The sequence below is a fragment of the Faecalibacterium sp. Marseille-Q3530 genome (genome assembly GCF_017377625.1).
Lineage (GTDB): Bacteria > Bacillota > Clostridia > Oscillospirales > Ruminococcaceae > Faecalibacterium > Faecalibacterium prausnitzii_E.
Genome location: NZ_JAFREH010000001.1, coordinates 459,642 through 573,295 on the forward strand (window position 1 = coordinate 459,642; position 113,654 = coordinate 573,295).

General features: G+C 61.3%; 106 protein-coding genes, 3 tRNA genes, 1 other RNA gene and 2 riboswitches (2 of these 112 cut by a window edge). Of the genes, 32 read left to right on the forward strand and 78 right to left on the reverse strand.

Annotated features, from left to right (window positions below; genetic code table 11):
* The 3 genes from J3350_RS02045 to J3350_RS02055 form a co-directional block, all read right to left on the reverse strand.
* Nucleotides 1–315, reverse strand: the 5' portion of a protein-coding gene (locus J3350_RS02045; protein WP_097791711.1) for an RNA polymerase sigma factor. 216 nt of this gene lie to the left of the window's left edge; only the first 315 of its 531 coding nucleotides appear in the window; the start codon lies at nt 313–315; the stop codon falls past the left edge of the window.
* Nucleotides 316–379: 64 nt separating this feature from the next.
* Nucleotides 380–1,045, reverse strand: coding sequence for a sigma-70 family RNA polymerase sigma factor (locus J3350_RS02050; RefSeq protein WP_207685514.1), 666 nt, complete (start codon nt 1,043–1,045; stop codon nt 380–382).
* Nucleotides 1,029–1,859 (reverse strand): helix-turn-helix domain-containing protein, encoded by an 831-nt coding sequence (locus J3350_RS02055; RefSeq protein ID WP_207685515.1) that lies wholly within the window; start codon nt 1,857–1,859, stop codon nt 1,029–1,031. Before J3350_RS02055 ends, J3350_RS02050 begins: the two co-directional genes overlap by 17 nt.
* Before the next feature lie 248 nt (nt 1,860–2,107).
* On the opposite strand from J3350_RS02055, the gene J3350_RS02060 reads away from it, so the two are divergent.
* A complete protein-coding gene (locus tag J3350_RS02060) occupies nt 2,108–2,716 on the forward strand; it encodes a CHC2 zinc finger domain-containing protein (protein WP_207685516.1) in 609 nt (202 codons plus the stop codon).
* A 73-nt stretch (nt 2,717–2,789) separates the two neighbouring features.
* On the forward strand, nt 2,790–4,106 hold the full coding sequence (locus tag J3350_RS02065; RefSeq protein WP_207685517.1) for a phage/plasmid primase, P4 family: 1,317 nt from the start codon (nt 2,790–2,792) through the stop codon (nt 4,104–4,106).
* A gap of 489 nt (nt 4,107–4,595) precedes the next feature.
* Here the strand turns inward: J3350_RS02065 and J3350_RS02070 are convergent, their stop codons facing one another.
* The gene (locus J3350_RS02070; protein ID WP_112091734.1) at nt 4,596–4,802 is read right to left on the reverse strand and encodes a helix-turn-helix transcriptional regulator; all 207 of its coding nucleotides are present in this window, start codon (nt 4,800–4,802) and stop codon (nt 4,596–4,598) included.
* Between the two features lie 10 nt (nt 4,803–4,812).
* A complete protein-coding gene (locus J3350_RS02075) occupies nt 4,813–5,292 on the reverse strand; it encodes a DUF2975 domain-containing protein (protein WP_207685518.1) in 480 nt (159 codons plus the stop codon).
* A 139-nt stretch (nt 5,293–5,431) separates the two neighbouring features.
* Between J3350_RS02075 and J3350_RS02080 the strand changes: the two genes are divergently transcribed.
* Both J3350_RS02080 and J3350_RS02085 read left to right on the forward strand, forming a co-directional pair.
* Nucleotides 5,432–6,697, forward strand: a complete 1,266-nt coding sequence (locus J3350_RS02080; protein WP_207685519.1) for a plasmid recombination protein — start codon at nt 5,432–5,434, stop codon at nt 6,695–6,697.
* 17 nt (nt 6,698–6,714) lie between these two features.
* Entirely contained in the window at nt 6,715–6,891 is a 177-nt protein-coding gene (locus J3350_RS02085; RefSeq protein ID WP_223387700.1) for a hypothetical protein, read from the forward strand.
* Between the two features lie 98 nt (nt 6,892–6,989).
* Here the strand turns inward: J3350_RS02085 and J3350_RS02090 are convergent, their stop codons facing one another.
* From J3350_RS02090 to ybaK, 20 genes are all read right to left on the reverse strand, one after another.
* Nucleotides 6,990–7,241, reverse strand: coding sequence for a DUF6061 family protein (locus J3350_RS02090; protein ID WP_207685520.1), 252 nt, complete (start codon nt 7,239–7,241; stop codon nt 6,990–6,992).
* Nucleotides 7,242–7,393: 152 nt separating this feature from the next.
* A tRNA-Tyr gene (locus J3350_RS02095) sits at nt 7,394–7,479 on the reverse strand.
* A 309-nt stretch (nt 7,480–7,788) separates the two neighbouring features.
* A tRNA-Thr gene (locus J3350_RS02100) sits at nt 7,789–7,863 on the reverse strand.
* A gap of 109 nt (nt 7,864–7,972) precedes the next feature.
* Nucleotides 7,973–8,830 carry a 16S rRNA (adenine(1518)-N(6)/adenine(1519)-N(6))-dimethyltransferase RsmA gene (rsmA, locus tag J3350_RS02105; RefSeq protein WP_207685651.1) on the reverse strand — a complete coding sequence of 286 codons (858 nt, stop codon included), beginning with the start codon at nt 8,828–8,830 and terminating at the stop codon, nt 7,973–7,975.
* Between the two features lie 73 nt (nt 8,831–8,903).
* Complete coding sequence (locus J3350_RS02110) at nt 8,904–10,283, reverse strand: S41 family peptidase (RefSeq protein ID WP_207685521.1); 1,380 nt, start codon at nt 10,281–10,283, stop codon at nt 8,904–8,906.
* A gap of 161 nt (nt 10,284–10,444) precedes the next feature.
* Complete coding sequence (locus J3350_RS02115; RefSeq protein ID WP_242700087.1) at nt 10,445–11,785, reverse strand: murein hydrolase activator EnvC; 1,341 nt, start codon at nt 11,783–11,785, stop codon at nt 10,445–10,447.
* 18 nt (nt 11,786–11,803) lie between these two features.
* Nucleotides 11,804–12,709, reverse strand: coding sequence for an ABC transporter permease (locus J3350_RS02120; RefSeq protein WP_207685522.1), 906 nt, complete (start codon nt 12,707–12,709; stop codon nt 11,804–11,806).
* Nucleotides 12,706–13,467: a cell division ATP-binding protein FtsE gene (ftsE, locus tag J3350_RS02125; protein WP_207685523.1), complete on the reverse strand. Its 762-nt coding sequence runs from the start codon at nt 13,465–13,467 to the stop codon at nt 12,706–12,708. Before ftsE ends, J3350_RS02120 begins: the two co-directional genes overlap by 4 nt.
* A gap of 112 nt (nt 13,468–13,579) precedes the next feature.
* On the reverse strand, nt 13,580–14,665 hold the full coding sequence (locus tag J3350_RS02130; protein WP_055189472.1) for a CdaR family transcriptional regulator: 1,086 nt from the start codon (nt 14,663–14,665) through the stop codon (nt 13,580–13,582).
* Nucleotides 14,666–14,929: 264 nt separating this feature from the next.
* Nucleotides 14,930–15,631: a pseudouridine synthase gene (locus tag J3350_RS02135; RefSeq protein ID WP_207685524.1), complete on the reverse strand. Its 702-nt coding sequence runs from the start codon at nt 15,629–15,631 to the stop codon at nt 14,930–14,932.
* Nucleotides 15,632–15,755: 124 nt separating this feature from the next.
* Entirely contained in the window at nt 15,756–17,201 is a 1,446-nt protein-coding gene (gene purB / locus J3350_RS02140; RefSeq protein ID WP_207685525.1) for an adenylosuccinate lyase, read from the reverse strand.
* A 134-nt stretch (nt 17,202–17,335) separates the two neighbouring features.
* Complete coding sequence (locus J3350_RS02145) at nt 17,336–21,031, reverse strand: phosphoribosylformylglycinamidine synthase (protein WP_207685526.1); 3,696 nt, start codon at nt 21,029–21,031, stop codon at nt 17,336–17,338.
* A gap of 281 nt (nt 21,032–21,312) precedes the next feature.
* Complete coding sequence (purD, locus tag J3350_RS02150; protein ID WP_207685527.1) at nt 21,313–22,614, reverse strand: phosphoribosylamine--glycine ligase; 1,302 nt, start codon at nt 22,612–22,614, stop codon at nt 21,313–21,315.
* 295 nt (nt 22,615–22,909) lie between these two features.
* Nucleotides 22,910–24,091, reverse strand: a complete 1,182-nt coding sequence (locus J3350_RS02155) for a phosphoribosylaminoimidazolecarboxamide formyltransferase (RefSeq protein ID WP_097792667.1) — start codon at nt 24,089–24,091, stop codon at nt 22,910–22,912.
* Nucleotides 24,092–24,104: 13 nt separating this feature from the next.
* Nucleotides 24,105–24,899 carry an IMP cyclohydrolase gene (locus J3350_RS02160; RefSeq protein ID WP_097792668.1) on the reverse strand — a complete coding sequence of 265 codons (795 nt, stop codon included), beginning with the start codon at nt 24,897–24,899 and terminating at the stop codon, nt 24,105–24,107.
* Nucleotides 24,900–25,056: 157 nt separating this feature from the next.
* Complete coding sequence (purN, locus tag J3350_RS02165) at nt 25,057–25,653, reverse strand: phosphoribosylglycinamide formyltransferase (protein ID WP_097792669.1); 597 nt, start codon at nt 25,651–25,653, stop codon at nt 25,057–25,059.
* Nucleotides 25,647–26,693, reverse strand: coding sequence for a phosphoribosylformylglycinamidine cyclo-ligase (purM, locus tag J3350_RS02170; protein ID WP_097792670.1), 1,047 nt, complete (start codon nt 26,691–26,693; stop codon nt 25,647–25,649). Before purM ends, purN begins: the two co-directional genes overlap by 7 nt.
* A gap of 4 nt (nt 26,694–26,697) precedes the next feature.
* Nucleotides 26,698–28,176: an amidophosphoribosyltransferase gene (purF, locus tag J3350_RS02175; RefSeq protein WP_207685528.1), complete on the reverse strand. Its 1,479-nt coding sequence runs from the start codon at nt 28,174–28,176 to the stop codon at nt 26,698–26,700.
* Nucleotides 28,176–28,676, reverse strand: a complete 501-nt coding sequence (gene purE, locus J3350_RS02180; protein WP_097792672.1) for a 5-(carboxyamino)imidazole ribonucleotide mutase — start codon at nt 28,674–28,676, stop codon at nt 28,176–28,178. The genes purF and purE overlap by 1 nt, the downstream gene beginning before the upstream one ends.
* A gap of 681 nt (nt 28,677–29,357) precedes the next feature.
* On the reverse strand, nt 29,358–29,840 hold the full coding sequence (ybaK, locus tag J3350_RS02185; RefSeq protein WP_207685529.1) for a Cys-tRNA(Pro) deacylase: 483 nt from the start codon (nt 29,838–29,840) through the stop codon (nt 29,358–29,360).
* Nucleotides 29,841–30,301: 461 nt separating this feature from the next.
* On the opposite strand from ybaK, the gene aroF reads away from it, so the two are divergent.
* The 3 genes from aroF to J3350_RS02200 all read left to right on the forward strand — a co-directional run bounded on the left by aroF (nt 30,302) and on the right by J3350_RS02200 (nt 32,920).
* The gene (gene aroF / locus J3350_RS02190) at nt 30,302–31,315 is read left to right on the forward strand and encodes a 3-deoxy-7-phosphoheptulonate synthase (protein ID WP_097792675.1); all 1,014 of its coding nucleotides are present in this window, start codon (nt 30,302–30,304) and stop codon (nt 31,313–31,315) included.
* A gap of 91 nt (nt 31,316–31,406) precedes the next feature.
* Nucleotides 31,407–31,829 (forward strand): DUF3783 domain-containing protein, encoded by a 423-nt coding sequence (locus J3350_RS02195; RefSeq protein ID WP_097792676.1) that lies wholly within the window; start codon nt 31,407–31,409, stop codon nt 31,827–31,829.
* Nucleotides 31,826–32,920, forward strand: coding sequence for an FAD:protein FMN transferase (locus tag J3350_RS02200; protein WP_207685530.1), 1,095 nt, complete (start codon nt 31,826–31,828; stop codon nt 32,918–32,920). The genes J3350_RS02195 and J3350_RS02200 overlap by 4 nt, the downstream gene beginning before the upstream one ends.
* Before the next feature lie 104 nt (nt 32,921–33,024).
* Here J3350_RS02200 and J3350_RS02205 read toward each other — a convergent pair whose 3' ends face one another.
* Entirely contained in the window at nt 33,025–33,951 is a 927-nt protein-coding gene (locus J3350_RS02205) for an Ice-structuring protein (RefSeq protein ID WP_207685531.1), read from the reverse strand.
* A 111-nt stretch (nt 33,952–34,062) separates the two neighbouring features.
* Entirely contained in the window at nt 34,063–34,404 is a 342-nt protein-coding gene (locus J3350_RS02210) for an arsenate reductase family protein (RefSeq protein WP_207685532.1), read from the reverse strand.
* A gap of 121 nt (nt 34,405–34,525) precedes the next feature.
* Here J3350_RS02210 and J3350_RS02215 point away from each other — a divergent pair, with 121 nt between their 5' ends.
* The 3 genes from J3350_RS02215 (at nt 34,526) to tsaD (ending at nt 38,516) form a co-directional block, all read left to right on the forward strand.
* Nucleotides 34,526–34,714, forward strand: a complete 189-nt coding sequence (locus J3350_RS02215; RefSeq protein WP_097792680.1) for a ferredoxin — start codon at nt 34,526–34,528, stop codon at nt 34,712–34,714.
* Nucleotides 34,715–34,936: 222 nt separating this feature from the next.
* Complete coding sequence (gene polA, locus J3350_RS02220) at nt 34,937–37,504, forward strand: DNA polymerase I (RefSeq protein ID WP_207685533.1); 2,568 nt, start codon at nt 34,937–34,939, stop codon at nt 37,502–37,504.
* 4 nt (nt 37,505–37,508) lie between these two features.
* Nucleotides 37,509–38,516, forward strand: coding sequence for a tRNA (adenosine(37)-N6)-threonylcarbamoyltransferase complex transferase subunit TsaD (gene tsaD / locus J3350_RS02225; RefSeq protein ID WP_097792682.1), 1,008 nt, complete (start codon nt 37,509–37,511; stop codon nt 38,514–38,516).
* Between the two features lie 211 nt (nt 38,517–38,727).
* On the opposite strand, the gene J3350_RS02230 is transcribed toward tsaD, so the two are convergent.
* The 9 genes from J3350_RS02230 to J3350_RS02270 form a co-directional block, all read right to left on the reverse strand.
* Nucleotides 38,728–38,803 (reverse strand) — tRNA-Ala (locus tag J3350_RS02230).
* 81 nt (nt 38,804–38,884) lie between these two features.
* Nucleotides 38,885–39,544 (reverse strand): glycerol-3-phosphate 1-O-acyltransferase PlsY, encoded by a 660-nt coding sequence (gene plsY, locus J3350_RS02235; protein ID WP_207685534.1) that lies wholly within the window; start codon nt 39,542–39,544, stop codon nt 38,885–38,887.
* A 15-nt stretch (nt 39,545–39,559) separates the two neighbouring features.
* Nucleotides 39,560–40,903: a ribosome biogenesis GTPase Der gene (gene der / locus J3350_RS02240; RefSeq protein ID WP_097792690.1), complete on the reverse strand. Its 1,344-nt coding sequence runs from the start codon at nt 40,901–40,903 to the stop codon at nt 39,560–39,562.
* Nucleotides 40,904–40,942: 39 nt separating this feature from the next.
* Complete coding sequence (locus J3350_RS02245) at nt 40,943–42,271, reverse strand: DUF512 domain-containing protein (protein ID WP_207685535.1); 1,329 nt, start codon at nt 42,269–42,271, stop codon at nt 40,943–40,945.
* 224 nt (nt 42,272–42,495) lie between these two features.
* Nucleotides 42,496–42,675: a 50S ribosomal protein L32 gene (rpmF, locus tag J3350_RS02250; RefSeq protein ID WP_005920250.1), complete on the reverse strand. Its 180-nt coding sequence runs from the start codon at nt 42,673–42,675 to the stop codon at nt 42,496–42,498.
* 26 nt (nt 42,676–42,701) lie between these two features.
* Entirely contained in the window at nt 42,702–43,202 is a 501-nt protein-coding gene (locus tag J3350_RS02255; RefSeq protein ID WP_207685536.1) for a DUF177 domain-containing protein, read from the reverse strand.
* A 135-nt stretch (nt 43,203–43,337) separates the two neighbouring features.
* Entirely contained in the window at nt 43,338–43,742 is a 405-nt protein-coding gene (locus J3350_RS02260) for an ATP-binding protein (protein ID WP_097792693.1), read from the reverse strand.
* A 57-nt stretch (nt 43,743–43,799) separates the two neighbouring features.
* Nucleotides 43,800–45,131 carry a glucose-6-phosphate isomerase gene (locus J3350_RS02265; RefSeq protein WP_207685537.1) on the reverse strand — a complete coding sequence of 444 codons (1,332 nt, stop codon included), beginning with the start codon at nt 45,129–45,131 and terminating at the stop codon, nt 43,800–43,802.
* A 223-nt stretch (nt 45,132–45,354) separates the two neighbouring features.
* Entirely contained in the window at nt 45,355–46,593 is a 1,239-nt protein-coding gene (locus J3350_RS02270) for a D-alanyl-D-alanine carboxypeptidase family protein (RefSeq protein ID WP_207685538.1), read from the reverse strand.
* 420 nt (nt 46,594–47,013) lie between these two features.
* On the opposite strand from J3350_RS02270, the gene mtaB reads away from it, so the two are divergent.
* From mtaB to J3350_RS02285, 3 genes are all read left to right on the forward strand, one after another.
* Complete coding sequence (mtaB, locus tag J3350_RS02275; protein WP_207685539.1) at nt 47,014–48,309, forward strand: tRNA (N(6)-L-threonylcarbamoyladenosine(37)-C(2))-methylthiotransferase MtaB; 1,296 nt, start codon at nt 47,014–47,016, stop codon at nt 48,307–48,309.
* Nucleotides 48,310–48,541: 232 nt separating this feature from the next.
* A complete protein-coding gene (locus J3350_RS02280) occupies nt 48,542–50,095 on the forward strand; it encodes a 4Fe-4S dicluster domain-containing protein (RefSeq protein ID WP_097792697.1) in 1,554 nt (517 codons plus the stop codon).
* Between the two features lie 242 nt (nt 50,096–50,337).
* Nucleotides 50,338–50,814 (forward strand): pilin, encoded by a 477-nt coding sequence (locus J3350_RS02285; protein WP_207685540.1) that lies wholly within the window; start codon nt 50,338–50,340, stop codon nt 50,812–50,814.
* A gap of 63 nt (nt 50,815–50,877) precedes the next feature.
* Here the strand turns inward: J3350_RS02285 and J3350_RS02290 are convergent, their stop codons facing one another.
* Complete coding sequence (locus J3350_RS02290) at nt 50,878–51,090, reverse strand: hypothetical protein (protein ID WP_097792699.1); 213 nt, start codon at nt 51,088–51,090, stop codon at nt 50,878–50,880.
* A gap of 169 nt (nt 51,091–51,259) precedes the next feature.
* Here J3350_RS02290 and J3350_RS02295 point away from each other — a divergent pair, with 169 nt between their 5' ends.
* From J3350_RS02295 to J3350_RS02310, 4 genes are all read left to right on the forward strand, one after another.
* The gene (locus J3350_RS02295; RefSeq protein ID WP_242700088.1) at nt 51,260–52,093 is read left to right on the forward strand and encodes a bifunctional hydroxymethylpyrimidine kinase/phosphomethylpyrimidine kinase; all 834 of its coding nucleotides are present in this window, start codon (nt 51,260–51,262) and stop codon (nt 52,091–52,093) included.
* 12 nt (nt 52,094–52,105) lie between these two features.
* Nucleotides 52,106–52,612, forward strand: a complete 507-nt coding sequence (locus J3350_RS02300; RefSeq protein ID WP_097792700.1) for a tRNA (cytidine(34)-2'-O)-methyltransferase — start codon at nt 52,106–52,108, stop codon at nt 52,610–52,612.
* Nucleotides 52,603–53,493 carry a DegV family protein gene (locus J3350_RS02305; RefSeq protein WP_207685541.1) on the forward strand — a complete coding sequence of 297 codons (891 nt, stop codon included), beginning with the start codon at nt 52,603–52,605 and terminating at the stop codon, nt 53,491–53,493. The genes J3350_RS02300 and J3350_RS02305 overlap by 10 nt, the downstream gene beginning before the upstream one ends.
* Before the next feature lie 158 nt (nt 53,494–53,651).
* Nucleotides 53,652–53,755: riboswitch (PreQ1-III riboswitch) on the forward strand.
* A 9-nt stretch (nt 53,756–53,764) separates the two neighbouring features.
* Nucleotides 53,765–54,292, forward strand: a complete 528-nt coding sequence (locus J3350_RS02310; protein WP_097792702.1) for a QueT transporter family protein — start codon at nt 53,765–53,767, stop codon at nt 54,290–54,292.
* Nucleotides 54,293–54,465: 173 nt separating this feature from the next.
* Here J3350_RS02310 and J3350_RS02315 read toward each other — a convergent pair whose 3' ends face one another.
* Nucleotides 54,466–55,317: a hypothetical protein gene (locus tag J3350_RS02315; protein ID WP_207685542.1), complete on the reverse strand. Its 852-nt coding sequence runs from the start codon at nt 55,315–55,317 to the stop codon at nt 54,466–54,468.
* A gap of 121 nt (nt 55,318–55,438) precedes the next feature.
* Here J3350_RS02315 and J3350_RS02320 point away from each other — a divergent pair, with 121 nt between their 5' ends.
* Entirely contained in the window at nt 55,439–55,657 is a 219-nt protein-coding gene (locus J3350_RS02320) for a helix-turn-helix transcriptional regulator (RefSeq protein ID WP_097792705.1), read from the forward strand.
* 161 nt (nt 55,658–55,818) lie between these two features.
* Nucleotides 55,819–56,421, forward strand: a complete 603-nt coding sequence (locus J3350_RS02325) for a Type 1 glutamine amidotransferase-like domain-containing protein (RefSeq protein ID WP_015563755.1) — start codon at nt 55,819–55,821, stop codon at nt 56,419–56,421.
* Between the two features lie 129 nt (nt 56,422–56,550).
* Here J3350_RS02325 and J3350_RS02330 read toward each other — a convergent pair whose 3' ends face one another.
* The 8 genes from J3350_RS02330 to J3350_RS02365 form a co-directional block, all read right to left on the reverse strand.
* Nucleotides 56,551–57,765 carry a M20 family metallopeptidase gene (locus J3350_RS02330; protein WP_370569254.1) on the reverse strand — a complete coding sequence of 405 codons (1,215 nt, stop codon included), beginning with the start codon at nt 57,763–57,765 and terminating at the stop codon, nt 56,551–56,553.
* 22 nt (nt 57,766–57,787) lie between these two features.
* Nucleotides 57,788–58,126 (reverse strand): type II toxin-antitoxin system HicB family antitoxin, encoded by a 339-nt coding sequence (locus J3350_RS02335; protein ID WP_097792707.1) that lies wholly within the window; start codon nt 58,124–58,126, stop codon nt 57,788–57,790.
* A complete protein-coding gene (locus tag J3350_RS02340; protein WP_207685544.1) occupies nt 58,123–58,377 on the reverse strand; it encodes a type II toxin-antitoxin system HicA family toxin in 255 nt (84 codons plus the stop codon). Before J3350_RS02340 ends, J3350_RS02335 begins: the two co-directional genes overlap by 4 nt.
* Nucleotides 58,378–58,457: 80 nt before the next feature.
* A complete protein-coding gene (gene secA / locus J3350_RS02345) occupies nt 58,458–61,301 on the reverse strand; it encodes a preprotein translocase subunit SecA (RefSeq protein WP_207685545.1) in 2,844 nt (947 codons plus the stop codon).
* A 304-nt stretch (nt 61,302–61,605) separates the two neighbouring features.
* The gene (locus J3350_RS02350) at nt 61,606–62,511 is read right to left on the reverse strand and encodes a hypothetical protein (RefSeq protein ID WP_207685546.1); all 906 of its coding nucleotides are present in this window, start codon (nt 62,509–62,511) and stop codon (nt 61,606–61,608) included.
* 19 nt (nt 62,512–62,530) lie between these two features.
* On the reverse strand, nt 62,531–63,850 hold the full coding sequence (locus J3350_RS02355; RefSeq protein WP_207685547.1) for a competence/damage-inducible protein A: 1,320 nt from the start codon (nt 63,848–63,850) through the stop codon (nt 62,531–62,533).
* Between the two features lie 6 nt (nt 63,851–63,856).
* Nucleotides 63,857–65,056, reverse strand: coding sequence for a tRNA uracil 4-sulfurtransferase ThiI (gene thiI / locus J3350_RS02360; RefSeq protein WP_207685548.1), 1,200 nt, complete (start codon nt 65,054–65,056; stop codon nt 63,857–63,859).
* Nucleotides 65,057–65,059: 3 nt separating this feature from the next.
* Nucleotides 65,060–66,211 carry a cysteine desulfurase family protein gene (locus J3350_RS02365; protein WP_207685549.1) on the reverse strand — a complete coding sequence of 384 codons (1,152 nt, stop codon included), beginning with the start codon at nt 66,209–66,211 and terminating at the stop codon, nt 65,060–65,062.
* Nucleotides 66,212–66,402: 191 nt separating this feature from the next.
* Between J3350_RS02365 and J3350_RS02370 the strand changes: the two genes are divergently transcribed.
* Nucleotides 66,403–67,317 (forward strand): GDSL-type esterase/lipase family protein, encoded by a 915-nt coding sequence (locus J3350_RS02370; RefSeq protein ID WP_207685550.1) that lies wholly within the window; start codon nt 66,403–66,405, stop codon nt 67,315–67,317.
* Nucleotides 67,318–67,554: 237 nt separating this feature from the next.
* Here the strand turns inward: J3350_RS02370 and J3350_RS02375 are convergent, their stop codons facing one another.
* Nucleotides 67,555–67,944, reverse strand: a complete 390-nt coding sequence (locus tag J3350_RS02375; protein ID WP_207685551.1) for a PBECR2 nuclease fold domain-containing protein — start codon at nt 67,942–67,944, stop codon at nt 67,555–67,557.
* Between the two features lie 117 nt (nt 67,945–68,061).
* Nucleotides 68,062–69,723 (reverse strand): formate--tetrahydrofolate ligase, encoded by a 1,662-nt coding sequence (locus J3350_RS02380; protein ID WP_207685552.1) that lies wholly within the window; start codon nt 69,721–69,723, stop codon nt 68,062–68,064.
* A 49-nt stretch (nt 69,724–69,772) separates the two neighbouring features.
* Nucleotides 69,773–69,863, reverse strand: a riboswitch (ZMP/ZTP riboswitch).
* Nucleotides 69,864–70,013: 150 nt separating this feature from the next.
* On the opposite strand from J3350_RS02380, the gene J3350_RS02385 reads away from it, so the two are divergent.
* Complete coding sequence (locus J3350_RS02385) at nt 70,014–70,301, forward strand: hypothetical protein (protein WP_097792716.1); 288 nt, start codon at nt 70,014–70,016, stop codon at nt 70,299–70,301.
* A 64-nt stretch (nt 70,302–70,365) separates the two neighbouring features.
* On the opposite strand, the gene J3350_RS02390 is transcribed toward J3350_RS02385, so the two are convergent.
* From J3350_RS02390 to J3350_RS02510, 25 genes are all read right to left on the reverse strand, one after another.
* Nucleotides 70,366–70,944 carry a CD1247 N-terminal domain-containing protein gene (locus tag J3350_RS02390; RefSeq protein WP_207685553.1) on the reverse strand — a complete coding sequence of 193 codons (579 nt, stop codon included), beginning with the start codon at nt 70,942–70,944 and terminating at the stop codon, nt 70,366–70,368.
* A gap of 203 nt (nt 70,945–71,147) precedes the next feature.
* Complete coding sequence (gene efp / locus J3350_RS02395) at nt 71,148–71,705, reverse strand: elongation factor P (protein ID WP_022257704.1); 558 nt, start codon at nt 71,703–71,705, stop codon at nt 71,148–71,150.
* A 121-nt stretch (nt 71,706–71,826) separates the two neighbouring features.
* Nucleotides 71,827–72,696 carry a TIM barrel protein gene (locus J3350_RS02400; RefSeq protein ID WP_207685554.1) on the reverse strand — a complete coding sequence of 290 codons (870 nt, stop codon included), beginning with the start codon at nt 72,694–72,696 and terminating at the stop codon, nt 71,827–71,829.
* Nucleotides 72,693–73,196 carry a YqeG family HAD IIIA-type phosphatase gene (locus tag J3350_RS02405; protein WP_207685555.1) on the reverse strand — a complete coding sequence of 168 codons (504 nt, stop codon included), beginning with the start codon at nt 73,194–73,196 and terminating at the stop codon, nt 72,693–72,695. Before J3350_RS02405 ends, J3350_RS02400 begins: the two co-directional genes overlap by 4 nt.
* Nucleotides 73,197–73,443: 247 nt before the next feature.
* Entirely contained in the window at nt 73,444–73,620 is a 177-nt protein-coding gene (gene rpsU / locus J3350_RS02410; RefSeq protein WP_005928271.1) for a 30S ribosomal protein S21, read from the reverse strand.
* A gap of 251 nt (nt 73,621–73,871) precedes the next feature.
* Nucleotides 73,872–76,421: a leucine--tRNA ligase gene (leuS, locus tag J3350_RS02415; RefSeq protein WP_207685654.1), complete on the reverse strand. Its 2,550-nt coding sequence runs from the start codon at nt 76,419–76,421 to the stop codon at nt 73,872–73,874.
* A gap of 248 nt (nt 76,422–76,669) precedes the next feature.
* On the reverse strand, nt 76,670–77,050 hold the full coding sequence (rsfS, locus tag J3350_RS02420) for a ribosome silencing factor (protein ID WP_097792721.1): 381 nt from the start codon (nt 77,048–77,050) through the stop codon (nt 76,670–76,672).
* A gap of 26 nt (nt 77,051–77,076) precedes the next feature.
* A complete protein-coding gene (locus J3350_RS02425) occupies nt 77,077–78,552 on the reverse strand; it encodes an LCP family protein (RefSeq protein WP_207685556.1) in 1,476 nt (491 codons plus the stop codon).
* 103 nt (nt 78,553–78,655) lie between these two features.
* Nucleotides 78,656–79,255: a bis(5'-nucleosyl)-tetraphosphatase (symmetrical) YqeK gene (gene yqeK / locus J3350_RS02430; protein ID WP_207685557.1), complete on the reverse strand. Its 600-nt coding sequence runs from the start codon at nt 79,253–79,255 to the stop codon at nt 78,656–78,658.
* On the reverse strand, nt 79,197–79,895 hold the full coding sequence (nadD, locus tag J3350_RS02435) for a nicotinate (nicotinamide) nucleotide adenylyltransferase (RefSeq protein WP_207685558.1): 699 nt from the start codon (nt 79,893–79,895) through the stop codon (nt 79,197–79,199). The genes yqeK and nadD overlap by 59 nt, the downstream gene beginning before the upstream one ends.
* Nucleotides 79,892–80,188: a YhbY family RNA-binding protein gene (locus J3350_RS02440; protein ID WP_005932885.1), complete on the reverse strand. Its 297-nt coding sequence runs from the start codon at nt 80,186–80,188 to the stop codon at nt 79,892–79,894. Before J3350_RS02440 ends, nadD begins: the two co-directional genes overlap by 4 nt.
* A gap of 59 nt (nt 80,189–80,247) precedes the next feature.
* The gene (rdgB, locus tag J3350_RS02445; protein ID WP_207685559.1) at nt 80,248–80,886 is read right to left on the reverse strand and encodes an RdgB/HAM1 family non-canonical purine NTP pyrophosphatase; all 639 of its coding nucleotides are present in this window, start codon (nt 80,884–80,886) and stop codon (nt 80,248–80,250) included.
* A gap of 12 nt (nt 80,887–80,898) precedes the next feature.
* A complete protein-coding gene (ftsY, locus tag J3350_RS02450) occupies nt 80,899–81,840 on the reverse strand; it encodes a signal recognition particle-docking protein FtsY (RefSeq protein ID WP_097792726.1) in 942 nt (313 codons plus the stop codon).
* Nucleotides 81,841–81,944: 104 nt separating this feature from the next.
* Nucleotides 81,945–85,502: a chromosome segregation protein SMC gene (gene smc, locus J3350_RS02455; RefSeq protein WP_207685560.1), complete on the reverse strand. Its 3,558-nt coding sequence runs from the start codon at nt 85,500–85,502 to the stop codon at nt 81,945–81,947.
* Nucleotides 85,503–85,506: 4 nt separating this feature from the next.
* Nucleotides 85,507–86,181, reverse strand: coding sequence for a ribonuclease III (rnc, locus tag J3350_RS02460; protein ID WP_097792728.1), 675 nt, complete (start codon nt 86,179–86,181; stop codon nt 85,507–85,509).
* Between the two features lie 89 nt (nt 86,182–86,270).
* Nucleotides 86,271–87,281: a phosphate acyltransferase PlsX gene (gene plsX, locus J3350_RS02465; protein ID WP_097792729.1), complete on the reverse strand. Its 1,011-nt coding sequence runs from the start codon at nt 87,279–87,281 to the stop codon at nt 86,271–86,273.
* A gap of 165 nt (nt 87,282–87,446) precedes the next feature.
* On the reverse strand, nt 87,447–88,823 hold the full coding sequence (gene trmFO, locus J3350_RS02470) for a methylenetetrahydrofolate--tRNA-(uracil(54)-C(5))-methyltransferase (FADH(2)-oxidizing) TrmFO (protein WP_207685561.1): 1,377 nt from the start codon (nt 88,821–88,823) through the stop codon (nt 87,447–87,449).
* Between the two features lie 122 nt (nt 88,824–88,945).
* Nucleotides 88,946–91,030, reverse strand: coding sequence for a type I DNA topoisomerase (topA, locus tag J3350_RS02475; protein ID WP_118551589.1), 2,085 nt, complete (start codon nt 91,028–91,030; stop codon nt 88,946–88,948).
* Nucleotides 91,031–91,157: 127 nt separating this feature from the next.
* The gene (dprA, locus tag J3350_RS02480) at nt 91,158–92,312 is read right to left on the reverse strand and encodes a DNA-processing protein DprA (protein ID WP_207685562.1); all 1,155 of its coding nucleotides are present in this window, start codon (nt 92,310–92,312) and stop codon (nt 91,158–91,160) included.
* Entirely contained in the window at nt 92,309–93,091 is a 783-nt protein-coding gene (locus tag J3350_RS02485) for an RNA methyltransferase (RefSeq protein WP_207685563.1), read from the reverse strand. The genes dprA and J3350_RS02485 overlap by 4 nt, the downstream gene beginning before the upstream one ends.
* Nucleotides 93,092–93,169: 78 nt before the next feature.
* Complete coding sequence (gene rplT / locus J3350_RS02490; RefSeq protein ID WP_097792734.1) at nt 93,170–93,520, reverse strand: 50S ribosomal protein L20; 351 nt, start codon at nt 93,518–93,520, stop codon at nt 93,170–93,172.
* 57 nt (nt 93,521–93,577) lie between these two features.
* Nucleotides 93,578–93,781: a 50S ribosomal protein L35 gene (gene rpmI, locus J3350_RS02495; protein WP_005928215.1), complete on the reverse strand. Its 204-nt coding sequence runs from the start codon at nt 93,779–93,781 to the stop codon at nt 93,578–93,580.
* Nucleotides 93,782–93,799: 18 nt separating this feature from the next.
* A complete protein-coding gene (infC, locus tag J3350_RS02500; RefSeq protein ID WP_081027701.1) occupies nt 93,800–94,351 on the reverse strand; it encodes a translation initiation factor IF-3 in 552 nt (183 codons plus the stop codon).
* A 235-nt stretch (nt 94,352–94,586) separates the two neighbouring features.
* Nucleotides 94,587–98,333 carry a UvrD-helicase domain-containing protein gene (locus J3350_RS02505; RefSeq protein WP_207685564.1) on the reverse strand — a complete coding sequence of 1,249 codons (3,747 nt, stop codon included), beginning with the start codon at nt 98,331–98,333 and terminating at the stop codon, nt 94,587–94,589.
* On the reverse strand, nt 98,330–101,692 hold the full coding sequence (locus J3350_RS02510; RefSeq protein ID WP_207685565.1) for a PD-(D/E)XK nuclease family protein: 3,363 nt from the start codon (nt 101,690–101,692) through the stop codon (nt 98,330–98,332). Before J3350_RS02510 ends, J3350_RS02505 begins: the two co-directional genes overlap by 4 nt.
* A 142-nt stretch (nt 101,693–101,834) precedes the next feature.
* On the opposite strand from J3350_RS02510, the gene ruvX reads away from it, so the two are divergent.
* A complete protein-coding gene (gene ruvX, locus J3350_RS02515) occupies nt 101,835–102,266 on the forward strand; it encodes a Holliday junction resolvase RuvX (RefSeq protein ID WP_118552058.1) in 432 nt (143 codons plus the stop codon).
* Between the two features lie 52 nt (nt 102,267–102,318).
* Here ruvX and J3350_RS02520 read toward each other — a convergent pair whose 3' ends face one another.
* Nucleotides 102,319–103,053 carry a peptidylprolyl isomerase gene (locus J3350_RS02520; protein WP_097792739.1) on the reverse strand — a complete coding sequence of 245 codons (735 nt, stop codon included), beginning with the start codon at nt 103,051–103,053 and terminating at the stop codon, nt 102,319–102,321.
* Between the two features lie 268 nt (nt 103,054–103,321).
* Between J3350_RS02520 and J3350_RS02525 the strand changes: the two genes are divergently transcribed.
* From J3350_RS02525 to J3350_RS02535, 3 genes are all read left to right on the forward strand, one after another.
* Entirely contained in the window at nt 103,322–103,636 is a 315-nt protein-coding gene (locus J3350_RS02525; protein WP_055190606.1) for a DUF1292 domain-containing protein, read from the forward strand.
* A 26-nt stretch (nt 103,637–103,662) separates the two neighbouring features.
* A non-coding RNA gene (gene ssrS / locus J3350_RS02530) (6S RNA) lies at nt 103,663–103,867 on the forward strand.
* 257 nt (nt 103,868–104,124) lie between these two features.
* Nucleotides 104,125–104,760 carry a hypothetical protein gene (locus J3350_RS02535; protein WP_207685566.1) on the forward strand — a complete coding sequence of 212 codons (636 nt, stop codon included), beginning with the start codon at nt 104,125–104,127 and terminating at the stop codon, nt 104,758–104,760.
* A 47-nt stretch (nt 104,761–104,807) separates the two neighbouring features.
* Here the strand turns inward: J3350_RS02535 and J3350_RS02540 are convergent, their stop codons facing one another.
* From J3350_RS02540 to J3350_RS02555, 4 genes are all read right to left on the reverse strand, one after another.
* A complete protein-coding gene (locus J3350_RS02540; RefSeq protein WP_097792741.1) occupies nt 104,808–105,011 on the reverse strand; it encodes a DUF378 domain-containing protein in 204 nt (67 codons plus the stop codon).
* 64 nt (nt 105,012–105,075) lie between these two features.
* Entirely contained in the window at nt 105,076–105,966 is an 891-nt protein-coding gene (ispE, locus tag J3350_RS02545) for a 4-(cytidine 5'-diphospho)-2-C-methyl-D-erythritol kinase (protein ID WP_207685567.1), read from the reverse strand.
* 12 nt (nt 105,967–105,978) lie between these two features.
* Nucleotides 105,979–107,163 (reverse strand): pyridoxal phosphate-dependent aminotransferase, encoded by a 1,185-nt coding sequence (locus J3350_RS02550; RefSeq protein ID WP_207685568.1) that lies wholly within the window; start codon nt 107,161–107,163, stop codon nt 105,979–105,981.
* A complete protein-coding gene (locus tag J3350_RS02555) occupies nt 107,163–107,642 on the reverse strand; it encodes an Lrp/AsnC family transcriptional regulator (protein WP_207685569.1) in 480 nt (159 codons plus the stop codon). The genes J3350_RS02550 and J3350_RS02555 overlap by 1 nt, the downstream gene beginning before the upstream one ends.
* A 339-nt stretch (nt 107,643–107,981) precedes the next feature.
* Here J3350_RS02555 and J3350_RS02560 point away from each other — a divergent pair, with 339 nt between their 5' ends.
* The 7 genes from J3350_RS02560 to J3350_RS02590 form a co-directional block, all read left to right on the forward strand.
* A complete protein-coding gene (locus J3350_RS02560; protein WP_097792745.1) occupies nt 107,982–108,251 on the forward strand; it encodes an ACT domain-containing protein in 270 nt (89 codons plus the stop codon).
* 154 nt (nt 108,252–108,405) lie between these two features.
* A complete protein-coding gene (locus tag J3350_RS02565; RefSeq protein ID WP_097792746.1) occupies nt 108,406–109,773 on the forward strand; it encodes a PFL family protein in 1,368 nt (455 codons plus the stop codon).
* A 79-nt stretch (nt 109,774–109,852) separates the two neighbouring features.
* A complete protein-coding gene (locus J3350_RS02570) occupies nt 109,853–110,218 on the forward strand; it encodes an endonuclease domain-containing protein (protein WP_207685570.1) in 366 nt (121 codons plus the stop codon).
* A 135-nt stretch (nt 110,219–110,353) separates the two neighbouring features.
* Entirely contained in the window at nt 110,354–110,986 is a 633-nt protein-coding gene (locus J3350_RS02575) for a stage II sporulation protein R (RefSeq protein WP_207685571.1), read from the forward strand.
* A gap of 149 nt (nt 110,987–111,135) precedes the next feature.
* Nucleotides 111,136–111,606, forward strand: a complete 471-nt coding sequence (locus J3350_RS02580) for a peptidoglycan-binding protein (RefSeq protein ID WP_207685655.1) — start codon at nt 111,136–111,138, stop codon at nt 111,604–111,606.
* Nucleotides 111,607–111,964: 358 nt separating this feature from the next.
* Nucleotides 111,965–113,104: an exonuclease SbcCD subunit D gene (locus J3350_RS02585; protein WP_097792748.1), complete on the forward strand. Its 1,140-nt coding sequence runs from the start codon at nt 111,965–111,967 to the stop codon at nt 113,102–113,104.
* Nucleotides 113,101–113,654: the 5' portion of an AAA family ATPase gene (locus J3350_RS02590; protein WP_207685572.1), read on the forward strand. 2,239 nt of this gene lie beyond the right edge of the window; the window shows 554 of its 2,793 coding nt (coding positions 1–554); its start codon is at nt 113,101–113,103; its stop codon lies off the right edge, out of view. The genes J3350_RS02585 and J3350_RS02590 overlap by 4 nt, the downstream gene beginning before the upstream one ends.

The following is a 113,654-nucleotide window of genomic DNA, read 5'->3' on the forward strand; positions in this document are numbered from 1 at the left end:
CACCGGGGCATCGTCTGGTGCGTCCGGGACTTCTTCCAGCGGTTCTTCTCGCTGCTTGCGAAGCATATCGTATGCACGGCTTCTACTACAACTAACGAGATAAGCGGCGAGTTCGTGACAGTTTTCTCGATGAATTTTAGAAAAATTTTTGGCAACGTACAAAAACACTTCTTGCAGTACGTCTTCTGCCAGATACGAATCGCCCATAATTTTGTAAGCGGTATGGTAGACCAGCCGTTTGTAGGTATTATATACATCTATAAACTGTTCTTCGCTGCTCCGGTCATCCAGAACTGCCAGATACATTGCCAGCATTTTCGCTCACATCCCTCTTATCGGGAGGAATTATGTCAATTTGACACAATTCCTCTCTGCCCATTCATAAAAACCACCACGGCAGTTCCAGCCACAGGTTATCCATAGCCTGTTCCTCCGTCTTTTTGGCGCGGCCTTCCGTCAGGTGAAAGTATATCGCCGTGCCGATTATCGGATGTTCCTCGCCATCGGTGAAGCCATAGCGGTACAGCAGATAGGTCTGCTCCCGTTGGGTCAGCCGTTTCAGGCCATCGTACAGCTCCCGGCGCGATTCCTGCTCTTCCATAATGCTCTGCGGCTGCATGGCATAAGGGTCAGCTATGGCTTCGATGCGCCGCAGCTGTTCCTCTCCCGGCAGAACATCATCCATCGAAACACGCTGGTAACAGATGCCGTCCTTGTCCTCCGTCACCATCCGCTGCTCAAAAGCAGTAAAGGCATCCCGCACCATATCCATCATGGCGTTGCGGATGGCAGGAGCCGCGTAGGTCAGGAACTTCATGCCGCGCGCTGCATCGAACTTTGGCACGGCCTTCCACAAGCCCAGATTGCCCGCCTGTTTCAAATCGTCCGTGTCAAGGTTCAAGCCAGCCTGTGCCAGATTCATACTGCGGAAGAGATCATTTGCCGCCTTGCCGATAAAGGACTTGTTATTGTCGATCAGGCTGTCCAGCGCGGCAGCATCGCCTTTCTGTGCCAGCGCACAAAGCCGTTCATTCGTCTGCTTCATGGGCGTTTTCCTGCTCTGCGGCAGACTGCAAGATTCCCAGCAGACCGCTCCGCAGCTGTTCCAGTGCTTCCGGCGTGGCTCCTTCCATACCCGAAACGCTGTCCAACATTGCATCTGTCAACTGCTCTGCCGTAATCGTTGGGTGCTGCACATCCTGCCCTTTGGTCAATTCGGTGAACATCTTCTCCGCCACTTTCTTGCTCATGGCTTCCTGTTCGGCGTAATGGCTCCCGATGTCCTTTTTGATTTCCTTGACCGCTGCCATGAAGTACATTTCAATGTCATCAAGGTCGCCTTGGTACACTGGTTTTCTCCGAAGGCTGATGTCCTTTGCGGCTTTGGCTGCTTCCGGGGTCTTGACCTTTGTGCGCAGCAGGGTGCTCAATGTCGTGAGCATGGCGTTCTGTGCTGCAATGCCGGATGCAAACGTATCATCAAAATACTGCGCTATGCGGTAAGTAAGCTCTGCAAACCGGGCGTTTTCCAACAGCAGGTTGACCACCTCTGTATTGACACGCCCCGTGTAGAGGTTCTTTGCGGCTTCTACGGACAGGCCAAGTTCGGCAATGTCGTAGTTCTTGCGGTCGGGGATGTTGGTTTCTCCCAGCAGAAAATCCGTGGACACTTTGAACAGCCTTGCAATCCTCAGCACCTGCTCATGGGTCAGGGTTCCTTTCGCACCGCTGATGAAGCGGCTGATGGTGCTCTTGGAGCAGCCGATCTCCTTGGCAAGCTCTGGTTGGCTGATGTTGTGTTCTTTCATCAAGTCCGCAAGACGGATGTTGGATGGTGCGGGCAGATATTCCTGTGCCATGTGGTCGGCCCTCCTTTTTGATCTTTTTCCTCATTATAATACGCTCTGCCGTTTTGTTCAATATACGGTTTCCCCTCTGCCCTTGCTGTTGCAACTCTGCAACCAGTAAGGGCTTTTTTCTTTTTCCGTTGCAGTTTTGCCGCTTTTTTGCTCTTTCTGCAAAATTCCCCGTATATTCAGGCAGGAAACAAAAAACACCAGAGTTCCCACTTTGGGGTCTCTGGTGCAACGCACGAAACAAAGGAGGAATGCCCTTGAGCCTGTATCAAACTGTCAAGTCCGCCATCACCGTTCGGCAGGTGGGAGAGATGTACGGCATGGAGCCCGACCGCCATGGCATGGTGTGCTGTCCGTTCCATTCCGACAGCGACCCCAGCATGAAGCTGAACGACACCTATTATTATTGCTTTGGCTGTGGAGCCAACGGCGATGCCATCGACCTCACCGCCAAGCTGTTCGACCTAAACCCCCGGCAAGCCGCCGAGAAGCTGATACACGACTTCGGGCTTGACCCGGATAAGCCGCCCGCCAATGCCATCGCCCTGCCGCCGCCCAAGCGTGGCCTGACGGACGAGCAGTGGGCAAACATCGCCTACTGCCTGCGGGTGCTGACCGATTATCTCGACCTGCTGCACGACTGGCAGGAGCGCTACAAGCCCGCCACCCCGGAGGAACCGCATGACCCACGGTTTGAAGAAGCCCTCCACATGACCGAGACCATCGAACACCTGACGGACTGCGTTGCATTTGGGACGCCCCAGCAGAAAGCTGCTGCCGCCGCACAACTGCTGTCCGGGTCGTACCTGCTGATGCTGGAGGAGCGCACCGACCGCCTTGCTCTGGCAAAGTGCGCCTAATAATTTATTCACCCGAAGTGGTGGGTCTCACCGTGAGACCCACCACTTCACTTTTCTAAAGGAGAACTACCCTATGAAGAAAAACATTTCCCGCAACCCCTTATGGCCGGACTGGTACAACGGCAAGAAAATTGATGAAGTCCAGTTTGGCCGTGCCTTTCTGGAACAGTGGCCGCTGAAATGCGTCAACGGCACGCTATATACGCTGGACGGCCCGGTAGAGGATGAGAGCGAGATCAAGCAGCGCATCTTGGAGAATATCGAGGAATATGTCACCTCCGGCCTGTCCAAAAAAGTCACCAACATTCTGGAGACCATCAAGCTGCTGGCCTTTTCCGACCCCTTTCCCATCGAACAGGACTGCATCCACCTCCAGAACGGCGTGTACCATCTGCCGGACGGCTCTTTTCAGGAGAGCCGCCTGTTCTGCCAGAACCGCCTGCCTGTGAAGTACGACCCGAAAGCACCCAGCCCTGACCGCTGGCTGACCTTTCTGCACGAGCTGTTGGACGATGCCGACATTCCCACCTTACAGGAATATCTGGGCTACTGCCTGATTCCCAGCACCAAGGGGCAGAAGATGATGCTCATTGTCGGCAAGGGCGGCGAGGGCAAGTCCCGCATCGGGCTGGTGCTCAAGCGGCTCATGGGAGATGCCGCCAGCAACGGCAGCGTCCAGAAAGTGGAGAATAACCGTTTTGCCCGTGCCGATCTGGAACGCCGCCTGCTGATGATCGACGACGACATGGACATGAACGCCCTGCCCAAGACGAATTATATCAAGACCATCGTGACCGCCGAAGCCAAGCTGGACTTGGAACGCAAGGGTGTCCAGAGCTACCAGCGGGACATCTACGCCCGGTTCCTCTGCTTCGGCAACGGTGCGCTGACCTCGCTGTATGACCATTCGGATGGCTTCTTCCGCCGCCAGCTTATCCTGACCACCAAGGACAAGCCTGCTGACCGCACGGATGACCCCTTCCTTGTGGAGAAGATGTGCGCCGAGTTGGAGGGCATCCTGCTCTGGTGTCTGGAAGGGCTGCACCGGCTGGTGCAGAACGATTTCCGCTTCACGGTCAGCGAACGAGCCGCCGCCAACGTGGACACCATCAAACGCAGCAGCAACAATGTCATCGACTTCATGGAGTCCGAAGGCTACTTCCGCTTCAAGGCGGACTACTCCATCAGCTCCAAGGAGTTCTACGACATTTATAAGCAGTGGTGTGAGGACAACGCCTGTCACAGCGTATCGGCCATCCGTTTCAGCGCAGAACTGCGCCAGAATGACCGCCGCTACAACCTTGAAGCCACCAACAACATCTACCTGCCCGGTGGCCGCAGGGTGCGTGGTTTCGTGGGCATTGAGCCGCTTGTCCACCCATGCCCGTAAAAAGTGCATTTTTTCACGGAAGAAGTTCGTACAACCTGTACGGTCTGTACTTGTACGCGCCTGTACGGCAAATCGAGATAAATTAAAGCGTGTTATCGTTTATATTTCGGATTTCCGTACGCCGTACGAACCGTACAGGTTATTTGAAGTCCGTACGCGATTTTTTCAGATGCGTACGGAGCAATCAAGTTCGCATTGTGCGAACTTGCCGGGGCGAGGCCCCTCCATCTTGCTAGCGCAAGACCGTTCGGTCACTTAAAAGCCCCACTGGGGCTTTCATTGCTTCGCAAACGTGAACTCGATTAGCTCTCCCGCAGGAGACGTTCCCCCTCGGAGAGTCCTCGAAGAGCCCACTACACTTTGCAGCCCATAGGGATGAAAGTGTTATAGTGGGTTATTACACTTCCGCAGAAGTGCATCTCCCCACCGCAAACAAGCTGTTCGCCTAAAGAAAAGCCGCATAACGGAATGTACCTGTCCCGACTCCTTCTATGTTTCATCGTATTCTAAAATGTCTCCCGGCTGACAATGAAGCTCCCGGCAAATTGCATCCAGTGTAGAAAAACGAATTGCTCTAACCTTTCCGGTCTTTAGATTTGAGAGGTTCGCCATAGAGATTCCAACACGTTCAGAGAGTTCTGTCAAGGAAACCTTTCGGTCTGCCATAATGCGGTCTAATCGTAGTATGATTGCCATTCTTATCCCCTTAAAGAACTTCGTTCAATTCCTTCTGCATCGCAACAGCTTCTTTCAACAACTCAGCCATGATAATCAGAAGTACTCCAGGCAACAGCAATACTGTATCACAGAAGAAAAAGGTCGAACCAGACGCTTGATATCCCGGTAAAATCGGAAATATCACAGATGCAACCGCAATAAGATAGCCTTCAAGACGAGTGCATTGAACCAGCGTTTTAGAAAAAGTTTTATCACTAAGCATCATCTTCAAAACAGAGATTCCGGCAATCGTCATTACAAGGAAATACAGTTCCTGCGATGCAATGGAAGTGACATTAAGAACCACTCCATGCCTTGCACCCAAAAGCCATTGAATAGGAAGAATCACTGCACTGAACATTTGCGGAACAGTCAGTAAGAATGCCAGTCCGAGAAGTGTTTGTTTCTTTTTGAAAAACGTCTTTTTCTCGGAAGAAGTTGTATCAACCCGAAAATCATTCTTACCCATATTGCATCCCCCTTTGATTTCACATTTAGAATAGCACATGTTAAATTGAAAATCAATATATTTTTATCGTTTATCAGCAAAATCATCTGCAGCATGAGTAAGAGTGTTAAACAGTACCCCTTGAAAGGAGGGATGCCCTTTGGCAAGAAACGATGGTATTGACCGCACCAGTGTCCGAAATCTCGCCGTTTCGGACAAGGCCGTTGGCAACACCCAGCAGCACAATGAGCGTGAAAAGGACAGCTATCGGAACCCCGATATTATCCCCCAGCGCGCTGCATGGAACGTCCACTTCAAAAAGCCAACCGCCAGCTATACTGACCTGTTCGCCCAACTGGAAACCGCTGGTACGATTTCCACGCGCGGCCTGAAGCCGGATGCCACCCATTATTGCGAGCTTGTCTTTGATGTTAACTCGGCCTATTTTGACAATCACGGTGGCTACGAGTTCGCCAAGCAGTTCTATGAGGATGCCTACAAAGCAGCCGTTCAAATCGTGGGTGGTGAGCAATATATCCTCTCGTCAGTCATGCACGCCGATGAGATCAACCGTGCCATGACCGAAGCACTAGGCCGCGAAGTTTACCACTACCACCTCCATGTGGTCTATGTACCTGTGGTGGAAAAGCAGATCCTGTGGTCGAAACGCTGCAAGGACAAGGCACTGGTCGGCACAGTCAAGGAGACTGTCATGCAGGTCAGCCGGAGCAAGAAGTGGGCATCCAAGCCCCTGCTGGACGATGCTGGAGAGCCCGTCCTGCAAAAGAACGGCAAACCAGTCCTGAAGAAGTCGTACAGCATCCTGCAAGACGATTTCTTCAACTATATGCACAATGCCGGGTACACCGATGTAGAGCGCGGCGAGCGCGGCAGCACCGAAGAACACCTGACCGTCACCCAATTCAAAGTCCAGCGGGAGCAGGAACGTCTGGACAGCCTGACTTCTCAAATCGACCAGAAAGAACAGTCGCTTGCCCGAACTAGCACCGCTCTCTCCAAAAAGGTGAAAGAACTTGACGCTGTTCAGAAAAAGGCCACGCTCACAAAAGAAGCCCTCATTCATGTGCGCGATCTGGATTATATCGGCAAGCGCACCTTTCTCGGTAACTACTCGCTGACCGAAGAAGAATTTTCCAAGCTGAAAAAGCAAGCCGACCATGGCTATATGATGGACATGGAGAACCGCCGCTTGAACGAAGAACTTTCCACCGCCAAGAAGGAGGCCGTTCGTTGGAGCAACAAGTACCACGACCTGTGGTACGACGTGAAACCCTATCTGGATGCTCTCCACCGTGCGCCCGAACTGGTGCGCAGTTTTCTGGAAAAGATTCTTGCCCCCAAGCAGGAGCGCACCATGAATGTGCCGCAGCGAAACCGCAAGTGTGGTCAGGATATGGAACTTTGAGTTTCGGAGGATACTATTTGAACAAAAAGAAGAAGTCAAACAAATCCGGCTACCCGGATGAAGCAATCAAGACCCTTGCACGTTGCTTTTATCCCTCCATGGTTGAGTTTTTCAACAGCGAGGAAGGCCAGCGTGAATATGAGGAATGGCTGAAAGAGCAGGAAGCTCTACAAGCATTGCCTGTTGCCGCATAAAAACAGCAGGACGCTCCCGGTAAAGGGAACGCCCTGCCTTACATAGATGTATCTCGCCGAGGTGTGTCCAGTTGGGCGCACCTCTTATTTTTTTGCCCTCAATCTTCTAACCCATGGCTTCCAGCTACGTTTTTCAAATACTCCTCCGGGTCACCGTTCAGAATCAAATCCGCATAGCCCAGTGGGTCGTTGTAGATGAGGTAGTCCAGTTCAGTCTGCTGGGCCATGGTCACATCCAGCGCATCCTCGACCCCGGTGCAGTCGATGGAAATTTTTCTCCCATCCCGGAGCAGCAGTTCCACGCAGCCAGTGTCCATATTAAACTTGCAGGCTCTTTCATCGTACTTCATAATCATACCCTCCAAATCTTGTTATTGGCTTACGGTCTATGACAAGGCATCGGAGTTTTGCGCCGTCCACGGGAGCCTTCATTGTTGTACCCGAAGAAAACGAAAAATCCGAACCCTTCTCCAATCGGAAATAGGTTCGGATTTTTCTTGTTTGGTGGGCGCGGGTGGATTCGAACCACCGAAGCTGAAAAGCAGCAGATTTACAGTCTGTCCCCATTGGCCACTCGGGAACACGCCCAGATTCAATTTTTACAGCCACAGCTGACTGCCTGTATATCTTACCATCTCGCCTCGATTTTGTCAACCGATTTCTGAAAAAGATTTCTATAAAAGTACAACTTTTTCGCAAAACGCTGCGTTTGCGTGGTTTTTGTTCTCTTCTCGCAGCCCCATTCCTCTGATCGTATGCCGTTTTTCTCCATGTGTGCGCTTTATCATCATGACCTCTTCAAATCGGTCGCATTTTCCGGGCATTTCACAGCGCATATAAAAGCAAAAATCCCACGATACGCGCCGCAATTCTAACGGTATATCGCAGGATTTTTCTTGGAGCTAGTGACAGGAGTTGAACCTGCAACCCACTGATTACAAATCAGTTGCGCTGCCATTGCGCCACACTAGCGAACACTACCAGAATAGTATACCACCAGCGGGCGGGTTTGGCAAGGCTGATTTTTTGATTTCCGGGTTTGTTTGCGGGCCGATGTTCCCGCCGCAGGCAAACGGTCTGCTCACTGCGCCGCAAGGGCCTGCTGGATCTTGGCAAAGTCCTCCAGCGTCAGGGCTTCGGGGCGGATGCGGGCATCGAATCCGGCCGCTTCAATGGCGGCGATGACTGTCTCTTTGGAGCGGCCGAGGCCGCTGGCGATGGCGTTGGCGGCGGTCTTGCGGCGCTGCCCGAAGGCTGCGCGGATGAGGGCAAAGTAGCCGTCCTCATCTTCCACCTGCACTGCGGGGGTGGGGCGGATGTCCATCCGGACCACGGCGCTGGTCACCTTGGGGGCCGGGTAGAAGCTGCCCGGCGCGGCGGTAAACATCATCTTCGACTTTGCGTAGTAGCTCACCGCGCAGCTGATGGCGCTGGAAGCGCGGGTGCCGGGGGCCGCGGCCAGACGGTCGGCGGCCTCTTTCTGGACCATGACGGTCAGGCTCTCCACAGGCAGGCGGTCGCCCAGCAGCTTCATGACGATGGGGCTGGTGATGTAATAGGGCAGGTTGGCGCAGACGGCCACCGGCATTCCGGGGAACTCCTCCTCGATGAGGGCGCGGAGGTCCACCTTGAGCACATCGTTCATGACCAACTTGAAGTTGTCCACACCGGCCATCGTCTCCTCCAGCAGGGGCGGCAGGCGCTCGTCCACCTCAATGGAGACGACCTTTGCGGCGCGCCGGGCCAGCTCGCGGGTCAGCACACCGATGCCGGGGCCGATCTCGATGACGCCATAGCGCCGATCCACGCCGCTGGCATCCACGATCTTGAGGGGCAGACCGGGGTTGATGATGAAGTTCTGGCCAAAGCCCTTGGACAGGGCAAAATCATATTTCTCGCACAGGGCGCGGACGTAAGACAGGTCGGTCAGCTCCGGCATAAGTTCCATCCTTTCTTCGGGCAAAAAGGCCTCCGGCAGGAGCGCCGGGGGCCTTTGCGGTATCTGGTTTCGTTTATTCTGCGGTGGAAGAGGCCGTTTCCTCGCTGGAAGCGGCACTTTCGGCAGCGGTCTCACTGGACGCAGCGGTCTCCGAAGAAGCTGCCTCGGCCGCCGCGCTGTCGGCTGCAGTGCTGTCGGAAGCAGCTTCGCTGGAAGCTGCTTCGTTGACGCCGCTGACGGTGGTGGTGCCGCTCATCTGCTGCGCCGTGCTGACAGCACGCTGGATCTGCGGGTCGTTCTCAACGGTGTAATCGTAATACGCGGTCTGCTCATCCGCCGTCAGCGGGCGGTCCACATCCACGCTCAGGCCGGTGCCGTCGAAGCAGCTGCCGTCACCGCAGATAAGCTTTGCCACGGTGATGACCACGGCACTGCCATCGGAAAGGCGCTGAGGGCTGCTCTGGATAGTGCCCTTGCCCATCGTGGTGGTGCCCACCAGGCGGGCACCGTTCAGGGTGCGCAGACTGCTGGCGAACAGCTCGGCCGCGCTGGCGGTGTTGCCATTGACCAGGCAGACCATGGGCAGGCTGACATACGAGTCGCCGGTGCTGCTGCCCAGCACGGTGCGGGTACCGTTCTGATCCTCGGCATAGGCCAGCGTCCCTTCCGGGGCCACGAGGTCGATGCAGCTGAGGGCATCGTCCAGCAGGCCGCCGCCGTTGTCGCGGAGGTCGAAGACCAGGCTCAGGGCATTGTTGGCGCTCAGGCTGCGGATGGCGTAATCCAGCTCACTGGGGGTAGAGGCATCGAACTGACGGATCTTGATATAACCCACATTGCCCTGCAGCATCTGGAAATCCACCGTTGTGGTCGAGTAGCCGGAATGGGTCAGGTCTACGGTGTGCTCGGTCGCCTCGCTGTCCAGCCAGGTCACATTGACGCTCGTGCCGGACTCGCCGCGCAGGCGGGTCTGGATGGCATCCACACCGCTCAGGCTCTTGACATCGGTGCCGTCCACGGCGGTGATGTAGCAGCCCACCGTGATGCCGGCTTCCTTGGCCGGGGATTCGTCGTAGACCTTGGTCACCTTGGCGTAGCCGGACTGGTCCACGGCCAGCTCCACGCCGATGCCCAGCAGGGTGCCGTTCTGGGCGTTCATCAGGTCCGTGTATGCGGAGGCCGTATAATATCGGGCGTATTTGTCGCCGGTGCCCAGCAGATAGCCTGCGGTCAGGCGGTCGTACAGGGTGGTCTCGTCGATCTGGTAATAATCGTTGCTGCGGACGTAGCGGTCCACCTCGGCGATCTTATTGTACATGCTCTCCTTTTCCTTCACGCTGGAAACGGTGCTGTCGAACAGGCGCATCGCCACCAGCATCGTGATGGAAAAGGTCACCGTCATGGCAAGGATCACGATGCTGACCGCCATGCCAACAGAGATTTTGCGATTCATTGTGTGGTTTCCTCCTCGGTCAGACCAGCAGCATCACGACCACGCTGCCCAGCAGAGAGAGGGTGAACACCCCTGCCAGGATCAGGCAGCCCCAGCGCAGGATGCGCTTGCGTTTTTCTTCGTTCATAGGACCGAACGGCCTCCTTTGATACTATCGGGAATTATCTCATGGGAATATAACTTCTAGGATTCACGGCATTGGCCTTGGAACCGCCCTTCCAGACTTCGAGGTGGAGGTGGTTACCGGTGGAGTTGCCGGTGCTGCCCACATAGCCGATGATCTCGCCCTGCTTGACATATTTGCCCGCAGAGGTCGCCACCGAGCGCATGTGGCCGTACAGTGTGCTGTACTGGTTGCCATCCGACATCTTGCCGTGGTAGATGATGACATAGTTGCCGTAGCCGCCGCTGGACCAGCCCGCCACCTGCACATAGCCGCTGGCTGCGGCATAGATGGGCGTTCCGGCAGGGGCCGCAAAGTCGGTACCGGCGTGGAGCTTGTTCACGCCCGTCACCGGGTTCTTGCGCCAGCCGTACTCGCTGGAGATGCGAGTATAGCTCTTGAGCGGGCAGATAAAGCCGGTGAAGCTCAGCTGCGGCTTGGCCGCAGCCGCCTGGGCGATGAGCTTCTGGATCTCCTTCTTGACCGCCTCATAGTTCATCTCATCCGACTCGATGGCTGCCTGCGCATCCTTCTGGGCCTGCTGAGCCTCGGCTGCGCTCATCTTGGCGGCAGCGACGCTGGAGTTCAGCTCCTTCTGCTTTGCGCTCATCTGGTTGTTCTGTGCATCCAGATCTGCCTTTTTGCTCTGCAGGTCTGCCTTCTGCGTCTTCAGCTCAGCTCTCTGCTCTTCGAGCTGGAGCTTGTCGTTTTCCAGCGCTTCCTTTGCGTTGCGCATATTGGTCAGGATCTCGGTATCCTTGACCGAGATATCCTGCAATGCTTCGTTGAAGGTCAGCAGCTCATACAGGTTGGTGACCGAGGAGAGCATCGCCACGCTGCCGCCCTCCCGCAGCTCCTGCATGGCGGCCATGTGGCCCTTGAAGGCGCTCCACTGGGCGTCGATCTCGCCCTGCTTGGCGGCGATTTCCTCCTGCTTGGCGGCGATTTCCTCCTGCTTGGCGGCGATCTCCTGCTCCTTGAGGCCGATGCTGTTCTGCACCTGAGCGATCTGCGTTTTGAGCACACTGATCTGCCCCTGGACCACCGTGACCTTTTCCTTCAGTTCGGATTCCAGAGCCTTGGCGGCCTGTTCTTTCTTTTTGGCGTCGGACAGCTCTTTTTTGTGCTGCTCGATGGATTGGCTCAGCTTGTTCAGCTTGTTCTGCAGGCTGGACATGCTGGTCGCTGCCGCGGCCGGGTAGACCGAAACGGTCAGCAGCAGGCAGGCCATGGCCAGAAACAGGCTGGCCGCCCGCATCGCGCGGCCGGGGTAGCGGCTGGGTCTTGCGTGGGCGGGGCGGTGATACAGCCGGAACCCGGCCGAATGTTTTGCTTTCATCGCGGTCTCCCCCTTCGCTTACACATTCAGGTGCTTGCGGATGGAGAACATGCTGCCCAGACCGCCGATGAGCGCACCCGCCGCCAGACTGTAGAGCAAGATCGTCTGCCAGACGTTCTCCACCGGAACGAGGGCCGCACCCATGAGCATCTCCCACAGGCCGCCGAACGTGCCGGATACCTGCACGATGTAGTAGTAGCCGCCGATACTCGCCGCCGAGGTGATCGCGCCGGAGATAAGGCCCATGGTCAGGCCCTCGATGAAGAAGGGCAGCGTGACCATGGCGTTGGTCGCACCCACATACTTCATGATCTCGATTTCCCGCCGCCGGGCGAAGACGCTCAGGCGGATGGTGCTTCCCACCGTGATGATGCTGACCGCCATCAGGACGAATATGATGATCTGCCCGCCCTTGGTCACGGCCCGCTGGATCTCCACGAAGGTGTGAGTCATCTCCACCGGCGCCGAGACACTGTACACGCCGGGGATGGTCTGGAAGGTCTGGCTGATGGAAGCCATCTGGCTGAGGTCGCTCAGCGAGACCCGGTAGTTGGCTTTGAAGGGGTTGTCGTTTTCAAATTCGTCCAGCAGGGAGGCATAATCCGACAGGAAGCCTTTGTAGGCATTCAGGGTGTCCTGCTTGGACATGAACTGCACCCCGCTGACGCCGGGGGTGGAGGCGATGCGCTCGCCCACAGCGGCGGTGGCGGCATCGTCGGCCTCCGGGTCCACGAAAACGACCATCTCGTTCTGCTGGCCCAGATAGTTGACCATGCTGTCCACATTGACCTCGGCCAGGTTTGCAAAGGTGTTCAGCGTCATGCAGACGCTCAGAGAGGCGATGCAGGCAATGGTCATGGCCCAGTGCTTGCCCAGGTTGCGCACACCGCGCCTGGTCAGGAATGCAAAGGCGGAAGGTTTCATACCAGTGCCTCCTTTCCGGTCTCCAGTGTGATCTCGCCGGTCTTCTCCAGGCTGTCCAGCGGCAGCGCCAGATCTGGTTCTGCCTCCCGGTCGGCCGGGATGTCGGAGACGATGCGGCCATCCTTCAGGGTCACGACCCGCCGGTGGAAGCGGTGGACCAGCTCGTGTTCGTGGGTGACGACCAGCACAGTGATGCCCATGCCGCTCACCCGCTCCAGAAGTTCCATCATCTCAAGGCTCAGTTCGGGGTCGATGTTGCCGGTAGGCTCGTCCGCGATGACGAGCTTGGGCGCATGCGCCAGTGCGCGGGCCACGGCCACGCGCTGCTGCTCGCCGCCGGAGAGGAACTCCGGGTAGACGTTGGCCTTGTCTTCCAGATGGACCAGCTCCAGCATGTAGGGCACACGCTCCTTGATCTGTCTGCGGCCGATGTTGGTCACGTGCATGGCGAACGCGATGTTCTCATAGACCGTCATGGTGGGGATGAGGCGGAAGTCCTGGAAGATGATGCCCATCTGACGGCGCAGATAGGGGATCTTGTGGCGGCGGATCTTCGCAACATCCTTGCCGTTCACCAGGACACGGCCCTGGCTGGCCTTCTCTTCCCGGAGGATGAGCTTGAGCAGGGTGGATTTGCCTGCGCCGGAGTGGCCCAGCAGGAAGACGAACTCGCCGTCGTCCACATGGAAGTTGATGTCCTCCAGCGCGGGCTTCGTGCCCTTTTTATATTGCTTGGAAACATGTTCAAAATCGATCATCAGTTTAGTTGCTCCTGACGTAGTTATTTGGTCAGTACCCAAAAAGAACCGGCCAGCATCGGTTGCGAGCGGCCGGTTCCAGCGCCGGCGGCTTTGTGCCGCACAGCAAACATCAATATTTGGCCGGGTTGTTGGACAGGTACTTCTTGACCATCAATGCTACCTTGAAGACGATAGCGTCGTCGAACTCACGCAGGTCCAGGCCGGTCAGCTTTTTGATCTTTTCCAGACGATACACCAGCGTATTGCGGTGGACGAACAGGCCGCGGCTGGTCTCAGAGACGTTCAGGTTGTTCTCGAAGAAGCGCTGGATGGTGAACAGCGTCTCCTGATCTAGGCTCTCGATGCTGCCCTGCTTGAACACCTCGCGCAGGAACATCTCGCACACGGTGGTGGGCAGCTGGTAAATCAGGCGGGCGATGCCGAGGTTGTCGTAGCGGATGATCTGCTTCTCGGTATCGAAGACCTTGCTCACCTCCATGGCGATCTGGGCTTCCTTAAAGGAGGTGGCCAGATCCTTCACATTGGAGATGGGGGTGCCGATGCCCACGACCGCCTTGATGTAATGCTCGCCGGACAGGGTATCCACGATGCTGGCCGCCAGCTTTTCCATATCGGTGCGGTCGATGCCCTTGCGGATCTCCTTGACCAGAACCGTGTCGGTCTCGCTGATGTTGAAGACGAAGTCCTTCTGCTTATCGGGGAACAGGCTGCTGACGACATCGTAAGCGGAGATATCGCCGCCGCTGGTCACGCGCACGATGAACACGACGCGGGAAACGTCGGTAGCAAAGTGCAGCTCTCTGGCCTTGGCGTAGATATCACCGGGCAGGATGTTGTCCAGCACCACATTCTTGATGAAGTTGGACTTGTCGAACTTTTCATCGTGATACTGCTTGATGCTCTGCAGGCTGATGGACAGCACCGCCGCGAACTGACCGGCGGTCTCGTCCGCGCCCTCCACGAAGACAGCGTAGTCGTTGTGCTTGGCGCTGGAGAACTGCTGATAGGTGTAGCCATCCCGCACAAAACGGTCGCCCGCTGTCAGGCGCTCCGCCATAAAGCCTTCGCGCACTTCTCCGATCAGGTTCAGCTCCGAGCAGGAGATCACTGCACCGGTCTCATCCACCACGCCGACCACACGGTCGATTGCGTCTTTCATCTGGTAGATCACGCTCTGGAATACTCTATTGGCCATAAATGGATACCCCTTTTCCTCTTTTGTGCAAGCCGCAGGGGCGAGATTGTGATTTTTAACAATTTCGCCGCTTTACATTATCTATTTTACACAAAAGAATTTACTTTTGCAACATATTTCACCAAAAAATTTTTATTTTTCTTGTTGAAATTATCTTTCAGGGGTCTGACACGGCCTAAAAAGCGCCTTTTTGCGTGGTTCTTATCTGTATTTTCCCGGGAAATTGTGATGTTTTTTTGAAAAGGGGGTGAAAAGCCGCCCCCTTCAGCCGGTATTTTCTGCCACTTCAGCGTCCGAAAGCTCCCGCCACTGCCCCGGCGCAAGGGCCGCATCCAGCGCAAGGCCGCCGATGGCGTCCCGGTGCAGGGCGTTGACTCCCGCGCCGTAAACGCCGAACATCCGCTTGATCTGGTGGTAGACCCCCTGTTTGAGCAGCACCCGCACCGTCAGGCCGTCGGGCGTCAGGGCCTCCACCTCGGCGGGGGAAAGTGCCGTACCGTCCGCCAGGGTGACGCCCGCCGCAAAGCCCGCTTTCATTTCAGCGGTCAGCGGCGTGTCCAGCGTGACGGTGTAGGTCTTGGAGACATGGCGCTTCGGGGCCAGGATGTCGTGGGCAAAGCCGCCGTCATCCGTCAGCAGCACGAAGCCGGTGCTGGTCTTGTCCAGCCGCCCGGCCGGGAACAGTTCCCGCCGGGGGTAGGCGTCGCCCAGCAGGTCCACGACGGTGGTGTCCCGCTTGTCGGTGGAGGCGCTGACCACACCTTCGGGCTTGTTCAGCATGATGTAGACGAACTTCTGGTACGCCAGCGGTCTCCCTTCCACGGCCACCACATCCGTCTCCCGGAGCTGGGTGTCCCCTTTTTTGCAGAGCGTGCCGTTCACGGTCACCTTCCCCTTTTGCAGCAGCGTCTTCGCCTCGCTCCGGGTGCACTGGGCCGTCTCGGCCAGATATTTATCCAATCGCATGGGTTCTCCTTGTGATAGCAAAGCTGCGCCCTGCCAAAACAGCAAGGCGCAGCAAATCTTATTTCACGCTTCTTCGCGCAGTCTTCCATTTTTGCCGGAAGGCCGCCGAACAGCCCGCCTGCTTTTACACGCTCAACGAAGCATGCTGCTCGATCGCATCGGGGTTGGCGTCAAAGATGGGCTTGAGGATGTGGGCGATGAACTCCTCCACCTGCTGGGGAGCGCGGCCCACAAAGTTTTCGGGCACCAGACCGGCCACGATCTCCTCTTTGGTCAGGCCAAAGGCCGGGTCTGCGGCGATGCGGTCCACCATATCGTTGGGCAGGCCCTCTTCCTTGACCTGCTTGCCCGCAGCAATGGCATGCTGGCGCAGGCGCTCGTGCAGCTCCTGACGGTTGCCGCCCTTTTCCACGGCCTGCATCATGATGTTCTCGCTGGCCATAAAGGGCAGCTCCGCCATCAGACGGCTGCGGATGACCTTGGGGTAGACCACGATGCCGTCGGTGACGTTCAGCATGATGTTCAGGATGGCGTCTGCCGCCAGGAAGCCCTCAGCCATGGCAACGCGCTTGTTGGCGCTGTCGTCAAGGGTGCGCTCGAACCACTGGGTGCCGGTGGTGAAGCTGGGGTTCAGCACGTCCACCATCAGATAGCGGCTCAGTGCGCAGATGCGCTCGCAGCGCATGGGGTTGCGCTTGTACGGCATGGCGGAGGAACCGATCTGGTTCTTCTCGAACGGCTCTTCCATCTCCTTGAAGTTGGCCAGCAGGCGCAGGTCGGTGGCGAACTTCATGCAGCTCTGGGCAATGCCAGCCAGCGCGTTGAGGATGAAGGAATCCACCTTGCGGCTGTAGGTCTGGCCGGAGACCGGGATGACGGCTTCGGGGTCGAAGCCCATCTCCTCGGCAATGGAAGCATCCACGGCACGGATCTTATCCGCGTCACCCTTGAACAGCTCCATAAAGGAAGCCTGGGTGCCGGTGGTGCCCTTGACGCCGCGCAGCTGCAGCACAGCCAGACGATGGTCGATCTCCTGCAGGTCCATCACCAGCTCATTGGCCCACAGGGTCGCGCGCTTGCCCACGGTGGTGGGCTGAGCGGGCTGGCAGTGGGTGTAGGCCATGCAGGGCATGTCCTTGTACTCCTCGGCAAAACGGGCCAGCTTAGCCAGCACGCCGATGAGCTTTTTGCGGATGAGCTCCAGACCCTGACGCATCACGATGATGTCGGTGTTGTCGCCGACGTAGCAGCTGGTCGCACCCAGATGGATGATGCCTGCCGCCTTGGGGCACTGCTGGCCGTAGGCGTAGACATGGCTCATGACGTCGTGGCGGACCAGCTTCTCGCGGGCAATGGCGACATCGTAGTTGATATCGTCCACATGGGCTTCCAGCTCCTCCACCATTTCGGGGGTGATGTTGGTCAGGCCCTGCTTCATCTCTGCGCGGGCCAGCGCCACCCACAGGCGGCGCCAGGTGCGGAACTTGTTGTCATCCGAGAAGATGTACTGCATCTCATCGGAGGAGTAACGGGTGGAAAACGGGCTGATATAGCGGTCATGCTGAGACATTAAGGTTTCCTCCTGAAAACAACTCCCTCAGTCACGCTTCGCGTGCCAGCTCCCTCAACGAAGGAGCCTTTTGGCCCCCTCCCAGAGGGGGCTGTCGCCGCAGGCGGCTGGGGGAGTTTTCTTATATCATACCATCAAATCTTGAAATAGTCTACGCCGCCCTCAAAGATCGGCTGGTACTTGTCACCAGTGACGTTCTTGTACAGGTACTCGCCGCTGCGCTCGGAGTGGCCCATCTTGCCGAAGACACGGCCGTCCGGGCTGGTGATGCCCTCGATGGCGAGGAGCGAGCCGTTGGGGTTGTAGCGCTGATCCATGGTGGGCTGGCCGTCCAGATCCACATACTGCGTGGCGACCTGGCCGTTCCGGACCAGCTCGTCCAGCACGTTCTGCGGAGCAACGAAGCGGCCCTCGCCGTGGCTGATGGCCACGGTGTGCTCGTCGCCCACAGCACAGTTGCTCAGCCAGGGGCTGCCGGTGGAGGCGATGCGGGTGCGGACCAGCATACTCTGATGGCGGCCGATGGTGTTGAAGGTCAGGGTCGGGTCATAGCTGGTGATGGGGCGGATATCACCGTAGGGCACCAGACCCAGCTTGATGAGGGCCTGGAAGCCGTTGCAGATGCCAAGCATCAGGCCGTCGCGCTTCTGCAGCAGCTCACGCACTGCCTCGGTGACAGCGGGGTTGCGGAAGAAGGAGGCGATGAACTTGGCACTGCCGTCCGGCTCGTCGCCGCCGGAGAAGCCGCCCGGCAGCATGACGATCTGGCTCTCGCCAATGGCCTTGACCAGTGCTTCACAGCTGGCGGTGACGTCCGCCGGGGTCAGGTTGCGGATGACAAGGATCTCCGGGTCGGCACCGGCGCGCGCAAAGGCATGGGCGGTGTCGTACTCGCAGTTGGTGCCGGGGAAGACCGGGATGATGACCTTCGGCTTGGCCACGCCGATCTTGGGCGCAGCGGCGGGAGCTTCCAGCCGGCCGTTGATCTTGTCCACATTGGCACCGGCCTTGCGGTAGGGGTAGACCGGCTCCAGCTTGGACTCCCAGATCTCCTGCAGCTCGGCCATATCCAGCGTTTCGCCGCAGCACTCGAAGGTGTAGTCCTTGGTGGTCTCGCCCAGCAGCTCACCGGCAGGCGAATCGGACACCATTTCCAGCACGATGGAGCCGTACATGGGCGCAAACATCTCCGCCGTGGTCTTGTCGGCCATCATCTTGAAGCCGATGCGGTTGCCCAGACCCATCTTGAACAGAGCCTCAGCCAGACCGCCGTAGCCCACCGAGCAGGCAGCGGCGACCATACCCTCTTCGATGAGCTGCTCGACCATCTTGTAGTTGGCCTTCAGCGAGAAGAAGTTGGGGCAGCCGGTCTCCGGGTCCAGAATGGGTCGCACCAGCACGACGGTGCTTTCCGGCTTCTTGAACTCGGTCGAGATCACCCGGCCGGCCTTGCCGATGGCCGTCGCGAACGAGACGAGCGTGGGCGGCACATCCAGCTGCTCGAAGGAGCCGGACATGCTGTCCTTGCCGCCGATGGAGGCAATGCCAAGGCCCATCTGGGCATCCAGTGCGCCCAGCAGAGCGGCCAGCGGCTTGCCCCAGCGCTCCGGCTTGGAGCCCAGGCGCTCGAAGTATTCCTGGAAGGTCAGGTAGGCATCCTCATAGCGGAAGCCGGAGGCGACCAGCTTGGTCACGCTCTCGACCACCGCCATCCGGGCACCCACATACTGGTTGGCGCTCATCAGGTAGGGGTTGTAGCCCCATGCCATACCGGAGCAGGTGGTGGTCTCGCCGTCCACGGGCAGCTTTGCCACCATGGCGTTCTGCGGGGTCAGCTGGTGTGCGCCGCCGAAGGGCATCAGGACGGTGGCGGCACCGATGGTGGAGTCGAACCGCTCGGACAGGCCCTTCTTGCTGCACACGTTCAGGTCGCCCACCATGTTCTTCATCTTCTGGGCGAAGGTGATGCCGGACCACTGGGGCTGCCAGACGGTGCCCTGCTCCACATGGACGTTCTGGTGCTTCTCTGCACCGTTGGAGTTCAGGAACTCGCGGCTGATGTTGACGATGGACACCCCGTTCCACACCATGTTCAGGCGCTTTTCCTCGGTGACTTTGGCCACGGGAGTTGCTTCGAGGTTCTCCTCGGTGGCGATGGCGATAAACTTGTCCACATCCTCCGGGGCAAGGGCCACGGCCATGCGCTCCTGGCTCTCGCTGATGGCCAGCTCGGTACCGTCCAGACCGTCATACTTCTTGGTGACCTTGTTCAGGTCGATGTACAGGCCGTCGGCCAGCTCGCCGATGGCAACAGAAACGCCGCCCGCACCAAAGTCGTTGCAGCGCTTGATCATCTTGCAGGCGTCCTCGCGGCGGAACAGACGCTGGAGCTTGCGCTCGATGGGGGCATTGCCCTTCTGGACCTCGGCACCGCAGTGGTCGAGGCTGCCCAGATTGTGGGCCTTGGAGGAGCCGGTGGCACCGCCGATGCCGTCGCGGCCGGTGCGGCCGCCCAGCAGGACGATGACGTCGCCGGGAGCCGGGCACTCGCGGCGGACGTGGGAAGCGGGAGTCGCGCCCACGACGGCGCCGATCTCCATCCGCTTGGCCACATAGCCGGGGTGGTAGATCTCATCGACCTGGCCGGTGGCAAGGCCGATCTGGTTGCCGTAGGAAGAGTAACCGGCGGCAGCGGTCGTCACCAGCTTGCGCTGGGGCAGCTTGCCGGGCAGCGTCTCGCTGACGGGCTTGAGCGGGTCGCCCGCACCGGTCACGCGCATGGCCTGATAGACGTAGCTGCGGCCGGACAGCGGGTCGCGGATGGCACCGCCGATGCAGGTGGCTGCGCCGCCGAACGGCTCGATCTCGGTGGGGTGGTTGTGGGTCTCGTTCTTGAAGAGGAACAGCCAGTCCTCATCCTTGCCGTTGACGTCGCACTTGATCTTGACGGTGCAGGCATTGATTTCCTCGGACTCGTCGAGGTTCTTCAGGATGCCCTGCTTCTTCAGCTCCTTGGCACCGATGGTGGCCAGGTCCATCATGCAGCGGGGCTTCTTGGTGCGGCCCAGATCCTCGCGCATGGCCATGTAGCGGTCAAAGGCCTCCTGCACCACAGCATCGTCGATCTGCACATCGTCCAGGATGGTGCCGAAGGTGGTGTGGCGGCAGTGGTCAGACCAGTAGGTGTCGATCATCCGAATCTCGGTGATGGTGGGGTCCCGGTGTTCACCGCGGAAATAGTCCTGGCAGAACCGGATATCGCCCAGGTCCATGGCCAGACCCTTTTCCTCGATGAACTTCTTCAGGCCCTCTTCGTCCAGCTCGTTGAAGCCGTCCAGCACCGCCACGGAGCTGGGGATGGGGTACTCCATCTTCAGGGTATCCTTCTTTTCCAGGCTTGCCTCGCGGGCCTCCACCGGGTTGATGACATACTTCTTGATCTCCTCCACCTGCGCCTCGGTCAGGCTGCCCTGCAGCAGATAGACGCGGGCCGAGCGGACGAGCGGGCGCTCGCCCTGGCTGATGAGCTGGATGCACTCGGCAGCCGAGTCGGCGCGCTGGTCGAACTGGCCGGGCAGATACTCCACAGCAAAGGACACACCCTCAAACTGAGGCAGCGCGTCGTAGGTGTTATCCACCGGCGGCTCGCTGAACACGGTGGATGCACACTGCTGGAACAGTGCCTCGTCGATGCCCTCCACGTCGTAGCGGTTGAGCAGGCGCAGACCGGTCAGGTCAGACACGCCCAGCAGCGACACCAGTTCATTCTTCAGCCCCTCGGCTTCCACGTCGAAGCCGGGTTTCTTTTCCACATAGATACGATATACCATAGGAATTTATCCTCTCTTTCAGTGACTCACCCTCTCCGTCAGCGCTGGCGCGCTGCCACCTCTCCCAAAGGGCGAGGCATTGGCAGGACGGTCTTGAAACTGCTGGATGAATCACGCTTTATTTAACCCAAACGTTCGGGCTCCGCGACAGAGGTCAGCAACTGCTGCCAATCGGGACAGGGCCCCGCTGCATGAGAGCCACCGGCGACAACGCGCAAACCTGCCCGATATGCCAATGGCTCTCCCTCCGGGAGAGCTGGCGCGCAAGCGCCTGAGAGGGCTTACCCTTCTGCGATCGCCTTCAGTGCCCGCAGACCGATATCCGTCCGCTTGTGCAGCTTTTCGAAGGAGATCTTCTCGGCTGCCGCATAAGCCTGGGTGACGGCGGCGGTCAGCCGGGGTGCCGTAGCGGTGACGCCCAGCACACGGCCTCCGTTGGTGACGAGGGTGCCGTCCTCGGTGATGGCCGTGCCGGAGTGGTAGACGGTGATGTTCTCCTCCCCTGCCAGCTGGCCGTTGGTCAGGCCGGAGATGGGCTTGCCCTTTTCATACTGGACGGGATAGCCGCCGGAAGCCAGGATGACGCAGGCGGCGGCACCGTCGGAGAACCGGACCTCGGTGTCGGCCAGCGTACCATTGGTGCAGGCCGTCATGATCTGCAGCAGGTCGCTCTCCAGCAGCGGCAGCACGACCTGCGTTTCCGGGTCGCCGAAGCGGCAGTTGTACTCGATGACCTTCGGGCCGTCCGGGGTGAGCATGAGGCCGAAGTAGAGGCAGCCCTTGAAGGGACAGCCCTCGGCGTTCATGGCCCGGATGGTGGGCAGGAAGATCTTCTCCATGCACTCGGCAGCGATGGCCGGGGTGTAGTAGGGGTTCGGGGCCACAGTGCCCATGCCGCCGGTGTTCAGGCCGGTGTCGTGGTCGTTGGCCCGCTTGTGGTCCATGCTGGACACCATGGGCTTGACCACCTTGCCGTCGGTGAAGCTCAGCACACTGACCTCCGGGCCGGTGAGGAACTCTTCGACCACGACATGGTTGCCGGAAGCGCCGAACTTCTTGTCCAGCATGATCTCCTTCACGCCATCGGCGGCCTGCTGCTTGTTCTCACAGATGAGCACACCCTTGCCCAGAGCCAGACCGTCCGCCTTGATGACGACAGGGTACTTTCCCTCGGCCCGGACGTAGTCCATGACCTTGGCCGGGTCGTCAAACGTCTCATACCTGGCGGTGGGGATGCCGTATTTCTTCATCAGGTCTTTGGAGAAGACCTTGGAAGCCTCGATGCGGGCCGCTGCCTTGTCCGGACCAAAGGCCGGGATACCGACCGCCGCCAGCGCATCGACCATGCCCAAAGCCAGCGGGTCGTCCTGCGCGACGACGACGTAGTCGAACTGTTCCTCCGCTGCAAACGCGACCATGGTGTCCACATCGGTGGCCTTGATGTTCTTGCACTTGGCGTCATAGCTGATGCCGCCGTTGCCGGGTGCGCACCAGATCTCGCCGCAGTCCGGGCTCTTCTTCAATGCCTTGATGATGGCGTGCTCACGTCCGCCGCCGCCAACGACTAATATTTTTTTAGCCATATTCTATCTCCTAAACTCTCGTGTTCCATCCACATCCTCCCATCTCCGTCATCGCTCACGCGATGCCACCTCCCCCAAAGTGGGAGGCACTGGCGAGTCGGTTCTGGCCCTGCTGACTGCCTGGGTTCGACCCGCCATAAAGATGTGGGCCTTGCCGCTCAGGCAAGCTGCTGCTTTTCGAAGCAGCGGAGCCCAATCGCTTCCGGAACATCGGGCCTTATCTGTCCAGCATTCTCTCTATTGTCCTGCCAAAGGCTCCCATTTTGGGGGAGCTGGCGCGAAGCGCCTGAGAGGGTCAGTGATGGAACAGCCGGATGCCGCAGAAGGCCATCGCGATGTCGTACTTGTTGCAGGTGTCAATGACCTGCTGGTCGCGGATGGAGCCGCCGGGCTGGACGATGGCGGTCACGCCGGAACGGCGGGCGCGCTCGATGTTGTCACCGAAGGGGAAGAACGCATCCGAACCCAGCGAAACGCCGGTGACATGGCGCAGATACTCCTTCTTTTCCTCGGCGGTCAGCGGAGCAGGCTGCTCGGTAAAGGTCTCGGCCCAGACATCGTCGCCGATGACATCTTCGGGCGTATCGCCGATGTAGACATCAATGGCATTGTCGCGGTTGGGCTTGGAGACATCATCGCGGAAGGGCAGGTTCAGCACCTTGTCCATGTGGCGCAGCTGCCAGTTGTCGGCCTTCTGGCCCGCCAGACGGGTGCAGTGGATGCGGCTCTGCTGGCCGGCACCCACGCCGATGGTCTGGCCGTTGTAGGTATAGCAGACGCTGTTGGACTGGGTGTATTTCAGGGTGATGAGGGCGATGACAAGGTCGCGCTTCTGCTCCTCCGAGACGGTCTTGTTCTCGGTGACCCAGTTGGTCAACATGGTGTCGGCGTTGATGACAAGCTCGTTGCGGCCCTGCTCGAAGGTGATGCCGTACACCTGCTTGTGCTCCACCGGGGCGGGCTTATACTCCGGGTCGATGGCGACTACGTTGTAGTTGCCCTTCTTCTTGCCGGACAGGATGGCCAGAGCCTCCGGCTCGTAGCCCGGTGCGATGATGCCGTCGGACACTTCGTGCTGGATGAGCTTTGCGGTGGGCACGTCGCAGACATCCGACAGGGCGATCCAGTCACCGAAGGAGGACATCCGGTCCGCACCGCGGGCGCGGGCATAGGCGCAGGCCAGCGGAGACAGCTCAAGATCCGGGGCGATGTGGTACATCTTCCGCTCCACCTCGGTCAGGGGCAGGCCCAGGGCCGCACCAGCCGGGGAAACATGCTTGAAGGATGCCGCTGCGGGCTGGCCGCAGGCCGCTTTCAGCTCCTGGACAAGCTGGATGGAGTTGAGTGCATCCAGAAAATTGATGTAGCCGGGCTTGCCGTTCAGAACGGTCACGGGCAGGTCGGAGCCATCTTCCATATAAATGCGGCTGGGCTTCTGGTTGGGGTTGCAGCCGTACTTCAGTGCCAGTTCGTTCATCCGTACTTCCTCCTTATTCTGCGCTTTCTGCGGCCAGAGCTTCCAGCTCTTCGGGCAGCAGGGCGGGTTCTTCGGGGTCTTCCTCGTCGTCGTACACGGCGTCGTATTTGTTGAAGATCATGTCGCCGGTTTCGCCGGTATCCAGGTCGATGACGCGGGCAAACAGGCTGACCTTATTGTCAGGGTTCAGGTTCTGCCACAGGCCGTGGGCAAAATCGCCGATGGTGCGGGGGCAGGCAAAGCGGAGCGGCTCGCCCTCAAAACTGGGGATGGGGGCACCGTTGTGCTTGTAGGTGCTGATGAAGTGGCCCTCGCCTGCAACGGGCTGCGGATAATCGAAGAAGTAGCGCTGGACGCTCTCGCCGTTGCCGTCGGCAGACTTCAAAATGCTCATCTGATAGCTGCCATCCTCATACACCACAGCGGAGATGCGGGGGGTGTAGTTGGGGCCGTCCGGCTCAAAGGTGCGGGTGCGCAGGGCATCTGCAAAGCTCTTTCCCCGGCTCATGAGGTCGTAGATGGTATCGGTCTGGTCGCCGTTGGTCACGATCTGGGTCTTGCCCAGGGTCAGCACGGGGTTATAGATGATGAGGCTGGGGTCTTCCAGCTTATCGGGGTCTGCGGCCACGGTACAGATGCCGCCCCGCTCCGGGATGGGGTCGAACACGCGATTGCGGCTGTTCTCGCTGCGGCCCATGATAAAATAGCCGATGAACATCTGGCGGCCATCCGGAGCCATGGCCACTGCGATGCCGCGGCCGGGATACTCGTTGGAGGCCAGATATTCGTTCAGGTCGATCTTTTCCATAATGTTCTCCTATCATTGAAACCCTCTCCGTCTCGCTTCGCTCGCCAGCTCCCCCGATGGGGGAGCTTTTAGCAGTTCTTGCAAACTTCATCTTTCTGCCAAGACCTCGCCCTTCGGGAGAGGTGGCATTGCGCCAGCAAGGACGGAGAGGGTTCTTTTACTGAATCTCTCCGCTGCACACCATAGCCACAGCCCTGGGCAGCAGCTTCCACTCGGCCTGCTCCATCACCCGCTTCTGCAGCACTTCGGGGGTGTCGCCGGGCAGGATGTCCACGGCCTTCTGCAACAGGATGGGCCCGCCGTCGCACTCCTCATTGACGAAGTGGACGGTCGCACCGGTCACCTTGCAGCCGCGGGCCAGTGCCGCCTCGTGGGGGCGCAGGCCGTACATGCCGGGCCCGCAGAAGGACGGAATGAGGGCCGGGTGGACGTTCAGGATGCGGCGCGGGTAGGCCGCAATGACGCTGGGCCCCAGCACGGACAGGAATCCGGCCAGCACCACGAGGTCGATGTGGTGGCTTTTCAATGTATCCAGCAGAGCGGCGTCGAACTCTTCGCTGTTCGGGTAATCCTTGCGGCGGACGACGCAGCCCTCCACCCCGGCTTTCGCGGCCCGTTCCAGCGCATAGACGCCGGGCTTGGAGGCCACGACGAGGGTGATTTTGCCGTTGGGGTTCTCCCCACGGGCTTCGCTGTCCAGCAGGGCCTGCAGATTGGTGCCGCCGCCGGACACTAACACGGCGATGTTCAGCACAGTTCGACCCCCTCACCCTCTGCGATGACGCCCAGCCGATAAGCTTCCGGCTCACCGTTTGCGTGGAGGATGGCCAGCGCCTTGTCGGCCTGCTCTGCGGGGACGGTCAGCACCATGCCGACGCCCATGTTGAAGGTGTTGAACATATCGTGCTCAGAGATGCCGCCCACCTTCTCCATCAGGTGGAAGAGCGCCGGGGTGCGGACGTCCGCCTTGCGGATGCGGGCGCAGCAGCCCTTCTTCAGGCTGCGGGGGATATTCTCATAGAAGCCGCCGCCGGTGATGTGGGAGATGCCCTTGACATCCACCTCTTCCAGCACCTTGAGCACCGGCTTGACATAGATCTTGGTGGGGGCCAGCAGGGCCTCGCCCAGCGTCTTGCCGCCCAGCTCAGCGGGAGCCGTCTTCAGGACATCGGGGTCGTTGTCGATGTCAAAAATCTTGCGCACCAGCGAGAAACCGTTGGAGTGCACACCCGTGGAGGGCAGGGCCAGGATGACATCGCCGGGCTTCATGGTCTCGTTGCTCAGGATCTTCTCCTTGTCCACGACGCCCACGGTGAAACCGGCCAGATCGTACTCGTCCTCCGGCATCATGCCCGGATGCTCGGCCGTCTCGCCGCCCACCAGAGAGCAGTCGGCCTGGACGCAGCCCTCGGCCACGCCCTTGACGATCTCTGCGATCTTCTCCGGGATGTTGCGGCCGCAGGCGATGTAGTCCAGGAAGACCAGCGGCTTGGCACCGGCGCAGATGACGTCGTTGACGCACATGGCCACGCAGTCGATGCCGATGGTGTCATGCTTGTTCAGGAGCATGGCCAGCTTCAGCTTGGTGCCGACGCCGTCGGTGCCGGAGATGAGGACCGGGTGCTTGTAACCGGTGCAGTCCAGCTCAAACAGGCCACCGAAGCCGCCCAGCCCGCCGATGCAGTGCTCGTTCATGGTGCGGGCAACATACTGCTTCATCAGTTCAACGGAACGATAACCGGCGGTGATATCCACACCGGCTGCTGCGTAGCTTTCCGAATAGCTCTTTTCCATGGTCTTACTCTCCTAACTTTTTTGCGTCCTTGGGACGGTCGTTCAGGTGGCGTTCATGAATATCGGTCGAAAGCACCTCGTCGGGCTTGACGGCATATTCGCCGGTGAAGCAGGCGGTGCAGAAGCCGCATGAAGCGTTCTTTGCCAGCCGGACCACATGGTCTGTGGACAGGTAGCCCAGCGTATCCGCGCCGATGACCTCGTTGATCTGCTCCACGGTGCGGCCGGTGGCGACCAGCAGCTTCTGGTCCGGAATGTCGGTGCCGAAATAGCAGGGATATTTGAAGGGCGGGGCCGATACGCGGAAGTGGACCTCCGCTGCACCGGCGTCCCGCAGCAGCTTGATGATGCGGGCAGAGGTGGTGCCGCGCACGATGGAGTCATCCACCAGCACGACCCGCTTGCCCTTGACGGTGCTGGACACGACGTTCAGCTTGATGCGCACACTGTTCTCGCGCTGCTTCTGGCTGCCCTGGATGAAGGTGCGGCCAATGTATTTGTTCTTGATGAAGCCGATGCCGTAGGGGATGCCGCTCTCCTCGGAGTAGCCGAGGGCGGCGTCGAGGCCGGAGTCCGGCACACCGATGACCACATCGGCCTCCACGGGGTGCTCCTGCGCCAGGAAGCGGCCTGCCTGCTTGCGGGCCTCGTGGACCGAGCAGCCCTCGATAATGCTGTCCGGGCGGGAGAAGTAGATGTACTCGAAGACGCACATCTGGGTGTCCTTCCGGCCGCAGTGATCCTTGATGCTGCGCAGCTCGCCGGTGCGGGTGTCGGCCACGACGATCTCGCCGGGCTCCACATCCCGCAGAAGCGAAGCACCGGCCGCATCCAGCGCACAGCTCTCGCTGGCGAAGACGTAGCCGCCGCCGGGTAAAGTGCCGATGCACAGAGGCCGGTAGCCGCGCGGGTCACGCACTGCGATGAGCTTGGTGGCCGACATGATGACGAGGCTGTAGGCACCCTCCAGCACATCCATCGTCTTGCTGATGGCCGTCTCGATGCTGCCCATCCGCAGCCGGTTGCGGGTGACGAGGTAGCAGATGACCTCGGTATCGGAGGAGCCGTGGAAGATGGCACCCTCGTTTTCCAGCTGGCGGCGAAGCTCCAGCGCGTTGGTCAGGTTGCCGTTGTGGCACAGGGCCATCGTGCCCCGGCCATGCCGGACGATCATGGGCTGGGCGTTGGCCCGCACCCGGCTCCCGGCGGTGGCATAGCGGACATGGCCGGTGGCCATGTGGGCCGTGGGGCTGGACACCGACGCCAGTACCGCCGGGGTGAGCACCTCGTTCACCAGGCCGAGGTCCCGGTGGCCGGTGATGACGCCATCGTCGTTGACGGCGATGCCGCAGCTCTCCTGGCCGCGATGCTGCAAAGCGTACAGGGCCGAGTAGGCTGCGGCTGCCACATCCTCGGTCCCAGCACGGTCATAGATGCCGAACACACCGCACTCTTCGTGCAGCGGATATGCAAAATCAGACATTAGAGTTCCTCAATTTCTTTCTGAAGTTTCTGTTCCTTGGCCGCGATCTGCTGCGCCATGGCAGCGCGCTCAGCGTCCAGCTTCCCGGCCAGCGCATCGTCGCTGAGGGCCAGGATCTCCGCTGCCAGCCAGGCGGCGTTCTTGGCACCGTTCAGCGCCACGGTGGCCACCGGGATGCCGCTGGGCATCTGCACCGTGGCCAGCAGTGCGTCCAGACCGTCCATCGCGCCGCCCTTCATCGGGATGCCGATGACCGGCAACGTGGTGTTGGCCGCAAAGGCACCGGCCAGATGGGCCGCCATGCCGGCGGCGCACAGGATGACGCCGAAGCCGTTGGCCTTCGCGTTCCGGGCAAACTCTGCCGCCTCCGCCGGGGTGCGGTGCGCCGACAGGATATGCGCCTCGAACGGGATGTCCAGCGCCTTGAGCTGGGCGCAGGCCCCCTTCACCACCGGCCAATCGCTGTCCGAACCCATGATCACAGCAACTTTACGAATCATATTTCCGAGCCTCTCTTTCTCTCTTTCCAGACTCCGTGCAAACAAAAAAGGCTGTGATGCAGCTACACCACGGCCTTTTGATCCTACGGTCTGTGCAGAACACGCCCGCATGAGGTTACACGGATGCCCTGGTATCCAGTCGCACACAGACGGCGAATGGTTCCAAGCAGCAGTTCCAGCATTCCGTATTCCTCCAAATTCTCTGCGGGGATTCCCTGTTCCATCCTCTGGAACGGTGCGCTCTGCGCCGCACCGTCCTTCTGATACATACAGTTTACGGCAAAAAATCCGCTTTGCAAAGGGTGTTTGGGCAAATTCTCCCTTGTGTTCTCTTGCTCCAAAAAACTTTCAAAAGTTTTGTGCAGTTTCGACACTCATTTTCTTTTTAAGTATGACTTATTTGTGGAATATATTTTAGGGGGACAAACCCTCTCAGTCTCGCTTGCGCTCGACAGCTCTCCCAAAGGGAGAGCCACTGGCGAGCCGGTTTTGGCTCTACTGACCGCGCAGGCTCATCCTGCCGGAAGGCGGCGGGCTTCGCTGTTCAGGCTGGCAGCTGCTGCCAATGAGAACAAGGCCCTGCTGCGTGGGAGCCGTAAGGCGACAACGTGCAAACCTGCCCGGTCTGCCAATGGCTCCCCCTATGGGGGAGCTGCCGCCACAGGCGGCTGAGAGGGTTTCTCAAAAAATAATATGCGCCGTCGTGGCCCGTGCCGCCTTGATGAGGTCGGCCGGTGCGCAGCAGACCTGCGTACCGATGCGGCCGCCGGAGACATAGACCTTCTCCTGCGCGAGGACGCTCTCGTCGAACACGGTGGTGTACTGCTTTTTCATGCCCACCGGGCTGCAGCCGCCGCGCACATAGCCGGTGACTTTGTTGATGTCGGCCACATGGATCATGGCGACGCTCTTTTCGCCCACGCTGCGGGCCGCTGCCTTCAGGTCCAGCTCCGCCGCCACCGGGATGACAAAGACGAAATAATTCCGACTGGCCCCCTGCGTCACCAGTGTCTTGTACACGCAGGCCGGGTCCTCGCCCATGCTCTGGGCCACATGGATGCCGTCCACGGCCACGCCCTCCTCGTGGGGATACTCATGTGCCGTATAGGCCACCTTGGCCCGCTCCAGGATCCGCATCGCGTTGGTTTTTGCTTCTTTTCCCATAATCATGTTCTCCCTATAACATCCTTACCCTCTCAGTCGCCTATGGCGACAGCTCCCCCGACAGGGGAGCTTTTCAGCAGATCAGGCAAGAATCTTCTTATCGCCTATCGCCTTTGGCTCCCATGCAGTCGGGCCTTGTCCAAATCGGCAGCAGCAGCTTGCCTCTGTCGCGAAGCCCGGCACATTCTGAGATCCAAAGCTTTATTCGCCCCGCTCAAGCCTACCCGACCTGCCAAGGGCTCCCCCTTTGGGGGAGCTGGCGCGCAGCGCCTGAGAGGGTTCTGCTCTATTCTACCACTTTTCCCAAAAAATATCAAAAAGCCTCTTGACTTCAGGAAACTGAAGTGATATGATAAGCTCACGCTTCAGGAAACTGAAGTTTGATGAAACAAGCCGCGGCAACGGAGCCGGTCTCCTGTGCCGTTCCCAAAACCGTGTGAGAAGGTAAAGGAGACACCACCATGATCATCGTACTGAAACAGAACGCCCCCGACGCACAGGTCCACGAATTCTGCCGCGAGCTGGAGGGCATGGGCCTGCAGATCAACGACTCCAAGGGCAGCGACACCCACATCCTCGGCCTCATCGGCGATACCAAGGCCATTGCCGAGAGCTGGGTGCTGGCCAACCCCGTCGTCGAGACCTGCCGCCGCGTATCCGAGCCCTACAAGAAGGCCAACCGCAAGTTCCACCCGGACGACAGCATCATTGATGTGAACGGCGTGAAGATCGGCGGCGGCAATTTCGCAGTCATCGCAGGCCCGTGCAGCATTGAGAGCGAAGAGCAGATCACCTACTGCGCCCAGCGCGTGAAGGACGCCGGTGCTTCCCTGCTGCGCGGCGGCGCGTTCAAGCCCCGCACCTCTCCGTACTCCTTCCAGGGGATGCGGAGCGAAGGTCTGGACCTGCTCAAGCTGGCCCGCCGCGCCACCGGTGCCCCCATCGTCACCGAGATCATGAACACCGAGCATCTGCCCCTGTTTGAGAACGTGGACCTCATTCAGGTCGGTGCCCGCAACATGCAGAACTTTGAGCTGCTCAAGGCCGTGGGCCGCCAGAAAAAGCCCGTCCTGCTCAAGCGCGGCCTTGCCAACACGCTGGAAGAGTTCGTGATGAGCGCCGAGTACATCATGGCCGAGGGCAACGAGAACGTCATCCTCTGCGAGCGCGGCATCCGCACCTTTGAGACCAGTATGCGCAACACGCTGGACCTGGCCGGTGTGGTCATGCTCCACAAGATGACCCACCTGCCGGTCATCGTAGACCCCAGCCATGCCTGCGGCCACGCCTGGATGGTGCCGGAACTGGCCAAGGCTGCCGTAGCAGCCGGGGCCGACGGCCTGATGATCGAGGTCCACAACAACCCCGCCAAGGCCAAGTGCGACGGTGCCCAGAGCCTGACCCCCGACCAGTTCGATGAGCTGATGCAGTTCATCAACAAAGAGGTCGAGTTCTTCGGCAAAAAAATGAACTGAACGGTTTGAAAAAGCGCTCTTTTCGCAAGAGCGCTTTTTCTTTGCCCGGAATTGTGGTATACTAAGGTATCTTTTTGAAAGAGGTTTCTATATGAAAGCACATATCGCACGCAACCAGAACGCTGGCATCCCGCTGGCACTGGGCTGGAATCTGTCCGCCGCCGACCGCGGCATCCTGGAGGGCATGGCCCCTGCCTTTGGCATGAAGCTCCTCCTCGTCTCCCCCGCCGATGCAGGCAAGACCGTCGCCCAGCTGTTGGGTGAGGTGGAGACCAAAGCGCCCCGCACACTGGTGCTGGACCCGAATGCCTACCCGTCGGCCCTTGTCCTCGCCAACTTCAAGGACAAAGACGTGGACACCCTGCTCGACCTCATGAAGCAGGCTCAGGTGAATATCCCGCTCAAAGCCCTCGTGACCCCCTCCAACAAAAACTGGGTCTTCGGCGACCTGCTGGCCCATCTGCAGGAGGAGCACACCGCCTTCACCGCTGCAAAGGAGACCGCCCACGCATGAAACGCATCCTGTCTGTTTTCCTGTCTGCCGCGCTCTGCCTGAGCCTGCTGGTCGGCTGCGGCCGTGCCGCTTCGTCCGGCGCTTCCAGCACCGCCGACGGCCCGCAGCGCTACTCCACCGTGTTCTATGACGCCTTTGACACCGTGACCCAGGTCATCGCCTACTGCGACAGCGAGGAGGAGTTCGCCGCTCAGATGGACGCACTTCACGCCGACCTGCTGGAATACCACAAGCTCTACGACATCTACAACGACTACGACGGCATCACCAACATCAAGACCATCAACGACAACGCTGGCCTTGCCCCCGTGACCGTGGACGACAAGATCCTGGGGATGCTGGAGCTGGCCCAGACCATGTACGACACCACCGACGGCAAGCTGAACATCGCCATGGGCAGTGTGCTCAACATCTGGCACAATTACCGCGAAGCTGCCCTCGCCGACACCGACGACAGCAACAACCAGCTGCCCACGCAGGACGAGCTGGATGCCGCCGCCCAGCACTGCGACATCCATGACCTCGTCATCGACGATGACGCCCGAACGGTCTTTCTGACCGACCCGGAGATGTCTCTGGATGTGGGCAGCGTGGGCAAAGGCTACGCCGTGGAGATGGTCGCTCAGGCTGCCGAGGCCCGCGGCCTGACCAGCGCTCTCATCAGCGTGGGCGGCAACCTGCGGGCCATCGGCACCAAGCCCGACGGCTCCCAGTGGGTCGGCGGTGTGGAAGACCCGTGGAACGCTTCGGACGTCTACACTGGCAGCTCCTCCTCGGTGGCCGCTGTCAAAATGAGTGACCTCTCCCTCGTCACCAGCGGCGACTATCAGCGCTACTATCTTGTCGATGGTGTGCGCTACCACCACCTCATCGACCCTGCCACCCTTTGGCCCGCCGCTTACTTTGACGGCGTGAGTGTGCTGGCCCCCGATTCCGGCGTCGCCGACTGCCTGACCACCGGCCTGTTCTGCATGCCGCTGGAAGAAGGCCAGGCCATCGTCGAGAGTCTCGACGGTGTCGAAGCTCTCTGGTGCACCACCGATGGGCAGATCGTCAAGTCCAGCGGATGGGATGAAAAGGCCAACGGATGAGGCTTTGGTCTGCTGAGATTTTCGAAAAATAAACAACACCCCCGGCCTGAGACGTTTGCCGCGTCCCGGACCGGGGGTGTTGTTCTCTCATTCAGTTTTGGTGCTTACCCTGCCGCGCTCTGCGATGCTGCTTCACTGGCGGCGGCACTGCCGGCATCGGCTGCGCTGCTCTCGGCGGCGGTGCTGTCAGCCGGCTCCGAAGCGGGGGCTGCTTCCCCGGAAGCTGCTTCGCTGGCAGCAGCGGAGTCGCCCGCTGTGGCGAGGATGGCGTCCTGCACCTCGCTGTCCGCCAGCGGCATCGGCTCGGCGGCAGCCGACGACGCGGTGCTTTCGGGCTTAGTCTCGCTGTCGGTCAGGCCGGTCAGATACCAACTGCCGCTCTGGCGGCTGAACAGATAGTCCATATACTTGGTGGGCGTATCGGAGGCTGCGTTCAGGATGCTGTCATCCGCGCTCTGGGTGGGGATATAGCCCACCGTGACATGGAGCAGACCGTCCTTCTTGAACAGCCGGGTGACGGTGGCGCGGTAGGTGCCCACGCTGCCCGTGACCGGGATCTTGTAGCACTGGGTCGTCTCGTCAAATTCGACGGTCATATCATCCATCTCAAAGCTCTTGTGGGTCATCTTGAAGCTGGGGCCCACGAGCTTGGCCAGATAGGCGTCCACATCCACCGAGGGAAGCAACAGCTGCTCGGTGTCGGGGTCGGTGTTGTAGTTGTCGAAGCCGCCCTGGGTCTCCTGGATGCTGTACACACAGCCCCAAACCGCAGCTTCGCGCAGGGTCAGGTCGTCGATGTTCTCGATGCCGTCAAAGGGAACAGGGTCGAACAGGACCAGACCTTCGAGCTTGTCCTCATATTCCTGCCGCTGCTGGGTATCGTCGAACAGGTTTGCCACGGTGCGCACACCGGCGCGCACTACGGTCACGGCACCCACCAGCACCAGCACCGCCACCAGCAGGCCCAGTGCCTGCCGGGCGCGGCGGCGGTGGAGCCGGGCGTGTTCTTCCGGGGTCATATAGGTTTTCATATTCTATTCGTCTCCTAATTGGATATCGTAGGGGCCACACTGTGTTTTAGTATACCACGATTCGCCCCAAAGTGCAAAATCCAGCGCGTGGATTTTTTGTGAAAGCGCGTGTTATTCCCAGCTCTTCCAGACATCGGGCTGATAGCCCACGGTGGCCTGCCGCCCGTTGCGGACGATGGGCGTTTTGAACAGCTGCTGGTTCTCGAACAGCTTGTCCTCCTTCTGCCAGTCCACCAGAGCGTCCAGCAGCGCAAGGGTCTGTTTGTCCTTCGCCGCCGGGTCCACCAGCTTTTCCCAGCCGCCCAGCGCGCGGGCCACGTTCTCAAATTCGCCCCGGCTCATGCCTTTTTCCTTCAGGTCGATCATCTGGAACCGGACGCCCCGCTCCTTGAAATAGCGCTGGGCCTTTTTGGTATCGAAGCACTTGTTCGTGCCGAAGATCTGAATGTTCATCGTTTCATCCTCCCGGAAAGTCTCAGCCTATTGTACCATACTTGCACCGAAAAGCATAGGGATATTTCCACGCCCCGGCGGGAAAACTAGCAGCATCCCAAATTGGAAGGAGGAGCATTCCATGAAAGCATTCGTTGACCCGGACCTCTGCATCGGCTGCACCCAGTGTGCAGGGCTCTGCCCGGAGGTATTCACGATGGAGGGCACCCTGGCCGTGGCCCTTCTGGGTGAGATCCCCGCCGAGGCAGTGCCCCAGGCTGTGGACGCTGCCCAGACCTGCCCGGTGAGCGCGATCCGGATCGAGGCGTGAGGCGAAAACTCCCCCAGTCACGACTGCGCTGTGCCAGCCCCCTCAGTGAGGGGGCCTTCGCGTGGCGGTCTGCTGCAAATGCCTCCCTCTTAGAGGGAGGTGGCATCGCGCAAGCGATGACGAAGGGAGTTCTACATCAAAAATTTTCAAAAAATCCTCCGATATCCTCTGCTTTGTGCTATACTATAGAATGTGAAATTATGTTAAGGAGGATCAAAGCCTATGCGTTTACTGGTCATTGACGGCAACAGCATCGCGAACCGTGCCTTTTTCGGCATCAAGCTGCTGACCACCAAGGACGGCCGCTATACCAACGCCATTTATGGTTTTCTGAATATCCTGCTCTCCCTGCTCAAGGAGTGCGACCCGGACGAGGTCGCCGTCGCGTTCGACCTCAAAGCCCCCACCTTCCGCCACAAGATGTACGATGGCTACAAGGCCACCCGCCATGGGATGCCCGAAGAGCTGGCACAGCAGATGCCGGTGCTGAAGGAGCTGCTGGCCGACCTGGGCTACCGGGAAGTGACGGCCGAGGGCTGGGAGGCCGATGACATCCTGGGCACCCTGGCCGCAGCCTGCGACGCCCGCAAGGACGACTGCTTTCTGGCCACCGGAGACCGCGACAGCCTGCAGCTGGTGAGCGAAAGCACCACGGTCCTTCTGGCCACTACCGCCATGGGCCGCAGCAAGACCGTGGCCATGGATGTGGCCACCATTGAGGAAAAATACGGCATCCAGCCCCGGCAGCTTATCGAGGTGAAGAGCCTGATGGGCGACACGTCCGACAACATCCCCGGTGTGCGGGGCATCGGCGAAAAGACCGCTCTCGCGCTGGTGCAGAAGTTCGGCACACTGGAAAACGTGTATGCCAATATCGACGACAAGGTCATCAAGCCCAAGCAGCGGGAGCACCTGCTGGAATGCAAGGCCGATGCCGAGCTGAGCCATCTGCTGGGCACCATCCGCACCGATGCGCCCATCGACACCGCCGAGGGCGCTTACAAGGTGGGCGAGGGCAACAAGGCCGCTGCCGTGAAGCTCCTGCAGGAGTTGGAGATCCACTCCCTCATCCCCCGGTTCGGGCTGGACGGCGTCGCCCCGGCAGCCGACCCGGAGACGCTGCCCGCCGTGGAGGGCACCGTAGACGTCCTGCCCCTGACGCCGTCCGGGCATTACTTGCTGGCCGCGCGGCCTGCAGTGACCGGCAAGCAGGGCACGAAAAACGTCGTGCTTCAGCCGGAAGCCTGGTATGCCGTGCAGGACACCACCGTCTATCCCCTGTCGGACGACGCGCTGGTCCGCCTGCTGGACGACCCCGCCGTGACGCTGGACGTCTTCGACTCCGCCCCGCTCTACGCGCTGGCCATGGCCCACGGCGGCTGGGGCAGCAGCATCGTGTGGGACGGCAAGCTGGCCGCCTACCTGCTGGACGCCTCGGCTTCGAAGTATCAGGTCTCCGAGCTGCTGACAAGCTACAAGGCACAGGCCGCATTCACCTGTGAGGCCTGGCCCGATGCCGGTTCGCTGGCCGACCTCTTTGCCCGGATGAAGGCTGAGATCACCGCGCGGGACGAGGACGCGCTGTACAATGACATCGAGTTCCCGCTGGCCCAGGTGCTGGCCGACATGACCCGCACCGGCATCCTGGTGGACCGGGACGGCATTGAGGCGTTCGGCCTGCGGATGCGCAGCGAACTTTCGGAGGTACTGGCCCGCATCCAGATGGAGACCGGCAGCACCAGCTTCAACCCCAACAGTCCCAAGCAGCTGGGCGAGATGCTCTTCGATACCATGGGTCTGCCCCACGGCAAAAAGACCCAGCGCGGCTGGTCTACCGACGCCGAGACGCTGGAGTCCCTGCGGGATTACCCGCTGGTCGAGGACATTTTGCAGTACCGTGCCTACCAGAAACTGAATTCCACCTACGTGGAGGGCCTGCTGAAGGTCATCGCGGAGGATGGCCGCATCCACACCCGCTTCAACCAGACCGAAGCCCGCACCGGCCGTCTCTCCTCCGACAACCCCAACCTGCAGAACATCCCCATCCGCACCGAGCTGGGCAGCCAGCTGCGGGCCTACTTCATCGCAAAGCCCGGCTGTGTGCTGGTGGATGCCGATTACAGCCAGATCGAGCTGCGCATCCTCGCCCACATCACCGGTGACGAACACATGCAGCAGGCCTTCCGCAGCGGAGAGGATATCCACCGCTCCACCGCCGCCAAGATCTACAACCTGCCGTTGGAGGCCGTCACGCCCCGCATCCGCTCTTCGGCCAAGGCCATCAACTTCGGCATCATGTACGGCAAGGGCGCTTACAGCCTCTCGAAGGACATCGGCGTCTCCGTCAAAGAGGCGGACGCCTTCCTCAAAAATTATCTGGCCGCGTTCCCCAAGGTGAGCGGCTACATGGATAAGACCATCGCCGACGCGCGGGCGTGCGGCTACGTCTCCACCCTGTTCGGACGCCGCCGCGCCCTGCCGGAGCTGACCAGTGCCAACCGGAACATCCGGGCCAGCGGCGAGCGGATGGCCCGCAACACACCCATTCAGGGCACAGCTGCCGACGTCATCAAGCTGGCCATGGTGCGGGTCTGGCGGCGTCTGCGGGACGAAAAGATGGAGAGCCGTCTCATCCTGACCGTCCACGATGAACTCATCGTGGAGGCACCGGAGGCCGAGGCCGAAAAGGCCGCCGCCATCCTGCGGGAAGAGATGGAAGGCTGTGTGCAGTACGCCGTGCCCCTGAGCACCGACGTGCACACCGGCAAAAACTGGCTGGAGGCCCATTGATACTATGATTGTTTTAGGAATCGAATCCACCTGCGACGAGACCGCCGCAGCCCTGGTGGAGGATGGCCGGCACCTGCTGAGCAACGTCATCTCCACCAGCGTAAAAGAACAGGCGCTGTATGGCGGCGTCGTGCCGGAGATCGCCAGCCGCCGCCACTGCGAGTTCATCAGCGCCACCGTGAAAAAGGCCCTGCTGGATGCCGGCAAGACCATCGACGATGTGGACGCCGTGGCCGTCACCTTTGCGCCCGGCCTCATCGGGGCCGTGCTCGTGGGCGTGAACTTCGCCAAAGGGCTGGCCTACTCGGCCAACAAGCCGCTGGTACCGGTGCATCATCTGCGCGGCCACATCGCGGCGCTCTACCTCACCCATCCGGAACTCAAGCCGCCCTTCCTCTGCCTGGTGGCCTCCGGCGGCCACAGCCACATCGTGGAAGTGCAGGACTACACCCACTACCACATCCTCGGCCACACCGTGGACGATGCGGCGGGCGAAGCCTTTGACAAGGTGGCGCGAACACTGGGTCTGCCCTACCCCGGCGGGCCGAGCGTTGCCAACGCCGCCAAGACCGGCGACCCCAAGGCCTACCGCCTGCCGGTGCCCCATGTGGACGGCAAATACAACGTCAGCTTCTCCGGCCTGAAGACCGCTGTGCTGAACGAGGTGAACAAGGCCCAGATGAAGGGCGAGGAAGTCAACGTACCCGACCTTGCCGCCAGCTTTCAGGAGCGCATCGCAGGCATCCTGGCCGAAAAACTGCTCCTGGCCGCAGCCGACACCGGGGCGAAGCAGGTCTGCCTGGCGGGCGGCGTCGCAGCCAATGGCCGGCTGCGCCAGCTCGTCAACGACGGCGCACAGAAGCTGGGTGCCAAAGTCTACCTGCCGGAGCTCAAGTTCTGCGGCGACAACGGCGCAATGATCGCCGCCCAGGGCTACTATCAGTACATCGCCGGGCACACCGCCGGGCTGGAGCTCAACGGCCTGCCCACCCTGCCCATTGACTACGAATAATATCGTCCAAAAAACGAAAAGAGAGGCGTTTCCGTCTGTGCTGTATCCAGACGAAGATGCCTCTCTTTTGTTGCATAGCGCGAAATCGCGGGGGCGTAACTCGACCGCCTGCAAAAGCCTGAAAACGGTGCAGGCGAAGCAATGCAGCCCCCAAAAATCGGCTTCGGCAAAAAGAAAAGCACCATACTTCCTACGAAGTACAGTGCTTTTTTGGTGGAGAATAGCGGGATCGAACCGCTGACCTCTTGCATGCCATGCAAGCGCTCTCCCAGCTGAGCTAATCCCCCACATGTTTGGTTTCGTGTCTTGCGACGTGAGTTATTATACCAGCAATGGAGAGATTTGTCAACTTCTTTTTTCAAGTTTTTTTATTTTTTGTGTTTCCGGCCGAAGCGGTACTCCTGCCCTGCGCGGATGCGCTGGATGTTGGCACGGTGCATATAGATGACCATGCCGCCCATGATGGCCGCACCGGCCACGCAGACGACGAGGTCGCCCACGGCCAGCCCCCTGAGCAGGCCGTAGAGGAGGGTCAGCACCGGGTAGGAGGCGGCCATGACGATGCTGCCCAGCGAAACCATGCCGGTGGGCAGCAGGCAGAGCAGGAAGATCGCCGCCAGAAAGGGCAGCAGAATGGGCTGGATGGCCAGAATGGCACCGCCCGCCACCAGCACACCCTTGCCGCCCTTGAAGCCAAAGTAGAGAGGCTTCAGGTGGCCGACCACGGCCAGGATGGCGGTCAGATAAACGCCGAGGTAGGGCGAAACGGCTGCGTTTTCGGGCAGGAAGCCAAACAGCCACCGGCCGATGCAGACCGCCGCCACGCCCTTGAGCACATCTCCCGCAGCGGTCAGAGCTGCGGCTTTTTTGCCAAAGGTGCGCAGCATATTGGTCATGCCGGCGGCACCGCTGCCGTAGTTGCGGACGTCATCGTGGTAGAGGTACTTACTGACCAGGATGCCGGTGTCGATGCTGCCCAGCAGGTATGCCTGCGCCGCAGCAGCGAGGACGATCAGGATCGTCATCATCAACAGTCTGCCCCCTTACACATCTTTTGCACCGACCGAGCCGGTGCCGCGCTCGCGGATGACCAGCCGGATGGGCGTGTGCTCCAGACCAAAGTTCTCGCGGATCTGGTTGATGAGGTAGCGCTGATAGCTGAAGTGGAACAGCTGCTTGGAGTTGACGAAGGCCACGAACGTCGGCGGACGGGTGGAGGCCTGGGTCAGATAGAAGATCTTCAGGCGGCGGCCCTTGTCGCTGGGCGGCTGCATCCGGGCGGTGGCGCGGGCCAGCATCTCGTTCAACACGCCGGTGGGCACGCGGGCACCGTTCTGGGCGTCCACATCGCGGATGAGCTGCATCAGCTTGTTGACGTTATAGCCCGTCTGTGCGGAGATGAAGATGATCGGAGCATAGCCCATGAAGCTGAAGCACTCGGCATAGCCGCGGCGCTGGAGCTCCATGGTGTTGGTCTCCTTGCCCTCCACGGCGTCCCACTTGTTGACGACGATGATGCAGGCCTTGCCCTGATCGTGGGCGTAACCGGCCACCTTGCTGTCCTGCTCAGTGAAGCCGACGGTGGCGTCCACGAGGATGAGGGCCACGCGGCTGCGCTCAACGGCTGCCAGCGCGCGCACGACCATATACCGTTCCAGTCCGTCGGTGATGTTGCTGCGCTTGCGCAGACCGGCGGTGTCGGTGAAGATGAACTTGCCGTAGGCGTTGTCCACAGGGGTGTCGATGGCGTCGCGGGTAGTGCCGGCCTCGTTGGCCACGATCATCCGGTTCTCGCCCAGGATGCGGTTGGTCAGGCTGGACTTGCCCACGTTGGGGCGGCCAATGATGGCGACCGGGATGCGGTCCTCCTCCACCACGGTCTCGCTGAAATCCAGATGGGCGCAGACGGCATCCAGCAGGTCGCCGGTGCCGTGGCCGTGGACGGACGAGATGGGCATGACTTCCTCAAAACCCAGGTTGTAGAACTCGTACAGCTCCATGGGAGCCTCGCCGACATTGTCGCACTTGTTGACGGCCAGGATGACCGGCTTGTGGCTGCGGCGGAGCATGTGGGCCACGTCCTCGTCGGCGGCGGTCAGGCCGTTGCGGACATCCACCACCATGATGATGCAGTCGGCGGTGTCGATGGCGATCTGTGCCTGCTCCCGCATGTGGGCCAGGATGCCCTCGGTGGCCTTCGGCTCGATGCCGCCGGTGTCCACCAGCAGGAAATCGTGGCCGTTCCACTCGCAGTTGGCAAAGATGCGGTCGCGGGTGATGCCGGGGGTATCCTCGACGATGGCCAGACGCTGGCCGCACAGTTTATTGAACAGGGTGGATTTGCCCACGTTGGGGCGGCCCACGACTGCTACGATCGGTTTGCTCATGGGGGTTCCTCCTTTCAGAGTAGTCTCTTATCTCTTATCTCAATGTCTTCTTCTCGAAATATGCAGGCCGCTGCGGAGCAGGGCGCGGGCTTCGTCGCCGCCGCTGACGGGCAGCACCTCTACCTTGACGCCCAGCCGCTCGCCCAGCTGCGCAATGGTCACATCGTCCAGGAAGGTATCCTTCTCTTCCCGCAGCATGACGGCCGGGATGCCCAGCGTCCCGCTCTTCAGGCGGCCCTCGCACTGGGCGATGATGTCGGTGGCCGTCACAAGACCGGCCACGCCGACATTGCCGCCAAAGAACTTGTTCTGGATGGTGTGGACCGTGACCTCGATCATCGGGTACTGGCGGTGAAGCTCGTCCATCATCTCACAGATGAGGGGGGATGCCATGGTGCCCGTGACCACATCCAGCTGCTTGGTGCCGTAGATGCGGTGAGGCTTTTCCAGCTCGGCCAGAAACTCTTCGCGGAACAGGCTCATCATGCCCACGCCGTTTTCCAGCTGGTCGTAGTCTTCATAGAACTCCGGCGGCGGGATGGGCCGCCCTGCCTTGAGATACCACTCGTCGCTGGGGTAGATGATCCGCTTGCCGTGGCGGCGCTTGCACTCGTCGCCGAACGCTTCCAGAATGTCGATGACAGCAGCGCTCGTCTCGGCGTCGTAGGGCACCTGCGGGTAGAGGTTCTTGCGGTAGTCCGTCACGCCGCAGGGCACGGCGGCTATGCTCTGCACCATGGGGGTCAGTTCCAGCAAGTCGGTCAGGGTGCGGCGCAGCTCGTCGCCGTCGTTGATGCCCCGGCAGAGCACCAGCTGGCAGTTGATGGCGATGCCGCCCTGCACCAGGCGGGGCAGGTATTGAAGCACCTCGCCGCCGCGCCGGTTGGCCAGCATCCGGACGCGGAGCTGGGGGTTGGTGGTGTGGACCGAAATGTTGATCGGCGAGATATGCATCTTGATGATGCGGTCGATCTCATGGTCCTGCATGTTCGTCATGGTGATATAGTTGCCGAACAGAAAGGACAGGCGCTCGTCGTCGTCCTTGAAGTAAAGGCTCTCGCGCATACCGGGGGGCATCTGGTCGATGAAGCAGAACATGCAGTGGTTGGAGCAGGTGTGCTTCTCGTCGCCGAGGTAGGTGTGGAAATCGCAGCCAAAGGGGCCGCGCTCCTCCCGGCTGACATCCCATTCCCGGATGCCGTCCGCCACCTTTGCCTTCAGGTGAAAGCTCCTGCTGTCGGTATAAAAATCATAGTCCAGCGTGTCATTCAGTTCATTGTCGTCCACGCTCAGCAGCTCGTCGCCGGGCTGCAGGCCCAGCGCCTGGGCTTCGCTCCCCTCTTCAACGCGCTCGATCTTGATCGCCATTCCGCTTCACCTGCCTTTTCTGCTTCCGGCCAAACGACCGAATCACAAATTTTCCGTACGTTCGTCTCAATTCAGTTCCATCAGACTTCATCCGACTGCCAATGGCTCCCACTTTGGGGGAGCTGGCGCGAAGCGACTGAGAGGGTTGGACAAAAGAAGAAGGGGAAGGCATTGCGCCATCCCCTTCTCAACATAACACCAATGTGCCACCAATTTTGCGCAAATTAGGCCTTCTTGATGACTTCCTCGCCCTTGTAGTAACCGCAGTTGCCACATGCCTGGTGGGGGAGCTTCAGAGAGCCACAGTTGCTGCACTTGACCAGTGCAGGGGCCTCCAGCTTCCAAACATTGCTGCGACGCTTGTCGCGGCGGGCCTTGGAAAGATGTCTCTTAGGTACTGCCATATTTTTGCACCTCCTTGATGGGTTTCTCAGTTCAGCAGTGATTTGAGGATCGCGAGCCTTGCGTCAGCGGGAGCGGTCTCCTCTTCCTCTGGCGGGCAGACACACTCTGCCTTCTTCTTGCCGCAGCGAGGGCATAACCCCGCGCAGTCCGGGCTGCACAGCAGCACCGTCGGGATCTGGAACAGGAACTCCTGGGCCAGCCATTCGTCCACATCCAGATGGCCTTTTTCGTCCAGCGGAAGATCGAAATCCGGGTCGTCCAGATCTCGCTCCTTTGCCGTCCACTCCGCTTCGACCGCCTCTTCCCGTTCGACCGGGTCCAGGCAGCGGGCGCACTCTCCGTGCACCAATGCTTTTGCCCGCAGTGTCATCCGGACTTCGTCGCCGTCCGTTTCTGCATCAAAGCAGGCGGTCACAGGCTGTTCGATCCTTGCGCCGGCAAAATTCCTGGCAGACAAATCACAGGGAAACTCTGCGTGGTAGGGCTTCGTGCCGGTCGCGATAAACTTTCTCAGGTCAAATTGCATAGTACACCTCATAAAAGGCTGCTTTGTTAGTATAGCGCCAAAGCGTTCCTTTGTCAACACCAAAACAGGCAGAAAACCGAAAAAATTTCAAATTTTCCGGTTTCCTGCCCGCTTGGATGGTTTCCGTTCAGAAAATCACAGGTACTTCTTGACGTTGTGGGGCAGCTCAGCTTCGTCTGCGCTGACGGTGACGACGACGCGGACGGAATCACCGGCGATGGCAGCGATCTCGTCCAGCACCACGCCCAGGCGGTTGATGTCGTGGTTCAGCACCTTCAGGATGCCGTCGATGTACAGATCGGTGATATCGTAGTTGCTTGCCATCAGGCCTGCGACAAAACCATACAGCATCTCGCCGCCGGAGACCTTGTACTCGTCCAGATCGATCAGGCGAGCAGCAGGAGCGATGTCATAGGTGAGCTTCATGCCCTTTTCGACAACGACGACGTTGCCCTTGGAGGTCTTGACCGAATCATTGATCATGTCGATCATTGCTTTGGTCTTACCGGAGCCCTTCGCACCAACAATCAGTTTAATCATAGTTCTGTCCTCCTGTATTTTCCACGCCTTGCGGCGGGAGATCATTTATTTTCCAGCTTACTTCAGCTTTGCTTCCAGCTCGGCGGTCAGGTTCTCGTAACCCGGCTTGCCCAGCAGTGCGAACATGTTCTTCTTGTAGCTCTCAACACCCGGCTGGTTGAAGGGGTTGACACTCAGCAGGTAGCCGCTGCAGGCGCAGGCACGCCAGAAGAAGTAGATCAGATAACCCACATTATAAGCAGTCAGGTCATCCACCTCGATCACGACCTCCGGCACACCGCCGTCGGTGTGGGCAAGGATGGTGCCTTCCATCGCCTTGTGGTTGACCACGCTCATGTTCTGGTCGGCCAGGAAGTTCAGGCCGTCGAAGTTGCCCTCCAGCTTCTCGATGAAGAGATCCTGTGCAGGCTTTTTGACATCGACGATGGTCTCAAACATGAGGCGGGCACCCTCCTGGATGAACTGACCCATGGAGTGCAGGTCGGTGGAGAAGATGCAGCTTGCGGGGAACAGGCCCTTGTTGTCCTTGCCTTCGCTCTCGCCGAACAGCTGCTTGTACCACTCGTTCATCAGGGTGAAGTTCGGCTCATAGCACTCCAGGATCTCCACAGCCTTGCCCTTGCGGTACAGGATGTTGCGGATGGCGGCGTACTTGTAAGCGTCGTTGTCCTCGCCCAGGACGGAGAAGCGCTCCATGGCGTCGGCAGCGCCCTTCATCAGCTCGTCGATGTCGATCCCGGCAGCGGCGATGGGCAGCAGGCCCACAGCGGAAAGGACGGAGTAGCGGCCGCCGACGTCGTCGGGGACGACGAAGGTGGGCCAGCCCTGTGCGTCCGCCAGCTGCTTCAGGGTGCCCTTGGCGCGATCGGTGGTGGCATAGATGCGCTTGTTGGCCTCTTCCACGCCCATCTCGTCTTCCAGCAGCTTGCGCAGCACACGGAAGGCCAGGCTGGTCTCGGTGGTGGTGCCGGACTTGGAGATGACGTTGATGGAGAACTTCTTCCCCTTGCACAGAGCGATGATATCGTTCAGGTAGGTGGGGCTGATGCTGTTGCCGCAGAAGTAGATCTTCAGGCCGTTCTCGATCTCGTTGTGGTACAGGCCCTTGACGGCCTCGATCACAGCGCGGGCACCCAGATAGCTGCCGCCGATGCCGGCCACGACCAGCACTTCGGAGTCCTCACGGATCTTCTGCGCTGCTTCCTTGATGCGGGCGAACTCTTCCTTGTCGTAATCGCGGGGCAGATACATCCAGCCCAGGAAGTCATTGCCGGGGCCATTCTTGGCTTCCAGCTGCCGGTGTGCGGCCTCCACCTGGGGGTAGATGGCCTTGTATTCCTCTTCGTTGATAAAACCGGAGAGGTGCTTTGTATTCAGAACGACACTCATTCTCTCAGAACCTCCAAACATTTTGCCGGGCACGTTGCCCTGCGAGGGTTTATCTTGGTATAAGTGTACCGTTCCAACGCCGCAAAGTCAAGGCCAAAATCTCAGGATTTCATACAATTTTAATAGTGTTCTTTTGGTCGTCCCGACATCTTTTGTTCAGCCCCGCCAAACCCGATTTGCCGAAGCGAACCGCTTTTGGGCGCTGTTGTGTTTCTTTTGCGCTTCATGCGCCCAGCAGGCTCTGCCACAGCAGCTCCATTGCGCCGCCAAAGGTCAGCCGCGGCGCATCCGCAGCAGACTTCACCTCGGCCTCGGCCAGCAGTGTTTCGCCTGCATAAACTGCGGCCGTGCCCACCGTCTGCCCCCGCTCCACGGGCGCTTCCAGTGTTTCGGGCAGGGTCAGCTCGGTGCGCAGGTCGGCCCCGGCCCCCTTTTCCAGCAGCACGGTCTGGGGCAGGGCGCTGTAATCCAGCGGCACCGTCTGTTCCGTGCTTCCCTTTACGGTCAGCTCCAGCGGGCGGTCCGGCAGCTGCGGCACCGGAACGGCCGCATAGGCTGCGAACCCATAGTCCAGCAGGGCCGTCGCGGCCTGGAACCGCTCGGCGCTGGACGGCGCACCCAGGATGACCGCGATGAGGGTCAGCCCGTCCCGCGTGGCGCTGGCCGAGATGCAGACCCCTGCCCCGCCGGTGGTGCCGGTCTTGAGCCCGGTGATGCCGCTGTACCGCTTGAGCAGCTTGTTCGTGTTCACAAGCTGGGTCTGGCCGTTGCGCAGGCTGTCGGTCCAGATCCCCGTATAATGCAGGATCTCCGGGCAGGTGTTCAGGATGTAGCAGCTCAGCGCCGCCACATCCCGCGCGGTGGAAAGATGCCCCTCGGCGTCCAGCCCGCAGGCGTTCCGGAACGAGGTATTTTGCAGCCCTAGTTCAGCGGCGCGGGCGTTCATCTGTTCCACAAAGACCGGTTCGCTCCCGCCCACCAGTTCCGCCACGGCCACCGCAGCGTCGTTGGCAGAGGAAACGCAGATGGCCCGCAGCATCTCATCCAGCGTGAACTGCTCCCCCGGTTCGAGCCAGATCTGGCTCCCGCCCATGTGGTAGGCATGTTCGCTGACCGGCACCGGCGTGTCCAGCGTGAGTTTTCCACCGTGGACGGCTTCAAAGGTGAGAAGCAGGGTCATCAGCTTGGTGATGGACGCGATGGGCACCCGCTCGTCGGCGTTCTTCTCATAGAGCACCCGGCCGCTCGCCGGTTCGATGAGGACGGCGGCGCGGCAGGGCAGCGACAGACTGTCTGCCGGGGCGGCGGTCTGTGCAGCCGGGGCATCCGCCGCAGCGGCCTGTGCCGGGGCTTCCGTTTTCACCGCCCGCAGCCCCGCGCCCTGCGCCGACCCGAACGCCAGCGCAAACAGCCAGAAACAGAGCACCCCCGCACAGAGCAGGGCCAGATTTTTCCGTTCCATTCCTCGTACCTCCCCGCAGTAAACTCTCTGGTTGCATTCTATGCAAAAAATTCGGGTGGGATGCTCTTTTCTCACGGGGAAAAATCTGCTATAATTAGATGGTTTCTGTTATTTGCAAATGAACTCACCCTCTCAGTCAAAGCCTGTCGGCTTTGACAGCTCTCCCGAAGGGAGAGCCATTGGCAGGCCGGTTTTGAAACTGCTGAACGAACAAGGCTTTTATTGGATCGAACATGTCCGGGCTCCGCGACAGAGGCCAGCATCTGCTGGCAATGAAGACAGGGCCCACTGCGTTCTGACAAATCAGGCCCATGCGAACAGCACAGGTTTCCCGGTGTGCCAAAGGCTCCCACTTTGGGGGAGCTGGCGAGCGAAGCGAGACTGAGAGGGTTTTGTTCCTCATAGAAAGGATATCCCCTCATGCGAGTTTGTTTTTATACCCTTGGCTGCAAGGTCAATCTGAACGAGACCGGGGCCCTGGAACAGATGTTCCGGGGGGCCGGCTTCACTATCGTGCCGGAAGGCGAAGAGGCCGACGTCTTTGTGGTCAACAGCTGCACCGTGACCAACTTCGGCGACCAGAAGAGCCGCAAGTGGCTCCGCCGGGCCAAGCGCGAGAACCCCGGCGCCGTGACGGTGCTCACCGGCTGCTACCCCCAGGCCTTCCCCGAAGAGGCCGCGAATTTTCTGGAAGCAGACCTCGTCTGCGGCAACGGCGACCGTAAGGCCATCCTCGACAATGTGCTCAAGCTGCTGGACGGCCACGAGCGGATCGTCGCCGTCACCCCCCACAAGCGCGGCGAGCTGTTCGAGGAGCTGCCCGTGGAGCGGTTCGAGACGCACACGCGCGCGTTCATTAAAGTAGAGGACGGCTGCAACCGCCAGTGCGCCTACTGCGTCATCCCCCGCGCCCGCGGCCCGGTGCGCAGCCGCGCCGAGGCCAGCATCCTGAACGAGCTGCGCCAGCTGGCCGCTTCCGGCTACCGGGAGGTCGTGCTCAGTGCCATCTCCCTGCCCAGCTACGGCCTCGACACCGGCACCAACCTCGTGGAACTGGTGGAGAAGTGCGCCCAGATCGAGGGCATCGAGCGCATCCGCCTGGGCAGCCTGGACCCCGACATGCTCACGCCGGAGTTCATCGCCCGGCTTGCCGCAGTGGACAAGCTCTGCCCCCAGTTCCACCTGAGCCTGCAGAGCGGCTGCACGGCCACCCTGCGCCGGATGCGCCGCGTCTACACCGCCGAGCAGTACGCCCAGGTCGTGGCCGACATCCGCGCCGCCTACGGCGACCGGCCCGTCAGCTTCACCACCGACTGCATCTGCGGCTTCCCCGGTGAGACAGTGGAAGACTTTGAGGAGAGCTGCGCCTTCCTGAAGCAGATCGGTTTCCTCAAGGTGCATGTCTTCCCCTACTCCCGCCGCAGCGGCACCCCCGCCTACGATTTCCCCGATCAGGTCCATGAGCGGGAAAAGCAGGAGCGCAGCCGCACCATGAACGCCCTTGCCGAAGAACTCCGCCGGGACGTGCTCACGACGTATGAGGGCATGGAGGACGAGGTTCTTCTCGAAACGGCCCTCAGCGAGACGCTCTTCACCGGCTACACCCGGCTGTATGTGCCGGTGGTGGTCTCGGCCCCCGGCCGCAAAAGCGGCGAGATCGTCCGCGTCCGGCTGGGCAGCTACGACGGCGAGCGGGTGCGGGCAGCACTTTGCTGAATCTCTCGGTTGAATATCCTTCATCTTTGCCATTTGAGAATTCTTTAACATATTTTGGCGTTTGCTCTTTTCAGGCAGACGTCTTTGTGTTAAAATGAGGATGGAACCCTGGGGCCGGTGCGCCGATTGCAGCGACGCAGTACCAGCAGGCCCGCAGGAAAGAAAGCCGCAGGGTGCGTTGCAAAGCCGCGCCGCTGCGGGATGTTTTGTATCTGTACAAGGAGAGTTTGGAATGAGCTTTAGAGGAATCAACACGACGGTCATCCAGATCCGCCGCCAGGTGTTCACCGAGGTGGCCCGGATGGCTTATGCCAACGTCAAGGGCGAGCAGGCCAACCACCTGATGCGCAAGATCCCTTACACCATCATCCCCGGTGAGGAGGGCAAGCTGCGCAAGGACATCTTCCTGGAGCGCGCCATCGTTGAGGAGCGCGTCCGCCTGGCCATGGGCCTGCCCACCCGCCGCATGGACGAGCACAACAGCGTCGTTTCCGGTCTGGAAGATGCTTCCATCGCCGATAAGTATTACGATCCCCCGCTGGTGAACGTCATCAAGTTCGCCTGCAACCGCTGCCCCGAAAAGCTGGTCAAGGTCTCCGACCTGTGCCAGGGCTGTCTGGCACACCCCTGCATGGAGGTCTGCCCCAAGAAGGCCATCACCTGGGAGAGCGGCCGTTCCATCATCGATCAGGACAAGTGCATCAAGTGCGGCCGCTGCGTCGGCGTCTGCCCCTACAACGCCATCGTCAAGACCGAGCGTCCCTGCGCTGCGGCCTGCGGCATGGGTGCCATCCACTCCGACGAGCTGGGCCGTGCTGAGATCGACTACAGCAAGTGCGTTTCCTGCGGCCAGTGCCTGGTCAACTGCCCGTTCGGTGCCATTGCCGACAAGGGCCAGATCTACCAGCTGATCCAGGGCTTCAACCGCGGCGACCGCATCTACGCTCTGGTGGCTCCCGCCTTCATCAACCAGTTCCCCAGCCTGGCCTCCACCGGCAAGCTCAAGGCAGCCCTGAAGGCCATTGGCTTCTACGACGTGGTCGAAGTTGCCATCGGTGCCGACCTGTGCACCGTGGACGAGGCCCACGACTTCCTCAAAGAGGTGCCTACCGAGTTGAACTTCATGGCGACCTCCTGCTGCCCGGCCTGGAGCATGATGGCTAAGACCGCCTTCCCCGATCTGGCCAAGAACATCTCCATGACCATGACCCCCATGGTCTTCACCGCCCGTATGATGAAGCAGAAGGACCCCACCGCCCGCATGTGCTTCATCGGACCCTGCGCCGCCAAGAAGCTGGAGGCTTCCCGCCGCACCGTCCGCAGCGATGTAGACTTCGTGCTGACCTTTGAGGAGCTTGCCGGCATCATCGAGGCCAAGGACATCGACACCAGCCTGCTGGAGGTCGATGAGAACGAAGCAGCCCTCTGCTCCGCTTCTTCCGCTGGCCGCGGCTTTGCACAGTCCGGCGGCGTGGCCAAGGCCGTTGCCGACAAGATCAAGGAGTGGAACCCCGACATGGAGGTCAAGATCGCATCTGCACAGGGCCTGGCCGAGTGCAAGAAGCTGCTGATGATGGCCAAGGCCGGCAAGTACAACGGCTACCTGCTCGAAGGCATGGGCTGCCCCGGCGGCTGCATCGGCGGTGCCGGCACCATTGCCGACCCGGCCCGTACTGCCATCCAGCTGAACAAGTACGTCAAGGAAGCTCCCTTCACGGACCCGGAGCAGAGCCCCTACATGGACGAGATCCATGTCCTGAAGGACGACCCCAACTTTGAAATTTAAGCATGAACCTCTCCGTCATCGCTGCGCGATGCCAAAGGCTCTCCGATCAGGCGGGCTGTCGAGCGCATGCGAGACGGAGAAGTCGTGCAGAGCAGCCGCTTATCGTGACCGATAGGCGGTTGTTTTGTTTCGGGTTGACATTTTGCTTCGTCTATGATATTTTAGCGGTGACAAACCGGTGGAAAAATTTTTCGTGCCGGTCCATGGGCCGCCTCTGCGGCGAAAGAAAGGCGATTTGTAGTATGACGACATTCCTGAAACGTTCCGGCGCAGCGCTGCTCTCGCTGGTGCTGCTGTGTGTGCTGGCCATGGGTGCCGGTGCTGCGTCCAGCCAGACGGTGGGCGTCAAATTTTGGAAGGAACGATCCGATAAGGAATCCATGGCGAACAGCGGCATCGACGCCGACCGCACCGCCACCCTCACCCGGCAGGCCAACGGCACCTATACCCTGACCCTGCCGCTCAAGCAGGTCTCCAAGATGGGCGTCACCGGTTCTCTCTCCGGCCTGACCATCGGCGATGTGACCTACGACGGCACTCTGACCGGCGACTTTGAAAAGAGCACCGCCTCCCTCACCATCAAGAACCTGCCCGCCTCGGTGCTGACCGGCAGCGATGTGAACAAGTCCATCACCGTGACCTGCAACATCCAGATGGATATGGCCCTCCTCGGCGAGATCAACACCACCGCCCGGATGTGCATCTGGAACAAAAAGTGACCGTCTGCCCGACCCAAAAGGTGCTGCCGCACATCGAACCGTGCGGCAGCACCTTTTTTGTTGTTACAGGTCCATCTTCCGTTCCACAAAGCCGCTGACCATCTCATCCAGCTGGGTCACGGCATGTTCTGCGCCTTTGGCCAGCTTGCGGGCGGTCCGCTTGACCTGACGCGGGTTCTGGTTCATGGCCACGACGCTGGCGGCTCCCAGCGCCGCACCTGCCGCCATGCCCAGCAGCAGGCCACTGCCTGCGCTCTGTCGGTGTTCATTTCTCATAAAAATTTCTCCTTTCGTTCCCTGCATTTTTGGCCGCTGAGGGTAGTATTTCCGCCAAAAGAACACACTATACGCTTTTTTTGTCCCGCAAAATGTGGTATACTGTATCATACGCTGATACACCGGGTTTGATACAGGCCCGCTCGATGGCGCGAAGGAGGCCACATTTTTGTTGAAACCAACTGAACCAAAAAAAGTTCTCTGCATCCACGACCTGTCCGGCGTGGGGCGCTGCAGCCTGGCGGTGATCCTGCCGGTGCTGTCGGTCATGGGCGTACAGCCGGTGGCGCTGCCCACCGTGGTGCTCTCCACCCACACTGGGGGCTTCGGCACCCCGGCCCGGATGGACGGTGCCGCCTACGGCATGGCTGCGCTGGAGCATTACCACGACCTGGGGCTGGACTTTGCGTGCATCTACACCGGCTACCTCGGCGGCGAGGAGCAGATCGCGCTGGCCGAAAAGGCCTTTGACCTCTGGCCTGCGGCCCGCAAGATCGTGGACCCTGTGATGGGCGACAACGGCCATGCCTATTCCACCGTGACCCCGGCCTTCATCGACCGAATGCGGGAGCTGGCCCGCCGGGCAGACCTCATCCTGCCCAACGCCACCGAGGCTGCGCTGCTGCTGCAAAAGGATGCCGCAGCCGGGCCGCTGGACGACGCCGCAGCCCAGGCGCTGGCCGATAAGCTGGCTGCACTGGCCCCCAATGCCGTCGTCACCGGGCTGCCCATGGGCAAATACATCGGCTGTGCCGGTTCCGGCCGGGACCGCTTCGTCATCCGGAAGCTGCACATCGACCGCAGTTTCCCTGGCACGGGCGACCTGTACGGAGCCGTTCTCATCGGCTCGCTCATCCAGGGCAACGCCCTGAGCGCTGCCGCCGACAACGCCGCCGAGTTCGTCTCGCTGGCCATCCAGAAGACCCCTGCCGACCAGGACACCCGCTTCGGCGTCTGGTTCGAGCCGCTGCTGCCCCGGCTCTGCCCGCAGCGCGAGTTCTGAGGAGGCCGGACGATGAACGAAAAACCGACCCTGAACATCGTGCTGGTGGAGCCGCGCATCCCGCAGAACACGGGCAACGTAGCCCGCACCTGCGCCTGCACCGCCTGCCGCCTGCATCTGGTTGGCCCCATGGGCTTTGCCATTGACGACAAAAAGCTCAAGCACGCCGGGCTGGATTACTGGCACTATCTGGACATCACCTATTACGACGGGCTGGAAGATTTCTTCGCCAAAAACAGCGGCCCGTTCTACTACTTCACCACCAAAGCGCCCCAGCGCTACACCGACGTCGCCTACCCGGACGGGGCCTACCTCGTCTTCGGGCGGGAGGATGCCGGGCTGCCGGAGGCCCTGCTGGCCGCCAATCAGGACCACTGCATCCGGATGCCCATGCGGGACACCTGCCGCAGCCTGAACCTGTCCAACAGCGTCGCCGTGGGCGTTTACGAGGTCCTGCGCCAGTGGGATTTCCCGGAGCTGCTGGACCACGGCCACTTACGAGATTATGAATGGAAATGAGGGACATTATGAGCAAGATCGCGATCCTGACCGATTCCTCCTGCGACATCCCGCAGGAGCTGGCCGAGAAATACGGCATTGACATTATGGGCTTCCACATCCTGCTGGATGATGTGGACTATGTGGAGCGGGAGAGCTGCACCAACGCAGAGTTTTACGAGAAAATGCGCGCGGCAAAGGGCATCCCTTCCACCGCCGCCATCACCCCGCTGCAGTTCTGCGAAAAATACTGCCAGTACGTGGACGAAGGCTATACGGATGTCATCCATGTGCCCATCAACCGCTCCGGCTCCTCCACCTACAACAACGCCGTCATGGCGCAGGGGATGCTGCGCGAAGAGCGCCCGGAGCACCACCTGAAGATCCACCTGCTGGACCCTCACACCTATTCCATGCCCTTCGGCTGGTATGTGTGCGAGATGGCCCGCAAGCTGAAGAACGGCGCGGAGATCAGCCACGTCATCCACGAGTTTGAGGCGCAGATGGACAAGATTGAGATCGTCCTCGGTCCCTTCAGCCTCAAGCAGATGAAGAAGAGCGGCCGCATCTCCGCCGCTGCCGCCGTCATGGGTGAGCTGATGGGCATCCGCCCCATCATCACCCTCATCGACGGCAAGACCAAGGTGGAGGCCAAGGTGCGCGGCGACGACAAGGTCGTGCCCGCCATGGTCGAGCTGGCCAAAAAGCGCAGCGAGGGTGTGGAGGACTTCGATTATATGATCGGTCACACCAACATCCCCCAGAAGGACGACCTCGTCCGGGCCTGCCGCAAAGCCTTCGGCAAAGACCCGCTCATCGTCTTCCCGCTGGGCGGCGTCGTCTCCGCCAACACCGGCCCCGACACCATCGCGCTGGTCTACGTTGGCCACCCCAGAGGCTGATTTTCCCCCGAAGCTGCCGCATCCCGGCAGCTTCTTTTTTGCACTTCCGGCAGAAAGGTACAGGCTTGCCGCTGATTTTCCGCATTTTCCGTTGCAATTCGTCCCAATTTATGCTATACTGCATTTCGTTGTGCGTCCCTGCGCACGGCATCCTTAAAGAGCAACTTAGGATTTTAGGCTCCCCGGCATGACCTCGAAACCATGCCGGGCCAAACCACCGGGGCTGGCGGTCCCCGGATGGTCAAAATTCCATCCGCCGGAGTATTGTATTATGAATCAGAATTCGTCTGTCCGCAAGCTGGCCCGCTGCGCTGTGGTCGCAGCCATTTACGTGGTGCTCTGCATGGCATTGCAGCCGTTCTCCTACGGCGCAGTGCAGGTGCGTGTGGCCGAGGCGCTCTGCCTGCTGCCCGTGTTCGGCCCGGAGTACATCGCCGGCGTCGTGCTGGGCTGCTTCCTGGCCAACCTGCTGGGTTCCACCATCGTGGACGTCATCTTCGGCACACTGGCCACCCTGCTGGCCTGCCTTGTGACCTACAAGCTGCGGGATCTCCGCTTCAAGGGTCTGGCTCTGGCCGCTTCGCTGCCGCCGGTGCTCTTCAACGCCGTCATCATCGGCATTGAGATCGCCGTCCTCTTCCCCGACCCGTCTTCTTCGGCCCCGCTGTGGCTGGCCTGCATCACCAACGGCATCTCCGTCGGCATCGGCGAGCTCATCAGCTGCACCGTGCTGGGCGTCCTGCTGGTCAAGATCATCGAGACCAACGCCGCCCTGCGCAAGGTCTTCGTCTCCGAATAAGCGAAAATAAGCATCCGCCTGCTGATCGAGCAGCAGGCCCGACATTGCTTCCAAAAAGGCTTCGTTTTGTTGCTCGGCCTTTACCAAAAAACGTCCCATGTCCGCACTGAGTGGTGCAGGCATGGGACGTTTTACATATTTTTACATATCAGGCTTGTTTCGCAGGGCATCCATTACCAAAGTGCATTTACTTGTGGATAGACCCCATAAGAATCATACTTTTCCGGTTCATTGGACGCATCAATTTCAAAGGCCATCGATTCACCAGGTGCAAGATAATTCACTGCCGCGCTATTTCCTGCTTCCATCGTACTTCCACACTTATAGACAGAAGACAAAATCACCGTCACTTTACGTTTTCCTTTATTTGTAACAATTCCAGTTATTTTATTGGCACCATTCGGGCGGCTCAGATTGGATACCACCAGTTCCGACGAAGAGGGGGTCTGTATTTCCTCCTGGTCCACAAATACAGCATTGGAGACAACGCTGTTCAGTTTATAGCTGACCCGCGTGACTCGTTCATTTTTTTCTTTCGAACTATCACCCCAGACATTCGTACTGTGTGACACCCAAACGGTATCCTTTGCCGCAATCGTAGGAAGAAGCACCATCGTTTCTGTTTTTACGGTGTTTCCATTCGCATCGTAGAATGTCAATTCCAGACACAGTGAGCGTACTGTTTGTTTCTCGTTCGGATTTTTGATTTGGAAGCAGGTATAAACCTCCTGTTGCATGTTATCCTTTGTCATCGAAACAGAACGAACGCCGGTACATGTTACAATCGGCATCTGGTCTTTCACCACATCGGGTGCTTCACTGGAAGATGCAGAATCAGAGGTTGCTTCGCTTTCCGATTCTGCACTGCTTGAACTGGAAGGTACACTTTCTGCTGACGAGCTGTTGGAACTGGACGCCGCATTGCTCGCCGCCTGCGAATTGGATGATGCTTCGCCAGAACATCCCACCAGCAAGGCGCACACAAGAGCCACAGATAAAATCGCACATGGAATCCGTTTTCTCATAAAACATTCTCCTTTTTCAAATCTTTGTGCTGATTCAATTTCCAAGAATAACCGATATCGGTTATTATCATAATACATCATTTTCCGGTAACATTCAAGTAGAAAGTGAGACTTGAGTGTTATGATTACCTATAACAACCTCTGGAATGTGATGAAAGAGCGGGGCATCTCGCAATATGCCCTTATCAACCACTATGGAATCAGTCCTGCACAAATCACACGCTTGAAGCGAAACGAAAGTGTCAGTACCCATACAATTGATGTTTTCTGCAAAATTCTTCATTGCAATGTTTCTGATATCATGGAATTTACGGACGATTCCGAAGAATCCAATATATAAAAAGGCACAAATTTGTTGCTCGGCCTTTACCAAAAAGAACCCCATGTCTCCACCGGATGGTGTTGGCATGGGGTTCTTTGCATGTCGGGGGTGTTTTTTGATTGAAAGTATGCTATACTCAGTTCAACAAATCGGAATTTATATATAAAAGGAGAATATTGATGAAACTGTTTTTATGTTCGCACTTTTCAAGTGTAGGAAGTCTGATAAAGGAAGAAATTGAAAATAAAAAAGTCGCATTTATTCCAACAGCTTCGCTGCGTGAAGGCTACACCGGTTATGTCGGCTCGGCTCGAAAATTATTCAAAAAGTTGGGAGCAATCGTAACTGAAATTGATATTTCAACGGAGGCTTATTCAACGATACAGTCTGTTTTTGAAGATGCGGATGTGATATATTTTACCGGCGGAAATTCTTTTTTCCTTATAGACCAGCTCCGTAAAACGGGAACGGATGAGCTGTTGAAGAAAGAATTGGCAAAGGGAAAACTGATGATTGGTGAATCGGCAGGTGCGATTATATGCGCTCCAAGCATCCAATATATCGAGCAAATGGATGAAAAGCCGGAGGACTACTCACAAGAAGATGATGCAGGGCTTGATTTGATTGATTTCTATGTTCTTCCGCATTATCTTACAGCACCATTTAAGAAAGTTACCGAGAAAATAATGACTGAGTTTTCGGATTTGAATCTATGCCCAATTAACAACCGTCAGGGAATTGTAATTGATGGTGAAGGTTCAAAGGTTATTTGCAAAGACTAATTTGAAAATTCCAGTTTGCCGCACTCGCTCACAAAAAGAATTTAGCGCAACATGCTCCAATAAGAAAACCAGAGTTGTTTGGCAGGTCTGCCTTGCAACTCTGGTTTTTGTTTTTTGTGTGATAATGAGTTATTTGTGCTCGCTCAGCCAGCGCAGGGCAAACCAGCTGTAGGCCGCGCTGCCCTCATAGAGGATGCTGTCGTCGAACTTGACCTTCGGGTGATGCTGGCCGTAAGCGTAGCCCTCCTTGGCGTTGCCCGCGGACAGGAACATGCTGACGGTGGGCACCTCGTGGCTGACGAAGGCGAAGTCCTCGCTGCCGCCGCCCGGCTTGCCGCCCGTGAGCTTGGACATATCCATTGCGCCCTGACCCACAAGCTCGGTCATATAGGTCATTGCATTCCCGGCGAGGGCGTGGTCCACCACCATGCAGGGGCAGTAGTCGCTGAAGCCGACCTCGGCGGTGCAGCGGTAGGCCGCCGCCACGCCCTGTGCGATCTCGGTCATCCGCTTGTGGATCAGCTCGCCGACCTTGTTTTCGGGGTCGATGGTGCGGATGGTACCCCACATCTCCGCCGTGTCGGGGATGACGTTGGAGGCAGCACCTGCCTGGAAGCGGCCGGTCGTGAAGACGCCGAAGCTGTGCGGGTCCATCTCCCGGCTGTTGATCTCCTGCAGCGCGATGTGGATGTGTGCCGCCGCCGTGATGGGGTCGATGCAGGCTTCGGGCATGGAGCCGTGGCCACCCTTGCCGTGGACAGTGATGTGATACTGCTCGCAGCTGGCCATCGTGATGCCGCCGCCCGGCACCAGCACCATGCCGGAGGGCAGGGGCATACCGGCCAACACATGGAACATGACCGCCGCATCCACCTTCGGGTCTTCCAGCAGGCCATTGGCGATCATATCCGAGGAGCCCTGAAAGATCTCCTCCGCAGGCTGGAACTCCAGCTTGACGGTGCCTTCCAGCTCCTCTTCGTGGGCTTTGAGCAGCTTGGCTGCACCCAACATCATGGCCGTGTGCATGTCGTGGCCGCAGCCGTGCATCCGGCCGGGCACCTCAGAGGCAAAGTCCACGCCGGACTCCTCCTGAATGGGCAGAGCGTCCATGTCGCCGCGCAGCAGAATGGTCTTGCCCGGCTTTTTGCCGCCCGCCAGCACAAGGATGCCTGCCTTGCCGCAGTCCTGCGGGGTGTAACCCATCTCGGTGAGTGCCTGCTTGACCAGCGCTCTGGTCTGGGGCAGGTCGAAGCCCACCTCCGGGTGCCGGTGCAGGGTGCGCCGCCAGTTTTGCAGCTGGGGTTCCAGCACGGCGGCTTCTGCCATCAGTTCCTTCGGGTCCATCATTTCAAATCAGCTCCCTTTTTTATCTTGTGTGCACAGCCTGTTGAATGGAATTTTCCACAAAGCTGTTCAGGCTCATGTTGTGTGCCGCAGCAAAGATCACGGCCTGCTTGTGCAGCTCCGGCGAGATGCGGACATTGAAGCTGCCCTTATACGCCCGCTCCGGTTCCTTGTGGGTCTCTTCGCACAGAGTCAGGTAATCATCGACGGCATTGTGGAAATCGCAGACCAGCTCCGCCGCCGTGGTCCCCTCATAGGAGAGCAGCGCACGGATGCCCATGACTTTTCCGTAAAAGAGGCCGTCTTCTTCCGAGAATTCCACGCTTCCCACATAGCCTTTGTATTCCATCGTGTTATTCATAGAAGTCCCTCCTGTTCCAAAATCTGGATGAGCTGCTTCACCTGATATTCCAGCAGCTCTTTTCTGGGGTGGGGTCGGTGCATCATGATGGGCGGATGTTCCTCAGATACGAACAGGATCCGGGACCCGCTGGTCCGGCCTTTGTTGGAGCGCTCATAGGCGAAATACCGCAGCAGGCTTTCCGCATCATCAAATGTGAATGTCTTCGGTTTCGATTTCAGGCGTTCGATCAGCTTTTCCTTCTGACCCATTGTACACTCACTCCCTGCTTATAGTATACCACGATCGGAAAGAAATGCAACTAAAAGCAGTTGCATTCCTCTTCTACAGATCACTGCTCCCCGCCGTCGGAACCATTGGGGTGGTACTGGGCGCAGGTGCACTTCTTCCATTTGAGGCCGCTGCCGCAGGGGCAGGGGTCGTTGCGGCCGATCTTGATGACGCGGATGGGCTGGCCCTTGGGGGCACCCTTGGCACCGGGTGCGCCGTTGCCGGGCACAAAGCCTTCGCCGGTGGGCTTGGCCACCTGCTCCCGCTTGGGGGCCGCAGTGCCCGCACCGCGCACCTCGATGGTCAGCAGCATCTTGATACTGGACTCGCGGATGGAATCGACCATCTGGTCGAACATATCAAAGCCCTCGATGCGGTACTCGACGACGGGGTCTTTCTGGCCGTAGCCGCGCAGCGCGATGCCCTGACGCAGCTGGTCCATGTTGTCAATATGGTCCATCCACTGGCGGTCTACACACTTGAGCAGGCAGATGCGTTCCAGCTCCCGCATCAGCTGCGGGCCGTAGCGCTGTTCCTTGTCGTTCAGGATGTCCATCCCGCGGTCGTACAGCAGATCGGCGATGCCCTGGACCGAGAGGCTGTCGTAATCCGCGACGGTATAGTGGAAGTCGGCGTCGGTCGTCAACCAGCCCTGATAGTGGCGGCGGAGCGCACCAAAGTCCCACTCGTCCTTGACGTCACCGGCCAGGAACTGCTTGCAGCTGGAGTCAATGTTCTCCCGCAGCATGTTGTGCATCTCGGTGCTGATGTCCTCACCGTCGAGCACCTTGCGGCGCTGGCCGTAGATGATCTCGCGCTGCTGGTTCATGACATCGTCGTACTTCAGCACGTTCTTGCGGATCTCAAAGTTCCGGCCTTCCAGCTTCTTCTGGGCGCTTTCGAGGGTGCTGGTGATCATGCGGTTCTCGATGGGGGTGTCCTCGTCCAGCTTGAGGGTATCCATCAGACTGGAAACGCGGTCGCCGCCGAACAGACGCATCAGGTCATCTTCCAGGCTCAGGTAGAAGCGGGATGCACCGGGGTCGCCCTGACGGCCGGCACGGCCGCGCAGCTGGTTGTCGATGCGGCGGCTCTCGTGGCGCTCGGTGCCGATGATGAACAGACCGCCCGCCTTGCGCACCTCGTCCGCTTCGGCTTCGATGGCGGGCTTGTACTGGGCGTACAGCTCCTCGAACCGTCTGCGGGCCGCGAGGATGTTCTCATCGGTGGTGTCGCCGTGGCCGTCGGCCTCGGTCAGCAGCAGTTCCACGGCGTTCGGATCGGCATCTTCGGGCTTTTCGGGGTTGAGCAGATTCTCGCAGAAGTGCTCTTTGCGCATCTGGGCCTTGGCCATGAACTCTGCGTTGCCGCCCAGCATGATATCGGTGCCGCGGCCTGCCATGTTGGTAGCGATGGTGATGGCACCCTTCTTACCGGCCTGCGCCACGATCTCGGCCTCGCGCTCGTGGTTCTTCGCGTTCAACACGTTGAAATCGCGGGTGTGTTTTTGCAGCATCTTCGCCAGCGTCTCGCTCTTTTCCACACTGACGGTGCCCACCAGAACGGGCTGGCCGTTTTTGTGGCACTCCATCACCTGCTCGATGACGGCGCGGTATTTGCCGTTGACGGTCTTGTAGACCGCATCGGGATAATCCTTGCGGATGTTGGGGCGGTTGGTGGGCACGGTAACGATGTTCAGGCCGTAGATCTCGGTGAACTCGGTGGCCTCGGTCTTGGCCGTACCGGTCATACCGGCCAGCTTCTTGTACATGCGGAAATAGTTCTGGAAGGTGATGGTCGCCAGCGTCTTGCTCTCGGCGGCGATCTTCACGCCCTCCTTGGCCTCGATGGCCTGATGCAAGCCCTCGTTGTAGCGGCGGCCGATCATCAGGCGGCCCGTGAACTCATCGACGATGATGACCTCGCCGTTCTTGACCACATAGTCGATGTCCTTTTTCATGACACCGTAGGCCTTAATGGCCTGGTCGATATGGTGGGCCAGCGTCATGTTCTCGGCAGCGGCCAGGTTCTCGATCTTGAAGTATTCCTCGGCCTTTTTGATGCCTCTGGCGGTCAGGGTGCAGGTCTTGTGCTTTTCGTCCACGACGTAATCGCCGTCGGTCTGCTCGTCGGTCTCCACCTTGTCTTCCAGCTCGACCACCACGCTCTTGCGCAGGGTGCGGACGAAACGGTCCACCTGCGTGTACAGGCTGGACGAATCCTCACCGCGGCCGGAGATGATGAGCGGGGTGCGGGCTTCGTCGATGAGGATGGAGTCCACCTCATCGACGATGGCGTAGGTGTGGCCGCGCTGGACCATGTTGTCCTTATAGGTCACCATGTTGTCGCGCAGGTAGTCGAAGCCGAACTCGTTGTTGGTGCCGTAGGTAATATCGGCATTGTAGGCACGGCGGCGGCTGTCGCCGTCGATGCCCTGCACGATGAGGCCGACGGACAGGCCCAGCCAGCGGTAGAGCTTGCCCATCCACTCGCTGTCGCGCTTGGCCAGATAGTCGTTGACGGTGACGATGTGGACGCCTTCGCCGGTCAGGGCGTTCAGGTAGGCGGGCAGGGTGGCCACAAGGGTCTTGCCTTCACCGGTCTGCATCTCAGCAATGGCACCGCGATGCAGGGCGATGCCGCCGGTGACCTGCACCGGGAAGTGCTTCATGCCCAGCACACGCCAGGCGGCCTCGCGGCAGACAGCAAAGGCATCGGGCAGGATATCGTCCAGCGTCTCACCGCCGGCCAGACGCGCCTTCAGCGCGGGGGTCTGGGCCTGCAGGTCGGCATCGGACAGTGCCTGGTATTTGGGTTCCAGGGCCAGCACCTTTTTGGTGATCGGGTTGATCTTTTTCAGCTCCCGGTCCGAGAAGGTACCGAAGATCTTTTCAGCAAGGGACATTCTTACACCTCATCTATTGAAATCTGGGCGGAGACCGCCCGGCAGGGGGAGTTCATCATACAGTTATATGATACACCAAAGCAGAAAACCCGTCAAACCCACAGGCTCCGTTTTGGGCCATTTTCCAATGAATTTTCTGTAAAATCAACAAAAAGGCCGCTGAAAACTCCCTTCGTCATCGCTGGCGCGATGCCACCTCCCTCAACGAGGGAGGCTTTCACAGCGTTCCGGCACGTCAAGGCTCCCTCTTGGAGGGAGCTGGCACGGCGAAGCCGTGACTGAAGGAGTATCCAGCAGCCTTTTATTACAATAGCAACGCCCCCGAATGCGGCAGGCCGTCGGCCCAGAGGGAGCGCAGGCGCTGGGGCAGCGCGTAGAAGTTGCCGCCCGTGTACACCCATGCCCCGACGGTGCAGAGCGCGGCCAGCACGGCCAGCACCAGCAGAACCACCAGCACCCGCCGGGCACGGCGGGGCCTGCGGGCAGGCGGGGCCGCCTCCGGCTGGGCCGTTCGGGCGGCCTTGCGGGCGGGCAGAAAGCCGGTGCCTGCGGCCTGCGGCAGGTCACAGGCTGCGCGGCGGATCATGTCCAGCAGCCAGAGGGCAGGCCTGTCCGCCAGCGGGACCGTGCGCAGCCAGCAGCCTTTTTTGCAGCTGAGCACCAGCACGCAGTCCCCTTCCCGCTCGGCGCACCCGGCGGCAAGGTCACAGCCCACCACCCGGCGGGCCGCCTGTGCTTTTGCCAGCGCACGGCGCACCGGGTCAGTGGTGTCGGCGGGCAGATGCGCTGCCGCCTGCTGCTCGATCTTTGCGCCGGTCTTGGGGTGGGCATAGCTCAGCGCCCCAAAGTCAAAGACCCGTTCCGCCCCGGCGATGGTCTCCAGCCGGGCCTCCAGAAGGGTCCCGGCGGCAGCATCCGAACAGATGAGGAGCCGGTCGTGCCGTTCCAGTTCCTGCACGGCGGCCTCGGCCAGCGTGGTCTCCCCGGCCCCGTACAGGTCGGCGGAAAACTTCTCCCGCAGCGCCTGCGCGGCCTTTTTCAGGCCCGCCGGGTTCTGGGCCGAAAGCGCCACCAGAGTCTCCGCGCCCCGGCTCTTCCAGCGGGCCTCCGCCTTCCACTGGGGCGAAAACCCGCCCGCTGCCTCTTTCACGGCGGCGTCCGGCACTCCGAACAGCCGCAGCACACATTCGGCCTTCTTCTCTTCTGTCAATGCTGCTCACCCCTGCGTGTTATTCGCTCAAGAATGCCGCGTCCAGCGCATCGAGCACGGCCGTGTCGTGCTGCTGGGCTGCGGTCAGGGGCTTTGTGCCTGCGGGGGTCCTGCCCTGCGCCAGACGCAGCACCAGTTCCAGTGCAGCCTGCGCAGCGCGGGCGCGGACCAGTGCGCGGTCCGGGCGGGAGACGAAGAGCTTCTTCACATACACGGTCCCGCCGCGGGCCGCACCCAGATAGACGGTGCCCACCGGGCGGACGGCATCGCCGCCGGTGGGGCCTGCTACGCCGGTCACGCTGACGGCGATGTCCGAGCCGGACGCCTTCGCCGCGCCCAGCGCCATCTGCGCGGCCACCGGGGCCGACACCACATTGTATCGTGCGATGACGTCCGGGTCCACGCCGACGAGCTTCGCCTTCGCCTGCTCCCAATAGGTCACAAAGCCGTAGCCGAACACCTCGCTGGAGCCTGACACTGCGGTGATGCGCTCTGCGATCATGCCGCCGGTGCAGCTCTCGGCGGTGGAAACGGTGAGTTCCTTTTCCTTCAGGGTGCGCACCACCGTTTCTTCCAGCCCGGCCACATCCTCATCATACACCGCATCGCCCAGCAGATCGTAGAACTTCCTGGCGTATGCGCGGCACATTTTTTCGCCGTCCTCGTCGGAGGCGGCACGGGCCGTGATGCGGATCTCGCATTCGCCGGTCTTGCAGTAGATGGCAGCGGTGGGGTTGGCATGGTCCAGCAGGTCCCGCACCTGATATTCCAGATTGCTCTCGCCGCCCAGCACCCGCAGGGTGATGGAGTGCAGGGTGCAGTTCTGGCGTTCCAGCAGCAGCGGGCGGATGCTCTCCGTCCACATCGCCTTCATCTCGCCGGGGACGCCCGGCATCAGAACGGCGCAACGACCGTTCTGCTCGAACCAGGCGCCGGGGGCGGTGCCGTGGTGGTTGACGATCTTCCGCCCGTGCACGGGCACCATGGCCTGCTTGCGGTTGTTGGGGGTCGTCTCGCGGCCGGTGCGGGCAAAGTAGCTGGTGATCTTCGCCCACTCTTCTTCGTCAAAGGCCAGCGTATCGCCGTAGCAGGCCGCCACGGTCTCCTTGGTCAGGTCGTCTGCCGTGGGGCCTAAGCCTCCGGTGAAGACCAGCAGGTCACACCGGGCCTTGGCCTCGTTGACGAAGTCCGCCAGACGGCCCTGGTTGTCGCCAATGGTGCTCTCCCGCTGCACAGTGATGCCCAGGTCTGCCAGTTCCCGGCTCAGATACTGGGCGTTGGTATTCAGGATGTTGCCGAGCAGCAGCTCGGTGCCCACACTGATGATCTCTGCGGTCATGCGGCATCACCCCTCAAACTCGATCTCGTCGGTGATCCGGATGCGGATGCGCTCGGTGTTCTCTGCCGCTTCGGCTTCCAGTGCAGCCAGACCCGGCATGGCGGCTTCGGCGGTCAGGATCTCGTCCAGCTCCGGGCGGATCTTCGGGTGCGGCGGAGTGAAGATGGTGCAGCAGTCCTCATAGGGCAGGATGCTGGTCTCAAACGTGCCGATGTGGCGGGAGGTCTCGATGATCTCGGTCTTGTCCATGCCGATGAGGGGGCGGAGGATGGGCAGGTCCTGGGCCGCATCGGTGCACTGCAGCGCCTTGACGGTCTGGCTGGCCACCTGCGCCAGGCTCTCGCCGGTGATGAGGGCCTCGCTGCCCTGCTTTTGGGCGATGCTGTTGGCGATGCGCATCATGCTGCGGCGCATCAGCACCGTGAACAGCACATCGGGGGCGTTGTCCCGGATGTACTCCTGCGGCCGGGTGTAGGGAACCACGAAGAGGTTGGTGCTGCCGGTGTAGGGCGTGATCTTCTGGGCCAGAGCCTTAACTTTGAGTTTTGCTCGCTCCGAAGTATACGGAGGGGATGCGAAATGGATGTGGTCCAGCGCCAGACCGCGCTTTGCCATCCGGTACGCAGCCACCGGGCTGTCGATGCCGCCGGAGAGCATATTCAGAGCGCGGCCGGAAGTCCCCACGGGCAGACCGCCCTCGCCGGGGATCTTCGGGCCGTGGATATAGGCACCGTAATCGCGGATCTCCACGATGACCTTGAACTGCGGGTTGCGGACATCCACCTTGAGGTAGTTGTGTTTGCCCAGCAGATACGCGCCCAGTTCCCGCATCAGTTCGGGGCTGGTCATGGGGTAGGTCTTATCCGAGCGGCGGGCCTCCACCTTGAAGGTCCTGATGCCGTGCAGGCTGTCGCCGAGGTAGTCCTCAGCGGTCTGGCAGATGGTGTCAAAGTCCTTCTCGCAGACCACCGCGCGGCTCAGTGCGGCCAGACCAAAGACGGTGCGCACCCGGTCGAAGGCGAGGTCCATGTCGATGGCCTCTTCCTCCGGCTCCATATAAAAGGTAGACTGGGTGCAGTAGACCTTGAATCTGCCCACGGTCTTGAGCCGGTACCGCAGGATCTTCATCATGGCCGACTCGAACTGGTTGCGGTTGAGGCCCTTCAGGGACATCTCGCCCTGATAGCCCATAATGATCTCTCTCATATATTATCTCCTTATTCTCTGCAAATGCTTCATGCCGTCCTCAAAGCGGTTGAGGAAGGCATCCACATCTTCGGGGGTGTTGTCTGCACAGAAGGACACCCGGATGGCCGTGTCGATGGCCAGCGGGCTGCGGCCCATGGCCGCCAGCGTGTGGCTGGGCTGGCCCCGCCCGCAGGCACTGGCCGACGAGACATAGATCTGCTCCTCCGCCAGAAACGCCAGCATCGTCTCGCTCTTGATGCAGTTCTCGCTGAAGTTCAGCACCTCCGGCACGGCGCTGTCCGGGCTGTTGATCTCCACTTCGGGGAAGGCTTTCAGCCCCTCGCGCAGCTGCTGGTTCAGGGCACGGACGGCGGCGTCCCGGCTCTTCATGTTCTTCGAAAGGCGGCTGACCGCAGCGGCCAGCCCCACCGCGTAGGGCAGGTTCTCGGTGCCGGGGCGCTTCTCACGCTCCTGCTCGCCGCCAAGGTAGGGCGGCTGGAACGCCTGTGCCAGACTGTCGCTGAGGTACAGCGCCCCCACGCCCTTGGGCGCGTGGATCTTGTGGCCGCTCACCGCCAGCGTATCGATGTTGGCCAGCTTGATGGGGACCCGCATCCACGCCTGCACCGCGTCCACATGGACGAGGGTGCGGCTGTTCTTCCGCTTGACCTCGGCGGCCAGGCGCTCGACCTCGTTCCGGGTGCCGATCTCGTTGTTGACCATCATGCAGGCCACGAGGATGGTGTTCCTGTCCACATGCGACAGCATCTCGTCAATGTCCAGCGTACCGTCCGGGCGGGGGGCCACGACCGTGACGTCATAGCCCATCGCGGCCAGACGTTCCAGCGGCTTTTGCACACTGGGGTGTTCAAAACCGGACACCACGATGCCCTTGCCGAACTTCCGGGTCAGCGCCGCGCCCAGCAGGGCCATGTTGTTGCCCTCGCTGCCGCAGGAGGTGAAGTACAGCTCCCGCGATTTGCAGCCCAGGCTCCGGGCCACCACGGCGCGGGCCGCGTTCAGGGCTTCTTCGCTCCGGGCACCGGGGGCGTACAGGGACGACGGATTCGCCCAGTGCTCCCGCATGGCCCTGTCGATGACATCCGCCACGTCCGGGGCCACGATGGTGGTGGCGGCGTTGTCCAGATAATGCAATTCAGGATTTTGCAGCATAAGATTCGATTCCTGCTTTCTTTGCTTGCCGTCGGCAGAGCGTTTCGCCCTGAACCGACGTTTTCTCATAATAAACCAGAATAATTATAGCACAAACCCTGTCCTAACGCAAAGGATTTGCGGCATGGCTTGCGCCGGGGCCTGCCATGCTGTATAATGAAGAAAATGAGCTACAGAAAGCAGGGTGTTTTATGGCCGATTATCAGGAATACCGCCGCCGTATCCTCCGCAAGCGCTGGTTCCGGACCTTCTCCGTTGCAGGGCTGCTCTTCCTGCTGGTGCTGGTGGGCGTCGTGGGTACACTGTGGAAACGGCTCCACCGGGAGCAATCCCCCGCCGCCGTGCAGGGGCCGACCATCTTCCAGCAGGAGCTGCAGGGCAGCGAGTGGAACACCGTCAACTACACGCCCGCCCGGCGGCTGGCGGTACAGCTCAGCGCCGACGGCACCACCGCTATGGATTTCCGTCTGGCCGCGCTGGCCGAAAGCCCGGCCGTGGACCGCAGCTATTTCAACGACGCCTGTTTTCTGGGCGACAGCCTGACGCAGGGGATGCAGATCTACAGCACCGGCCTGCCGGAAGCCTCCTTCTGCGCCTATAAAGGCATCGGCCCCAACGCCGTGGTCAACAGCACCACCTGCACCCGCCGGGACGGCGTCCAGGAGATCCCGATGGAGGTGCTGACGGCCCAGCAGCCGAAGGTGCTCTACATCCTGCTCGGCACCAACGTGCTCAACCGGGACGGCGATTATTCCAGCTTCCTCACCTACTACCGCCTCATGCTGGACATGATCGCACAGGCTCTGCCCAACACGCAGATCTACGTCCAGTCCATCACGCCGGTGCGGCCGGAAGTCCGGGCCTCTCACCCTGGCCTCTACAAAGAGCGCCTGTGCGAGATCAATGATGAGCTTTCCGCCATCGCGCTCGAAAAAGGCTGCGTCTTCCTCAACCTGTGGGAGGCCCTGGCCGACGAGAACGGCGACCTGAAGGCCGAATATGCCCAGAACGACGGTTACCACGTCAAGCCCGAAGGCTACACCGCCTGGGTCGATTACCTCCGCACCCACACCATCAACCCCGGCGTGACCTCCGCTGCGGCATGATCCACGAAAAAAGCTGCTGTGCCATTGTTCAGAGCAATGACACAGCAGCTTTCATTTTGTCTGAAAACAGGAACGGGGAACGGCATCGGAACCGTTCCCCATCGATTGGTATTTGGCAGGCGTGGCGTTCTCCTGCATCTCTCAGGGCAGCTGCCCTTGTCGTTACCGTCGGCGTGTGGCTGCCACGAAATTGACCACCTCAAATACCACTCTTATCCTATGTATAGGATACCACATTTACTCTTTTTTGTAAAGTATTTCGCTCTGACGCAAAAGTCGTCGAAAGCGTTTCGGACTGATGTTCCACATCGTAATAATGGAATTCTTATATTCCTCCGGGTCTCCGGAAACCTTCAATCGCAAAATGATCTCCGCTGTCAGTTCCGGTGTCAGGATTTCCTTGAGCACCAATGCCGTGTGCGGACGATTTCCCCTCAGAATATAATCCGGTTCCTGCAAGACCTGCGGAAGATACTGGAACAGCCGGTCATAATCGCCCGGATGACCTTCTTCAATATGGAGGATCTGCTGTTCTGTAATGACAACATCTTCCGTTAAAATCTCTTCGTCTACAACACTGTATAGCTGTCGACTAATTTTGCAGATGAAATCCACGTCCTGCTTCACACCAATCCTGTTTGATGGTTTCAGTATAACATGCAGTGACGGTTTTGTATACAGCATATCACAACAAACGGGGAACGGCATCCGAACCGTTCCCCGTTTGTTGTGATTTTTATTCGATCAGAACAGCCCCGTGATCTTGCCATCGGCATCGACGTCGATGTTGACGGCGGCGGGCTTCTTGGGCAGGCCGGGCATGGTCATGATGCTGCCGCAGATGACCACCACGAATCCGGCACCGGCAGCAAGGCGGACCTCGCGCACCTCCATCGTGAAGCCGGTGGGCGCAGCCAGGAGCTTGGCGTTATCGCTGAAGCTGTACTGGGTCTTGGCGATGCAGACGGGCAGGTTGCCATAGCCCAGCTCGGTCAGCTCGGCCAGTGTCTTGCTGGCGGCGGCGCTGAAGTTCACGTCGTCGGCACGATAGATCTTCTTGGCGATGGCCTTCACCTTGTCCTTGAGGGGCATATCCAGCGGGTAGACATACTGGATGGAGCGGTCTTCCAGGATCTCCAGCACCTTCTCGGCCAGTGCCTTGCCGCCCTCGCCGCCCTTGGCGAAGACCTCACTCAGCACACAGGGCACACCCTGCTCAGCGCAGACCTGCTCCACATACGCCTGCTCTTCGGGGGTGTCGGTCGGGAACGCATTGATGGCGACCACCACCGGCAGGCCGAAGCCATTCTTCAGGTTGTCGATGTGGCGGACAAGGTTGGCTGCACCGGCCTTGACGGCTTCGAGGTTTGGCTGGTTCAGGTCAGCCTTGGCAACGCCGCCGTGGCTCTTGAGAGCGCGGACGGTCGCCACCAGCACACAGGCGCTGGGTGCGATGCCCGCATAGCGGCACTTGATGTCCAGGAACTTTTCTGCGCCCAGGTCGGCACCGAAACCGGCCTCGGTGATGACATAATCGGCCAGCGAGAGGCTGAGCTTGGTGGCCATGACGCTGTTGCAGCCGTGGGCGATGTTGGCAAAGGGGCCGCCGTGGATGATGGCGGGGTTGTTTTCCAGCGTCTGAACGAGGTTCGGGTCCAGCGCATCCTTCAGCAGGGCGGTCATGGCACCGGCGGCGCCGATCTCGCCCGCCGTGACGGGCTTGCCGTCGTAGGTGTAGGCGCAGACGATCTTGGCCAGCCGCTCCTTCAGGTCGGAGATGCTGGTGGCCAGGCAGAAGATGGCCATGACCTCGCTGGCGACGGTGATATCAAAGCCGTCCTCACGCGGGGTGCCGTTGACCTTGCCGCCCAGGCCGTCCACGATGAAGCGGAGCTGGCGGTCGTTCATGTCCATGCAGCGCTTCCAGGTGATACGGCGGGGGTCGATGTTCAGCGGGTTGCCCTGCTGGATGCTGTTGTCGATCATGGCGGCCAGCAGGTTGTTGGCCGCGCCGATGGCGTGGAGGTCGCCGGTGAAGTGGAGGTTGATGTCCTCCATCGGGACCACCTGTGCATAGCCGCCGCCGGCTGCGCCGCCCTTGATGCCGAACACGGGGCCGAGCGAAGGCTCACGCAGGCAGAGCATGGTCTTTTTGCCCAGCGCGTTCATGGCGTCGGCCAGGCCCACGCTGGTGGTGGTCTTGCCCTCGCCCGCCGGGGTGGGGCTGATGGCCGTGACCAGGACCAGCTTGCCCTGCTTGCCAGCCTTGTGGATGAGGCGGTGGTTGATCTTGGCCTTGTAGCGGCCGTAGGGGATCACATCCTCGTCGGCAAGGCCGAGCGAGGCGGCGATCTCGGCAATGGGCTTCATGCGGGCTTCCTGTGCGATCTCGATATCAGACTTCATGGAACATCCTCCTTCAAAACAAAAAGGGCAGCTTTGCACAGCAATTGCGCAAGGCTGCCCAGACGGTCGGCATTGACATCAAACCCGGTCTCTGCTGCACTGTGGTGCTCCACAACGTTCCGTCAGCAGCAAAAACCTCTTCTGACCGAATGATAACACACCCGAACGCCCTTTGTCAAGGAAAAACTTCCCGCGCCAAAAAAGTGCGGGTGAAGTGCCCATCCGGCTTGCATCCACCCCCGGATGTGTGATATACTAAAGTGAATCTAAACGATAGGGAGGCTTTCACGATGCCATTTACACCCAAACTGACTTATAAAGGCAAGCCCCTCGTCCGCAAGGACAACGAGCTGTATTACGGCCGTATGACCGACCCTTATGTACTGCGTATGCAGATCTTGAGCACCAAGCCCGTGGGCGGGATGGAGGTGGCCGATAAGGTCCACATCCAGGTGTTCTCCACCAACGACAGCCTCGCCCCCGAAGCCCGCGTATTCCGCCAGACCACCAAGAACGGCCTGTACAACGCGCTGGACATCGGCAGCATCTGGCTCCAGAAAGCAAACGAGAGCCGCTGATCGTTCGGCGGCCGTCAAAAAAGGGCCTGTCTCCCATGGGAGGCAGGCCCTTTTTGCATCGGATTTACTCTTCGGTCACTTCAAAGTCCAGCGGTTTGCCGCAGTTGGGGCAGGTAGGCTCGCCGTCCAGCAGGTCGGCTTCCTCAAATACTGCGGTGGCACCGCAGGCCGGGCAGGTCACCTCGTACTGCATGGGGCCGTCGTCCTCTTCGGGCTCCTCGTCGTCGGCCAGAGCCACCTCAAAGGCGACCTTGCAGCTGGGGCAGATGGCCTCGCCTGCATCCAGGTCGTCCTCGCTGACGTACACGGTCTCGCCGCAGGCCGGGCAGGCCACTTCATAGTAGGGCTCGCTGGCCACATCGGCGTTGTCGTCGGCGTCGTCCTCTGCTTCAGGCTCGTCGTCTTCCTCGTCGGCATCGTCGTCTTCGTAGAGATCGGCTTCGAGGTCTTCCAGCTCCTCGCTCAGGTCGTTGATCTGATCGTAAGCCTGGGTCACATCCTCGTCAATGCCGTCCACGGCCTGTGCCATCTCACACAGCAGCTCGCTCATGGCCTTGATGACTTTGCCTTCCTTGGTGGTCTCGTCGATGCCGAGGCCCTCCACCAAGCCTTTCAGGTATGCAGCCTTTTCCTTCAGTTCCATACGAATGCCTCCTAGTCTATAAAATTTCTAAGCCGGTCAACGGGCTCACCCTCTCCGTCATCGCTGCGCGATGCCACCTCCCCCGAAGCGGGAGGTTTTGGCTGTCCATGCAACGGACGCGAAGCGGCCTGAGCGGGCAAAGCCGTTTTCCTGAACAAAAAACCGGGCAAACGGTCGCCCGCTGCCCGGTCTTGTCGATAAAATCAGACGCGCTCCATATACTCGCCGGTGCGGGTATCGATGCGGATGTGGTCGCCCTCGTTGATGAACAGGGGGACGCGGATCTCAGCACCGGTCTCGACGGTAGCGGGCTTCAGGGTGTTGGTGGCAGTGTTGCCCTTGACACCCGGCTCGGTCTGGGTCACTTCCAGCTCGATGAAGTTGGGGATCTCAACGCTGAAGACCTTGCCCTTGTAGCTCAGCAGCTTGCACAGCTCGTTCTCCTTGCAGAACTTGAAGTTCTCAGGGACATCGGAAGCGTTGACGGGGATATCGTCATAGGTCTCGTTGTCCATGAAGTGGTACAGATCGCCATCCTCGTAGCTGTAGGTGACATCCTTGCGCTCGATGAAAGCCTGCGGGAACTTTGCGGTCGGGTTGTAGCTGGTCTCGACCACAGAGCCGGTGATGACGTTCTTGGTCTTGGTGCGGACAAAGGCAGCGCCCTTGCCGGGCTTGACGTGCTGGAACTCAACGACCTGAAGAACCTGGCCGTCCTGCTCAAAGGTCACGCCGTTGCGAAACTCGCCTGCAGAAATCATAGGAATTCCTCCATTAGTAAAATCTCATTGATGCTTGACGCATATCTCTATTTATTTTACTCAATCCCGCACGATTTGGCAAGGGGTTTGAGCAAAAAAGACGGTGAAAACAGAAAAAAGTTTATAAGAACGCGCAAGTCTCTCCATAGAGCTGCTGCATCGTCCGCGCATCCTCCGCCTGTGTCCCGGCGCTTTCGCAGATGATGACGGGTTCGAGTCTGCGCTCCGCCAGCAGCTCCATCAGCGGCTGCGGCTCCGGGCCGAACTGGGTCTCGGCAAAGGTCCAGTGGCGCTTTTCGCCGCCCGCCGTATACTCGATGCGGGAGAAATGGACCTGGAACCGCCTGGCCCGCGCGTCGCCGAGGGCCTCCTCCATCCGGTCGAGGATCGCGGCATAATCGGCCTTGGAAGCGATGCCGCCCAGTGTCCGGGCGTTGAGGTGGCCAAAGTCGATGCAGGGGGTAATGCGCCTGTCCACACGGCACAGGGCCAGCACTTCGTCCAGTGTGCCCAGCTGGCCGATCTTGCCCATCGTCTCCGGGCAGAGGGTGATGTCCGAAAAGCCTGCTTCGTCCAGCGCAGCCTGTGCCCGGCGCAGGGTGTCCAGCGCCTTTTCCAATGCAGCCTCCCGGCTCTGCCTGCCGCAGCTGCCGGAGTGGAAGATGACCCGCTGCCCGCCCAGCACCTTGCACACCGCCGCGCTTTGCAGCAGATAGTTCACGCTGTTCAGCCGCTTGTCCTCTTCCAGGCTGGACATGCTGATATAATACGGCGCGTGGACGCTGAACAGGATGTCCCGCGCCGCCGCATCGGCGGCCATCTGCCGGGCCTTGTCCAGTCCCAGCCGGACGCCGCGCCCGCACTGGTATTCAAAGGCGTTCAACCCCATCCGGGCCGTGTAGGCCGGGATGTCCAGGCTGGTTTTGTAGCCCTGCGCTGCAAAGCTGTCGCTCGTGCCCGCCGTGCCGAACCGGATCTTCCACTCCCTCACAAGGTCTTCCCTCCCCGGTCGTAGTACGCCTGCCAGTGTTTTTTCTCCCACTTGCGCTTCAGGACGACCTGTGCGCCGAGGTCCGGCCCGCGCGGGATGACCATCAGGCCGGGAATGCCGTAGAGGGCTGCGGCCATCCGGTCGGCATAGAGCTGGTCGCCCACCATGGCCATCTCACGGCGTTTGACGCCCATCCGGCGGCGGGCCACCATCAGCGCAAAGGGCAGCGGCTTTGCCGATCGGTACAGATACGCCAGCCCCAGTTTTTCGGCAAAGGGGCGCACCCGCTTTTCGGCACCGTTGGATACGATGGTCAGCCCGATGCCCGCCGCGCGCAGGTCGGCCAGCCACTGGGCCACCTCGTCCGGCAGTTCCTGGCTGCGGTCAGCCGTCAGGGTGTTGTCGATATCCAGCACCAGCGCCCGGATGCCCTTTTCCGCCAGCCATTCCGGCGTGATGTGGGTCACATCCTGAAAAACATATTCGGGGGTTATCAGCATAGCTTTGACCTCATTCCGATAGCTATCCTTCGTACAACCTCTCCGTCATTGCTTCGCATTGCCGCTTCTCCTGGTAGGAGAGGCTTTGGCAGTCCTTGCAACGTTTCTGGTCTCGCCAGCGAGACGGAGAGGTCGTACGAAGGGAATCATAAAATGAAAATAGGAGAGCCTGAAACTCTCAGGCTCTCCTACATCAGCGTTAGCAACACGTTTGAAATCTGAACAACCAGCGATTTCAAGCAGTTAATTACTTGAACTTACGCTTGCGGGCTGCTTCGGACTTCTTCTTGCGCTTAACAGACGGCTTCTCGTAAGCCTCGCGCTTACGGACCTCTGCGAGCACACCGCTGCGAGCAGTGCTCCGCTTGAAGCGACGCAGTGCGCTTTCCAGCGACTCGCCCTCTTTAACACGAATTTCCGACATCTTATTCCCTCCCTTGGACCGTGAGGCAGGAATTTCGTTGTTACATGGTAACTAACAGTAGACAGTATAGCGCATTTTCATGCGTTCGTCAACCTTTTTTTGAAAGTTTTTTCGAAAACCTCTCCGTCAGTGCTTCGCACTGCCACCTCCCCTGCGGAGGGGAGACCTTGGCAGCCGGGCACAGCTTGATGTATACGCCAGAGGCTCTCCTATTAGGAGAGCTGTCGAGCGCAAGCGAGACTGAGAGGTTATCAGCCCTTGACAGCCAGGTTGACCAGACGGCCCTTGACGTAGATCTCCTTGGCGATGGTCTTGCCGGCCAGAGCTTCGGCCACAGCAGGCTCAGCCTTTGCGGCTGCAATGGCGTCCTCGCTGGTGATGTCGGCTGCGACCTTCAGGCGGGCCTTGACCTTGCCATTGACCTGCACTGCGATCTCGACCATGGCCTCCACGCACTTGGCCTCCTCGTACTGGGGCCAGGGGTAATAGGCCAGCTGCTCATCGTGGCTGTGGCCCAGCTTCTCCCACAGCTCCTCGGTCATGTGGGGAGCAAACGGGTTCAGCAGCTGGACGACGGTCTCATACTCGGCCTTGGTAGCGCCGCCGTTGTCGTACAGGGTGTTGACCAGCGTCATCAGCTGTGCAATGGCGGTGTTCATCTTCAGGCCCTCGATGTCCGCGCCGACCTTCTTGATGGTCTGGTGCATCAGGGTCTCGACCTGCGGGCGATAGCCCTCGCCCTCGACCAGCTTGTCGGACAGTGCCCACACGCGGTCCAGGAAACGGTTGCAGCCTGCAATGGCAGAGGTCTGCCAGGGAGCTGCCTGCTCGAAGTCGCCCATGAACATCTCATACAGACGCATGGTATCGGCACCGTAGGTATCCACGACCTCATCCGGGTTGATGACGTTGCCCAGGCTCTTGGACATCTTGACGATGGGGTGGCGGGCCATCTCACCGTATTTCTCTTCCAGCGCCTTTTCCGCGGCCTTCTGGCTGCCGTATTCCTTCAGCAGCTTTTCCTGCTCCTCCGCGGGCAGGTTGACGAAGCTGTGGGGGTTCAGGCCCAGGATCATGCCGTGGGCGGTGCGCTTCTGGTAGGGTTCCGGAGAGGGCACGACGCCGATGTCGTACAGGAACTTATGCCAGAACCGGCTGTACAGCAGATGCAGGGTGGTGTGCTCCATGCCGCCGTTGTACCAGTCGACCGGGGACCAGTACTCCAGCGCCTCCTTGGAAGCGAGGGCGTCCTTGCAGTGCGGGTCCATGTAGCGCAGGAAGTACCAGGAGGAACCGGCCCACTGGGGCATGGTGTCGGTCTCGCGGGTCGCGGGGCCGCCGCAGCAGGGGCAGGTGGTCTTGACCCAGTCGGTGTGGCGGGCCAGCGGGGATTCGCCGTCGGGGCCCGGCTCAAAGTCGGTGATGTCGGGCAGCGTCAGGGGCAGGCTGCTTTCGGGCAGGGGCTGCCAGCCGCACTTCTCGCACTTGACCATGGGGATGGGTTCGCCCCAGTAGCGCTGACGGCTGAACACCCAGTCGCGCAGCTTGTAGTTGACCTTATCCTTGCCCTTGCCGCTGCTCTCCAGCCACTCGACCATCTTTTTCTTGGCGTCGGCGACGGACAGGCCGTCCAGGAAGCCGGAGTTGACGAGGGTGCCAGTGGCCACATCGGTAAAGGCGGCCTCGTCCAGGTTGGACGGGGTATTGCCCTTGACGACTTCAATGATGGGCAGACCGAACTTCTTGGCGAACTCCCAGTCGCGGGTATCGTGGGCAGGCACGGCCATGATGGCACCGGTGCCGTAGGTAGCCAGAACATAGTCGGAGATGAAGATGGGGATCTCCTTGTCGTTCACGGGGTTGATGCCCATGACGCCCTCCAGCTTCACGCCGGTCTTCTCCTTGTTCAGCTCGCTGCGCTCAAAGTCGCTCTTGCGGGCAGCTTCGGCCTGATATGCCTTGACGGCCTCTGCATTCTGAATGGTGCCGTTGTCCAGCCACTGCTTGACCATGGCATGCTCCGGGGAGACGACCATGTAGGTGGCACCGAACAGGGTGTCGCAGCGGGTGGTATAAACGGTCAGGGTATCGCCTGCGGTGGTGCCGAAGTTGACCTCTGCGCCGTGGCTGCGGCCGATCCAGTTCTTCTGCTGGGTGGCGACGCGTTCGATGTAATCCAGACCGTCCAGACCGTCGATGAGCTTATCGGCATAGGCCGTGATCTTCAGCATCCACTGGCTCTTGACGCGGTGGACGACCTCGCTGCCGCAGCGCTCGCACACGCCGTTGACCACTTCTTCGTTGGCCAGGACGCACTTGCAGCCGGTGCACCAGTTGACGTTCATTTCCTTCTTATAGGCCAGGCCGTGCTTGTACAGCTGCAAGAAGATCCACTGGGTCCACTTGTAGTATTCGGGGTCGGTGGTGTTGATCTCGCGGTCCCAGTCGAAGGAGAAGCCCAGAGCCTTGAGCTGCTCACGGAAATGATCCACGTTCTTCTTGGTGACGATAGCCGGATGGATGTGGTTCTTCATGGCGAAGTTCTCGGTGGGCAGGCCGAAGGCATCCCAGCCCATCGGGTAGAGCACGTTGTAGCCGTTCTGGCGGCGCTTCCGGCTCACCACGTCCAGTGCCGTATAGCTGCGGGGGTGGCCCACATGCAGGCCCGCACCCGAAGGATACGGGAACTCGACGAGGGCGTAGAACTTGGGCTTGCTGTGGTCGATCTCGACGTGGAAGGTCTTTTCGTCCTCCCACACCTTCTGCCACTTGGCCTCAACGGCCTTGTAATCATACTTCATTGTTGTAATCAGCTCCAGACTTTTCTTCACTACCAAAGATTCTTTTATGACAATCCCGGTCATTGTCCGGTGTTTCTCGATACAACCTCTCCGTCATTGCTTCGCAATGCCACCTCTCCTTGTAGGAGAGGCCTTGGCAGTCCTTGCAATGGTTCCGTTTTCGCCAGAGGTTCCCCTGCCAGGGGGCTGGTGAGCGGATGCGAGACGGAGAGGGCATCCGAAAAAACATCGGGCCGGGATATGTTCCCTTACAGGCTGTGATCCGGCGTCAGATACTCCGAGATGTCGATGGGCTCGCCGTCGGCCCACAGGTGCTCCAGATCGTAATAGGTGCGGGTGTTGGGCACAAACACATGCACGATGACGTTCGAGTAGTCCAGCAGGACCCAGTTCTTGGAGTCGAAGCCCTCGGTGCTGATGGGCTCAATGCCCTTCTGGGAGAGCGCGAACTCCACCTCGTCGGCCAGCGACCCCACCTGCGTGGTGGAGGTACCGGAGGCGATGACGAAATAGTCGGTGAGGACGGTCAGGCTCTCGACCTTGAGCACCCGGACGTCCTGTGCCTTCTTCTGATCCAGGATCTTTGCGATCTCAATGGCAAGAGACTTGCTGTCGATGTTGTTCTCCATCTGATTTCTCCTATCTGTTGTTTGCGTTACTGCCCGGCCGCCTGGCCGTCGGTCGTGGTGGCACCCGCCACGTCGGTGTCGCCGCTGAGGATGGCGTCATCCGACTCTTTGTCGAGCTGGCCCACGAACTGGACGTTGGCGCTGGTGGAAGCCGTGCCGTGGGGCCAGTCGTTGGTCACAAGGTTGAGCTCTTCAACGCTGACGGGGCCGGTATAATTGCGGAAGTAGGTGTTGAGCAGCTCTGCGATGGAACCGGCATCCGGCACCACGCAGGAGTAGCCGTCAAAGCTGTCAGTCTTGCCGACATTGGGCACGCCCATGAACACCGGCGTCTGGGCCAGCATGATGTTGGCGCTGTCGATCCGGGTAAAGGAGACCAGCATCTTGGCGATGGTGGTCAGATCCATGTCGGTGTGGATATAATTGTTGAAGATCAGGGGCAGCTGGTTGATGACGTCGGTCACGCCCATGCTGCGCACCCGCTTGAACAGGCCGGCATAGAAATAGCGCTGCATGTTCAGGCGGTCGATATCGGAGTTGGAGTAGCCCTCGCCGTGGCGGCAGCGGACGAAGAACTCCGCCGATGCGCCGTCCAGATTGCGGTAGCCCTGCTTCAGGGCACTGCCTGCAAAGGACATGTCGTGGGGGATATAGACCTCGATGCCGCCGAAGTTATCCACCATTTCCACCAGCGCCTGCATGTCGATGGTGACATAGTAGTCGATGGGGAGCTTGTACTGGTCGTAGATGACCTCTGCCAGAGCCGCCACATTGCCGCCGTTGGAGAGAGCCACCGAGTTGATCTGGTAGTTCGAGACGGAATAGGTCTTGCCGTTGGAGAGGGTGATCTTCCGGTTTTTGGTCGCCACCAGACTGTTGCGGGGGATCTGCAGCATCCGGAGCGCACCGCCCTTGATGTCGAACTGGCAGTACAGGATCATATCCGTCATGCCGTCGTTGGTGCCATCGGAAGAATAGCCGCGGCCGTCCTCATAGTCGATGCCGCAGACGAGGATGTTGACCACATCGCCCTTGTACTCCTCCAGCGTCTGGATCTCCTCCACCAGCGAGGCAGCGTTCTCCTCCGGCTTCAGGTTCTCCTCCACCCGGTTCACCATGCTGGCCGCATAGACCACGACGCCCGAAATGACGGCCAGCACCGCCAGCGTCACGGCCAGCGGGAGCCACATGGGGGCTCTTTTTTTCTTCTTTCTGGGCTTGGCGCTGCGGCGGCGGGGCGGTTCACTGGGAGCCGCATGGGCACCGCCCCGGCGGGGCGGCGGGGTTCTGCCGCCGTTTCCACCGGTGCCTGCTGACGGGGCCGGATGCGCCGGGGCGGCCGGACGGGGCCTCTGCTCCGGATGCGGCACAGACGGCTCTTCGAAGAAATCCGGCTGGCCCTGCAGCGGAGCCGGGCGGGAGGCAGGAGCCTCCGTCGGCCGCTGTTCCGTCGGGCGGTTCAGCGAGCGTTGGGTGTTGATGCGGCGCGGAGCTTGACTCATTCCTAGATTTCCTCCAGCTTTTTCATTCGGGGTCGGTTCACATTCATGATACCCTTTAGTATAGCATCCTTCCCCACAATCTGCAATCGGTTTTCATTTCCGGTCAGTCGGACGAACCGCAAGCCGTTCCGGCGCGGGCCTCCACCTGCGCCTGAATGTCCTCGTACGCGGCCTTGGACATGGGGTCGAGCGGCTTGCCCTGAGACAGCACGAAGTCGTTCGTCTGCTTGAGGGCCACCAGCATGGCCGCATCCAGATCGTTCCGCTCCAGCCTGCGCAGCTTGTCCACGCCCGACCAGTCCCGCTCGGCGCTGGTCATATCGGCCAGATAGAGGATCTTATCCAGCCTGCTCATGCCCGGCTTGCCCGCCGTGTGGCAGGCAATGGCCGAGAGGACAGCCTCATCCTCCACGCCCCACTCGGTGCGGGCCAGGATGGCGGCACAGATGCCGTGCCACACCGGGGTCGGGCGCTCTTCGCCGCCCTCAGCGTATTCGGGGTACGCCCGCATGATGGCCCGCATCTCGTCCTTGGAGATCTCCTTGGCCGCATCGTGCAGCAGAGCCGCCAGCGCGGCCTGCTCTTCGTCGGCCCCATAGCACTTCGCCAGCTTGACGGCCATTTTCTTCACGTTCAGGGTGTGCTCATAGCGCTGATCGCTCAGGCGGCTGCGCACAAGCTCTTTTGCCTGTTTCAGAGTCATTCTGATCTTCGTCTCCTTTTGTTTCCCGGTACAGCCCCTCGCGCTGGATGACACGGCGCACCAGGGGCGGGAGTTCGTTTTCACAGCGTTCCCCGGCGGCAAGGCGGGCGCGCAGGGCGCTGCTCGCCATGGGGAGCGCTTCCACCGGCGCGAACAGGATGCGGGCCCCGGTGGCGTCCAGCTGCTTTGCCTTTTCGTGGAGGAGCGGGTCGTCGCCGACATTCCGGCTCGTGACCACGAGGCGGGCCAGTCTGAGGATGTCCTGCCAGCGGTACCAGCCGTCAAAGCTCAGCAGCATATCGCTGCCGATGGCGAGATAAAGCTCTGCGCCGGGGAATCCTGCCGCCAGCATCTCCAGCGTGAGGACGGTGTAGTTCCGCCTCCCCAGCGCAGCCTGCTGCACCTCCCAGCCGCTCACGGTCAGAGCCGGGAAGCCGCCCTCCTCCGCCAGCGCGGAAAAGCAGCCGCACATCTCCAGCCGCAGCGCACCGGAAGCGTTCGTCCCCCGCTTGAAGGGAGACGTTCCGGCGGGCATGACCACGATCCGGTCCGGCCGGACCCGCGCCGCCGCTGCCCGCAGATTGTTCAGGTGGCCGTTGTGGGGCGGGTCGAAGCTGCCGCCGTACAGCAGGACTTTCATTTCAGCAGGTCAGCGTAGGCGCTGTCCTTCTTCTTTTGCAGATAGAGCACGAACTTGGAGCCGATGACCTGCACACAGTCTGCGCCGGTGGCCTCGGCCAGCTTGACGGAAGCCTCGCGGGCATTGTACATGCTGCTTTCCAGCACCTTCAGCTTAATGAGTTCGCGGGCGTCGAGGCAGTCCTTCACGCCCTGGATCATGGTCTCGTCGATTTCGCCCTTACCCACAATGAAAACGGGGTCCATGGTGTTTGCCTTGCCGCGCAGGATGGCGCGCTGTTTGCTCGTCAGCATAGTTAGTTTCTCCTTCGATTTTGATGTTGATACGGTCTTCTCCGTACAGAATCATTTGTTCATCGTTCTGCCAGAAATCCCGGCAGTTTCTGTTCCATCTCGGCCAGCGCGTTGCCGCGGTGGCTGATGGCGTCCTTTTCGTCGGGGGTCAGCTGCGCATAGCTGCGGCCCTCGGTGTTGGGGCGTCTGCCCGTTTTGCCCACGCCGCATTCGGCGGGGATGAACAGCGGGTCGTAGCCGAAGCCGTAGTCCCCTGCCAGCCGCGCAAATGCCACGCTGCCGGGGCACTCGCCCACGCAGGTCAGATGCCGGCCATCGGGCAGGATGAAGCAGACCGCCGCCACGAACTTTGCGCCGCGCTGCCCCGCCGGGATGTCTTTCATCGCTTCCAGCAGTTTATCGTTGTTGGCCTCGTCGTCGCCGTGGCGGCCGCAGTAGCGGGCGCTGTAGACGCCGGGGGCACCGTTCAGTGCCTCCACACACAGGCCGGAGTCATCGGCGATGGTGGGCAGGCCGCTGGCCTTGCAGATAGTCTCGGCCTTGATGAAGGCATTTTCTGCAAAGGTGGTGCCGGTCTCATCCGGCTCGATGGTGATGCCCAGCTCTTTCTGGCTGACCACTTCGTGGCCCTGGGCTTCGAGGATGCGCCGCAGTTCGCGGAGCTTTCCGGCGTTGCCGGTCGCTGCACAAATTTTCATGGGTGTACCTCCTCAGTGTTTCCAGCCGGTGCGGGGGATGAGCTCCTCCACAAAGCCTTCCGGGGTGAAGGGAATGAGGTCGTCGATGCCCTCGCCCACGCCGATGAACCGCACCGGCAGGCCGAGCCGCTGCTTGACCGCCACGACGCAGCCGCCCTTGGCGGTGCCGTCGAGCTTGGTCAGGATGATGCCGGTGGCGCTGGCCGCCTTGCAAAACTCTTTGGCCTGGCTGATGGCGTTCTGGCCCGTGATGGCATCCAGCACCAGCAGGGTCTCCAGGCTGGCATCGGGGGCCGCTTTCTTGACGCTGCGGCTGATCTTGGCCAGCTCGCCCATCAGGTTCGCCTTGTTGTGCAGGCGCCCGGCGGTGTCGGCAATGACCATGTCATAGCCGCGGGCGGTGGCAGACTTCACCGTGTCAAAAATGACGGCGGCGGGGTCGGCCCCCTCACCGGCCTTGACCAGCGGGACCCCGGCGCGGTCGGCCCAGATCTCCAGCTGCTCGCTGGCGGCGGCACGGAAGGTGTCGCCTGCGGCCAGCATGACCCTGCGGCCCTGACGGGTGTAATAGTCGGCGAGCTTTGCGATGCTCGTGGTCTTGCCCACGCCGTTGACGCCGATGACCAGGATGACGGCGGGGTGGCCGTCCAGCTGCATCTCCGCTTCGGGGCGCATCTCGTCCGCGATGAGCTCACGCAGCTCATCCGCTGCCTGCTCACCGGTCTTCAGGCCCTTTTCGTTCACGCGGTCGCGGAGCTTGTCCACCAGTTTGATGGCCACTTCGCCGCCGACATCAGCCAGGATGAGCTGTTCTTCCAGCTCATCGTAAAGGTCATCGTCGATCTTGCTGCCGGTGAGTGTGTTCAGGATATTGCCCCAAAAGCCCGTGCGGGTCTTTTCGAGGCCGTCTTTCATCTTGTCTTTTTCTTTTTTACCAAATCCAAAAAGTCCCATATCGGCTTTTCTCCTACGTTTTACTCCGTGCGGCCTCTTCCGAGGGCAGACTGAGAGGTTCGTTTCCAATGCCTCGCGCTCTGAGAGGGTTTCTTTTATTATACCTACGAAACCAGTGTCGCGTCAACCTGTTCGAGGTCGAGTTTGAGCAGCTTTGACACGCCGTCCTCCTGCATGGTGACACCGTAGAGGACATTGGCGGCCTCCATGGTGCCCCGGCGGTGGGTGATGACGATGAACTGCGTCCGGTCGCTCACGCGGCGGAGGTACTGTGCAAAGCGGCTGACGTTGGCGTCGTCCAGCGCGGCTTCGATCTCATCGAGGATGCAGAAGGGCGCAGGGTTGACAGCCAGGATCGCAAAATAGATGCTGATCGCCACCAGCGCCTGCTCGCCGCCCGAAAGGGCTTCCAGATTCTTGATGACCTTGCCCGGCGGTGCGACCCGGATGCCGATGCCGCAGCCCAGCACGTCCGATTCATCTTCCAGCACCAGGCTGGCTTCGCCGCCGCCGAACAGCTCGGCAAAGATGCGGCCAAAGTTTTCGTTGATGGCGCGGAAGCTGTCGGTGAAGATCTCCCGCATCTGGCTCGACAGCTGCGCGATCATCCGGCTCAGCTCGTTTCGGCTGCCCTCCACATCCGCCACCTGCACCCGCAGGGTGTCGTACCGGGCCTTGACTTCCCGGTACTCCTCAATGGCGCGGACGTTCACGCTGCCCAGCGCACGGATCTTGTTTCGCACCTCGGCCGCCTGCGCCCGCAGGGCAGGCAGGCTGTCGAAGTCCACACAGAGCGCTTCGGCCTGCGAGACGGTCAGCTGGTATTCATCCCAGAGCTTGGCGGCGGTGGCATCGTACTCGCTCTCCGCTGCCGCTTTCCGCTCGGCCAGACGGGCCATCTCCCGGCTCATCTCCTCCCGCTCATCGGCGGCGGTGCGGGCCATGGCCAGTGCTTCGGTCTCAGCCTTCTGGCGGGTCAGGCGCTCCTCGGTGGCCCGGCGGATCTCTGCTTCCTTCGCAGCGATTTGCTCTGCGCTCTCGCTCTTGGCCTTCCGGATGGCTTCGATCTCCGCCCGGCAGACCGCACTGCGATCGGCCAGCGCAGTCAGGCTCTCTTCCAGCGATGCTTTGCGGGCAGCAGCGTCTCTGGTGCGCTGTTCCAGCGCGGCGATCTGCGCCTGAGCCAGCTCGGCGTCCTTCTGGCGGGTGATCTGTTCCAGCCGCTTGGCGCTAAGTTGGTCGGCCAGCTCCCGCTGGCGGGTCAGGAAGGCATCGTCGTCCTCGGCGATGCGCTGGAGTTCCGCCGACTTTTCCGCAAGGGCCGCAGCGCACTCCGCCTCCTGCCCCTCGGCCTCGGCCGCTCTGGTGCGGCTTTCGGTCCGCTGGGCGTTGAGGGTGTCGATCTCCTTCCGGCGGGCGGCGAGGGCCGTTTCGGCCTGCTCCACGGCAGCTTCCAGCCGCTTCTGCTCCGCTTCGGCCCGGACCCGGTCGTTCGCAGCCGTGATCTGTTCGCTGTTCGCGGCGGTCAGTTCGGCGGAAACGGCATCCATCTGCGCCTTGCACTGGTCGGTCTTCTCCTGCGCGGCAAGGCAGTCCTTTTGCAGCTTTGCCGCCTTCACCCGCAGCTCTTCCAGCTCCTGTTTGCGGGTGAACAGACCCGCACTGCGCTGGACGCTGCCGCCCGTGAAGCTGCCGCCCGCGTTGACGACCTGACCGTCCAGCGTGACGACCTTATTGTGATAGCCGAGGTCCCGCGCCACGCGGGAAGCCTCGTTGATGTCGTCCACCACCACGATCCGGCCCAGCAGATTGGAAACGATGTTTGCATACCGTGCATCGGCCTGCACCAGACTGGAAGCCAGCCGGGCCGAACCGGTCAGCCGCCCCCGGAACACGCCGGGCTGGACGGTATCCAGCGGCAGGAAGGTGGCGCGGCCCGCGTTCTCGCTGCGCAGCAGGGCGATGCCCGCCTTGGCAGCGGCTTCGTTCTCCACCACGATGTTCTGCAAGGCACCGCCCAGTGCGGTCTCGATGGCGACCTCCCGGCCCGGTTCCACGCGCAGGATGGAGGACACCGGCCCGATGATGCCCCGCAGCCGCCGGGCCGACGCGGCCCGCATAACGGTCTTGACGGAGTTCTGGTAGCCGTCCATGTTCTTTTCCAGCTCCCGCAGCACCGAGAGCCGCTGGCGGGCCGCATCCAGTGCGCGGCTGAGCTTCTGCTCTTCGTCGTCGGCGGCATCCAGCGCGGCGCGGCGGGCCTTGTGCTTCAGTTCCAGGCCCGCGCGGACATTGGCCAGCTGTGTTTCGTTCTCCGCCAGCATCGCGCGGTACTTCACAGTATCCGCAAGGTCCTGCTTGGCGTCGTCCCGCTGGGCCGTCAGCGCCCCGGCGGCTTCTTCCAGCGCAGGCAGGCGGCTCTTCGCCGTTTCGGCAGCGGCCTCGGCGGCGGCTCTGGCCACCTGTGCCTCGGTGCGCCGGGCCGTCAGCGCCGTGATCTCCGTCCGCAGGCTGTCCTTCCGTGCCCCGCTGCGGTCGTTGTCGTGGGTCAGGCGGTCCAGTGCTTCGTTCAGTGCCGCCAGTTCTGCGGCCAGCTGCTGCCCGGCGGCTTCCATGGAGGCGGCCACTGCGCGGTGGCGCTCCAATGCGGCGGCTGCTTCGGTGCTGTCCTGCTGACCGGCGGCAAGCTCGGCCCGCAGTTCTTCGGCGCTCTCCTCGTTGCGGGCGATGTCGTTTTCCAGCACAGCGATTCGGCTCTCGCTGCCGCTGATCTGCTCGGTGATGCTGCGGATATCCCCATTCAGGCGCTCGACCGCAATGGTCAGCTGTTGTGCCTGCATCCGGATCTCCTCAGCCTCGCTCTCAGCGGCCTTGACCTGCCGGTCGAAGCGTTCATAGTCGGCCTGGGCCGTCTCGTGATCCCGCACCTGGCGGCGGACGGCCTCTCTGGCGCGGTGGACGTCATCGGTCCAGAGCGTGACTTCCAGCGTCTTGCGCTGCGCGCTCAGGGCAAGAAAGGTCTCGGCCCTGGCGCTCTCTTTTTCCAGCGGGCCGACGCGGGCTTCCAGCTCGCCCAGGATGTCCCGCAGGCGCTCCAGATTTTCTGCGGCTGCCGCCAGACGGCGTTCGGCCTCGTTTTTGCGGTAGCGGTACTTGGCGATGCCGCAGGCTTCCTCAAAGATCTCCCGGCGCTCGGTGCTCTTGGCAGCCACGATCTCGGCGATGCGGCCCTGCCCGATGACCGAATAGCCGTCCCGCCCGATGCCGGTGTCCAGCAGCAGCTCATAGACATCCTTCAACCGGCAGACCTGGCCGTTGATGCTGTACTCACTCTCGCCGGAGCGGTAATACCTGCGGCCGATGACAGCTTCGTCGGCGTCCAGATCCAGCGTGTGGGCGCTGTTGTCCAGCGTCAGGCGCACCTGAGCAAAGCCCATGGCCCCCCGGCGGCGGGTGCCGCCGAAGATGACGTCCTCCATCTTGCCCGCCGCGCGCAGCTGGCGGGCGCTGGTCTCACCCAGCACCCACCGCACCGCGTCCGACAGATTCGACTTGCCGGAGCCGTTTGGCCCGACGACGCCGGTGACGCCCTCGCCAAAGGTGATCTTGACTTTATCGGGAAAGCTCTTGAAGCCCTGGATCTCCAGTTCCTTAAATACCATCCGCTTACTTTTCCTTTATGACTCCCAGCAGCTTGAGCGCCTCACGGGCGGCATGCTGCTCTGCCACTTTTTTGCTGCGGCCCTCGCCGCGGGCCACCTTGTCGGAGTTGAAGCGCACGGCCACCACGAAATGTTTGTCGTGGTCGGGGCCGGACTCCTGCTCGACCACGTAGCTGAGCTTTTCCTCCGGGTTCTGCTGGACGATCTCCTGCAAACGGGTCTTGTAGTCGGCCTCGGCATGTTTGCCCTCGGTGATGAAGGGCAGGATGAAATTGCGGGCCACCTCCATGCCGCCGTCCAGATACAGCGCCGCGATGACGGCTTCGAACGCATCGGACACGACGCTGGGGCGGGTGCGGCCACCGCAGCGCTCCTCGCCGCGGCCCAGGCGCAGATAGTCGCCCAGGTTGATCTCCTGTGCGAACTGGAACAGCGCCCCCTCGCTGACGAGGCTGGAGCGGATGCGGGTCAGGTCGCCCTCCGGGCGGTCGGCGTAGGCGTGGAACAGGTAATCGGCCGACACGATCTGCAGCACACTGTCGCCCAGAAATTCCAGCCGCTCATTGTGCTGCACCGGGGCACGGCTCTCGTTGGCGTAGCTGGTGTGGGTGAGCGCCGTTTCCAGCAGCCTGGGGTTCTTGAATTTGTAGCCAATGATCGTTTCGAGTGGATGACTCATAGATGCTCTATCTCCCTTATGTCATTGCGGCCGGATGCGGTCTTCCGCAGGTCAGACGCAATGCCGTTCTATAATCCTCAAAACCGTTTTTATTCCGCAGCCGGGGCGTTCAGGTCATCCAGCGCCTTCTGCATGGTGCCGCACAGGTCGTTCTCCACGCAGATCTTCGCCTGACGGATGGCGTTCTTGATGCCCTTGGCCTTGGAGGAGCCGTGGGCCTTGATGACCGGCTGCCTTGCACCCAGGAAGGGTGCGCCGCCGTACTCCTCGCTGTCCATCTGGTGCTTGAGGTCGGACACGCCGCTCTTGAGCAGCAGATAGGCCACCTTGCCGCCAAGGTTCCGGAGGAACATCTCCTTGAGCATCCCCAGCAGCATTTTGGCCACACCCTCGGTCAGCTTGAGAATGACGTTGCCGGTGAAGCCGTCGCAGACCACGACGTCCACCTCACCATTCGGCACGTCGCGAGGCTCGATGTTGCCCACGAAGCGGATGCCGGGGGTGGTCTTGAGCAGCTGGTGGGCCTCCCTGAGCATCGGAGTGCCCTTCGACTCCTCTGCGCCGTTGTTCGCCAGCGCCACGCTGGGCGAGGTGCGGCCCTCGACCCTGTTCACGTAGCAGCTGCCCATGACGGCGAATGCGGCCAGCATTTCAGGGCGGCACTCAACGTTCGCGCCGCAGTCCAGCAGCAGATAGGCCTGCTTTTTGGCGGGCACCATGGTGGCCAGCGCCGGGCGCTTGACACCCTTCAGGGTCCGGACGATGAGGCTGGCGCCCACATGCAGTGCGCCGGTGCTGCCGGCAGAGACAAAGGCGTCGCCCCGGCCCTCCTTGAGCAGGTTCAGGCCCACGACGATGGAGGAATCCTTCTTGCTGCGGATGGCGCGGGCAGGCTCATCGCACATCTCGATGGTCTCGGTGCAGTTCACCAGCTCGATGCCGTCCAACGGGATGTTGTGCTCTGCGGCGGTCTTGCGGACCAGCTCCTCATTGCCCACGCCGATGAGCGAGACGCCATACTCCTTGACGGCTGCGGCTGCGCCTTCCAGCACAGCCAGCGGGGCGTTGTCGCCGCCCATCATGTCCACGATGATCTTCATAGTAGTTCTCCCTTCTGTTTCTGGGATGTTCAGCCTCTCCGTCATCGCTGCGCGATGCCACCTCCCCTAACAGGGGAGGCCTTGGCATTTCGCAAGAGTTTTTCTTTTCGCCAGAGGCTCCCCTATCAGGGGAGCTGTCTGCGAAGCAGACTGAGAGGTTCTTTCTTACAGAGACGTTTCGTCCAGCCACTGCTGGAAACTGGCCACGGCACGTTCGGCCACAGCCATGTAGCGCAGGCGCTTGTCGCGCGGGCGGGTCTCGGCGGGCAGCGGGGGCAGGATGCCCATATTCGCGCCCATCGGCTGGAAGTGCTTGTTCTCGGTGGTCAGATACTGGAGCAGCGCACCGCACATGGTGTCCGCCGGGGGCGGGGGCAGCTGCCTGCCGGTCAGGCGGGCATACAGGCTGCGGGCCGCCAGCAGACCGCAGGCGGCGCTTTCCATATAGCCCTCAAAGCCGGTGATCTGGCCCGCAAAGAAGACGTTGGGGTGCTCGTTCAGGAAAAGGCCCGCGTTCAGCACACGGGGCGCATCGAGGAAGGTGTTCCGGTGCATGACGCCGTACCGCACGAACTCGGCGTTTTCGAGGCCGGGGATCATGCGGAACACCCGCTTCTGCTCGCCCCACTTCAGATTCGTCTGGAAGCCGACGATGTTGTACAGCGTCCGCTCCTTGTTCTCGGCGCGGAGCTGGACGTTCGCCCAGGGGCGGTGGCCGGTGTTGGGGTCCACCAGACCCACCGGGCGCAGCGGGCCGAACCGCATGGTGTCGGCACCGCGGGCCGCCATGATCTCGATGGGCATACAGCCCTCGTAGACCGTGACGGTGTCGGCCTTTTTGCCGTGGGCATCCGGGTCGGGCGCGGCTCCCTGCTCGGCACCGGCGTCAAAGTCGTGGAGCGGGGCGCGCTCGGCAGACGCCAGCGCTGCATGGAACGCCTCGTACTCGGCCTTGTTGAACGGGCAGTTCAGGTAATCCGCCTCGCCCCGGTCGTAGCGGGACGCGGCGAAGACCCGGTCGTAGTCCAGGCTCTCGGCCGTGACGATGGGGGCCACAGCATCGTAGAAATGCAGCCGCTCGTCGCCGGTCAGGCGTCCGATCTCGTCGGCCAGCGCACCATCGGTCAGCGGGCCGGTGGCCACCAGGATGGGAGCGCTCTCGTCGATCTGCTCCACCCGCTCCCGCCGGACGGTGATGTTCGGGCACTGCTCCACCCGGCGGGTGACGGCAGCGCTGAAGGCGTCGCGGTCCACGGCCAGCGCGCCGCCGGCGGCCACGCGGGCCTCCTCGGCGGCAGACAGCAGCTGGCTGCCCATCCGGCGCATCTCCTCTTTCAGCAGGCCGGAAGCGGAATCCAGCCGCTCAGCTTTCAGGCTGTTGGAGCAGATCAGCTCTGCAAAGCCTTCGCTCTTGTGGGCCGGGGAAAAGTGGGTAGGCTTCTGCTCATAGAGCGTGACGTCCACGCCCTTGCCCGCCAGCCAGAGCGCCGCCTCGCAGCCCGCCAGACCGGCACCTAAAACTGTTACATGATATTGACTCATTGATGTTTCCTTTAATCAAGCCCTCTCCGTCATTGCCTTTTGGCAAAGAGGAAAACTTTATCGTACTCGCTGAAAAAGCCCGCCCTTTGGGAGAGCCGGACGCGAAGCGGCCTGAGCGGGTCTTACTCCTTCTTCGGCACCGGCATCTCGAACCCGCAGCCCTCCTTGGCGCAGTAGAGCTTGGAGCCCTTGCGGAAGAGGGTGGAGCCGCACTTTTCGCACTTGGTGGGGACGGGGGTATCCCAGGTCATGAAATCGCAGTCGGGGTAGCGCTCGCAGCCGTAGTAGATGCGGCCCTTGGCGCTCTTGCGCTCCAGCATGCGGCCTTTGCCGCACTTGGGGCAGATGCCGCCGGTATCCTTGACCAGGCGCTTGGTGCCCCGGCACTCCGGGAAGCCGCTGCAGGCCAGGAACTTGCCGTACTTGCCCACCTTGATGACCATGGGGCGGCCGCACAGGTCGCAGACCTCGCTGGACGGCTCGTCCGGCACCTTGACCTTCTTGCCTTCCATGTTCTTTTCTGCCTGTTCGAGGCTGGCTGCAAAGCCCTGATAGAAGTCGTCCACGGTCTTGTGCCAGTCGGCCTTGCCGCTCTCGACCTTGTCGAGGTTCTTTTCCATCTCGGCGGAGAAGTCCACATCCACGATGTGGGGGAACTGCTCCAGCATCAGGCCGTCCACGGCGCGGCCCAGCAGGGTCGGCTTGAGCTTTTTCTGGTCACGCTCCACATAGCCGCGGTCGATGATGGTGGTGATGATGGGCGCATAGGTGGAGGGGCGGCCGATGCCGTTTTCTTCCAGCGCCTTGATGAGGGTGGCTTCGGTGTAGCGGGCGGGGGGCTGGGTGAACTTCTGTTCGCTCTTCAGCTCCCGCAGCTTGAGCACCTGGCCCTGCTCCAGCGGGGGCAGGCTGGTCTCCTTCTTTTCCTTCTCGTCCGTGGCCTCCTCATACAGAGCAGTAAAGCCATCAAAGGTGACGGTGTAGCCGCTGGCCTTGAACCGGTAGCCGCCCGCATACACGGTCACGGACACGGTGTCCTGCTGGCAGTCGGCCATCTGGCTGGCCATGAAGCGGCTCCAGATCATCCGGTAGAGCTTGGCGGTGTCGCCGCTGATGCTCTTGTCCACCTCGTCGGGCGTCAGGGACGGCACCGAGGGGCGGATGGCTTCGTGGGCGTCCTGCGCAGCGGTCGCGCTCTTGGTCTTCCAGGTGCGCTTGTAGGGGCAGATATACGGTTCGCCGTAAGCGCCTGCAATATACTCCTTGGCTGCGTTTACCGCTTCGTCGGAGATGCGCAGGCTGTCGGTACGCATATAGGTGATCAGACCCATGGTGCCGTGGCCCGCGATGTCCACGCCTTCGTACAGCGTCTGGGCCGCGCGCATGGTGCGGGTGGCCGTAAAGCCCAGGCGGCGGGACGCCTCCTGCTGCAAGGTACTGGTGATGAACGCCGGGGTGGGCTGCTTTGCGCGCTTGCCCTTTTTCAGCTCACCCACCGTGTACTCGGCCCCTTCCAGCCCCTTTTCGATGGCGCGGGCCTCGGCCTCGGTGTGCGGCAGCAGCTTTTTGCCCTTGTCGTCGGAGGCCAGGCGGGCCGTGAAGCTCTTGTGCCCCACGCCGAGGGTGGCATCCACATTCCAGTATTCTTCGGGCTTGAAGCCTTCGATCTCCTTTTCGCGGTCGTCGATAAGGCGGACAGCCACGCTCTGGACACGGCCGGCCGACAGGCCCCGGCGGACCTTCCGCCAGAGGAACGGGCTGAGCTTATAGCCCACCAGACGGTCCAGCACACGGCGGGCCTGCTGGGCGTTGAACAGGTCTTCGTCGATGGCGCGGGGGTGGGCCATGCCCTCCTGCACACCCTTTTTCGTGATCTCGTCGAAGGTCACGCGGTTGGGCTCATGGGGGTCCAGACCCAGGATATTGGCCAGATGCCAGCTGATGGCTTCGCCCTCACGGTCCGGGTCGGTCGCGAGAAGGACGCCGTCGGAGTGCTTGGCCTTGCTCTTGAGCTCCTTGATGAGCTTTTCCTTGCCCTTGATGCTGATGTACTGCGGCGTATAGCCGTGTTCGACATCAATGCCCAGCTGGGAGGCGGGCAGGTCGCGGATGTGGCCCATGCTGGCCGTCACCTCGTAGTCGCTGCCCAGATATTTGCCGATGGTTTTCGCCTTTGCAGGCGACTCCACGATCACCAGTTTTGACATAGTTTCTCTCCTATATAAAAAACCTTGCCATCTGCTGCCCGGCCTGCCAAAGGCTCCACGCTCCGGGGCGCCGGCATCGCGCAGCGATGACTGAGAGGTTTGAATGCTCAACTTAACATGTGCGCACCTAGCGCAGAATATACCGTTTGCCCGGCAGGCAGGCCACCCGGCCGGTCAGCTCCAGTTTCATGAGCGTACCCAGCAGCAGCGCGGTGGGCAGGCCGCTTTGCAGGCCCAGTTCCTCCACGCCCTTCGCTTTGGCCCCGATGCAGGCCAGCACCTTCCGCTCGGTCTCGCTCATCGCGGCAGGTGCCGGGCAGGGCACCGCCGGGCGGAGCGCAGCCGGGGTCAGGTGGAGCGTCTCAAACAGATTTTCCGCCTTGCAGACGGCCTTTGCCCGCCCTTCCCGCAGCAGGCCGTTGGTGCCTGCGGAGTTGGGCGAATAGATGCTGCCCGGCACCGCAAACACCGGCTTGCCATACCGTTCCGCATGGCCCACCGTGGACATGGTGCCGCTTTTTTCCTGGGCTTCCACCACCACCAGCGCCATCGACAGCGCCGCAATGAGCCGGTTGCGCTGCAAAAAGCCCACGCGGCCAATGGCTGCGCTCTCCGGCGGATACTCGCTGATGACGCAGCCGTTGGCCTCGATCTTCCGGCGCAGTTCCCGGTTGGTGGCGGGATAGGTCTTGTCGATCGGGACGCCCAGCACCCCGATGGTGGGGCGGTCTTCCCGCACGGCGGCACGGTGCCCAGCGCTGTCGAGGCCGTCGGCCAGACCGCTCACCACAATGGCACCGGCTCTGGCCAGCCCCCGCCCGATGTCCTCTGCGGCCTGCAGGCCGTACTCGGTGGGCTTGCGGCTGCCCACCATCCCCACGGTGCCGGGCTGGTTGAGCCAGGCCGGGTCCCCGGTGCAGTAGAGCACCAGCGGCATATCCGGGATGCGGGTCAGCGCCAGCGGATAGTCCGGGTCTTCATAGGTCAGGATGCGGATATTCCGGGCCGCACACCGCCGCGCAAAGGCGCGGTAATGCTCCGGCGTGTGGTCGGGCAGGAGCGCCCGCTGCGCTGCCCCCGGCCCTGCCGCGCGGCGGAACGCATCGCTCCCCCGCTGCTCCCACGCCTCCTGCGCCCCGCCAAACGCATCCAGAACGCTGCCGTTGTGGCTGCTGCCCACGCCCAGCGTCCCGGCCAGCCAGAGCCAGCAGAGCAGCGGGTCGGGGGCCGGTTCAGGCGGGAAGAAGCTGGTCTGGCCCCAGGCAGGGTCCGGCCCGCTCACAGGCTCTCCTCCCGGAAATGCCACAGCAGGATGCTGCCCGCGATGCCCGCGTTCAGGCTCTCGACCCGGTCGGTCATCGGGATGCGGACGGTGCCGTCGCAGGCGGCGATGGTAGCATCGGTCAGGCCCTGGCCCTCGCTGCCGATGACGACGCAGACGCCGCCCGGATAGCGGGACGCCGCCGCGCTCAGCGGCTGGGACTGGTACAGCGCCGCCGCGAGACAGGTGATACCCTTTTCCCGCAGGGCCGCGATGGCCTCCGGCAGGGCACCGGCCTCAATGACCGGCACCCGCACCGCCGCGCCCATGGAGGCCCGCAGGGTCTTGGGGGCAAACGGAGACGCACAGCCGTCGCTCAGGAGGACGGCATCAAAGCCGAATGCCGCCGCCGAGCGCAGCAGGGTGCCCACATTGCCGGGGTCCTGCACCCGCTCCAGCGCCAGATACCGCCCGCCGGTGCGCACCTCATCCAGTGTATGCACCGGGGTGCGGAACACGCCGAACACTCCCTGATGAGTGCCCACATCGGCGAGCTTGTCCGCCACATGGTTCTCCACCAGATAATGTTCGCCGGGCAGCGTGAGCAGCTCCGGGCATTTTTCGGCAGCGGCCCCGGTGTAGAACAGCGTTTCCAGCTCAGCCCCACGGCAGAGCTCCGGGCAGAGCTTGCGCCCCTCGGCCAGAAAACGCCCCTCGCTGCGGCGGAAGGCCGCACTGGAAGAAAGGCGGCAGGCGTATTTGATCTTCGCGTTGTCCCGGCTGGTGATTTTTTCGTCCATGCAGGCTCCTCCCGAATCCAGAAAGATACAAAAAGGACGCCCGCGTAATCTACGCGCGGGCGTCTTTGTCAAGTTCTATTAGGCGTTCTTGACGGTCTCGACCAGAGCTGCAAAGCTCTGAGGATCGTTGATGGCCATCTCGCTCAGCATCTTGCGGTTCAGCTCGATGCCTGCCTTCTTCAGGCCAGCCATGAAGGTAGAGTAGTTCATGCCCAGAGGACGGACCGCATTGTTGATGCGGGTGATCCACAGGTTGCGGAACTGACGCTTCTTCATGCGGCGGCCAGCCAGAGCGTAGTTGCCGCTCTTCATGACCTGCTGCTTGGCCATCTTGAAGTGCTTGCTCTTGCAGCCGTAGAAGCCCTTTGCCAGCTTCAGCATCTTCTTGCGACGTTTGTGAGTCATCGTAGCGCCCTTAATACGTGCCATTTTATATATCTCCTTTAGTTTCTGTCAATGTCTTGGTTGTGCGTGCGGCTCGCTTACTCAGGCGTAGGGCAGCATGCTCTTAATGGTAGCTGCGTTGGTCTTATCAACGTAGCTGGGCTGACGATAACCACGGGTCAGCTTGGTGGTCTTCTTGGTCAGGATGTGGCTGCGGAATGCGTGGCCGCGCTTGATCTTGCCGTTCTTGGTCAGCTTAAAGCGCTTCTTAGCGCCGGAGTGCGTCTTCAGTTTCATCTTAGCCATTTTAGTTTCCTCCTAAAATTAGTCCTTATTGGGTTTCGGGATCAGCAGAATGGACATCGTGCGGCCCTCAAGCACCGGCGGCTTATCCATGCTTGCCTGGGGCAGAGTCTCGGCAAAGCGTTTCAGCACGTCAGCACCCAGAGCGCTGTGCGCCATCTCACGGCCGCGGAAGCGGATCGAAGCCTTCACCTTGTGGCCGGCTGCCAGGAACTTGGCGGTCTGGTTCACTTTGGTGTTGAAGTCGTTGGTGTCAATGTTGAGCGAGAGGCGGGTCTCCTTGACTTCGACCACCTTCTGGTTCTTCTTGGCTTCCTTCTCCTTCTTCTGCTGTTCAAAACGGTATTTGCCGTAGTCCAGCACCTTGCACACAGGCGGTACAGCCTGCGGTGCGATCTTGACCAGATCGAGGCCGGCCTCCTCAGCAGCGCGCATGGCCACCTGAATGGTGACAACGCCCTTCTGCTCGCCGTCTGCTCCGATCAGGCGAACTTCACGATCACGGATCTGGCCGTTGATCTCCAGTTCCTTCGACTTTCCAGCGGTAGCGATAATGAATGCACCTCCAAACAATAATCCATAGTGTTGCAATATTTGGCATAGAAAACGCGGCCGCCCATGTTTCAGGACAGCCGCGCAAATTCACTCAAAAGCGCAGTTCGCACAAAACGAACCGGTTTTCGTATAGCCCGGAGGATGTTGTCCCTCACAAGGCGAGCGCGGCCAGGCCGTAGCTGCTTTCTTTACCGGAACAGTTTACCACACCCGGCAAAGCCTGTCAAGCATTTTTATGCGATTTTGCAGAAAATTATCCCTTCACCTCGATCAGCTTTCCCAGTTCCAGCGAATAGATACCCTTATAGGTCACCTTCTTCGGCGCAAAGCGCTTGTCGATGGCGAGGGCGTACAGGTTGAGCTGGGCGCGGTAGGCGGCAAGGAAGTCGGCCTCGGTCTTGCGGCGGTCGGTCTTATAGTCCAGCAGTTCGAGATGGTCCGGGAAGACGAGCACGATGTCCGCAATGCCCTGCACGAGGACGCTGGCTTTCGCCGCTTCGCCCTCCGGGGCCGCGCTGCCCTGTGCAGCCAGCACCGCCGAGGCGGGCAGAGCTGTGATGAAGGCCAGCTCCCGCAGCACGGCATCCGCCGCACAGATGCGGGCAAAGGCATCGCTCTCGGCAAAGCGGCGGATGCGGCGGACGTCCAGCTTTTCCGCGATCTCCGGCGGGGTCAGCTGCACGGCCACCTGACGGTCCCGCTCGGCGCAGATGGCCTCATCAAGGGTGCCGGATGTCTTTGCAGCGGCAAGGGCGGCAAAGTCGGCGTGTTCGAGGAAGGCATGCAGCGCCGTGCCCATCTCAGCGGCCGTCAGGCCATCCTTGGAGAGGAAGCCGGGGCGCTCCAGTGTCGTCTGCTCCCGCTTGTGCACGATGCTCGTGACGCTGACCTTGGCGGGCACTGCCGCCAGCGAAGCCGCCGGGTACTGCCAGGCAAAGCCCTGCCGCAGCTGTTCCGTCAACACCGGGTCGGCGGCGGGGGCCTCCGGGGCCGGGGCTTCTTCCGCAGCGGGCTGGAGCTCTTCCGGAGCCTCTTCAAAGGAAATCGCGATGGTACTGCGGGTGTCCGCAAACGGCAGTTCGAGGTTCTCGGCCAGGCGGCGCAGCGGCCCGCCGTTGGGGTGGACGAGCAGGGCCGTGCGCAGCCAGTCGGCGAAGCTGTTGGCCTGCCGGTTCAGCGTTTCCCCTGCGCCCGCCGCGAGGAAGGCCGCCGCCTTCGCCAGCGGGTTGGTCGTTTTGGTCATGCCCAGCGGGATGGTCAGGATCAATTTGTCCTGTGCGCGGGTGAGCGCCACATACAGCAGGCGCATCTGCTCGCTGCGCAGTTCGGCGGCGTGGACATTGGCCAGCGCCGCGTAGGCCGCCGTTTTATAGGAGCCTTCGCCGTCTTCGGGGCGCAGCCGCAGCCGGGCCCCGTACACTCGATGGAGCAGCCCCGGCTGGGGGGTATCGGCGGCATTGACCCGCCGGGCCGTATCCGCCACAAAGACCACCGGGAACTGCAGGCCCTTGGAACGGTGGATGGTCATGATGGTCACACAGCCGGGGCGGGAGCCGCCGGGCACGGTCTCCTGCCCGGGGGAGCCCGCCTGCGCGGCGGCGTCAATGGCGCGGATGAGGCCGGAGATGCCGTTTGCCCCGGCCCCGGCGCAGAAGGACGCGAACCGCCGGGCATCTTCCCGGCGCTTGGTGCCGTTCTCCATCACGCCCAGCGCGGCCAGATAGCCCGTGGACGCAAAGATCTCTTCGAGCAGCTGTTCCACCGGCACACTCCGGGCCATCCGGCGCAGCTCGGTCAGCCGGGCATAGAACGCCCGGACCTTCTGTTCAAAGGGGCTTTCTTCGGCGCTGTTCACGGTCAACAGCAGTGCCCCGTACAGGCTCATCCGCTGGCGATGCTGCGGTGCAGGCGTCTCCCCTGCCGCCTCCTGTGCGGCACGGCGGGCCTCGTCCTGCTGTTTCTGCAATTCCTCCGCGCGGGCACGGAGGCGGACCAGGTCGTCGTCCGTAAAGCCGAACAGCGGGCCCAGCATGGCGGCGGCAAGATAGATATCCTGCGCCGGGTTGTCGATGACCTTCAGCAGCGCGATCAGGGGCCGGATGTGGGGCGCATCCAGCAGATTTTCGCGGGCGTCCGCATAAACCGGGATGCCGTGGGCGGTCAGGGCTTCCACATAGGCCGGGAAGTCGCCGCGCGCCGCCAGCAGGATGCAGCAATCCTCGTACTGCACCGGGCGGGTGGAGCCGCCGTCCCGCACCTGCTCCCCGGAGGCCATCAGGGCTTCGATCTTCTGGGCGATGCACTCCGCGTCCGTCTCGGCGGTGTCGTCGGGCAGGAAGCAGGCCTCCACACTGCCCGCATATTCGCCCGGTGCGCCGCAGACCAGCCGCTGGCCGTCGCCGTAGGCCGTATCGCCCAGGGCGGGGGTCATGAGCTGCTCAAACAGGAAGTTGATGCCCCGCACCACTTCCGGCGCACTGCGGAAGTTCGCATCCAGCGCCAGCAGCGCGTTCTGGCCGGGCGTCCCTTCCGCCGGGCGGGGGCGGGCCGCGCCGCCGGGCAGGAGCGGCCAAGCATCCAGCTTTTCCCGGAAGATGCTGGGGTCTGCCTGCCGGAAGCGGTAGATGCTCTGTTTCAAATCGCCCACAAGGAAGAGGTCGTCCCCGGCGGGCGAAGCCAGACAGCGGTAGAGTGCGTCCTGTAAGGCGTTGGTGTCCTGATACTCGTCCACCATGACGGCCGCATAGTTCTGCCGGATGGTCTCGCAGAGCGGGGTGGGGGTGCCGTCCGGGCTGCGGAGGAGTCGAAGGGCCTGATGCTCGAAGTCGCTGAACTCCAGCAGCTTCCGCTCCTGCTTTTTGGCCGCAAAGCGGGCATCGAACGCCCGCACGGCGGCAAACAGGGCCCGCAGGCGGGGCAGGGCGGCGGCGCGGTCGGCTTCGGCCTCGTCTTCACTGCAAGAGATCAGTTCCAGGATCTGCCCGAACAGCGCAGCCGCTTCGTCGGCGCGGGTCTTGACGGCGGCTTTGTGCTCTCCGGTCAGCCGCTTTTTCATTCCCTTCAGGCCGGGCATCGGCTCCATGCCGAGCACATAGGGGGTGAGCCGGTCGTAGAGCGGGGTCCACTCCCCTGCTTCGGCCAGCCGCTCCACCTCGCCCAGCAGGGCAGCGGCCGCTTCGAGCCGTTCCAGCGGTTCAGCGAATTTATCATTGACGCCTGCCACGGCCTTGGCGCGGGCGGCATCGGTCTTTCCTTTATTCTCAGCCTCGATGCGGTCCAGGACGAGGTCGTCTTTGCAGTCGTTCCAGGCTGCGCAGAACAGCTCCCGCCCGGCTCTGGCAGCGCGGGCTGCCTCGGCCAGCAGCAGGTCGTGCCAGCAGGTCGCATCGAATCCATGCCCGGCCTGCCACGGTTCCAGAAATTCATCCAGCTTGCGGTCGTAGTCGGGCAGGGCGCGGAGAAAATCGTAGACGTGCAGGATGGTATCCCCGGCGGCTTTGTCGCTGCGGCCCTTGCCGTAGAGGTCTGCAAAGGCGCAGAAATCCGGGTCGGCATAGGCCTGTTCCAGCGTTTCGGCCAGTGCCGCCGCGCGCAGGGCCGCCACACTGCCGGGGTCGGCGGGGGAAAAGTCCGGCGGGATATCGAGCGCCTGGAAGTGCTTGCGCAGAAGGTCCAGGCAGAACGCATCAATGGTGCAGATGGGGGCGCGCTGCAGCAGCATCCGCTGGCGGCGCAGGGCCGTGTTGCCAGGTTCGGCCTGACTGCGGCGGAGCAGCGCCTGCCCGATGCGGGCCCGCAGCTCGGCTGCGGCCGCGTTCGTAAAGGTGACGATGAGCAGTTTGTCGGCGTCGATGGGGCATTCCAGGTCGGTGATGAGCCGGACGGCGCGTTCGGTCAGCACCGCCGTCTTGCCGCTGCCCGCAGCCGCACTGACCAGCAGCGCACCGCCCCGGTCGTCGATGGCGGCCTGCTGGGCGGCTGTCCATTTGGTTTCGCTCACGGCTGTTCCTCCTTTCCTTCTTCCGGCGGGGTCTCAGGGACTTCAAAAGGCTTGGCCGGGGCATCCAATGCCCGCTCGCCGATGCCGTTCTCGTGGCAGCAGATAAAGCTGTAATCGCACCACAGGCAGGGGCTTCGGCCCGTGACCAGCGGTTCGGCGGCGATCTGCCCGCCGTAGAGCTGCTCGCCCATCCGGGTCACGAGGTCGTCCAGATGCAGCCGGATGCGGTCGAGCTTGGCGCTGTCGGCGCGTTTGTCCTTCTGGTAGGGGCTGGGCACACCGCGCAGATACGAGAAGGGCAGATACCGCCCCGTCTCGTCGGCGTCCATGGCGCGGAACAGCTTCTGCTCGTCCCGCACCAGACCGTCCAGCTTGTATTCCACGCTGCGGGCTGCGTTGGCGCGGGTGGTATTCTCCGGGGCCGGGTCGGCCAGCAGATACAGAACGCCCGCCGGTTCTGCCCCGGTAAAGCGGCCGCTGCCGTCCCGCGTCAGGCTGAACAGATACAGCAGCATCTGGCAGTCGAGGCCGCAGTAGACCTCCTTCAGGTCCAGTTTTTTGCTGCCGGTCTTGTAGTCCACGACCCGCACCCAGCGGGTGCCATCCTCCTCGACCCATTCATCGGCGCGGTCCACCGTGCCCACCAGCTGGACGGTCCGCCCATCCGAGAGATGATAGGTCTGGGCGCGGACGCCGTCCCCGCCGCTGCCGATCTTCAGCTCACAGGCCACAGGCCGGAAGCTGGACTGGCGCTGTTCATCCCGCAGGTAGCACAGCAGGCTCGCCATGCTCTTTTTCAGGCGGGAGAGCAGGTAGGCAAAACGGGCTGTGTCTTCGGGCAGATAGCGGCGGGCGTATTCGTCCACCAGAAGCCCCGCCAGCTCCGCCATGGCGTCGTCGTCCAGCTCGATGAAGGGAGCCAGCATGGCGGCGCAGGGGTTGTCCGGCGCAGGGTCCGGGTCCAGTGCCATCTGCAGCACCCAGTGCATTAGGCTGCCGCTCTGGTCAGCCGAAAGCTCGGCCCGGCGGCGGGGGCGCAGGCCCAGCACGTACTGCAAAAAGTAGCCGTACCGGCAGGTATAATATTTTTCCAGCTGGCTCGGCGAGATGCGCAGCCGCCGGCCCAGCAGTTCTTCCAGTGCATCCAGGTCGCTGACCTGCCGGGGCGAAGCGTCCGCCATCCGGCGCAGCAGCTTCAGGCCCTCCGGCTCCTCGCCGCCGGGGGTGCGCAGAGCCTCGGTCAGGCTGGCGCGTTCCGTTCCGGTCAGGGGCCAGCCGCCGCCCAGGCAGTCGAGGCCGTCGGCAGGGGTCGCGGCCAGGTCGGGCAGAGCCAGCTCCGGCGGGGTCGGTTCCAGCGCCTCCACGATCGGCTCCAACGCCGCGCAGAGGGTCTGCCCCTGCCCCTTGGGCCAGCTCAGCCACAGCCCTCTGGCCGGGGCGGTGAGCGCCTTATAGAAGCAGACCTGCTCGCGGACGACCCGGTTCTCAAAGCAGTCGGGCAGGTCGATCTCCTGCGCCATCAGGGCGTCGCGGTCGGCGTGGGTCAGCAGGCCCGTCTCGCCGGGGGCCGTGGGGAACTCGCCCTCGGCAAGGCCCAGCACGAAGACATAGTCCGGCTCGTCCAGCCGCATCTTGCCCGCGCTGGCCAGTACCACGGCGTCCAGTGTCTGCGGGATATGCCCCAGGTCGGACGAACGCAGCAGCAGCCCGAACAGGTCTTCGTATTCGGCCACCGTCACGGTCTGCTCGCCCAGCAGGCGGGCCATCTCGTCCAGCAGCTCCATGACCACGTTCCACTCGCGAGCGGCCTCTTCCGCCGCCGGGATGCCCCGCGCCGCGCGGATGGCTTCCACCTGTGCCGCCTGCTGCTCCTCTGCGCCCAGCTCTTTGAGGCAGAAGTAGAGCGCCCGGCTGATGGCCTCGGCGTTGGCGTTCCGCACCTTGCCGCGCAGGGCATCGGCGGCGTTCACCAGCAGAGCGCGGGCCTTTTCGGCATCGGACAGGTTCCGGGCGTCCTCTTCGGTCAGCTCCCGATCGCCGAAGCCTTTGGGGTCGTTCCGGAACGCTGCCCGCCATGCCGCCGCATTGGGCGACCAGGTATAGGCGTAGTTTTCGAGGGCGCAGACCTCTTCTTCGGTCAGGGCGCACAGGCCCGTTTTGGCCAGCGTGGTCAGATTCTCGGTCAGGTCGGCCCCGCGGGCCAGCGCCAGCAGTGCCCGGACCGCCGTGGCCGGGGCGCTGAACTCCGGGGTGGTCGGCTCATCGCAGTAGAGCGGGATGCCCGCCATCCGGAACTCATACCGCACAGCGGCGCGGTACTTGCCGATGTCGCGGCAGACCACCGCGATCCTGCCGCACCGCACCCCCTGCCGCATCAGGCGGCGGATGGCACCGGCGGCGGCGCGGGCCTCCTCTTCCCGGCTGGGCGCAGCAAACAGCCGCACCTCGTCCGCCGGCGCTTCCAGCGGTGCACAGGTGCCGGTCTCCAGCAGCGCGGTCACTGCCGCAAGGCCGGGGGCCTCGGTGTGCCGCAGGTCCCGCCGGAGCAGCTGGGGCGCAGCCACCTCGGCCCCATTTTTGCGGGCCAGCTGGCGCAGCTGCACGGCCACCTGCTTGGCCCCCGAAAACAGACTCACATCGCCGGGCACAAGCGGTGCCCCATCGTCGCACAGGGCCACCGTCACCCTGGGCAGAGCGGCCAGCAGCGCCCCCAGCAGCCGCTTTTTGGGCGCGTTAAAGGTATCGAACTCGTCGATGAAGACCTCCCGCTCCTGCAAAAATCCCGGCACTGCGCCGCAGGCCAGCGCCTCTTCGAGCCGCGCTCCGGCCAGCTCCAGCCGGTCGGCGGGGTCCATGCCGCTGCGGGCGAGCAGGGTCTCGTAGCCCTGAAAGATCAGGGCCAGCTCCCCCAGTTTGCCGCTCTCGGCCCCGCAGCCTTTGGCAAGGTCGGCCAGCTGCTGGCCGGACAGGCCCGCGCTCTTGAGCTCGTCGATGGTCTCGGCGGCCATCTGGCAGAACGCTGCGCTCCGCCGGTTGCGGTAGTAGTAATGGACGTTTTCCTGCAATTCCTCCAGTGCGCGGCGCACCAGCACAGCGCGGCCTGCGTCCGAAAGGATCTGCACGGCTGCGCCGCCCTCCACGGACAGGATCTTCTCGGCCAGGCTCGTGAACGAAAAACTCTCCACCATGCCGGAAAGCGCATCGCCCAGTTCGCGGTAGATGCGCCCCTCGGTGGAGGAGGTGAACTGTTCCGGCACCAGCAGGATGCTCTTCTGACCCGCCTCGGCGCGGGCACGGATGCGGTGATACAGCAGCGTCGTCTTGCCGCTGCCCGACCCGCCTAAGACCAGTTGTAACATAAAAACCTCTCTTTGCTTGCCTGCCCTCTCCGTCATCGCGAAGCGCCTGAGAGGGCGTGACCTGCTCTTATTGTAACACAAAATTGCAAGAACATCTATTCTGTGATACACTGGGGAAAACCGAATGGGAAAGGATGCCATTATGAAGATATTAGCCGTTGACTACGGAGCCAGCCGCACCGGCCTTGCCACCTGCGACGCCTCCGAATTCCTCACCACCGCCATCACACCACAGATCACTCTGAAAGCCCGCCCGAAGGTGGCGGCGCGAGTGTGCGAGATCGCCGCCGAGATCCATGCCGAGCTCATCGTGGTGGGCCTGCCGCTGAACATGGACGGCACCGAGGGCGAACGCGCCGAAAAGAGCCGGAAACTGGCCAAGACGCTGCAGATCTGGAGCGGCCTGCCCGTCCGGATGTGGGACGAGCGGCAGTCCACCTGCGAAGCCGCCGATATCCTCTCCGAGACCGGCACCTTCGGTGCCCGGCGGAAAGAGATCCTCGACTCCGTCAGCGCCACCGTCATCCTCGAAGATTACCTCGCCTGGCGCAAAGAGCACCCCGGCGAGATCTGAGCAGCAAAAAAGGCTCCCACTGCCACGGGAGCCTTTTTGCATTGCGTAGTTGTTATTGATACGTCTCGATGCTGACGCTGTGGATGGTGATGGCCTCGGTGGGCTTCTGGTTCTCATCCACCGCCGTCTGGGCGATGTTGTCCACGATGTCCATCCCCTCGTACACCTGGCCGAAGACGGTGTCGGTGTAGTCAAGGTAGGGTGCGCCGCCCGCCGTCTGGTAGGCGGCCACGACCTCGGCGCGGTAGGAGGCCGCGTTCATCTGGTCCACAAGCTCCTGCGTCACGGAATCGCCGCCGGGCAGCGACTCCATCACATAGAAGACGCTGGCGCACTGGCCGGAGGCATCCGTGGCCGCACACAGCGCCCCGGCGTAGTGATGGAGCCGGTCGGTGGCCTCAATGGGGTAGCGGCTGCCGTTCCAGATGGTGGTACCTTTGCCATCGGCCCCCTGCCCGGCCTCGACGAGAAATTCGTTCTCGACGCGGGAAACGGTCAGGCCGTTGTAGTACCCCGCCTGCGCAAGGCCGATGAAGTTGTCGCAGGCCTGCGGGGCCAGCGTGGGGAAGAGCACGGCCTTGAACACGCCCGCCGAGGTATCGAACACCGCGATGGTGTCGCCCGCCGCCGGGTGGGTGAACTGCACCTCGGCGGACTCCACCGCCGGGCGGGAGATGGCTTTCGGCCCCGAAGTGCCGCTGAGCTTGTCCTTGAGCGAACAGCCCGTCAGCGCCACACAGCCCAGGAGCGCCAGCACCGCCAGCGCTTTTTTATAAAAACGATTCATAACTCTGACCTCTCGGTGAATAGCATAGTAACAGCTTCCCGCTCGCCCGGAACCGAGCAGGCGGTACACAGAGTTCAGTATAGCATATTTCTGCGCCGGATGCGAGAGGGAAATGCGTGAAAATTTGTCCGCAGATTTCTGTGCGAAAAACATCTTGACGAGCGGGCAAAAAAACGCTACACTATAAGCACAGCAAGGGCCTGTGGGAGCACAGAAAGCCCCGGCTGCCCCAACTTTATTTTTCGTTTGTAACAGGAGAACGTATCTTATGGCAGAAGAGATCAAGAACCCGAACGCCGAAGAGGAATATCAGCCCGATCTGATGACCCTTGAGGACGAGGACGGCAACGAAGTCACCTTTGAGGTGATCGACGCGCTGGACCATAAGGGCGTGCATTATATGGCCGTCGTGGAATACGCCGAGGACGAGGAAGACGTGAACGAGGATGCTCAGCTCGTCATCCTGAGCGTCGGCGAAGACAGCGAGGGCGAATATCTGGATGTCGTGGAAGACGACGAGACCCTGCTGGAAGTCAGCAAGCTGTTCGAGAAGCGGCTGAGCGACCAGTTCGAGATCGAGTAAGTTTTTCAGACGATTGACCCGTGCAAAACTTCCTGCCCGGCTCGATTTGTTGCGGTTTATATGATCCTACTAATCATTCAACGGGAGCCCGGCGTTCGCCGGTGGATTGCAGACCTCCCCGCTGTGGGCTCGACCCCAGAGGTTCGATGAGGAAGCGTGAATCCGGAGACAGGGCACCCACCTGTCCGCAAGGGTAGGTTTGATTGCCGCAGACGACCGGGCGGGATCTTTTTATAGGAACTTCATCCACCGCTGTCCTCTGCCAGGAGGAACAGTGTGTGGATTTTTTTATACCCTCTCAGTCTCGCTGCGCTCGCCAGCTTATCCCCTTCTGGCGCAAATGTGCCACCTCCCCCGGCCGGGGGAGTCTTTCGAAAGGGAGAGCCCTTGGCAAGCCGGTTTTGGCTGTTGGTTTTCGCCCTGCGGGCTCTTTTGCAGCAGGGCTTCGCGGATTTGTCAGCGTGTTTGAAAGGATGTGCAATTGCGGCATGAAGTCTGAGCATCTGGTGGGGACGAACATCCCCCGATTCACCTACGACACCCCCACGGTACCGGAAAACGATTTTTATACCCTGTGCGAGGGCAGCCGACCCCTGTGCATGATCTTCCTGCCGGGGTTCGACCATCCCGTCAGCCGTGAGTACATCACCCGCTACCTCAAGACCCTGCCCGCCCTCAAGGGCGCACGGCTGGCCTGTGTGGTGCGGTCCAGCGCCAAGGCGGTGGCCACGGCCACCCGCGGGTCGGAGTTTCCCTTCCCGGTCATCTGCGACGGGCCGGGTGTGCTGTACGGCTATCTGGGCGTGGAGCAGACCCGCGGCCTGCTGAGCTGGAGCTTCGCGGCCCAGAAGATCTACAAGGCCGCCAAAGATGCCGGTTATCACTACGACAAGTCTGCCCCGCAGATCCTGCCGCTGACACTGGTGGTGGGCCCCATGGGCAGGGTCCTGTTCACCCATTCCGGCCGCAGCCAGACCGACCTGCCCGAAGACTGCGCCGCCATCCACGAGGTCGTCCGGGCCGTGGAGGCAGCTACCGTTCAGGCCCGCACCGACGCGAACCCCCACTGCTCCGACGAGACCCTTACCCTGCCCGACCTGATGGGCTGGGATGACGGGACCTGACCCAGCAAAAGAGCCACGGCTGCGGCCGTGGCCCTTTTTGGTTCGTCTCACTCGATGTCGTCGTCCGTGAACAAGCCTGGAATGCCGCAGACTGCGGCGATGCCGACCACGGTGAAGACGATGCGGGACCAGATGGAGCTGCTGCCACCCAGCAGCCACCCCACAAAATCGAACTGGAACAGCCCGACCAGGCCCCAGTTGATGCCGCCGATGATCATCAAGATCAGGCACACTTTATAAAAGGTCTGCACGAAAAGACCCCCTTTCCTTTGGGAATAGCATTTCCCAGGAAAGAGGGTCTTATTCCGTTTTGCGTTACAGCATCCACTTCGGGGCGGTGACCCGTGCACCGCCCTTGTCGGGCTGAGCCACATAGACCTGCGGCCAGCGGATCTTCAGGGCTGCAGCCGCCGTGCGGGCTTCGGCTTCATCGGCAAAGATGCCGAACACCGCCGCGCCGCTGCCGGTCATCAGGGCCGTGAGCGCACCGTGTTCGCAGAGCGCAGCCTTGATGGCCTCATTGTCCTTGGCACCGCTGCACTCTTCCAGCGCGTTGCCTGCGGCGGCACAGACGGCGGCCAGATCTTCGGCGCGGATCGCGGCTTCCTGCGCCTCGCAGTCGGGGTGGCGGCTGCTGCCCACCCGGTCGTAAGCCGCAAAGGCCTCCGGGGTCGAGACACCGTAGTCCGGCATGACCACCGTGAACCAGCAGTCCGGGCAGGGCGGCAGAGCTTTCATCACATCACCCACGCCCTGCACCCGGCAGGTGCCGCCCATAAGGGCAAACGGCACATCGGCACCGATTTTGGCACCCAGCGCGCAGAGCTCGCTCATGGACAGATGTGCCCCATACAGAGCATTCAGTCCCACGAGGACGGCGGCGGCATCCGCACTGCCGCCCGCCATACCGGCCCGCACGGGCACGTTCTTATAGATGGTGATGTCCACCCCCGCCAGCAGGCCGGTGTAGCGGAAGAACGCGATAGCCGCCTTGATGGCGGTGTTGCTGTCGTTGGCGGCAACCGGGCTTCCGGGCAGAGAGAGGTTCAGGCCGCTGCTGCGGGCCAGCACCACCTTTTCATACAGGGTGATGGCCTGCATGGTCATGTCAAGGTCGTGGTATCCGTTGGGCAGAGTACCCACCACGTCCAGCGCCAGATTCAGCTTGGCAGGGGCCAGAACGGTCACACGGTTCAGTTTTGCCATTTTCAACTCTCCTCACTGCGGCATTGCGATGCCGTTTTCCTCCAAAAAGGCGCGGATGCGCTTCATGGCTTCGGTCAGATGCTCCACCGAGTACGCATACGACACGCGGCAGTACCCCTCGCCGGAAGCGCCGAAGGCATCGCCGGGCACCAGTGCCACGTGCTTCTGCTCCAGCAGCCGGGTGCAGAACTCCTGGCTGGTCATCCCGGTGGACTTGATGCAGGGGAAGGCGTAGAACGCACCCCGTGGCTCAAAACAGGTCAGGCCCATGGCGTTGAAGCCCTTCACCACCAGACGGCGGCGCATGTTGTACTCATCCCGCATCCGGTCGATCTCGCCGTCGCAGTCCTTCAGGGCTGTGATGGCGGCGTACTGGCTGGTGGTGGGGGCGCTCATGATGGCGCTCTGGTGGATCTTGGTCATGATCTTGATGATGGGAGCCGGGCCGCAGGCATAGCCCAGACGCCAGCCGGTCATCGCATAGCTCTTGGAGAAGCCGTTCACCACGATGGTCCGCTCGGCCATGCCGGGCAGGGTGGCAATGGAGACGTGCGGCCGCAGGCCGTAGTTCAGCTCGGCGTAGATCTCATCCGACAGCACCAGAACATTCGTGTCCCGCAGAACGTCGGCGATGGCTTCGAGGTCTTCCTTCTCCATCACGGCACCGGTGGGGTTGTTCGGGAACGGCATGATGAGCAGCTTGGTCCTAGGGGTGATGGCCGCTTTCAGGGCCTCCGGGCGGAGGCGGAACTCATCCTCCTGGCGGCAGGCCACATGGACCGGCACACCGCCTGACAGAGTGGTGATGGGCTCATAGCAGACGAAGCACGGCTCCGGGATGACGACTTCGTCCCCCGGCTGCACCACGGTGCGGATGCACATATCAATGGCCTCACTGCCGCCCACGGTGACCAGCACCTGGCTCAGCGGGTCGTAGTGCAGGTTCATCCGGCGCTCCAGATAGCGGCAGATCTCTGCGCGCAGCTCCTTCAGGCCCGCATTGGCGGTATAGCGGGTGCGGCCGTGTTCCAGGCTCTCGATGCCGGCCTCGCGCACGGCCCAGGGCGTTTTGAAATCCGGTTCGCCGACGCCCAGGCTGATGCACTCCGGCATGTCGGCGGCAAGGTCGAAGAATTTGCGGATGCCGGAGGGGCGCATGGCCGCAGCGGCAGGCGCGATCAGTTTATCGTAATCCATCACAGCACGGTGCACTCTCTTTCATCGATTTCGTCGTCCTGGTAGAAGCGGCCCTCTTTCTTATAGGTACGCAGGACAAAATGGGTGGCCGTGGACAGCACGTCGTCCAGCGGGCTCAGGCGCTTGGCCACGAACAGGGCGATCTCCTGGAAGGTCTGCCCCTTGATGATCAGCTGCAGATCGTAGCCGCCGCTCATCAGCAGCACGCTCTCCACCTCGTCAAAGGCGGCGATGGTGGCTGCGATCTCGTCAAAGCCGCGGCTCTTCTTGGGGCTGACGTTCAGTTCGATGACGGCCTCCACCCGGTTCACCCCGGCCTTTTCCCAGTCCACAAGGGTCTTGTAGCCCTTGATGATGCCCTGCGCACGGGCCAGGTCGATCATCGCCGCCACCTCAGCGGGGGATTTATTCAGCATCGTGGCAATGTCCTCGATCGGCAGCCGCGCGTTGTCTTCCAGAAGTTTCAAAAGCTGTTCCATCGTCGTTACTCCTTTGTATCCGCGGCGTACCGCGTCGATTTGTATCTTTCAGTATAGCACAAGCGCGCCGTATTTGCATCTTGTTTTTTGGATAGACCGTCTTTTCCGCTCAGTTCTCGTTCTTTTTTCCAAAAAGTGTGTTCAAAAACCGGTAAATCTGCTATACTGGAAGGGAAATCAACCTCTCCGTCATTGCTTCGCAATGCCACCTCCCCTAACGAGGGGAGGCCTTGGCAGCCGATTTCACTTCATCTTACTGCCAAAGGCTCCCCTACCAGGGGAGCTGGCGGGCGCAAGCCCGACTGAGAGGTTTTCCATCAACTATTGGGGGTAAGGAATATGAAAGCATTCATCACGGTCATCGGCCACGACACCGTCGGCGTCGTCGCAAAAGTTGCTGCCCTGTGCAGTGAGCTCAACATCAACATCGAAGACGTGACTCAGAGCATCCTGCAGGGCATGTTCGCCATGATCATGCTGGTGGACATCAGCCATTGCAGCGTCAGCCACGAGGAACTGCACAACCGCACAGACGCCCTGGCCAAGGAGATGGGGATGCAGATCAACGTCACCCGTCAGGAAGTGTTCGACGCGATGCACACGATCTAACCTCTCCGTCATCGCTGACGCGATGCCACCTCCCCTATTGAGGGGAGGCCTTGGCAAGCCGGTTTTGAACGTGTTAACCGCCTGCGGCTCCAAAGCAGCCGGGCTTCGCGTTTTTGTCAGCGACAGAGGAATCTAAGAGAGAAGGGAATCTATTATGAGCATGATGAATACCGGTGACATCCTCGAAACCATCGAGATGTTCACCCAGGACAATCTGGACGTGCGGACCGTGACCATGGGCATCAGCCTGCTGGACTGCATCGACCCGGACCCGAAAAAGGCCTGTGAGAAGGTCTACAACAAGATCGTGACCAAGGCGGCCAATCTGGTGCCCGCCGTGGAGCACATCAGCGCCGAATACGGCATCCCCATCATCAACAAGCGCATCAGCGTGACGCCCATCGCCATGCTGCTGGGTGCCTGCCCGGATGCCGACCCGGTGGACTTTGCCAAAGCACTGGATGCCGCCGGCAAGAAGGTGGGCGTCAACTTTGTGGGCGGCTACACGGCCCTTGTGCACAAGGGCTTTTCGGCGGGCGACCTCCGGCTCATCGAGTCCATCCCCCGCGCACTGGCGGAGACCGACATCGTGTGCAGCTCGGTGAACATCGGTGCCACCAAGGCGGGCCTGAACATGGACGCCATCAAGCTGATGGGCGAGGCCGTCAAGAAGGCCAGCGAGCTGACGGCAGACCGTCAGTGCATCGGTGCGGCCAAGCTGGTCGTCTTCTGCAATGCGCCGGAGGACAACCCCTTCATGGCCGGTGCATTCCACGGCCCCGGCGAGCCTGACTGCGAGATTCACGTCGGTGTCTCCGGCCCCGGTGCAGTGCGCGCCGCGCTGGCCAAACTGCCCAAGGATGCCCCCATCGACGAGGTGGCCGAGCTGGTCAAGCGCACGGCGTTCAAGATCACCCGCGTGGGCCAGCTGGTGGCAAACCTCGCCTCCAAGGCGCTGGGTGTGCCCGCCGGCATCATCGACCTGTCGCTGGCCCCCACCCCGGCCGTGGGCGACAGCGTGGCCAACATCCTCGAAGAGATGGGCCTTGAGACCTGCGGCTGCTGCGGCACCACAGCCTGCCTGGCCCTGCTGAACGATGCCGTCAAGAAGGGCGGCGTCATGGCCTCCAACCACGTGGGCGGCCTGTCCGGTGCCTTCATCCCCGTCAGCGAGGACGACGGCATGATCCACGCAGCGGAGTGCGGCTGCCTGACCATCGAAAAGCTCGAAGCTATGACCGCCGTCTGCTCGGTGGGCATCGACATGGTCATCATCCCCGGCGACACCACCCCTGCCGTCATCAGCGCCCTCATCGCCGACGAAGCCGCCATCGGCATGGTCAACAGCAAGACCACCGCCGTCCGCGTCATCCCGGCCATCGGCCGCAAGGCAGGCGAGATCCTGGACTTCGGCGGTCTGCTGGGCTATGGCCCCATCATGCCGGTCAACCAGCGCGACCCGTCGGTCTTCATCAACCGCGGCGGCCGCCTGCCCGCCCCGATGCAGTCGCTGAAGAACTGACCCTCTCAGTCAATGCTTCGCATTGCCAGCTCCCCCGAAGGGGGAGCTTCAGCAGTGACGTGTGTACGCTCTATTCATTATGAAACTTGATATTGTTCCCAAAAATCATGGTATGCTCCCGCAGGCTCGTGCGTTGCGCCGCAATATGACTCCACAGGAAGCAAAGTTGTGGTATCAATTTTTACGAAACTATCCTGTTAAAATCTACAAGCAGCGTATCATTGAATCCTTTATCGTCGATTTTTATTGTTCAAAGGCTCAATTGGTCATCGAAGTGGATGGCACACAGCATTTTTCTGAACAGGGACAGACTTATGACCGCGAACGAAGCGCTATTTTAGCGCAATACTATTTACAAGTCCTGCGTTTTTCGAATGCGGAAGTGGATTTTCATTTTGACTCTGTCTGCGAAAAGATTCATCAAACGATCCAATCTCGTTTATGATGTTTCCCTTTTCCATTCAAGCTCCCCCTTCGGGGGAGCTGTCGCCGCAGGCGACTGAGAGGGTTTCCGCTGTATAATCACACCCAAACAGACCCAGACTCTGGATAGTATTTCCAGAGAAAGGGTCTGTTTTTTATGTACAGCCGCATTTTATCCCGCCAGATGACCGTCTGGTGCATCACACTCAGCGGTGCGCTCGCGCTCTGCATCGGTCTGCAGGGCCTGCTGGGCTGGGGCCGCACCCAGCTCGACACCGGAGCCGCGCTTGCCGCCGACACTCTGCGGCTCCACATCCGCGCTGCCAGCGACACCACCGCCGACCAGACCGACAAGCTGGCCGTGCGGGACGCCGTGCTCGCGTATCTGGACACGGCCTGCCCGGCGGCAGACCAGCCCGCCGCCCTCCGCTGGGCTGCGGCCCATCTGTCCGAGCTGCAGTGGGTCGCCCGCACCGTGCTGGCCGGGCGCGGCAGTTTTGCTCCGGTGCGGGTGTATCTGGTGGAAATGTACTTCGGCACCACCCGCTACTCTGCCTCGGCCCTGCCCGCCGGGCGGTATCAGGCCCTGCGCATCGACATCGGTGCAGCCCCCTATGGTCGGAACTGGTGGTGTGTGCTCTACCCCGGCCTCTGCCGCACCGCCTGCGGCGGCTATGCCGCCCCCGCCGAGAACGACCTCGTCTGCGGGCGGTATCTCCTGCGGTTCAAATGCGTGGAGTGGTGGCAGAAGCACACCGCCCGCCGGGAAGATGTCATCCTGCTGGGATGACATCTCCGTCATCGCATCCGCGATGCCGCCTCTCCCGGCAGGAGAGGCCCTGGCCGTCGGGTATTGCCTGCCGGATCCGACAAAGGTTCCCACGAACACTTCCACCTTCCGCCGCATAAGCTCCTGGTGGAAGGAGTGTGAGTTTGACCATGGCAATTCCTGCCTATTATTCCCTCATCCAGCGCGGCTCCACCGGCCCCGACGTAGCACTGGTGCAGACCTGGCTCAACGGCCTGCGCGACACCTGCACCTGGTACCACGAGCTGACCACGGACGGGCGGTTCGGCACCAAGAGCGTGAACGCGGTGAAGGAGTTCCAGCTCAAGAACGACATGAATGTGGACGGCAAGGTGGGCGCGAACACCTGGAACGTGCTCTACACCCAGTACACCGCCAAGCACGGCCTGCACGTCCCCTACCCCGGCATCGTGCTGCGGCAGGGCAGTTCCGGCGGCACGGTCCGGCTGGTGCAGCAGAAGCTGAACGCGCTGGGTGAAAAGCTCTCCACCGACGGCAAATACGGTGCTTCCACCGCAGCCGCCGTGGAGCGCTACCAGCGCCGCAACGGCCTCACTGCCGACGGTACAGTCGGCAAAGCCACCTGGGAGAAGATGTTCTGACGACGGCCCACCCTCTCCGTCTGCTTCGCAGACAGCTCCCTCGAAGGGGGAGCCACTGGCGAGACGGTTTTGGGCGTACTGGATGAGCAAAGTTTCTTGAAACCATAAAATGGAGTGCTCCGTTGTTTCGTTCGACCGCATCTACCCAAACGCTCTTTGTCAGAGCGCAGTACAGATGTTGTTGGCCCTGACAGCGGAGCACTTCCGTTTACGATACGAAATACGTTCAGCGTCCAGCAGGGGCTGCCCGGCATGCCAATGGCTCGCCCTTCGGGAGAGCTGGCAAACCCGCAGGGTTTGACTGAGAGGGTAAGGCCGTTTATAATAAGAGCATCCCCAACTGAAAGGCGGTGCTCCCATGCGTTTTCTTCACCTCTCCGACCTGCACCTCGGCAAGCGGGTCTGCGAGTTCTCCATGCTGGACGACCAGCGGTATATTCTGGAGGAGATCTTGTCGCTCCTCGACACCCACCCCGTGGACGCTGTGCTGCTGGCGGGCGACCTCTACGACAAACCCGTGCCCCCCGCCGAAGCCGTCCGTCTGCTGGACTGGTTCCTCACCGAACTGGCCGACCGGAAGCTGCCGGTCTTCGCCATCAGCGGCAACCACGACTCCGCCGAGCGGGTCGCGTTCGGTGCCCATCTGCTGGCGGGGAGCCAGGTCTACGTCAGCCCGGTGTTCGAAGGGGCCCCGGCCCCCATCCCCCTCACCGACGCATACGGCCCGGTGGACATTTACTTACTGCCCTTCCTGAAACCCGCCACGGTGCGCCACATCTACCCGGACGAGCCCATCGAGAGCTACAGCGACGCCCTGGGCTGTGTGCTGCGCCGCTGCGCCCCCGACCCGGCCCGCCGCAGCGTGCTGGTGGCCCACCAGTTCGTGGCCGGTGCCGCCGCCTGCGAGAGCGAGGAGCCATCGGTGGGCGGGCTGGACTGTGTGGATGCCGCCCTCTTTGACGGCTTCGACTATGTGGCCCTCGGCCACCTGCACAGCCCTCAGAAGGTGGGCCGCGATACCCTGCGCTACTGCGGCACCCCGCTGAAGTATTCCTTCTCGGAGGCACACCAGCACAAGAGCGCAACGTTTGTGGAGCTGGGGCCGAAGGGAGAGGTCACGCTTTCCACCGCGCCGCTGACCCCGAAGCACGACCTGCGGGAGCTACGCGGCAGCTACATGGAGCTGACCGACCGCCGCAGCTACGCAGGCACGGCCACCGACGACTATCTGCACATCACCCTGACCGACGAGCAGGATGTGCCCGATGCGCTGGCCCGGCTGCGGGTCATTTACCCGAACCTGATGCGGCTGGACTACGACAACCTCCGCACCCGCACCCAGGCCGACCTCGACGCCCCGGCCCAGACCGAGCAGAAAACACCGCTGGAACACTTCGCGGCCTTTTATGCGCTGCAAAACAATCAGCCCCTGAGCGCCGAGCAGGCTGCGTTCTGCCAGCAGCTCATTGAAACGCTCTGGAAGGAGGAGGACGCATGAGACCCCTGAAGCTGACCCTCTCGGCCTTCGGGCCATACGCCAGCGCCGTCACGCTGGAACTGGAGCGCCTGGGCAAAGGCGGCCTGTATCTCGTCACCGGTGACACCGGCGCGGGCAAGACCACCCTTTTCGATGCCATCACCTATGCCCTGTACGACCATTCCAGCGGCGGTGTGCGGGACGGTGCCATGCTGCGCAGCAAGTACGCCGACCCCGGCACCCCCACCTTTGTCGAGCTGGAATTTGAGGTGCGCGGCCAGCGGTACACCGTCCGCCGCAACCCGGACTACCTCCGCCCCAAAGCGCGTGGCGAAGGCACGACCACCGAAAAGGCGGATGCCGTCCTCACCTACCCGGACGGACGCCCGCCCGTGACCCGGTCGAAGGATGTCACCGCCGCCGTCACCGCCCTCATCGGGCTGGACTACGACCAATTCTGCCAGATCGCCATGATCGCGCAGGGGCAGTTCACCCGCCTGCTCAACGCCACGACCGAGGAGCGGAGCAAGATCTTCCGCAAACTGTTCCGCACCCAGCGCTACCAGAAATT

Coding starts and splice junctions, on each gene's coding strand:
- J3350_RS02520 (WP_097792739.1), bottom strand. CDS start 103,053: ATGAATCGTTTTTATAAAAAAGCGCTGGCGGTGCTGGCGCTCCTGGGC.
- J3350_RS02340 (WP_207685544.1), bottom strand. CDS start 58,377: ATGGGTCAGAAGGAAAAGCTGATCGAACGCCTGAAATCGAAACCGAAG.
- J3350_RS02525 (WP_055190606.1), top strand. CDS start 103,322: ATGGCAGAAGAGATCAAGAACCCGAACGCCGAAGAGGAATATCAGCCC.
- tsaD (WP_097792682.1), top strand. CDS start 37,509: ATGATTGTTTTAGGAATCGAATCCACCTGCGACGAGACCGCCGCAGCC.
- ybaK (WP_207685529.1), bottom strand. CDS start 29,840: ATGGGAAAAGAAGCAAAAACCAACGCGATGCGGATCCTGGAGCGGGCC.
- rplT (WP_097792734.1), bottom strand. CDS start 93,520: ATGGCACGTATTAAGGGCGCTACGATGACTCACAAACGTCGCAAGAAG.
- aroF (WP_097792675.1), top strand. CDS start 30,302: ATGATCATCGTACTGAAACAGAACGCCCCCGACGCACAGGTCCACGAA.
- ruvX (WP_118552058.1), top strand. CDS start 101,835: ATGAAGATATTAGCCGTTGACTACGGAGCCAGCCGCACCGGCCTTGCC.
- J3350_RS02305 (WP_207685541.1), top strand. CDS start 52,603: ATGGAAATGAGGGACATTATGAGCAAGATCGCGATCCTGACCGATTCC.
- J3350_RS02485 (WP_207685563.1), bottom strand. CDS start 93,091: ATGGACGAAAAAATCACCAGCCGGGACAACGCGAAGATCAAATACGCC.
- leuS (WP_207685654.1), bottom strand. CDS start 76,421: ATGAAGTATGATTACAAGGCCGTTGAGGCCAAGTGGCAGAAGGTGTGG.
- ftsY (WP_097792726.1), bottom strand. CDS start 81,840: ATGGGACTTTTTGGATTTGGTAAAAAAGAAAAAGACAAGATGAAAGAC.
- J3350_RS02335 (WP_097792707.1), bottom strand. CDS start 58,126: ATGAATAACACGATGGAATACAAAGGCTATGTGGGAAGCGTGGAATTC.
- plsX (WP_097792729.1), bottom strand. CDS start 87,281: ATGAAGATCATCGTGGACATGATGGGCGGCGACAACGCCCCGCTGGCT.
- J3350_RS02510 (WP_207685565.1), bottom strand. CDS start 101,692: ATGTTACAACTGGTCTTAGGCGGGTCGGGCAGCGGCAAGACGACGCTG.
- J3350_RS02060 (WP_207685516.1), top strand. CDS start 2,108: ATGCCCTTGAGCCTGTATCAAACTGTCAAGTCCGCCATCACCGTTCGG.
- J3350_RS02135 (WP_207685524.1), bottom strand. CDS start 15,631: ATGCGATTGGATAAATATCTGGCCGAGACGGCCCAGTGCACCCGGAGC.
- J3350_RS02090 (WP_207685520.1), bottom strand. CDS start 7,241: ATGAAGTACGATGAAAGAGCCTGCAAGTTTAATATGGACACTGGCTGC.
- rdgB (WP_207685559.1), bottom strand. CDS start 80,886: ATGAAAATTTGTGCAGCGACCGGCAACGCCGGAAAGCTCCGCGAACTG.
- purB (WP_207685525.1), bottom strand. CDS start 17,201: ATGTCTCAGCATGACCGCTATATCAGCCCGTTTTCCACCCGTTACTCC.
- J3350_RS02405 (WP_207685555.1), bottom strand. CDS start 73,196: ATGCTGATAACCCCCGAATATGTTTTTCAGGATGTGACCCACATCACG.
- J3350_RS02330 (WP_370569254.1), bottom strand. CDS start 57,765: ATGGACCCGAAGGAACTGATGGCAGAAGCCGCCGTGCTGGAACCCCAG.
- J3350_RS02115 (WP_242700087.1), bottom strand. CDS start 11,785: ATGAAAGCAAAACATTCGGCCGGGTTCCGGCTGTATCACCGCCCCGCC.
- ftsE (WP_207685523.1), bottom strand. CDS start 13,467: ATGATCGATTTTGAACATGTTTCCAAGCAATATAAAAAGGGCACGAAG.
- J3350_RS02065 (WP_207685517.1), top strand. CDS start 2,790: ATGAAGAAAAACATTTCCCGCAACCCCTTATGGCCGGACTGGTACAAC.
- J3350_RS02425 (WP_207685556.1), bottom strand. CDS start 78,552: ATGAGTCAAGCTCCGCGCCGCATCAACACCCAACGCTCGCTGAACCGC.
- J3350_RS02370 (WP_207685550.1), top strand. CDS start 66,403: ATGGCCGATTATCAGGAATACCGCCGCCGTATCCTCCGCAAGCGCTGG.
- rsmA (WP_207685651.1), bottom strand. CDS start 8,830: ATGCCGGAGCTGACCGACCTGTCTTACGTCCGCGCCCTGTGCGAGAAA.
- J3350_RS02365 (WP_207685549.1), bottom strand. CDS start 66,211: ATGCTGCAAAATCCTGAATTGCATTATCTGGACAACGCCGCCACCACC.
- J3350_RS02320 (WP_097792705.1), top strand. CDS start 55,439: ATGATTACCTATAACAACCTCTGGAATGTGATGAAAGAGCGGGGCATC.
- purD (WP_207685527.1), bottom strand. CDS start 22,614: ATGGCTAAAAAAATATTAGTCGTTGGCGGCGGCGGACGTGAGCACGCC.
- J3350_RS02440 (WP_005932885.1), bottom strand. CDS start 80,188: ATGCTGACGAGCAAACAGCGCGCCATCCTGCGCGGCAAGGCAAACACC.
- nadD (WP_207685558.1), bottom strand. CDS start 79,895: ATGAAAGTCCTGCTGTACGGCGGCAGCTTCGACCCGCCCCACAACGGC.
- smc (WP_207685560.1), bottom strand. CDS start 85,502: ATGGTATTTAAGGAACTGGAGATCCAGGGCTTCAAGAGCTTTCCCGAT.
- J3350_RS02255 (WP_207685536.1), bottom strand. CDS start 43,202: ATGCAATTTGACCTGAGAAAGTTTATCGCGACCGGCACGAAGCCCTAC.
- purM (WP_097792670.1), bottom strand. CDS start 26,693: ATGGAAAAGAGCTATTCGGAAAGCTACGCAGCAGCCGGTGTGGATATC.
- J3350_RS02585 (WP_097792748.1), top strand. CDS start 111,965: ATGCGTTTTCTTCACCTCTCCGACCTGCACCTCGGCAAGCGGGTCTGC.
- J3350_RS02205 (WP_207685531.1), bottom strand. CDS start 33,951: ATGAAAACCTATATGACCCCGGAAGAACACGCCCGGCTCCACCGCCGC.
- thiI (WP_207685548.1), bottom strand. CDS start 65,056: ATGAGAGAGATCATTATGGGCTATCAGGGCGAGATGTCCCTGAAGGGC.
- J3350_RS02380 (WP_207685552.1), bottom strand. CDS start 69,723: ATGAAGTCTGATATCGAGATCGCACAGGAAGCCCGCATGAAGCCCATT.
- rsfS (WP_097792721.1), bottom strand. CDS start 77,050: ATGGAGAACAACATCGACAGCAAGTCTCTTGCCATTGAGATCGCAAAG.
- J3350_RS02555 (WP_207685569.1), bottom strand. CDS start 107,642: ATGGAACAGCTTTTGAAACTTCTGGAAGACAACGCGCGGCTGCCGATC.
- J3350_RS02265 (WP_207685537.1), bottom strand. CDS start 45,131: ATGAGTGTCGTTCTGAATACAAAGCACCTCTCCGGTTTTATCAACGAA.
- J3350_RS02200 (WP_207685530.1), top strand. CDS start 31,826: ATGAAACGCATCCTGTCTGTTTTCCTGTCTGCCGCGCTCTGCCTGAGC.
- der (WP_097792690.1), bottom strand. CDS start 40,903: ATGAGCAAACCGATCGTAGCAGTCGTGGGCCGCCCCAACGTGGGCAAA.
- mtaB (WP_207685539.1), top strand. CDS start 47,014: ATGCGAGTTTGTTTTTATACCCTTGGCTGCAAGGTCAATCTGAACGAG.
- J3350_RS02130 (WP_055189472.1), bottom strand. CDS start 14,665: ATGGCCAATAGAGTATTCCAGAGCGTGATCTACCAGATGAAAGACGCA.
- rpsU (WP_005928271.1), bottom strand. CDS start 73,620: ATGTCGGAAATTCGTGTTAAAGAGGGCGAGTCGCTGGAAAGCGCACTG.
- J3350_RS02535 (WP_207685566.1), top strand. CDS start 104,125: ATGAAGTCTGAGCATCTGGTGGGGACGAACATCCCCCGATTCACCTAC.
- J3350_RS02120 (WP_207685522.1), bottom strand. CDS start 12,709: ATGAAACCTTCCGCCTTTGCATTCCTGACCAGGCGCGGTGTGCGCAAC.
- rpmI (WP_005928215.1), bottom strand. CDS start 93,781: ATGGCTAAGATGAAACTGAAGACGCACTCCGGCGCTAAGAAGCGCTTT.
- J3350_RS02385 (WP_097792716.1), top strand. CDS start 70,014: ATGCCATTTACACCCAAACTGACTTATAAAGGCAAGCCCCTCGTCCGC.
- plsY (WP_207685534.1), bottom strand. CDS start 39,544: ATGATGACGATCCTGATCGTCCTCGCTGCTGCGGCGCAGGCATACCTG.
- J3350_RS02280 (WP_097792697.1), top strand. CDS start 48,542: ATGAGCTTTAGAGGAATCAACACGACGGTCATCCAGATCCGCCGCCAG.
- ispE (WP_207685567.1), bottom strand. CDS start 105,966: ATGGCAAAACTGAACCGTGTGACCGTTCTGGCCCCTGCCAAGCTGAAT.
- J3350_RS02145 (WP_207685526.1), bottom strand. CDS start 21,031: ATGGTATATCGTATCTATGTGGAAAAGAAACCCGGCTTCGACGTGGAA.
- J3350_RS02290 (WP_097792699.1), bottom strand. CDS start 51,090: ATGAGAAATGAACACCGACAGAGCGCAGGCAGTGGCCTGCTGCTGGGC.
- J3350_RS02300 (WP_097792700.1), top strand. CDS start 52,106: ATGAACGAAAAACCGACCCTGAACATCGTGCTGGTGGAGCCGCGCATC.
- yqeK (WP_207685557.1), bottom strand. CDS start 79,255: ATGACTCTGAAACAGGCAAAAGAGCTTGTGCGCAGCCGCCTGAGCGAT.
- purE (WP_097792672.1), bottom strand. CDS start 28,676: ATGATTCGTAAAGTTGCTGTGATCATGGGTTCGGACAGCGATTGGCCG.
- J3350_RS02195 (WP_097792676.1), top strand. CDS start 31,407: ATGAAAGCACATATCGCACGCAACCAGAACGCTGGCATCCCGCTGGCA.
- secA (WP_207685545.1), bottom strand. CDS start 61,301: ATGTCCCTTGCTGAAAAGATCTTCGGTACCTTCTCGGACCGGGAGCTG.
- trmFO (WP_207685561.1), bottom strand. CDS start 88,823: ATGAGTCAATATCATGTAACAGTTTTAGGTGCCGGTCTGGCGGGCTGC.
- J3350_RS02075 (WP_207685518.1), bottom strand. CDS start 5,292: ATGGGTAAGAATGATTTTCGGGTTGATACAACTTCTTCCGAGAAAAAG.
- J3350_RS02315 (WP_207685542.1), bottom strand. CDS start 55,317: ATGAGAAAACGGATTCCATGTGCGATTTTATCTGTGGCTCTTGTGTGC.
- J3350_RS02550 (WP_207685568.1), bottom strand. CDS start 107,163: ATGGATTACGATAAACTGATCGCGCCTGCCGCTGCGGCCATGCGCCCC.
- J3350_RS02260 (WP_097792693.1), bottom strand. CDS start 43,742: ATGATTAAACTGATTGTTGGTGCGAAGGGCTCCGGTAAGACCAAAGCA.
- J3350_RS02070 (WP_112091734.1), bottom strand. CDS start 4,802: ATGGCAATCATACTACGATTAGACCGCATTATGGCAGACCGAAAGGTT.
- topA (WP_118551589.1), bottom strand. CDS start 91,030: ATGTCAAAACTGGTGATCGTGGAGTCGCCTGCAAAGGCGAAAACCATC.
- J3350_RS02050 (WP_207685514.1), bottom strand. CDS start 1,045: ATGAAGCAGACGAATGAACGGCTTTGTGCGCTGGCACAGAAAGGCGAT.
- J3350_RS02310 (WP_097792702.1), top strand. CDS start 53,765: ATGAATCAGAATTCGTCTGTCCGCAAGCTGGCCCGCTGCGCTGTGGTC.
- J3350_RS02390 (WP_207685553.1), bottom strand. CDS start 70,944: ATGGAACTGAAGGAAAAGGCTGCATACCTGAAAGGCTTGGTGGAGGGC.
- J3350_RS02575 (WP_207685571.1), top strand. CDS start 110,354: ATGTACAGCCGCATTTTATCCCGCCAGATGACCGTCTGGTGCATCACA.
- rpmF (WP_005920250.1), bottom strand. CDS start 42,675: ATGGCAGTACCTAAGAGACATCTTTCCAAGGCCCGCCGCGACAAGCGT.
- J3350_RS02355 (WP_207685547.1), bottom strand. CDS start 63,850: ATGACCGCAGAGATCATCAGTGTGGGCACCGAGCTGCTGCTCGGCAAC.
- J3350_RS02580 (WP_207685655.1), top strand. CDS start 111,136: ATGGCAATTCCTGCCTATTATTCCCTCATCCAGCGCGGCTCCACCGGC.
- J3350_RS02110 (WP_207685521.1), bottom strand. CDS start 10,283: ATGAATCGCAAAATCTCTGTTGGCATGGCGGTCAGCATCGTGATCCTT.
- J3350_RS02325 (WP_015563755.1), top strand. CDS start 55,819: ATGAAACTGTTTTTATGTTCGCACTTTTCAAGTGTAGGAAGTCTGATA.
- rnc (WP_097792728.1), bottom strand. CDS start 86,181: ATGAGTCATCCACTCGAAACGATCATTGGCTACAAATTCAAGAACCCC.
- J3350_RS02565 (WP_097792746.1), top strand. CDS start 108,406: ATGAGCATGATGAATACCGGTGACATCCTCGAAACCATCGAGATGTTC.
- J3350_RS02210 (WP_207685532.1), bottom strand. CDS start 34,404: ATGAACATTCAGATCTTCGGCACGAACAAGTGCTTCGATACCAAAAAG.
- J3350_RS02160 (WP_097792668.1), bottom strand. CDS start 24,899: ATGGAAAAGATCGACCTGAACGAATATCTGGCCTCCAACGAGTATCCC.
- purF (WP_207685528.1), bottom strand. CDS start 28,176: ATGTCTGATTTTGCATATCCGCTGCACGAAGAGTGCGGTGTGTTCGGC.
- J3350_RS02570 (WP_207685570.1), top strand. CDS start 109,853: ATGAAACTTGATATTGTTCCCAAAAATCATGGTATGCTCCCGCAGGCT.
- J3350_RS02560 (WP_097792745.1), top strand. CDS start 107,982: ATGAAAGCATTCATCACGGTCATCGGCCACGACACCGTCGGCGTCGTC.
- polA (WP_207685533.1), top strand. CDS start 34,937: ATGCGTTTACTGGTCATTGACGGCAACAGCATCGCGAACCGTGCCTTT.
- J3350_RS02155 (WP_097792667.1), bottom strand. CDS start 24,091: ATGAACGAACTGGCACTGAAGTACGGCTGCAACCCCAACCAGAAGCCC.
- J3350_RS02055 (WP_207685515.1), bottom strand. CDS start 1,859: ATGGCACAGGAATATCTGCCCGCACCATCCAACATCCGTCTTGCGGAC.
- J3350_RS02215 (WP_097792680.1), top strand. CDS start 34,526: ATGAAAGCATTCGTTGACCCGGACCTCTGCATCGGCTGCACCCAGTGT.
- J3350_RS02285 (WP_207685540.1), top strand. CDS start 50,338: ATGACGACATTCCTGAAACGTTCCGGCGCAGCGCTGCTCTCGCTGGTG.
- efp (WP_022257704.1), bottom strand. CDS start 71,705: ATGATTTCTGCAGGCGAGTTTCGCAACGGCGTGACCTTTGAGCAGGAC.
- J3350_RS02270 (WP_207685538.1), bottom strand. CDS start 46,593: ATGGAACGGAAAAATCTGGCCCTGCTCTGTGCGGGGGTGCTCTGTTTC.
- J3350_RS02245 (WP_207685535.1), bottom strand. CDS start 42,271: ATGGCGATCAAGATCGAGCGCGTTGAAGAGGGGAGCGAAGCCCAGGCG.